The 86,993-nt window shown below is 37.9% G+C and carries 83 protein-coding genes, 1 rRNA gene, 1 pseudogene and 1 riboswitch (1 of these 86 running past the window's edge); of the genes and pseudogenes, 53 read left to right on the forward strand and 32 right to left on the reverse strand.

Going from position 1 to position 86,993, the window contains the following annotated elements:
- Window positions 1-658, forward strand: the end of a protein-coding gene (locus AC4G3O_RS14810; protein WP_066108084.1) for a SulP family inorganic anion transporter. The gene continues 977 nt to the left of window position 1, outside the view; only the last 658 of its 1,635 coding nucleotides appear in the window; its start codon lies beyond the left edge, outside the window; the stop codon is at window positions 656-658.
- 54 nt (window positions 659-712) lie between these two features.
- Here AC4G3O_RS14810 and AC4G3O_RS14815 read toward each other — a convergent pair whose 3' ends face one another.
- Window positions 713-1,225, reverse strand: a complete 513-nt coding sequence (locus AC4G3O_RS14815) for a GNAT family N-acetyltransferase (protein WP_077248170.1) — start codon at window positions 1,223-1,225, stop codon at window positions 713-715.
- Between the two features lie 5 nt (window positions 1,226-1,230).
- Entirely contained in the window at window positions 1,231-2,163 is a 933-nt protein-coding gene (locus AC4G3O_RS14820) for an aldo/keto reductase (RefSeq protein WP_066108081.1), read from the reverse strand.
- Window positions 2,164-2,626: 463 nt separating this feature from the next.
- Here AC4G3O_RS14820 and AC4G3O_RS14825 point away from each other — a divergent pair, with 463 nt between their 5' ends.
- The 3 genes from AC4G3O_RS14825 to AC4G3O_RS14835 all read left to right on the forward strand — a co-directional run bounded on the left by AC4G3O_RS14825 (window position 2,627) and on the right by AC4G3O_RS14835 (window position 6,163).
- Window positions 2,627-3,733, forward strand: a complete 1,107-nt coding sequence (locus AC4G3O_RS14825; protein ID WP_066108078.1) for an NADH-dependent flavin oxidoreductase — start codon at window positions 2,627-2,629, stop codon at window positions 3,731-3,733.
- A gap of 338 nt (window positions 3,734-4,071) precedes the next feature.
- Window positions 4,072-5,181 carry an NAD(P)/FAD-dependent oxidoreductase gene (locus AC4G3O_RS14830; protein ID WP_066108075.1) on the forward strand — a complete coding sequence of 370 codons (1,110 nt, stop codon included), beginning with the start codon at window positions 4,072-4,074 and terminating at the stop codon, window positions 5,179-5,181.
- 220 nt (window positions 5,182-5,401) lie between these two features.
- Window positions 5,402-6,163: an SAM-dependent methyltransferase gene (locus tag AC4G3O_RS14835; RefSeq protein ID WP_066108072.1), complete on the forward strand. Its 762-nt coding sequence runs from the start codon at window positions 5,402-5,404 to the stop codon at window positions 6,161-6,163.
- A gap of 58 nt (window positions 6,164-6,221) precedes the next feature.
- On the opposite strand, the gene AC4G3O_RS14840 is transcribed toward AC4G3O_RS14835, so the two are convergent.
- Both AC4G3O_RS14840 and AC4G3O_RS14845 read right to left on the reverse strand, forming a co-directional pair.
- The gene (locus tag AC4G3O_RS14840; protein WP_066108069.1) at window positions 6,222-7,406 is read right to left on the reverse strand and encodes a M20 metallopeptidase family protein; all 1,185 of its coding nucleotides are present in this window, start codon (window positions 7,404-7,406) and stop codon (window positions 6,222-6,224) included.
- Window positions 7,407-7,663: 257 nt separating this feature from the next.
- Window positions 7,664-8,404, reverse strand: coding sequence for a MerR family transcriptional regulator (locus tag AC4G3O_RS14845; protein WP_066108066.1), 741 nt, complete (start codon window positions 8,402-8,404; stop codon window positions 7,664-7,666).
- Window positions 8,405-8,491: 87 nt separating this feature from the next.
- On the opposite strand from AC4G3O_RS14845, the gene AC4G3O_RS14850 reads away from it, so the two are divergent.
- On the forward strand, window positions 8,492-9,187 hold the full coding sequence (locus AC4G3O_RS14850; protein WP_066108063.1) for a CPBP family intramembrane glutamic endopeptidase: 696 nt from the start codon (window positions 8,492-8,494) through the stop codon (window positions 9,185-9,187).
- Window positions 9,188-9,437: 250 nt separating this feature from the next.
- Window positions 9,438-9,947 carry a GNAT family N-acetyltransferase gene (locus tag AC4G3O_RS14855; protein ID WP_066108060.1) on the forward strand — a complete coding sequence of 170 codons (510 nt, stop codon included), beginning with the start codon at window positions 9,438-9,440 and terminating at the stop codon, window positions 9,945-9,947.
- Window positions 9,948-10,090: 143 nt separating this feature from the next.
- On the opposite strand, the gene AC4G3O_RS14860 is transcribed toward AC4G3O_RS14855, so the two are convergent.
- Window positions 10,091-14,497, reverse strand: coding sequence for a S8 family serine peptidase (locus AC4G3O_RS14860; RefSeq protein ID WP_491136412.1), 4,407 nt, complete (start codon window positions 14,495-14,497; stop codon window positions 10,091-10,093).
- 938 nt (window positions 14,498-15,435) lie between these two features.
- Here AC4G3O_RS14860 and AC4G3O_RS14865 point away from each other — a divergent pair.
- A complete protein-coding gene (locus AC4G3O_RS14865; RefSeq protein WP_066108055.1) occupies window positions 15,436-16,128 on the forward strand; it encodes a GntR family transcriptional regulator in 693 nt (230 codons plus the stop codon).
- Window positions 16,129-16,511: 383 nt separating this feature from the next.
- Window positions 16,512-17,864, forward strand: coding sequence for a branched-chain amino acid transport system II carrier protein (gene brnQ / locus AC4G3O_RS14870; RefSeq protein WP_373925501.1), 1,353 nt, complete (start codon window positions 16,512-16,514; stop codon window positions 17,862-17,864).
- A 104-nt stretch (window positions 17,865-17,968) separates the two neighbouring features.
- On the opposite strand, the gene AC4G3O_RS14875 is transcribed toward brnQ, so the two are convergent.
- Complete coding sequence (locus tag AC4G3O_RS14875) at window positions 17,969-18,721, reverse strand: DUF975 family protein (RefSeq protein WP_139892683.1); 753 nt, start codon at window positions 18,719-18,721, stop codon at window positions 17,969-17,971.
- 187 nt (window positions 18,722-18,908) lie between these two features.
- On the opposite strand from AC4G3O_RS14875, the gene AC4G3O_RS14880 reads away from it, so the two are divergent.
- The 12 genes from AC4G3O_RS14880 to AC4G3O_RS14935 all read left to right on the forward strand — a co-directional run bounded on the left by AC4G3O_RS14880 (window position 18,909) and on the right by AC4G3O_RS14935 (window position 30,028).
- On the forward strand, window positions 18,909-20,156 hold the full coding sequence (locus AC4G3O_RS14880; RefSeq protein WP_491136413.1) for an acyl-CoA dehydrogenase family protein: 1,248 nt from the start codon (window positions 18,909-18,911) through the stop codon (window positions 20,154-20,156).
- Window positions 20,134-20,913: an SDR family oxidoreductase gene (locus AC4G3O_RS14885; RefSeq protein ID WP_139892681.1), complete on the forward strand. Its 780-nt coding sequence runs from the start codon at window positions 20,134-20,136 to the stop codon at window positions 20,911-20,913. The genes AC4G3O_RS14880 and AC4G3O_RS14885 overlap by 23 nt, the downstream gene beginning before the upstream one ends.
- Window positions 20,914-20,946: 33 nt before the next feature.
- Window positions 20,947-22,557 (forward strand): long-chain-fatty-acid--CoA ligase, encoded by a 1,611-nt coding sequence (locus AC4G3O_RS14890; RefSeq protein WP_139892764.1) that lies wholly within the window; start codon window positions 20,947-20,949, stop codon window positions 22,555-22,557.
- 36 nt (window positions 22,558-22,593) lie between these two features.
- A complete protein-coding gene (locus tag AC4G3O_RS14895; RefSeq protein WP_490553494.1) occupies window positions 22,594-23,163 on the forward strand; it encodes a TetR/AcrR family transcriptional regulator in 570 nt (189 codons plus the stop codon).
- Window positions 23,164-23,298: 135 nt separating this feature from the next.
- The gene (locus AC4G3O_RS14900) at window positions 23,299-23,697 is read left to right on the forward strand and encodes an acyl-CoA thioesterase (protein WP_139892680.1); all 399 of its coding nucleotides are present in this window, start codon (window positions 23,299-23,301) and stop codon (window positions 23,695-23,697) included.
- Window positions 23,698-23,729: 32 nt separating this feature from the next.
- The gene (locus tag AC4G3O_RS14905; protein WP_491136414.1) at window positions 23,730-24,800 is read left to right on the forward strand and encodes a phosphotransferase family protein; all 1,071 of its coding nucleotides are present in this window, start codon (window positions 23,730-23,732) and stop codon (window positions 24,798-24,800) included.
- Between the two features lies 1 nt (window position 24,801).
- Entirely contained in the window at window positions 24,802-25,548 is a 747-nt protein-coding gene (locus AC4G3O_RS14910) for a 2-phosphosulfolactate phosphatase (RefSeq protein ID WP_491136415.1), read from the forward strand.
- 6 nt (window positions 25,549-25,554) lie between these two features.
- A complete protein-coding gene (locus tag AC4G3O_RS14915) occupies window positions 25,555-26,322 on the forward strand; it encodes an SDR family NAD(P)-dependent oxidoreductase (RefSeq protein WP_490996905.1) in 768 nt (255 codons plus the stop codon).
- Window positions 26,323-26,342: 20 nt separating this feature from the next.
- Window positions 26,343-27,116 (forward strand): enoyl-CoA hydratase/isomerase family protein, encoded by a 774-nt coding sequence (locus AC4G3O_RS14920; protein ID WP_491136416.1) that lies wholly within the window; start codon window positions 26,343-26,345, stop codon window positions 27,114-27,116.
- Between the two features lie 19 nt (window positions 27,117-27,135).
- Window positions 27,136-28,116, forward strand: a complete 981-nt coding sequence (locus tag AC4G3O_RS14925) for a quinone oxidoreductase family protein (protein ID WP_491136417.1) — start codon at window positions 27,136-27,138, stop codon at window positions 28,114-28,116.
- Window positions 28,117-28,337: 221 nt separating this feature from the next.
- On the forward strand, window positions 28,338-29,138 hold the full coding sequence (locus AC4G3O_RS14930; protein ID WP_066108029.1) for a DUF368 domain-containing protein: 801 nt from the start codon (window positions 28,338-28,340) through the stop codon (window positions 29,136-29,138).
- A gap of 182 nt (window positions 29,139-29,320) precedes the next feature.
- On the forward strand, window positions 29,321-30,028 hold the full coding sequence (locus AC4G3O_RS14935; protein WP_491136418.1) for a DUF4352 domain-containing protein: 708 nt from the start codon (window positions 29,321-29,323) through the stop codon (window positions 30,026-30,028).
- An 81-nt stretch (window positions 30,029-30,109) separates the two neighbouring features.
- Here the strand turns inward: AC4G3O_RS14935 and AC4G3O_RS14940 are convergent, their stop codons facing one another.
- The 3 genes from AC4G3O_RS14940 to AC4G3O_RS14950 all read right to left on the reverse strand — a co-directional run bounded on the left by AC4G3O_RS14940 (window position 30,110) and on the right by AC4G3O_RS14950 (window position 31,936).
- On the reverse strand, window positions 30,110-30,544 hold the full coding sequence (locus AC4G3O_RS14940; RefSeq protein ID WP_066108023.1) for a ferritin-like domain-containing protein: 435 nt from the start codon (window positions 30,542-30,544) through the stop codon (window positions 30,110-30,112).
- Between the two features lie 156 nt (window positions 30,545-30,700).
- A complete protein-coding gene (locus AC4G3O_RS14945) occupies window positions 30,701-31,186 on the reverse strand; it encodes a QueT transporter family protein (RefSeq protein ID WP_066108019.1) in 486 nt (161 codons plus the stop codon).
- A gap of 7 nt (window positions 31,187-31,193) precedes the next feature.
- Window positions 31,194-31,238, reverse strand: a riboswitch (PreQ1 riboswitch).
- 167 nt (window positions 31,239-31,405) lie between these two features.
- A complete protein-coding gene (locus AC4G3O_RS14950) occupies window positions 31,406-31,936 on the reverse strand; it encodes a DoxX family membrane protein (RefSeq protein ID WP_148631075.1) in 531 nt (176 codons plus the stop codon).
- Between the two features lie 374 nt (window positions 31,937-32,310).
- On the opposite strand from AC4G3O_RS14950, the gene nadE reads away from it, so the two are divergent.
- On the forward strand, window positions 32,311-33,129 hold the full coding sequence (gene nadE, locus AC4G3O_RS14955; protein ID WP_066108014.1) for an NAD(+) synthase: 819 nt from the start codon (window positions 32,311-32,313) through the stop codon (window positions 33,127-33,129).
- A gap of 328 nt (window positions 33,130-33,457) precedes the next feature.
- On the forward strand, window positions 33,458-36,217 hold the full coding sequence (locus AC4G3O_RS14960) for a GTP-binding protein (RefSeq protein ID WP_491136419.1): 2,760 nt from the start codon (window positions 33,458-33,460) through the stop codon (window positions 36,215-36,217).
- Window positions 36,218-36,284: 67 nt separating this feature from the next.
- Here the strand turns inward: AC4G3O_RS14960 and AC4G3O_RS14965 are convergent, their stop codons facing one another.
- Together AC4G3O_RS14965 and AC4G3O_RS14970 are read right to left on the reverse strand one after the other, a co-directional pair.
- Window positions 36,285-37,349, reverse strand: a complete 1,065-nt coding sequence (locus tag AC4G3O_RS14965; RefSeq protein ID WP_140462191.1) for an AI-2E family transporter — start codon at window positions 37,347-37,349, stop codon at window positions 36,285-36,287.
- 199 nt (window positions 37,350-37,548) lie between these two features.
- Window positions 37,549-38,403, reverse strand: coding sequence for an STAS domain-containing protein (locus tag AC4G3O_RS14970; protein ID WP_490553482.1), 855 nt, complete (start codon window positions 38,401-38,403; stop codon window positions 37,549-37,551).
- A gap of 247 nt (window positions 38,404-38,650) precedes the next feature.
- On the opposite strand from AC4G3O_RS14970, the gene AC4G3O_RS14975 reads away from it, so the two are divergent.
- The 3 genes from AC4G3O_RS14975 (at window position 38,651) to AC4G3O_RS14985 (ending at window position 40,916) form a co-directional block, all read left to right on the forward strand.
- Entirely contained in the window at window positions 38,651-39,469 is an 819-nt protein-coding gene (locus AC4G3O_RS14975) for a basic amino acid ABC transporter substrate-binding protein (RefSeq protein WP_490553481.1), read from the forward strand.
- Between the two features lie 71 nt (window positions 39,470-39,540).
- Complete coding sequence (locus AC4G3O_RS14980) at window positions 39,541-40,197, forward strand: amino acid ABC transporter permease (protein WP_066108002.1); 657 nt, start codon at window positions 39,541-39,543, stop codon at window positions 40,195-40,197.
- Complete coding sequence (locus AC4G3O_RS14985) at window positions 40,194-40,916, forward strand: amino acid ABC transporter ATP-binding protein (protein WP_148631073.1); 723 nt, start codon at window positions 40,194-40,196, stop codon at window positions 40,914-40,916. Before AC4G3O_RS14980 ends, AC4G3O_RS14985 begins: the two co-directional genes overlap by 4 nt.
- A gap of 34 nt (window positions 40,917-40,950) precedes the next feature.
- Here the strand turns inward: AC4G3O_RS14985 and AC4G3O_RS14990 are convergent, their stop codons facing one another.
- Together AC4G3O_RS14990 and AC4G3O_RS14995 are read right to left on the reverse strand one after the other, a co-directional pair.
- Window positions 40,951-41,118 carry a hypothetical protein gene (locus AC4G3O_RS14990; protein WP_175354307.1) on the reverse strand — a complete coding sequence of 56 codons (168 nt, stop codon included), beginning with the start codon at window positions 41,116-41,118 and terminating at the stop codon, window positions 40,951-40,953.
- Window positions 41,119-41,181: 63 nt separating this feature from the next.
- On the reverse strand, window positions 41,182-41,415 hold the full coding sequence (locus tag AC4G3O_RS14995; RefSeq protein WP_066107998.1) for a hypothetical protein: 234 nt from the start codon (window positions 41,413-41,415) through the stop codon (window positions 41,182-41,184).
- 281 nt (window positions 41,416-41,696) lie between these two features.
- Here AC4G3O_RS14995 and cls point away from each other — a divergent pair, with 281 nt between their 5' ends.
- From cls to AC4G3O_RS15010, 3 genes are all read left to right on the forward strand, one after another.
- Entirely contained in the window at window positions 41,697-43,151 is a 1,455-nt protein-coding gene (cls, locus tag AC4G3O_RS15000) for a cardiolipin synthase (protein WP_066107992.1), read from the forward strand.
- A gap of 159 nt (window positions 43,152-43,310) precedes the next feature.
- Complete coding sequence (locus AC4G3O_RS15005) at window positions 43,311-46,073, forward strand: ATP-binding protein (protein ID WP_148631071.1); 2,763 nt, start codon at window positions 43,311-43,313, stop codon at window positions 46,071-46,073.
- 21 nt (window positions 46,074-46,094) lie between these two features.
- Window positions 46,095-46,937: a CheR family methyltransferase gene (locus AC4G3O_RS15010; protein ID WP_257469175.1), complete on the forward strand. Its 843-nt coding sequence runs from the start codon at window positions 46,095-46,097 to the stop codon at window positions 46,935-46,937.
- A gap of 830 nt (window positions 46,938-47,767) precedes the next feature.
- On the opposite strand, the gene AC4G3O_RS15015 is transcribed toward AC4G3O_RS15010, so the two are convergent.
- A complete protein-coding gene (locus tag AC4G3O_RS15015; protein ID WP_491136420.1) occupies window positions 47,768-48,910 on the reverse strand; it encodes a SpoIIE family protein phosphatase in 1,143 nt (380 codons plus the stop codon).
- A 216-nt stretch (window positions 48,911-49,126) separates the two neighbouring features.
- A pseudogene (locus tag AC4G3O_RS15020) lies at window positions 49,127-49,465 on the reverse strand (DUF4064 domain-containing protein).
- Window positions 49,466-49,625: 160 nt separating this feature from the next.
- Here AC4G3O_RS15020 and AC4G3O_RS15025 point away from each other — a divergent pair.
- From AC4G3O_RS15025 to AC4G3O_RS15035, 3 genes are read left to right on the forward strand one after another with little or no spacing between them, the layout of a single operon-like run.
- A complete protein-coding gene (locus AC4G3O_RS15025; protein WP_066107980.1) occupies window positions 49,626-49,874 on the forward strand; it encodes a spore coat associated protein CotJA in 249 nt (82 codons plus the stop codon).
- Entirely contained in the window at window positions 49,871-50,134 is a 264-nt protein-coding gene (locus tag AC4G3O_RS15030) for a spore coat protein CotJB (protein WP_066107978.1), read from the forward strand. Before AC4G3O_RS15025 ends, AC4G3O_RS15030 begins: the two co-directional genes overlap by 4 nt.
- Window positions 50,135-50,153: 19 nt before the next feature.
- Window positions 50,154-50,723, forward strand: a complete 570-nt coding sequence (locus tag AC4G3O_RS15035) for a manganese catalase family protein (protein ID WP_066107973.1) — start codon at window positions 50,154-50,156, stop codon at window positions 50,721-50,723.
- A gap of 574 nt (window positions 50,724-51,297) precedes the next feature.
- Here AC4G3O_RS15035 and qoxD read toward each other — a convergent pair.
- The 5 genes from qoxD to AC4G3O_RS15060 all read right to left on the reverse strand — a co-directional run bounded on the left by qoxD (window position 51,298) and on the right by AC4G3O_RS15060 (window position 55,506).
- Entirely contained in the window at window positions 51,298-51,585 is a 288-nt protein-coding gene (gene qoxD, locus AC4G3O_RS15040) for a cytochrome aa3 quinol oxidase subunit IV (RefSeq protein WP_066108542.1), read from the reverse strand.
- A 4-nt stretch (window positions 51,586-51,589) separates the two neighbouring features.
- Window positions 51,590-52,186 (reverse strand): cytochrome aa3 quinol oxidase subunit III, encoded by a 597-nt coding sequence (gene qoxC, locus AC4G3O_RS15045; protein ID WP_139892674.1) that lies wholly within the window; start codon window positions 52,184-52,186, stop codon window positions 51,590-51,592.
- Window positions 52,183-54,126: a cytochrome aa3 quinol oxidase subunit I gene (gene qoxB / locus AC4G3O_RS15050; protein WP_491136421.1), complete on the reverse strand. Its 1,944-nt coding sequence runs from the start codon at window positions 54,124-54,126 to the stop codon at window positions 52,183-52,185. Before qoxB ends, qoxC begins: the two co-directional genes overlap by 4 nt.
- Before the next feature lie 21 nt (window positions 54,127-54,147).
- Complete coding sequence (qoxA, locus tag AC4G3O_RS15055; RefSeq protein WP_491136422.1) at window positions 54,148-55,041, reverse strand: cytochrome aa3 quinol oxidase subunit II; 894 nt, start codon at window positions 55,039-55,041, stop codon at window positions 54,148-54,150.
- A gap of 321 nt (window positions 55,042-55,362) precedes the next feature.
- Entirely contained in the window at window positions 55,363-55,506 is a 144-nt protein-coding gene (locus AC4G3O_RS15060; protein ID WP_066107964.1) for a BA3454 family stress response protein, read from the reverse strand.
- Window positions 55,507-55,809: 303 nt separating this feature from the next.
- Here AC4G3O_RS15060 and AC4G3O_RS15065 point away from each other — a divergent pair, with 303 nt between their 5' ends.
- Window positions 55,810-56,439 carry an HAD family hydrolase gene (locus AC4G3O_RS15065; RefSeq protein WP_491136423.1) on the forward strand — a complete coding sequence of 210 codons (630 nt, stop codon included), beginning with the start codon at window positions 55,810-55,812 and terminating at the stop codon, window positions 56,437-56,439.
- 100 nt (window positions 56,440-56,539) lie between these two features.
- Here AC4G3O_RS15065 and AC4G3O_RS15070 read toward each other — a convergent pair whose 3' ends face one another.
- Complete coding sequence (locus tag AC4G3O_RS15070; protein ID WP_148631062.1) at window positions 56,540-56,902, reverse strand: VOC family protein; 363 nt, start codon at window positions 56,900-56,902, stop codon at window positions 56,540-56,542.
- 184 nt (window positions 56,903-57,086) lie between these two features.
- Entirely contained in the window at window positions 57,087-57,404 is a 318-nt protein-coding gene (locus AC4G3O_RS15075) for a DUF948 domain-containing protein (RefSeq protein ID WP_066107955.1), read from the reverse strand.
- A gap of 153 nt (window positions 57,405-57,557) precedes the next feature.
- On the opposite strand from AC4G3O_RS15075, the gene AC4G3O_RS15080 reads away from it, so the two are divergent.
- The 5 genes from AC4G3O_RS15080 to AC4G3O_RS15100 all read left to right on the forward strand — a co-directional run bounded on the left by AC4G3O_RS15080 (window position 57,558) and on the right by AC4G3O_RS15100 (window position 61,154).
- The gene (locus AC4G3O_RS15080; RefSeq protein WP_225983649.1) at window positions 57,558-58,127 is read left to right on the forward strand and encodes a general stress protein; all 570 of its coding nucleotides are present in this window, start codon (window positions 57,558-57,560) and stop codon (window positions 58,125-58,127) included.
- Window positions 58,128-58,688: 561 nt separating this feature from the next.
- A complete protein-coding gene (locus AC4G3O_RS15085) occupies window positions 58,689-59,087 on the forward strand; it encodes a ferritin-like domain-containing protein (protein ID WP_066108539.1) in 399 nt (132 codons plus the stop codon).
- Between the two features lie 106 nt (window positions 59,088-59,193).
- Window positions 59,194-60,333, forward strand: a complete 1,140-nt coding sequence (locus tag AC4G3O_RS15090) for a zinc-dependent alcohol dehydrogenase (RefSeq protein WP_066107947.1) — start codon at window positions 59,194-59,196, stop codon at window positions 60,331-60,333.
- A 198-nt stretch (window positions 60,334-60,531) separates the two neighbouring features.
- Window positions 60,532-61,011 (forward strand): metallophosphoesterase family protein, encoded by a 480-nt coding sequence (locus tag AC4G3O_RS15095; protein WP_139892670.1) that lies wholly within the window; start codon window positions 60,532-60,534, stop codon window positions 61,009-61,011.
- Between the two features lie 17 nt (window positions 61,012-61,028).
- Entirely contained in the window at window positions 61,029-61,154 is a 126-nt protein-coding gene (locus AC4G3O_RS15100) for a hypothetical protein (RefSeq protein WP_258188260.1), read from the forward strand.
- Window positions 61,155-61,347: 193 nt separating this feature from the next.
- On the opposite strand, the gene AC4G3O_RS15105 is transcribed toward AC4G3O_RS15100, so the two are convergent.
- A complete protein-coding gene (locus AC4G3O_RS15105; protein ID WP_139892669.1) occupies window positions 61,348-62,901 on the reverse strand; it encodes an ABC-F family ATP-binding cassette domain-containing protein in 1,554 nt (517 codons plus the stop codon).
- 228 nt (window positions 62,902-63,129) lie between these two features.
- Between AC4G3O_RS15105 and AC4G3O_RS15110 the strand changes: the two genes are divergently transcribed.
- Window positions 63,130-63,636: a hypothetical protein gene (locus AC4G3O_RS15110; protein ID WP_139892668.1), complete on the forward strand. Its 507-nt coding sequence runs from the start codon at window positions 63,130-63,132 to the stop codon at window positions 63,634-63,636.
- A gap of 80 nt (window positions 63,637-63,716) precedes the next feature.
- Here AC4G3O_RS15110 and AC4G3O_RS15115 read toward each other — a convergent pair whose 3' ends face one another.
- Both AC4G3O_RS15115 and AC4G3O_RS15120 read right to left on the reverse strand, forming a co-directional pair.
- On the reverse strand, window positions 63,717-63,899 hold the full coding sequence (locus AC4G3O_RS15115; protein ID WP_139892667.1) for a YfhD family protein: 183 nt from the start codon (window positions 63,897-63,899) through the stop codon (window positions 63,717-63,719).
- 86 nt (window positions 63,900-63,985) lie between these two features.
- Entirely contained in the window at window positions 63,986-64,114 is a 129-nt protein-coding gene (locus AC4G3O_RS15120) for a YfhE family protein (RefSeq protein ID WP_139892666.1), read from the reverse strand.
- Window positions 64,115-64,245: 131 nt separating this feature from the next.
- On the opposite strand from AC4G3O_RS15120, the gene recX reads away from it, so the two are divergent.
- On the forward strand, window positions 64,246-65,079 hold the full coding sequence (gene recX / locus AC4G3O_RS15125; protein ID WP_139892665.1) for a recombination regulator RecX: 834 nt from the start codon (window positions 64,246-64,248) through the stop codon (window positions 65,077-65,079).
- Window positions 65,080-65,092: 13 nt separating this feature from the next.
- Complete coding sequence (locus tag AC4G3O_RS15130) at window positions 65,093-65,410, forward strand: YfhH family protein (RefSeq protein WP_066107926.1); 318 nt, start codon at window positions 65,093-65,095, stop codon at window positions 65,408-65,410.
- A 42-nt stretch (window positions 65,411-65,452) separates the two neighbouring features.
- Here the strand turns inward: AC4G3O_RS15130 and AC4G3O_RS15135 are convergent, their stop codons facing one another.
- Complete coding sequence (locus AC4G3O_RS15135; RefSeq protein ID WP_306821562.1) at window positions 65,453-65,614, reverse strand: small, acid-soluble spore protein K; 162 nt, start codon at window positions 65,612-65,614, stop codon at window positions 65,453-65,455.
- Between the two features lie 84 nt (window positions 65,615-65,698).
- The gene (locus AC4G3O_RS15140; protein ID WP_491136424.1) at window positions 65,699-66,679 is read right to left on the reverse strand and encodes a metal-dependent hydrolase; all 981 of its coding nucleotides are present in this window, start codon (window positions 66,677-66,679) and stop codon (window positions 65,699-65,701) included.
- Between the two features lie 185 nt (window positions 66,680-66,864).
- On the opposite strand from AC4G3O_RS15140, the gene mutY reads away from it, so the two are divergent.
- On the forward strand, window positions 66,865-67,944 hold the full coding sequence (mutY, locus tag AC4G3O_RS15145; protein WP_148631060.1) for an A/G-specific adenine glycosylase: 1,080 nt from the start codon (window positions 66,865-66,867) through the stop codon (window positions 67,942-67,944).
- A 73-nt stretch (window positions 67,945-68,017) separates the two neighbouring features.
- Here the strand turns inward: mutY and yfhS are convergent, their stop codons facing one another.
- Entirely contained in the window at window positions 68,018-68,242 is a 225-nt protein-coding gene (yfhS, locus tag AC4G3O_RS15150; protein WP_066107915.1) for a mother cell protein YfhS, read from the reverse strand.
- A gap of 138 nt (window positions 68,243-68,380) precedes the next feature.
- Between yfhS and AC4G3O_RS15155 the strand changes: the two genes are divergently transcribed.
- The 4 genes from AC4G3O_RS15155 to AC4G3O_RS15170 all read left to right on the forward strand — a co-directional run bounded on the left by AC4G3O_RS15155 (window position 68,381) and on the right by AC4G3O_RS15170 (window position 71,672).
- Entirely contained in the window at window positions 68,381-68,575 is a 195-nt protein-coding gene (locus AC4G3O_RS15155) for a gamma-type small acid-soluble spore protein (protein ID WP_225983705.1), read from the forward strand.
- A 151-nt stretch (window positions 68,576-68,726) separates the two neighbouring features.
- On the forward strand, window positions 68,727-68,981 hold the full coding sequence (locus AC4G3O_RS15160) for a YgaB family protein (RefSeq protein ID WP_066107909.1): 255 nt from the start codon (window positions 68,727-68,729) through the stop codon (window positions 68,979-68,981).
- 355 nt (window positions 68,982-69,336) lie between these two features.
- Complete coding sequence (gene ntdP, locus AC4G3O_RS15165; RefSeq protein ID WP_066107906.1) at window positions 69,337-69,867, forward strand: nucleoside tri-diphosphate phosphatase; 531 nt, start codon at window positions 69,337-69,339, stop codon at window positions 69,865-69,867.
- A 56-nt stretch (window positions 69,868-69,923) separates the two neighbouring features.
- Window positions 69,924-71,672, forward strand: coding sequence for an ABC transporter ATP-binding protein (locus tag AC4G3O_RS15170; RefSeq protein ID WP_140462198.1), 1,749 nt, complete (start codon window positions 69,924-69,926; stop codon window positions 71,670-71,672).
- A gap of 604 nt (window positions 71,673-72,276) precedes the next feature.
- Here AC4G3O_RS15170 and AC4G3O_RS15175 read toward each other — a convergent pair.
- From AC4G3O_RS15175 to AC4G3O_RS15185, 3 genes are all read right to left on the reverse strand, one after another.
- A complete protein-coding gene (locus AC4G3O_RS15175; RefSeq protein ID WP_139892660.1) occupies window positions 72,277-73,359 on the reverse strand; it encodes an FUSC family protein in 1,083 nt (360 codons plus the stop codon).
- A gap of 539 nt (window positions 73,360-73,898) precedes the next feature.
- The gene (locus AC4G3O_RS15180) at window positions 73,899-78,377 is read right to left on the reverse strand and encodes a glutamate synthase-related protein (protein ID WP_491136425.1); all 4,479 of its coding nucleotides are present in this window, start codon (window positions 78,375-78,377) and stop codon (window positions 73,899-73,901) included.
- 326 nt (window positions 78,378-78,703) lie between these two features.
- Window positions 78,704-79,996 (reverse strand): glutamate-1-semialdehyde 2,1-aminomutase, encoded by a 1,293-nt coding sequence (locus AC4G3O_RS15185; protein ID WP_140462200.1) that lies wholly within the window; start codon window positions 79,994-79,996, stop codon window positions 78,704-78,706.
- Window positions 79,997-80,160: 164 nt separating this feature from the next.
- On the opposite strand from AC4G3O_RS15185, the gene AC4G3O_RS15190 reads away from it, so the two are divergent.
- From AC4G3O_RS15190 to perR, 6 genes are all read left to right on the forward strand, one after another.
- Window positions 80,161-80,583, forward strand: a complete 423-nt coding sequence (locus AC4G3O_RS15190) for a potassium channel family protein (protein WP_140462201.1) — start codon at window positions 80,161-80,163, stop codon at window positions 80,581-80,583.
- A 61-nt stretch (window positions 80,584-80,644) separates the two neighbouring features.
- On the forward strand, window positions 80,645-81,115 hold the full coding sequence (bcp, locus tag AC4G3O_RS15195) for a thioredoxin-dependent thiol peroxidase (protein ID WP_139892656.1): 471 nt from the start codon (window positions 80,645-80,647) through the stop codon (window positions 81,113-81,115).
- A gap of 119 nt (window positions 81,116-81,234) precedes the next feature.
- A complete protein-coding gene (locus tag AC4G3O_RS15200) occupies window positions 81,235-82,344 on the forward strand; it encodes an aminopeptidase (RefSeq protein ID WP_491136426.1) in 1,110 nt (369 codons plus the stop codon).
- A 456-nt stretch (window positions 82,345-82,800) separates the two neighbouring features.
- Window positions 82,801-83,757 carry a D-2-hydroxyacid dehydrogenase gene (locus AC4G3O_RS15205; protein WP_066107885.1) on the forward strand — a complete coding sequence of 319 codons (957 nt, stop codon included), beginning with the start codon at window positions 82,801-82,803 and terminating at the stop codon, window positions 83,755-83,757.
- Window position 83,758: 1 nt separating this feature from the next.
- Window positions 83,759-84,310 (forward strand): cob(I)yrinic acid a,c-diamide adenosyltransferase, encoded by a 552-nt coding sequence (locus AC4G3O_RS15210; RefSeq protein ID WP_066107883.1) that lies wholly within the window; start codon window positions 83,759-83,761, stop codon window positions 84,308-84,310.
- 128 nt (window positions 84,311-84,438) lie between these two features.
- Entirely contained in the window at window positions 84,439-84,882 is a 444-nt protein-coding gene (gene perR / locus AC4G3O_RS15215) for a peroxide-responsive transcriptional repressor PerR (protein ID WP_066107879.1), read from the forward strand.
- Between the two features lie 57 nt (window positions 84,883-84,939).
- On the opposite strand, the gene AC4G3O_RS15220 is transcribed toward perR, so the two are convergent.
- Entirely contained in the window at window positions 84,940-85,296 is a 357-nt protein-coding gene (locus AC4G3O_RS15220; RefSeq protein ID WP_066107876.1) for a YgzB family protein, read from the reverse strand.
- Window positions 85,297-85,437: 141 nt separating this feature from the next.
- Between AC4G3O_RS15220 and AC4G3O_RS15225 the strand changes: the two genes are divergently transcribed.
- On the forward strand, window positions 85,438-86,319 hold the full coding sequence (locus AC4G3O_RS15225) for a nucleotidyltransferase-like protein (protein ID WP_066107873.1): 882 nt from the start codon (window positions 85,438-85,440) through the stop codon (window positions 86,317-86,319).
- 346 nt (window positions 86,320-86,665) lie between these two features.
- Window positions 86,666-86,993: ribosomal RNA gene (locus AC4G3O_RS15230) — 16S ribosomal RNA — on the forward strand; the annotation flags it as partial.

Consider the following 86,993-nt stretch of genomic DNA (forward strand, 5'->3'; position numbering starts at 1 on the left):
GATTGGTTTGCTTTTGTCAATGTTTCTCCTCAGCCCAATTATGTCGAGTATACCGATGTCTGCATTAGCAGGTATTTTGATTGTGACGGCATGGCGGATGAATGAATGGGAAAGTATTCATTATATCTTTTCTCACAAATTCAAAGGCGCTATCTTTAAATTTTTGCTAACATTGCTAGCTACTGTTGTGTTTGATTTAACGGTTGCCATTGTTGCAGGAATTGTCCTTTCAGCCATATTGTTTGTTATTAACAGTGCCGACGTAGAAATGAATGTCAGTAAAGTTGATATCGAAAAATTGGAAGGAAAAGGGATAAAATCAAATCAGACATACGAAGATATTCGGGTAGTTTATCTCACCGGTCCTATATTCTTTGCAACGGTGAGCTCTTTGACTGAGCGCCTTGAAGACATTAATCAAGGAGTTATGATCCTTTCTATGCGTGGAGTATCCTCCATTGACGGTTCAGGAGTACAAGCTATGGTGGAATTCTGTGAATTAAAGAAACAAGAAGGTGTAAAAATCATCTTTAGCGGAGTACAGCGGAGAGTTCTTAGCAGATTTGAAAGAGGTGGTATTCTGGATGTTGTTGGAGAAGACAATATATTCTGGAGTACTGACCAGGCGCTTGCAAAAATTAATCAAATACAAGGTTAATATAAAGATGGAAGGAGAGTGCCGAGTAGGCTACTCTCCTTTTTTTGATGCAAGCTAAGATAGCTTTTTACCTAATATTAGATACCGTTCTTTTGTCTTTTCATTAGGGAAGAAGGAATCATCAATGACAATCCATCCTTTTCTAACATATAGATTCCGTGCAGCCAGATTGGATTGTTGGGTTGTTAATATAGTTGTATCAAAAGGTATGTCTTTCATTAGGGAATCATGTAATAGTGATCCGACTCCTTTTTGGCGCACGGATGGATGAACACATAATTCAACGAACTCAAAACAATTTGCCAGCCATTCATTGGATAAGTCGGATTTCAAATGGCTTGTCAATAGTTCGCGATAATATTGGCCTGATAGAGAAGTATAACCATAGGCAAATCCAACAGGCATTTCCTCTTCATCCAAGCATACATATCCTCTGAAACCTTCATAGTCCATGTGTCGGTTGAATTGTTCTGTACCATCGGTATTACTATTCCATATTTGTTGATACAGAGAAACGATTGGCTTAAGCAAATCATCTGTTCGATTCCACTTTACCATTTGCATCATAATTTTTATTCAAAGATTGAACTGATCTGTTGGATTTCTTCATGGGATAACATAACTTCCAATGTTTTAAGATTATCAACGACTTGTTCCGGCTGTTTTGCGCCAGGGATAACAACATCAATTGAATCCTGCGCCAAGTACCATGCCAGGACAAGATGAGCGATTTCAACGTCTTTAGCTTTCGAAATCTTGCGTAGTTGTTCTACTTTTTTTAGGTTTTGCTCAAATAGTTCTCCCTGAAATAATGGATTACGAGAACGTCCGTCACTAAAAGTAGAATGCTTTGTGAATTTTCCAGTTAAAAGACCGGAAGCCAGCGGGAAGTACGGAACAAAGGATATATTGTGTTGGGCGGTATAGGGGAGAAGCTCTTTTTCAGCATCTCTTTTAAATAAATTGTATTCAGATTGGATTACATCAACGTATCCATCCTTATTGGCCTCTTTTAATTGCTCCAACGAAAAATTGGATACTCCGATTGCACGTATTTTCCCGGCATCTTTTAATTCCTTTAAGGCGCCGACTGCTTCATCCTTTGGTGTATTCTGATCTGGGAAATGAATGTAGAAGACATCTATATAATCTGTACGTAAACGCATTAGACTTTCTTCCACAGTTTTAATAAGGAATGCAGGGGAGTTATCAACTACAACATCATTTTCAATGAATTTATGAGCCCCCTTTGTAGCTATAACAAGGTTTTCACGATTGCCTTTTTCTTTAACAATTTCTCCAATTAATTCTTCTGACCGTTCCGGGCCATAAATATAGGCAGTATCAATAAAATTCACGCCATAATCGATGGCAGTCCGTACGATTTCCCGTCCTGTTTCCTCATCGAGATTTGGGTAGATATTGTGGCCTCCAACTGCATTAGTTCCAAGACCTATCGGATTTACAAGTAAGTCTGTTTTACCTAGCTGAATTTTGTTATTCATAAAAAAACCCCCTTAACATGTAATGATTCAATCATAGCAAAGGTAAGGAAGTATATGGAAATGATAGGGTTTAGAAATAGATAAATAGCTAAAGGCCCTAAGAGATAATCTTAGGGCCTTTATGCAAGAGGGGGGGATTTATGTTCTATGGCTTTTATGATGTGTTCTACCATTAGTATAATTCAAATGATAACGATTATCAATATCATTTAGATGAAAAAGATATTAAATTTATTACGAATAAGTAACTAAATTTTCGAGGGGGAATTTGAATCAATATAAAAGCAATAAATTTGGACGAATTCATAATCCGAAATCATTAACTGCTGAACCCAGCAAACCAATGATTAGCTTCTTCCATGTTTACTTGTTACAAATCATAACCTGCTTACGAATGAGCGTTATGTTTGCTACCCTTTTTGTAACTCACTAGAATAAAGGTCATACAAAGGAGGAATAGTTCATGAATGAAAAATACGCTTCTCTTTTTGAAAGCTTTACACTGCCAAATGGCGTTACGCTGAAAAACCGATTCATACTCGCTCCAATGACACATTACTCTTCTAATCCTGATGGTACGATTTCCGATCAGGAGCTTCCATATATCGCGCAGCGTTCCAAGGATATCGGCTTAGTCATCACTGCTGCAACAAATGTATCCGATAACGGAAAGGCGTTCCCAGGACAGCCATCCATTGTACGCGATACATATATAGCAGGTCTGAAGAAGTTAGCAGATACAATAAAAGGCGAAGGAGCTAAAGCAATCATCCAACTTCACCACGGTGGACGGGAATCAGGAGCAGATCTTGTACCCAATGGGGATGTAGTTGCTCCAAGCGCTGTAGAAAAAGAAGGTGCAGCTACACCACGTGCACTGGAAACTGCAGAAGTACAGCAAATCGTTGCTGATTTCGGCGAAGCAACTCGACGTGCTATCGAAGCTGGTTTTGATGGCGTCGAAATTCATGGTGCAAATGGGTATATTATCCAACAATTCTACTCTCCATTTTCCAATCGCCGTGAAGATGAATGGGGCGAGCGCTTGCGTTTCCCCTTGGCTGTCATCGACTCAGTCAGAAGTGCTGTTGATAAACACGGCTCCAAAGACTTTATAGTTGGTTATCGTTTCTCTCCTGAGGAACCGGAAACTCCTGGATTAACGATGAAAGAAACACTTGAGCTGATTGATGCTCTAGTGGAAAAGCCATTAGATTACCTGCATGTTTCTTTAATGGACTTCCATTCCACAGCTCGCCGCGGTGCGGATGCGAGCGCCAAACGCATTGATTTGATCCAGGAACGCATCAATAATAGAATGCCTCTTATCGGTGTTGGATCCTTGTACTCTGCCGAAGACGTGGCTGCAGCCAAAGATACGGGAGTACCATTGATTGCCATGGGACGTGAATTGTTAATCGACCCGGAATTCGTTACAAAGCTCAAAGAAGGACGCGAAGACGAAATCATCCGCCTAATTGATCCTGCCCGTGAAGATCATCACGGCCTTCCGGATCCGCTTTGGAACATCATCCTGCAGACAAAAGGCTGGGTTCCGACAAAAGAATAGCAGGAGATAGCCAATAAAGGGAAAATTCAGCATTGGTACTTATGCCATAAAGAGATTTTGAGTATAAACAGATAGAAGGATTGCTTTTAAAAACCTCTCATATGAGAGGTTTTTTGTAGGCTTTTTTTCTGCTAATTCATGATTTATTTTATTGATTGAGTGAGCTGCAACTAACCTGTCACTTCTCAAATTCAAAGTAAGTCTATCCTCATCAATGTGGTCCGTCTTGAGAATGTTCAGGTCACTTTTACTGCGTCCCATTCACTCATAAAACTGAGAAAAGGCCGATTGTGCTATGGTATATTGTAGTTAAATGAAGAAAAGGATGTTCGGTATATATGCATATAACAATAATTGGATCAGGTATAGCAGGTTCGGTTACCGCATATAAGCTTGCCAAGGCGGGCTTACAGGTAACTGTGATCGATCGTTTTGATAAAGGACAAGCGACAGATGCTGCAGCGGGGATCGTTTGTCCATGGCTGTCCCAGCGTCGAAATAAAGATTGGTACCAGCTGGCCAAAGGTGGTGCTCGCTATTATCCAGAAATAATTGAAGAACTTCGTCAAGATGGAGAAACTGAAACAGGTTATGCCCGTGTAGGTGCATTGAGTCTGCATGAGGATCCGAAAAAACTGGATGCGATGCTTCAACGTGCTGAAATGCGAAAAACGGATGCACCGGAGATGGGCAAGATAAGCTTTCTTAACGAAAACGAAGCAAAACGGTTATTTCCTATGCTTACTGAAGGATATGGAGCGGTACATATCAGCGGTGCTGCGCGCGTTGATGGACGGGCTTTACGAAATGCCTTGCAAAGGGCAGCTAGGAAATACAATGCACGATTCGTATCAGCCGAAGCACAGCTTTCTATGAAAGCAGAACGAATCGTTGTGACAGCTGGCAATGAAGAATGGATGCCTGACCAGGTCGTAGTTACTGCTGGGGCTTGGGCAGGTCAATTATTAGAACCCTTAGGATATCAGATGCAAGTCAGCTTTCAGAAAGCGCAGATTTGTCATTTACAGCTGCACAATATTGACACACATGATTGGCCGGTAATTATTCCGCCTAACGATCAATACCTGCTTGCTTTTCCAGATGGAAGGATAATAGCTGGTGCTACGCACGAAAACGATGAAGAGATGAATACCGGGGTAACGGCAGGCGGTGTACTGGAAGTACTAACTAAAGCAACTAAGCTTGCTCCCGGTCTTGCGAATGCGGGTTTGGTCGAAACAAGGGTTGGCTTCAGGCCTTTTACGCCAGGCTTTCTTCCAGTATTCGGCCGCATGCCGCATCACTCTAATCTATATGTCATAAATGGCCTAGGGGCATCAGGTCTGACGATGGGTCCATTTATCGCTTCACAGCTCTCAAAGTTAATAGTCGGGCAAGAAACGGATATCGATATATCCGCCTATAATCCAGAAGGTGCTCTTGCTTAACAAAGGGTCCATGTTTATCATGGACCCTTTGTCATACTCAAAATAGAAAATTATTCGACTCCCAGGTGAACCATCACTTTCTGAAGCTGGCATTTTTATATAGACGAATTGTACGTTCATTAAAAGGATGCTATACTCCCTGGCTTTTACGTGCAAATGTATTTATCATTCCAAATGACTGCTAATAGTAATGTAGTCTAATATGCTGGATTGTTATAAAATGGTAATATGTGATTGGTTGATAAATTTAGAGAGGCAGGAAAAAGTAGTGGAAACTATTTATAGCCATGAAGATTTGCTGAAGATGATGGACCAATTATTAAAAGAAAAAACCAGGTTTGATTGGGATCAATTTTATTTAAATCGTGATCGGAATGTACCTTTTTTTTCTAATCAGCCTGATGAAAACTTGGTAGAGTATTTCGATAAGGGCTTGTTTGTTCCAGGGAGTAAAGTATTGGAGTTGGGATGTGGTCCCGGGAGAAATGCAGTCTTTTTTGCTGAAAAAGGTTGTCATGTTGATGCCGTAGATTCATCTGAAGAAAGTTTGAAATGGGGAAAAGAGCGGGCTAAAGAGAGTGGATTAACAATTAACTTTATACATAAAAATATATTTGAATTAGCTATTGATGAAGGAAGCTATGATATTGTGTTTGATTCAGGATGCTTTCATCATATAGCACCTCATCGGAGGGGTACCTATAATAATTTAGTTAAAAGAGCACTAAAAACAGATGGCTTGTTCGGCATTACGTGTTTTCTTGAAAATGGGAAGTATGGCGGATCAGATATAACCGATTGGGATGTGTATAGATTTTGGAGCCTAAAGGGAGGTTTGGGGTTTACAGATCAAAAATTAAGAGACATATTTAAGGATCTGAAGGAAATCGAAATAAGAAACATGAGACAAACAGATTCAATGAATGGTGTATTTGCTGAGGAAGGTTTTTTAACAGCTATATTTAAATATTATAAAATATAATAGATTTAAAAGAGTGTGGCATCGTTTAAAGAACTTTGCCACACTCTTACTGCGTTCTCTATTGATGCGCTTTTAACCACATCATTGCCGTATAAGCATGCATGGCGGCACCGGTTGGTAGGATATCTTCATTAAAAACTACCTGTGGATGGTGCATGGGAAGTCCATAATGAGGGTCCTCTTCTTTTGTGCCGGCTCCCAGCAAAAAATAAACGGTAGGTACTTCATAACAGTACGAAGCGAAATCTTCAGAACCCATGCCTCCGCCTTCAAAAGAGATGACAGATTGTTTACCGACTACATCACTCACATAAGAGGACAATTGATTGGCCAAGTCTTTATCATTCGTTAAGGGCGGAACAGATGCAACAATCTCTATTTTAGCTTCACCTCTAAACATTTCAGCTGTTGATGTTACTATTTTCTCCATCCTTTTGTAAATGAAATCTCCTAAATCCACATTTAAGTAACGAATCGTACCTTCTAAGATGGCTTGGTCAGGGATTACATTATGTGTACTTCCTGCCTGAAACTTTCCAATCGTGATAACCACCGATTCGGTTGCTGAGATTTCTCTTGCTATGATTTCATGGATGGAGGTATAGATATGCGCTGCAATATTAATTGGGTCAACGCCGGTTTCAGGCATGGCTCCGTGACACCCGACACCTTTAACAGTAATTCTAAAGATTGTACAACCTGCGATTGCGGTTCCAAGCCCATATAATACCGTATTAGTTGGTGTACCGGAATGTACATGTAAGGCCATTGCTGCATCCACTTTTGGATTCTCCAAAACGCCCGACTTCAACATTAATTTTGCGCCCTTGAAGCCTTCTTCATTTGGCTGAAATACGAGCTTAACGGATCCTTCTAGTTCGTTCTCATATTGTTTTAATAATTTGGCAGCTCCTAGTAGCATAGTTGTGTGCATATCATGCCCACAGGCGTGCATATTTCCATTTGTTGCTTTAAACGGGTAATCTGTCTCCTCTTTAATCGGCAGAGCATCCATATCAGCCCGCAAAAGAAATGTTTTTTTTGCATCAGGTTTCCCTGCCAGTGCTACAATCCCACTTTCACAGATTTCTTTTGGTTCATAGCCAAATTCCTTTAACTTCTCCATTACGTATTTCGTGGTTTGAGGAAGATGGTCGCCTACTTCAGGATTTTGATGAATTTCTCTTCTATATTTGATTAATTCCTCTTTCATAGCCCGTGCATTTTCTAAGAATTGATTCATACATACCTCCTGCATGCCTTCATAGTTTGTTTCTTCGTATTTTGTGCATTGCAGGCAGTTTATATTACCGTTCTTCAATATAAATTGGAATAAAGTTCATAAATTTAGTAAAGGGGTTAAGAAAATAAATAGAGATCTAAAGAGTCTCTAGATTTGATTAACTTTATATATAAAAGCCGAAAATAACATAGATTAATTATCAGCATAGCAAATAGAGTTTACTCTAAGCCTTGAATAAACAAGCGAGGGAGACAAATCTAATGGCTAGTCTCTAAATCTGTTAAATAAGCAATGCATCGTTCTGCAAATTCTAGTACATGATTAGGAATTGGGTATAAGCCTGTTTCTTCTGCGGGTTTTTTTCTGATTTCCCAAAACTGATTCATTAATTCCTCATTCCCTTGAAATGTATCATTTGATAGTTTAATTAAATCAGAAGCAATTTGGGCTCCTATTTCAGATTCGGGTTTAACTTTGTTTTGAATACAATACTCAATTTGTTTTAGTAAGAACATATACTGTTGCGTTGTTTTATCATTGCTGCTTAGATTTGGTATGGATTTCTGTAAAAGTAGCTTTTCATCCTGATGGAAGTAATCAATCCATTTTTTTGAGTTATTTTGTGAATTTTGAACCAGTTTTAAAACATCTTCCCATGATAAGGATTCTTGCAGCTCGCTCATATTAATTAATGATGTAGTATTAGAAATGCTTGTTTGAATATTCGTGAGTTGATCTTGTAGATAATTGTAGTGTGAGATGAGAATTTGTTGGAAGGATAGACTGTCTAATATATCGCGAATAGTTTCTAACGGAAGTGAAAGGGATTTGAGAATAATGATTTTTTCAAGTTTGAATAAATCATCTTCTGAATAAGATCTCCTCCCGTTATCTGCTTTATAACTAGGGGTAAGCAAATTAATCTGATCATAATAACGCAGGGTGCGAACGGATATATTTCGCTGCTTAGCTACCTCTCCTGTCGTCCATTGTTTCATTTCATTTCCTCCTGAAAAAAACTTGCAGGTGACGTAACGTCATCTAATATAGTTGGATTATACCATATATAGGGAGAGGGCTATCGGATGAAAATGAACTGGAAAGAACAAGATGATTGGGGGCTAAAGGAATTCATATTATTAATCCTTTTGGAATTTGTGTTTGTAATTGGTTTTGTGAAATTGATATTTAAACCAATTATTACCAATTGGCTCGAGAATGATTTATATTCAGGGACATTAATTGGACTAATAATAGCCATTATTTTAATTTCAGGTGTTTATTATATTGCTCTTAATCCGAAAAAATTATCTTGGAACGAGGTAGGGATAAAATCATTTAATGTGAAAGTTTGGAAGCTTATTATTCTGTATTCAACTATTTTATTAGTTGGTTCGGTGATTATAATCTTGTTTACTAGTCTTATAGGTAATTCGTGGGAGAATAACAAAACAGAGGCTTTACAGCAAAATGTAACTTTATTCACCTTTTTAATTGCTTTTATCTCCGCAGCTATTATATCTCCAATATATGAAGAAATCTTTTATCGAGGATTTTTATATCGCTGGCTGCGTACACGGATAGGATTTGTTGGAGCCATTTTACTTAGTTCAATCATTTTTACGATCGTACATATTCCGACCTATAATGTGATGCCAGTAAATTTCTTCAGTGGTATCATTTTTGCGCTGGCATATGAACGAACTAATTCAATTTGGCCAGCGGTTATCATTCACGGTTTGACTAATGGGATTATGGTTCTGCTGACAAGCTTCAGTTAAGGAGGTTGCTCCCGAGAGTTGAAAGATACCGTGTAATTATCCAGGTTTCCAAAGCTGATACTATTAAGTAATGGCCATTTGAGGCGATATTGAACAATTAATTTAGATTCATAGGGATATATCAACAGGTGAGATGAATGGTATTCATTCAAAAAGGATTAATACCTTTTTATGTTGAATTATAAATGGTAGTAAAAGCTCGAATTTGTAGAGGGAATCTTCGGAACAGGGGAAATTGGAGGTGTGGAAAGTGGTTAATATTTTAAAAGCGAATGCAAGTCATGTTGAGGGGATTGCGAAAGTATGCAGTGATGGGTACTGGGCAACTTATAACGAATTACGATCTGAAGAATATATTAAGAGAGTTATAAAAGAGTTTTATAATCATGAAAGAATTCTGAAGGAAGTAAGTGAAACTGGGGTAGAATGGGGTGGCTATTTTGTTGCTGTTGAGGAGAACAAAGTCATTGGGGCAATTGGAGGCGGTATGATCGATAAGACTTCTGGGGAGGTCTTTGTCTTATATCTTAACCCCAATAGACGTAATGAAGGAATTGGGACAAGGTTATTAGATGTTCTTACAAAACAACAAAAAGAGGAATTTCATGCAACTGAGCAATGGGTATCTGTAGCAAAGGGAAATCAAAAAGGAATTCCTTTCTATGAAGCAAGAGGATTCATTTTCAATAATGAACAAAGAGGATACGGAAATACCAAGGAAGAAAACTATATCTCATTAAGATATGTTCGTAAGATATAACTGTAATTTTTGATGAAAAGGGAAGAATGTATATGAAAAATAAGATTGTGTTTTATATCTTAATCATCAGTTTAAGTATAAACTATTTTAGAACTGCTCAAAAAAGAAAAGCACAAGTGCATCGGCACTTGTGCTTTAATCGTTTACTGCGGAGCGTTAATATATAATAATCCTTCCGCTCTTTCAATCGTTTTATTGCCATAGTCATCTTCTGCGGTTACTTGAACGGCTGCCCCGTTTGCTTTGATATTTTTAGTGGCAGTATAGTAGCCGACATAGTGTCCTTCCGATGTCTCACGCATTGGAAGCTCAAGTGCATTTGAGACGCCAAGGTTTGTGACTGGAGCAAGGATTGAGAAGGTAGCGTCTAGCCCAGGTTCACTATCAAATTCGATTTTGACAGAATCGCCGCTTTCCAATACTTTGTCCTCAGCAGGAAGTATGTTGGAAAGTTCAGGTGCCGTATAATTGGCATCAATTGTGATGATCTTTTTAATGCTGTTGCCTGCTTTATCCTTAGCTTGAACAGTAATCTCATTTATACCTTCATCAAGAAGGATACGCTTGCTGAATTTCCCGTCGCTTACAGTTGCAGTTTGACCATTTACTTTAACCCAATCCAGATTGGCATCAGCAATTGTTCCTGTAACTGTAACGGTTTCTTTATTTGTTTTAGAACCATCTGTCGGTGAAGTAATAGTCAGTTCAGGTTTATCCTGATCAAGTGTAATCGTAACTGGTTCAGATGGGTCTGTTGAACCGACATCAGTTTTTGCTTTAGCAGTCAGTGTATTTGCACCATTTTTCAACTCGACTGCAACTGAGAAGTCGCCACTTGCATTCGTTTCCGTAGTAGCAGTTTGTTCTCCATCATTGAATAAATCAATGGTTGTTTCAGGAGAAGATTTACCCTCAACTGTCACAGATTTTTTATTCGTAAATGCTCCATCTTTAGGAGAAGTGATGGATGGTACTTGTAATTCATAGTTGACGGTCGCACGGATCATGTAGTTTCCTTCAGCCTCTGGTGATTGAGACCATGCACCGCTTACACCTTGCCAGCTGCGTTTAGCATTTGGACCGTCCTCATCAGTTGCCAAGCCAGGTGCATTAGGATTTGCTTTTGTTTGTGTATAGACAATGAAGAAGTCACCTTCTACCATGATGCCGTGTTCAGCAAGGTCAACATGTGTCCAAGTGCCGTCACGTAAAGCTGTCTCGTTGAAAGGACCTGCCAATTTAGTACCAGGACCGCCATTTGCACCACTGGCATCATAAACGGATACTTGGAATTCAGTACCGCCTGGGACTGGCCATTCCGTATCCCAGAAGCGAAGAAGCGCACCAGTTACTAGAGCTTGGTCTTCCCCTTCTTTAAGGGACATTTTAACAGCCCAGCTATTGCCTGCAGCGTTGTAGGCTCTGGCATTTTCAGCTGTTCCATCATCATACTTAATTTCACCTGCATAGCCAATGAATGGACGTAACTCAACATTTTTAACGACAGGTTCGCCAGCTTCAATGGTTACAGTTGTTTCGGAACTGTAGTAGGATGGTGCAACAAATTTTAGTGTGTAGGTACCCTCATATGCAGTAATGGAATACTCGCCATCTTCATTTGTAGTCACAGGAGTAATGGCAGCATCCTCCACAAGGTAAACTGTGGCGCCTGCAACAGGATCTCCTGTTACTTTATTTGTAATTGTACCGCTGACAGTACCTTTAGGAATTTCCTGTAGTGTAAAGTTTGCGGTAGCAACTCCATCATCTTCAACATGTACTGTTTGTGTTTGAGATTGGAATCCATATGTTTCTGCTTGAACAGTGTAATCACCTGTTGCGTGCGTTAATTCATAGGATCCATCCTGTGGGTTTGTGTAAACAGAACGGCCAGTTTCAAGAACGGTTACCTCTGCTTGAATTGGTAAAAGTAGTGGTCCCGGTTTTTCATTGCTAGGTTTTTCATTTTTTGAACTATCTTTTTCAGATATTGGTTTGATTTTTGCTGCGTCTACTTTTTCTTTTGCTGCTTTTTTGTCGTCTTTAGGGTCTTTAGCTTTTGTATCTTTGATTTTAGTATCAGTAGCTTTTGTATCTTTCTTCACACCATGTTTAGCTTTTGACGAAGGTTGGATAGGAGTTGCCGATAATTTGACATCATCCAAATACCATCCAGCTTTCTGGACAGATCCATCAGTTGTAACATTGAAGGAAATATAGATACGTTGTCCTGCATATTCGCTTAAGTCGACTTCGCCATCAATCCAACCATCGGATGTTTGGTTGAAACGAGCTGCCTGTGTCCAGTTGGTACCATCAGTAGAAATAAATACATGCCCAAAGTCATAGTTTCTTTCTAAATCAAACCATTGTTTGAACTGTAAGTAGCTGGCTCCTTCAGGAAGATCAATTGGTGGCATTTCCAGGCTCATATTAGAGCTGTTTGCATAGTTTCCTGTCAGGTTAGTTGCATATACCTTTTCACCAGAGAATGCAGCGCCAGGGCCTGTTGTTGGTACTCCCCATTCCCATGAATTATTTGTACCGTAAGATGTCCATCCGATTGGGTTTTGTTCAAAATCTGTTTCATAGCCAACTGTAATACCCGGAAGTAATTCTACTGGATAAACAGCTGTTTCTTTTGAATTGCCTCCAAAGTCATATGCGATAAATTGGTATTCTGTTGAATCACCGGTTAAATCAGCACCAGGTATGGTTGCTTCGTATTCACCGGATTTATAATCTCCGCTTACACGTTCCGCAGCGACTTCAGTCCAGCTGCCATCTGCTTTTTTATATTTCAAAACGACAGATGTTACGGATACATCGTCCGTAGCGCTTGCGCTAAGAGGAAGGTCCATTTCTTTATAAGAAGTAGTCACAGGCTCTGTTTCAATTTCAGGTGCTTGAGTATCATCACCATCCTTGGAGACAGTTCCTTTAATTTTTCCTAAACCACTAACAACTGAAGAGACAGCATCAAAAGCATTTACCAAACCGTGACCATATCCATAGTTAGGTGACTCTGGATAAGCGCTGTCAGTTAATGGTGTTGCTGTTAATTCCATAATCTCTTCCATTTGATCAACCGTTAAGCTTGAATCAGCTTGTCTAAGCAGGGCAACTACTGCAGACACATGAGGCCCGGCCATTGATGTTCCATTATAGGAAGCATAACCGTTTCCAGGTATAGCTGAGCGAATATTTACACCTGGTGCTGCTATATTTGGTTTTATGACGCCTTCATATGGAGAAGGTCCCCTTGAAGAAAAGCTTGCCAAAGCATTATTGAGATCTGTTGCGGCAGTTGCATAAGATTCAGGATAATTGGATGGAGCATTTACAGTTCCTGCTCCTGGTCCGCTATTTCCTGCAGAAAATTCAGGAAAGATATCTGCATTTTTCCATGCTTGAACCATCGGACGGTACCATTCATTTAATCCTGCTGCGCCACCCCATGAGTTGTTTACGACATCAGGTGCATATTCAGGATGTGGAGTACCATTCGCGTCCTTAGGCGCTAAAACGTACTCACCGGCTTCTAGTAAATCAGCTTGAGTCCCACTGCCAGCTGCATTTAATGCTTTAACAGCAATGAATTTAGCGCCAGGGGCTACACCAATCTGGTTAGCACCATTTGGTTCTGATCCAACCATTGTTCCAATTGTATGGGTACCATGACCGTTATCGTCAAATGCTGATGAGCTGTTTGTAGAAGTAGCGTCAAACCAGCTGAATTCATGGTTCGGGTTGTCCGGATCAGCCGGGTTGTACCCACGGTATTTTGTCTTTAGGGTAGGATGATCCCATTGCACACCAGTATCTATGCTGGCAATGACTGTTCCAGCTCCATCTATTCCCATTGCCCATGTTTGAGGAGCGCTGATTTTATCAATATTCCATTCAATTGAGGAGGCTTCTGCCTTTGTCTCTATTTTGGACGGTTTCTCTTTAATATTAGACTCGATTAATGGCTTTTCAGCTTTGGATTGTTTAACGGGTTCTATAAGGTGTACAGTTTCATTCGGTGAAATTTTTTCTACTTCAGGAAATGCGGCAATTTGTTCCATGACTTCTTTTGTAGCCGTAACAGCCATGCCATTAACGATGTAGAAGGATTGAATATCTTTAACCTTACCGGCTTTTTCTTGTTTCTCTAAATAGTTTTTTAGCTCATGCTGAGTTTCTTCAGCAGTTGCGCGAAGATTTGTAACGATGGAAGATCGTTTAGTCAAGGTCGTCTTGGCTGATGAAAGCTTTTGTTTTTTCGCAGTAGCAGTAGCTTCTTTTGCTACCTTGGCAGTGTCGACCTGCTCTTTAAGTTTAATTAAGAAGGTGACTTTTTCTTCTTCCTTAAACTCATTTTGAAGATCTTTGGAGATTTTGTTACTGCTATTCTGTATAATCGTAGATTTTGCTGAACTATGGATGGATTCTGAGGAAGCAGTAGAAGATGGTGAAGACGTAAATCCTGTAGTTAAGAGCAATGATGGAATGAGCATAGATGTTAGAATGAGTGACGACAGTTTTTTTCTCTTTGTTTTCAACAAGTATTCCTCCCTATACTAGATTATTAAATTGCCAATATGCCAAGTATTTTTTCACCTCCCTGTTAAGTAATATCGAATTATGTAATCCTGCTGATATTTCTACCATAACGAATTGAAGTAAACAAATGCTGTCACTAAATGTCGCAAGTATACTATGGAAATTGAAAATGAATCATTGGATGTAGTTTGGCTACAGCTGTAGGTGTCATTCTAATTAGGAAATGATTAGAAAAGAATATACTTATACCTGATTTCATATGGAGATAGTTGTATGAAAAAGGAGGGAGGAAGAATTTTAATATACTATTATAATAAAAATAAGCCATCTGACTTATTAAGCTATTTAATTACTAGTCTTTCTTTGTCTTATTCAAAAAAAGACTGGGGATTAAGGTGGGATATTTTGTTACTTATATGAAATAAGGTGAATCCAACTCTCACCTTTATCCCAGAAAAATATTCAGAATCGGTAGTTTTAATTTATTTAGATAAAGAAATAGGCTATGTTTATTGTTGGAAGATGTCGAACTATAGCAGGATATTTAGAGGATACTGACATAACTGATGTAGAATATGGTTTATGTGCTTTTGTCTTATGCTTGTCGGAGGCCAACAGGATGTTGGTCACAAAGACGTTGCCACAGGATGTGGCGTATTTAGTCTTTGTTCCTTGATGCAGTCGTTTCAGCTTTTTATTCAATCTAGCTTCAGGGCCTAGGAGCTCGGGACATAAGCAAATACTCTGCGGGAGGGAAAGCACCTCCCTCCGAGTATTTGTCTTATGCTCCTCGCTCCTGACCAAGGCCCTTCAGCTTTTTTATTTTGAATTGCTTGAAAAATTAATGAAATTTGATGATAATTAAATAAAACATGTATACTGGCTACATGCTGATGTTGGTAGAGAATATTTATACGCTTTATATAAGGGAGAAATCATGATGTTAACAGTGACACCCAAATTACCTGGAGAAAATAATAAACATTATTCGTACAGAATTATTAAGAATGGCATTATGTCTCTAGAATTAAAACCAGGACAAGCAATCAGTGAAATTGAGCTGGCTAATGAATTAAGGATTTCTCGTACTCCAATCAGGGAGGTAATCGGAAAATTAAAAGAGGAACATTTGGTTGAAGTATGGCCGCAGGTCGGTTCATACATATCAAAAATTGATTATAAATTGGTTAAAGAGGCGGCCTTTATGCGCTCTGTACTAGAAAAAGAGGTTCTTAAGTTAGCCTGCGAATCTATTTCTGATGAAACATTATTAGAGTTAAAGAAAGTTATCAGTTTACAAGAAAATTTTATAGGAAAAAAAGGAATGGAAAGAACTTTTCATGAATTGGATCAGGAATTCCACTCCCTATTTTATAAAGATCAGGAAAAAGATCATATCTGGGATGCAATAAATCGGTTAAGTACACATTATAATCGAATCCGATTGCTATCTGAAATCGAATATGATTATACAGATATTATTAAACAACATAAAAACATTATTGATATTATTGAAAATAAAAAAGTTGATCAAATAGATGAGGCTGTTAGTCACCATATATTAGGACCAGAGAAATATTGGAATAGTTTGCTGGAACCGGATAGCCAATATGCTGAATACTTTGTAGAATAATCTCATATGTCCTTATCATCAATGGTATATTGGATTATTCGATCAGCCCTTATTCATGGAATAAGGGTTTTTACTGTTTAAAAGGGTAATATAAACTTAAATTGGATGTATGTACGTTTTCCCCCCTTTAAATATAATAGATTGATAAAATTTACCGTTACTTTAGTTTCTCTAATACCCTTGCAAATATAGAGGACAGTTACTATAATCACCGATATAGGAAAAACGGTGAATGTTAGAAGAAAAGTGGGAAAGTTGAGAAATAGGGCGAAATGTCTGAATAATCTTGACAAGTGTGTTAAAATGGGTAATGTTATATTAAAAGATGTTAGAATTATTAGAAAATTTAAAATGTTCAACCAGATAGAAACGGAGGGTTTTAATTGGGTAATATGAAGAGTAAATCTACAACACTAGCGATTGGCTTTATGCTCTTTGCCTTATTTTTTGGGGCTGGAAATCTAATATTCCCAGTATTAATGGGACAAATGTCAGGGTCAAATGTTTGGGAAGCTACATTTGGCTTCATCATAACTGGGGTGGGATTGCCTCTGTTAGGAGTATTGGCAATTGGGTATTCTGGCCAAAGCGATTTATATACGATGGCTAAACGTGTACACCCAATGTTTGCTATTATATTTACTACAGTTCTTTACTTAGCAATCGGGCCTTTATTTGCGATGCCGAGGACAGGAACGGTTTCATATGAAATTGGTGTTAAACCTTTAATCGGTGATATGAATAGCACAGTAGCAATGGCGCTTTTCACTGTAATCTTTTTTGCTATTACTTGTTTCTTTGCATTAAAACCAGGAAAAATTATAGATATAGTTGGTAAAATGTTAACACCAATATTATTATTTTTTATCGCTTTATTGATTCTAGCAGCTTTGTTTAATCCAATGGGAAGCCTGACAGCTCCGGCTGAACAATATACAGAAAACGCATTCTTTAAGGGTTTCCAGGAAGGTTACCTAACAATGGATACATTGGCATCCTTCGTATTTGGAATTATCATTATTAATGCAGTTCGTTCAACAGGGATTCATGGCAAAAAAGAAATGATGACAAGTGTTATGAAATCTGCTTTCATTGCAGCCGGTTTACTTGCGGTAATCTATGCAGGGCTAGCATATTTAGGTGCTACCGGTGTGGAAGAGATTGGTGCATTTGATAATGGGGGTGCGATATTAGCAGCAGCATCTCATTATTATTTTGGTTCTTATGGAAGATTAATTTTAGGACTTGCTGTTATTGCAGCGTGTTTAACGACTAGTATCGGTCTTGTGACGGCTTGTGCGGCCTACTTTAATACATTGGCTCCGAGATGGTCCTATAAAACATATGCTATTGTTTTATCGGTATTCAGTGCATTAGTTGCCAATGTGGGACTTGCCGACTTAGTGGCTATTTCAGTACCTGTCCTGACAGCTATTTATCCTTTGGCTATATGCTTGATTTTCCTTACATTCATGCACAATGTATTTAAAGGTTTTTCAGAAGTATATATTTGCAGTTTGGCATTAACCTTTATTGTTAGTTTGTTTGATGGTTTTAATGCAGCGGGTCTGCAAATAGAAGCAATCAATAATTTATTTGCTTATTTACCGCTTTACTCCGTGGGATTAGGATGGATTGCACCAGCCATATTGGGCGCTATTATTGGTTATCCGATTGGTATGATGAGACAGTCTGCTCCCATAATGAATGAAGTTCCAGATATGCAGAAAGACTAGTTAGTACATGTAAAGCCAGCGTGAGACACCGCTGGCTTTTATAATTTACTTTTTTACCAATAAAGAAAATAATCCCGGCTCTATGATGGAGCTGGAATTATCTTTTATTCTACACGCTTAGCAAGGTCGATATGATCGGCAGCAGAATTATGAGTAGAAGGCAGTGGATTCTGTATAAGAGATCCTTCTGATGGCTTTACATAATCATCATAGAAGACAGCTAATGAAGTAGTTATAAAAGGTGCAAGGTATATAGCAATACCAAAGATTGTGATATACCCGATAATCAGGCTTGCCATGCCGCTTAAATATACTCCATCATTTACAGTATCAGCACCAATAGCAATAGATACGATTCCGATAAAAATTAATACGATAGGGATAATAAACCATGGTAAAAAAGATAGGTATAGTACAAATAAATCTTTCTTTTTACCATTCATGATTCGTCGGCTTTCTGTAATCGCTTGAAGAGCGGTTAAATCGGAACGGTCACGCAAGATAAATAAAGTCATAGAATAGGCTAACGCTTTAATGATGCCGGGTATAATTAATAAAACTGACCAGAGTAAGGTAAATAAAAAGATTAAAAAGTTTGTTAAGGCATTCCTGAAATAGTTCAATTTAAAACCATCAAATAGTGTTTCAATAGAAGGATTTTGCTGCCTCTTTATGGCTAAGTGGAACCATTGATATCCTACAGCCAATGGGCTTGATATAAAGAAAAATGCAAGAATAAAAAGAAATGATTCAGCAACTCTGCTAACAAGGAGAGTTATGAAAAAAACTCCTATCGCAATTCCCCAGTAGCCAGTTAATTTTTGTTTGGCTGTGTTTTTAATCAGTTTGATATTCATTTTACAACTCTTTCCTTCTTCCTGTGTGTTTATTACTATTTATAAGAATAATATAATCTGACTGAATTTGTAAAACTATATAAGTATTTGTAATTTTTGGATAATTAGTTGGAATTTAAAAGAGCATCAAGTATAATTGGGAGTAATTAACAATACCTACCGGTCAGTATGTGAAAGGAGTGAAGGAATGGATTTTTCCTATTCGAGTAAGGTGATTGACTTGGAGAGACAGTTAAGTGATTTTATGAATGAGTATGTATATCCTAATGAAGGATTATATGAGGTTCAGTTAAATGAGCAAGAATCACGGTGGAGTCAGGTGCCTCCGGTTATGGAAGACTTAAAATCAAAAGCTAAAAATGCAGGGCTTTGGAATTTATTTCTGCCTGAGAGTGAATATGGTGCTGGTCTGACCAATTTGGAATATGCACCTTTATGTGAAATAATGGGACGCTCATTAATCGGCCCTGAAATGTTTAATTGCAGTGCTCCTGACACAGGTAATATGGAAGTATTAGAAAGGTATGGGACTGCTGAACAGAAAGAGGAATGGCTTAAGCCTTTATTAGCTGGTGAAATACGTTCCTGTTTTTCAATGACCGAGCCAGATGTCGCTTCATCAGATGCTACGAATATTGAAGCAAGTATTGAAAAAGATGGAGATGGCTATATCATCAATGGCCGCAAGTGGTGGTCTTCAGGCGCAGGAGATCCAAGATGTAAAATTGCAATTGTGATGGGGAAGACGAACAAAATGGCAGATCGGCATGAACAGCAATCTATGATTCTTGTACCTCTTGATTCAAAAGGAGTAAAAATCGAAAGAATGCTTCCTGTTTTTGGTTATGATCATGCCCCTCATGGACATGGAGAAATTACATATGAAAACGTTAAAGTACCCGCTGAGAACATAATTTGGGGAGAGGGAAAGGGATTTGCGATAGCACAGGGAAGGCTGGGTCCAGGAAGGATTCATCATTGTATGAGGCTGATTGGGGCAGCAGAGCGTTCACTAGAAATATTATGTAAGCGCATTCAAACAAGAACTGCCTTTGGGCAGCCGCTATCTAATCAAGGGGTAATAAAAGAGTGGATTGCAAATTCAAGAATTGAAATTGAGCAGGCAAGATTATTAACTTTAAAAGCAGCTTACATGATGGATACGGTTGGGAACAAAAAAGCGAAGGCCGAGATTGCGATGATCAAAGTCGTTGCTCCAAATATGGCTTTGAAGGTTATCGACAGGGCTATACAGGGACTTGGAGCAGCAGGAGTTTCAGAGGATTATCCTTTGGCAGCTCATTGGGCAAATGCAAGAACATTGCGATTAGCTGATGGACCCGATGAAGTTCACCGTGCACAGATTGCCAAGCTAGAGCTTAAAAAATATCTAGGGGAGGAACAAGCTGATCATGAACGTTTTACAAATGTTTGATTTAACCGGTAAGACAGCGATTATCACAGGAGGCGGACGTGGGCTTGGAGCCCATATTGCACAGGGTTTGGCAGAAGCGGGAGCAAATATTGTTCTATGTTCACGCAAGATTGAGGCTTGCACCGAGGTAGCAGATCATCTGAATAAAGAATATGGAGTTGAAACCTTGGCCTTAAAATGTGATATCACGAATGCGGAAGATATTCATAGTGTCGTCTCAGAAACACTAGATAAATTTGAAGATATTGATATTCTTGTCAACAATAGCGGTGCCTCATGGGGAGCTTCTGCATTGGATATGCCGCTTGAAGCCTGGAATAAGGTTATCAATACTAATTTGACAGGTACCTTCCTGATGTCCCAGGCAGTGGGAAAGGTGATGATGGAACAGAAGCGAGGAAAAATAATCAATATTGCTTCAGTTGCGGGGCTCGGTGGAACTCAAGCTGACATGATGGATACTGTTGGGTACAATGCCAGCAAAGGAGCTGTCCTTACTTTAACAAAGGATTTGGCAGTGAAATGGGGGAAACATAATATTCATGTTAATGCAATCGCACCTGGTTTTTTCCCAACCAAAATGTCTCAGGTCTTACTCGAACGCGGAAAAGATGCAATTGAATATATGACACCGCTTGGAAGGCTTGGAAATGATGAAGACCTCAAGGGAGTTGCTTTATTCCTAGCCTCTGCTGCATCCAATTATATAACAGGTGAGGTATTGGTAGTTGATGGCGGAAAACACGCCATGGTTTAAATAAAAGATGAAGGAGATTTGACTATGGAAAATATGAAAAAGAAAGCTTGGCTTACGCAATATCCGGAAGGTATTGCATCTGAAATCGAAATACCGAACAAATCACTGCCAGACATTCTTCATGAAACGACAATCCATTACCCCACAAACAATGCCCTATCTTTTTTTGGAAGAAAAATGACCTATCAGGAACTTTTAGGGACATCCAATCGCTTCGCCGCAGCACTTCAGAATAATGATGTTAAAAAGGGTGATAGGGTGGCAATAATGCTGCCAAACTGTCCTCAGTATGTGATTGCCTATTATGGAGCCCTATCGATGGGAGGAATTGTCACTCAAATCAACCCCATGTTAGTAGCTAGAGAACTGGAATATATATTGCAGGATTCCGATGCTGAAACGATTGTTGTCATGGATGCATTCTATCAAACTGTTAAAGCGGTTCAATCTACTACGAATCTCAAAAATATTATTGTAGTAAGCCTGCAGCCATCCGGGGCGGAATTTGGAGATGATTGGACATTTGAGCGATTTATCTCTGAAACCGTCATGCCAGTAGAGCCAGTAGTTATTGATCCGAGCCATGATGTTGCTGTGCTCCAATATACAGGTGGCACTACGGGGAGATCGAAAGGAGCCATGCTCACTCATCGTAATTTAGTGGCCAATATCTATCAAACAAAGGAATTTTATAAGCAGATAGTAAAGAAAGGTCAGGAACGGTATCTGACTGTCATCCCATTATTCCACGTATTTGGTATGACAGCCTGTATGAATAATTGCATATTAATGGCGAGTGAAAACATATTGCTACCCCGTTTTGATTTAGAAGAGGTCCTTCAAACTATAAAACAGGAGAAGCCAACTATATTCCCTGGTGTACCAACCATGTACGTCGCGATCAACGCTCATCCTAAAGCAAAGGAATATGGGATTGATAGCATAAAAATTTCCAATAGCGGAAGTGCTCCTATGCCTATGGAATTAATGAAGGAATATGAATCAAAAACGGATTCTAAGATTTTGGAGGGTTATGGTCTTTCGGAAGCATCGCCCGTTACGCATTGTAATCCGGATTTTGGTGTTCGTAAACCTGGAACAGTCGGAATTGCCTTCCCATCTACAGATTGTAAAATCGTGGATGTAGCTACAGGGGTGGAGGAGGTCCCGGTTGGCGAACTGGGAGAATTAATTGTCAAAGGTCCGCAGATTATGAAAGGTTACTGGAATATGCCTGAAGAAACGGCCGTTGCTCTCCGCAATGGATGGCTGTATACAGGGGATATTGCCAGGATAGATGAAGATGGATATCTAACGATTGTTGACCGTAAAAAGGATCTAATCATTGCAAGCGGTTATAATATCTACCCTCGTGATGTAGAAGAAGTCCTGTATGAACATCCATCCGTACAGGAAGCTGTTGTAATTGGAGTTCCGGATGAGTATCGCGGAGAAACAGTCAAAGCAATTTTAGTATTAAAAGCGAATGAGTCAGCTACGGATAAAGAGATTATAGAATACTGTAAAAATAATATGGCGGCCTATCGAGTGCCGACAATAGTAGAATTCCGTGATGAATTACCAAAAACAAATGTCGGAAAAATACTTCGCCGGGCTCTGAGGGAAGAAGTCAAAACAAAGTAAGGGTGACATGAATACACACGAACTGGGGTCTTGATGATGAAACAAAAAATTAAGAACACCAGCATTTCTTTATTTGAACAAAAGGGTTTTGCAGAAACATCCATACAGGATATTGTTGATTCTTTGGGAGTTACAAAGGGAACCTTTTATTACTATTTTGCAAGTAAAGAAGAATTATTGATGAATATTCATCTCGATTATATTAATGGATTAATTGAAAGACAGGAAGCGATCCTAAATACCTTGAGGAAAACCTGTAGACAAAAAATACACGATATAGCGTATTTACTAGTGAGTGATATTCGAACCCAAGGTTTAAGTGCAAAGGTGTTCTTCCGGGAAATGAAACTATTATCCGATGATAAGCTGGAAGAGATTTTGCCAAAGCGTGATCAATTTCGATTTAATATTGAAGATTTAATTAAGCAGGGAATGAAGACAGGAGAGCTACGTTCAGATTTAAATCCTACCATTGTTACATTTGGTATTCTTGGAATTTTGAACTGGAGCTATCAGTGGTTTAACCCTGAAGGAGTTATTTCTGAACATGAATTAGCAGACATGTTTGTAGAGATGATCATGAAAGGAATTGAAAAAGGGGAGTAGGAAATCACGACTCCCTTTTTTTGAATAAAATTGCTTAATTGGAGCTGGTCGGTGTATAGATTACGAATATCCTCCGAGGCATAAGCAGGGTATAAATATAGCATGGATACTGTAAATGGGTAAAAGGAGGCCGCTATGGAATCAATGGTAACCGTCCGTTTTTCGGAAACAGATGCACTTGGTCATGTGAATAATACAAGTTATTTCATCTATTTGGAGGAAGCTCGTCTTCATTTTTTGAAGGAAATGGAACTGGATTTAAAAATAAGAAATTGGTCATTCATTTTGGCCTCGACTAAATGTGATTTCCTCTCTCAAGCCTATTTTGATCAAATATTAAAAATTAACACGACTGTATCCAGAGTGGGGACAAAGAGCTTTCAGCTTGAACATGATATTTACTGTGCTCAAACCGGTAACCCAATTGCCAAAGGGACTGCTATCCTTGTTCAGTTTAATTTTGACAAACAGGAAAGTGAACCGATTCCTGAAATGCTAAAAGAGAAACTGTTGAGGCTGGTCGAAGCTGTTTAATGAGTCCGATTTTTGAAAGAGGTGAGGTAGACATGAACCAAGGAGTTAGTAAAGATACGATTCCCGTACGAAATGGAGAAGAATTGCACCAGCATGTACTTGAATCATTTCTGCGGAGTAAGATTAGCGATTTGCCAGAAGGAAACCTGGAAATTGAACAATTCTCGGCAGGTCATTCAAATTTAACCTATCAATTGAAAATAGGCACATGGGAAGCTGTTTTAAGGAAACCGCCGCTAGGGCCTGTAGCTCCAAAAGCCCATGATATGCAAAGGGAATACAGCATCCTCTCAGAAGTATATCCTCTTTTCAGTCCGGCTCCAAAACCAATCCTTTACTCAGATGATGAACATGTTGTTGGGAGTCCGTTTTTTATTATGGAACGAAAGCAAGGTTTTATATTTGATACTTCTGTTCCTGAAGGCATTAAACCTTCCCGTGAACTCTTTCAAAATTTATCAAAGGAAATGGTAGCACGGCTTGTTCAGCTTCATAGCATTTCCTATCAGGAGACTAGATTGAAGGAAATCAGTAAGCCTGATGGCTTTATGGAAAGACAGACAAATGGATGGATAGCACGTTATGAACGAGCAAAAACAGATGATATTCCACATATACAAGAATTAGAGAAATGGTTAGTAGACCACATTCCAGCTTCATGTGATGCTTCAATTATTCATTATGACTATAAATTGAACAATGCGATGTTTAATGAGGATGGGACGGAAATGGTCGGTCTATTTGATTGGGAAATGACGACGGTTGGGGATCCGCTCGCAGATCTTGGAGTAGCTATGAGCTATTGGGCAGAGGGGGACGATTCTGAAGTATTGAAGAAAGGACTGGGGAAGCCATCTGTTACGATTCGAGATGGATTTTATACAAGGGAACAATTTATTTCAGAATATGCAAGACAAAGCGGCCGTGATGTCTCCAATATGAATTTCTATTTAACATTTGCCTATTTCAAATTAGCGGGGATTTGTCAGCAAATCTACTATCGTTATCATAATGGCCAAACAAAGGATCCGAGATTTGCCAGCTTTGATAAGTATGTAAAAACATTGATTGAGCATGCTTATTTACTTACAAGGAATCAATAAGATGCTGAAAGTTCATGTCCTGCTGACCAAGGAAGATATTTCAAAGGAAAAACTGTCCTCAGGTAACAAGATAGCTGTTGTACTGGATATTCTTTTGGCCACAACCACGATTGTAACAGCATTGCAGAATGGAGCAACAGAGGTTATTCCCGTTCTTAATCCGGACGAAGCTATTAAAGTAAGCAGACAATTTGAGAACGGACAAGCCTTGATGGCTGGGGAATTACATGCAGAACCAATCGATGGATTTTTTTATCCAGGACCGGTTGAAATTAGCACGCGTATCCATGGTAAAACATTGATTCTTTCTACTACTAACGGCACAGTAGCTCTACATAAAGCGGCACATGCAAATCTAGTGTATATATCCTCCTTGCTTAATAATGCTGCCGTGGCACAGGCGCTACTGAAAAGTAGCAAGGATGAAACTATTGTCGTGATTTGTTCAGGAAATTCAGGAGAATTTAGCCTAGAGGATTTCTATGGTGCCGGCCATTTAATTGCAAATATAACCTGTAGAACCAAACAAGAGATTGAGCTGAATGACGCTGGAAAAGCTGCATTGGCTTTTTATGACAGCCATTCATCAAATCCGTACTCAGTCCTGGCAGCATCCAGAGTTGGATTGCTATTAACCAAATATGGATTAAAGGAAGACCTTCTGTTATCAAGTACTAGTGGATGTTATGAGATTGTTCCTGTGTTTAAAAATAATCGCGTTGTATTAACGGTAAAAAAGGAGGCATAGGATGCGATGCGATTTCAAGAACAAGTTGCCGTGATCACTGGGGGTGGCAGCGGGATTGGAAAGGCCACCGCTCTGCGTTTGGCGAAAGAAGGGGCAAATGTCATTCTAGTTGGAAGAACCTTAGAAAAGCTTGAAAGCGTTGTTGATGAAATTAATAATCAAAGCCATCATATCCAGGCAACCTGTTTTGCGGCCGACGTTACGAAAGAAGAGGAAGTAACAGCGTTGTTAGATTTTATTGAGGATCATTTTATGGACTTGCATGTGGTCATCAATAATGCAGGTGGTTCAGTGCAATCAAAAATAATGGATACGGCCGTAGAGGCTTGGGATATCGTTCAGGAAGTGAATTTGAAGAGTGTGTTTTTGGTTTCAAAAATACTTGGAAAGTTTATGATGGAGCAAGCTAACCGTGGAGGTAATAGGGCATTTGTTAATATAGCGAGTCTATCAGGCCATAAAGCTGCTGCTCATATACCTCATTATAGTTCTGCAAAAGCAGCTGTGTTGAATTTTACGAAGGCACTTGCTTTTGAAATGGCACCATATGGTATCCGTGCAAACTCCGTATCACCTGGATTTGTTGAAACACCGTTGACAGAATGGTCTTTAACGAATGAACGGTTTGTGAAATCAATAGAACGCAACACAGCATTGAAAAGAGTAGGAACCAGTGAGGAAATAGCCAATGTTATTGCCTTTTTAGCATCGAGTGAAGCTTCATACATGACTGGTACAGATGTACTGGTCGATGGGGGATGGATGATCACTTAAAAGAGAAAGGGAGATGGATGATGGAACACTTATTAATAAAAGAAATAGGTTCAGTATTAGTATTAACATTAAATAGACCTGAAAGCTTGAATGCTTTTAGTCCGGAAATGATAACAGGACTAATTAGTGAATTAAAAAAAGCTGATAAAAATCCTAATGTGAAAGTGATTATTTTAAACGGAGCAGGCCGGGCGTTTAGTGCCGGCGGAGATGTAAAAACGATGGGAGCCAAATCAGCAGCTACTACCTACGAGTATTTAGGAGTCATAAATGAGTGTATTTTAACGATGAAGGAGATTGAAACTCCTATTATTGCTGCGGTACATGGTTTTGCGGCAGGGGCCGGTTTTAATTTGGCGCTTGCCTGTGATTTGATTGTGGCCGCTGAGGGGAGTAAGTTCGCTTTAAGTTTTTCAAAGGTTGGCCTTATTTCGGATGCAGGAGGTTCCTATTTCCTTCCACGCTTAGTTGGTCCGCACTTAGCAAAACAATTCTTCTTTTCAGCTGAACCGATACCAGCAGAACGTTTATATGAACTTGGGGTTATTAATAAACTTGTACCTTTAGAAGCTTTGCGTGATGAAGCGATTCAATATGCGACTATGCTATCCTATGGTCCAGGAAAAGCATATGGGCAAATGAAAAAACTGATTGATTATTCTTTTACGGCCACTCTCGAAGATGTCCTGGAGAGAGAACGCATCACTCAAACGATGATGATAGCCACGGAGGATCATCAAGAAGGTGTATCTGCATTTAAGGAAAAAAGAAAGCCGCAGTTTACTGGCAAATAAGAGAAAGGGAGTATGTATTATGAAAGCCATTCAATTTACTGAGTACGGAGGACCAGAAGTATTAAAAATGGTCGAATTAGATAGGCCGAAACCTGGTCCACATGAAGTATTAATTGAAATACATGTAGTTGGTGTGAATTATGCAGATACTGCCAGACGCGAAGGCCAATATGTTGTACCAACCAAGCTCCCTTTTGTACCAGGAGCAGAAGTTGCCGGGATTGTAGTCGAAACTGGCTCAGAAGTGACGAACGTAAATATTGGAGCAAGAGTGGTCACGCTGATTGAATCTGGAGGATATGCTGAGTATGCTGTAGCAGACGCTCGGTCCGTGATTCTCCTGAAAGAAGAATTGGATTTAGAAGTAGCAGTCTCCCTCCCGCTACAAGGGTTGAGTGCCTATCATATTTTAAAAACAATGGGGCAGTTGCAAGAGGGTGAAACCGTTCTCGTTCATGCGGCAGCTGGAGGAGTTGGGACTTTAGCAGTCCAATTGGCTAAATTAATGGGCGCCGGTAAAGTAATTGCAACTGCCAGCACAGAAGAAAAGCTGGAGCTTGCACGTTCTCTGGGAGCTGATGTTTGTATCAACTATACAAAAGAAGGCTGGTATAAAGACGTGCTGGAAGCGACAAACGGCCGTGGAGTCAATGTTGCGCTCGAAATGGCAGGTGGAAACGTCTTTAAAGATACACTGAAATGTTTAGCTACGTTCGGAAGATTAGTAATATATGGTGTCGCAAGCGGAGAACAGGCCGTCATGCACCCCTCATCCTTAATGGCGAGAAACCAGTCGGTCATTGGATTCTTTCTTCCACAAATTATGAAAAAACCAGAATTGCTGTTGCCGAGCATGCGTGATCTTTTTTCTTTCTTAGAAGAGGGAAAATTAAAATTAATAATAGGTGAAGTCCATCCGATTGAGGAAGCAGCGAAGGTACATGAGTTGCTACAATCGAGGAAGACAATAGGAAAGGTATTACTCCAGGTTCGTCGTTAAGGTGATGACATTCTCGCAAAGCATGCAGTTCTAGCATGGTTGTTATTGTAATAAGAGTAAGTATAAATGTGACATTATTTGATATTGCTATATTGATATGTTTTATATCTATTATAGTGAAGTAAAGAAGCATCATTAAATTTGTATTATGTGCCATTGTTTTTACTAGTTCTTATTTTGTAAACTATTATAGTGAAATAAAAAAATAAGGACTGAAGATAATGGAATGGAAAAACATATATCGTGGTATGTTAATGGGAATCAGTGATTTAATTCCCGGTGTAAGTGGAGGAACCATAGCGTTTATATTAGGTATTTATGATCGCTTATTATTATCAATCAGTGGCTTTTTTAGCCGTGATTGGAGAAGGTATCTGGGCTTTTTATTGCCACTGGCAATCGGTATGGGGTTTACTATACTGACGTTTAGCCGATTGATTGATTATTTGCTAGAGCATCATCATGAACCGACACAATTCTTTTTTGTAGGGTTAATCATCGGTGTACTGCCATTTATTATAAGACAGGCAGAGGTGAAAAAACACTTTACAGGAAAGCATTTTGTGGTTGTCGTTTTGGTCGCGATCATGATGGCAGCACTAGGTTTCCTGAAGCCGAATGAATCTGTTGTTATATCTGATGTAACGCTTTTATCTGGGCTTGGATTATTCTTTTCCGGCTGGCTTGCAAGTATGGCTATGCTGCTTCCAGGTATTAGTGGCTCGTTTATATTATTATTGCTCGGTGTTTATTCAACTGTTATTTCTGCTTTATCAGATTTAAACTTTACAATTATTATACTTGTAGGGGCTGGAGCAGTGGTTGGTTTTATTGTGAGCAGTAAAGCAATCAGCTTTTTACTGAGGGCATATCCACATATGACGTTTGCAGTCATAATGGGGTTGATTATTGGATCTATATTTGTAATCGTTCCTGGATTGCCAACAGGAATAGGTACTATACTGCTATGTTGTATAACTTTTGTGGCAGGTCTTTTGGTAACGAAAATTTTTACGAAGTAATAATTGACTAGAAAGTAAAAGGATTGTCACTGACAATCCTTTTTTATTTTGTTTCGACTGCACTGTTAAAACAATTATGTGGGATAGATAGGAAAATGGCGTTTATGCTTAGAATATTAAGACATAAGCAAATATATAGATTAACTACAATTTTACAATAAAAAGTATTGGAGGTTGAATCAATGCAAAAGGGACTGAGGTTTATATTTTTGGCATGTCTTATTTTAGGAGTATCAGCATGTGGAAGCGAAAAAGAAGAGACGATAAATAAGGATAATAAAAAGAATCAAACTACAGAAGATGTAAGTACTGATAATAAAGAAGGTACCGAAGATAAAGAAACAAAAAATGGCGTGGCATCAAAAGGAGAAGAGCCATCTGTATCCTCTGAGGTGTATCAAGATCGATTTACTTCTGGCAATATGGGTGTGAAAAAGATACTATATGAAAATTTTAAAATGAATGACACTAAAAATATAGAAGACGTAATCATTACGTTAGAAAGTATACAGTATGCTGAGATAACCCCATCAGAGGAAACTAAATCAAAGTTCAAAGATTTAAATGAAAGAGACCGTATCATACTTACCATGAAAATAAAGCTTGTGAACAATTTCAAACAACCATTAATATTTAAATCCATTCGTTCTTTTTTAAGAGGGAACGATAATCAAATAACCTATCTGCCAGAAACAAATCTGGAGCCAAGCCAACAAGGAGAAATTGCTGCCGGAACATCTAGTGAAAAGCTTCATGTCTTTTTAATAGACAAGGATTTGTTCTTAATTACACGAAATTTAAAATTGGAGTTTGGGCCATTCCTAAACAGTGAAGGTAAAGATTTATTTAATGGTAAAAAGACAGAATTTGAAATCCCATTACCGAAGTAATAGCTATAAAAAGAACCGTAATTCTGCTTGTCAGAATCACGGTTCTATCCCTGTGTTAAACATGTTGCAGATTGTTAAGAATTAATCAAATCTGGAGTCACTAAGAATGCGGCCAATCTCTTCCATATGGCCTGTTTCATCGGAGATAAGATCTTCTAGTTTGACAACTAATTCAGTTAAGCCTAATTCCTCAGCTTGTTTCTTGCGTGTTTCGTAGCGATCTATTGTATCTTTTTCTGCCTGATAGGCAGATTCAAGCATTACCTTAACATCAGTGGTTTGTTTAACTTCTGCTGGTGTTACAGTTGGTGTTCCACCCAATGTACTGATTTTTTCTGCAAGATATAAAGCATGTCCCTGTTCATCGGCTATTTCACCTTCAAAGAAAGGTTTCAGTGTTTGTCTGTATAAACCAGAAACCATTGCCGCATAGCTAGAATACATGATTGATGCAGCATATTCGTTTGCTAGATCTTCATTTAAACCATCTATTAATTCTTTTAATTTTTTTTCCATTCTATAATCCACTCCTTCTATATTCTATAATTCAAATGTACCCTACTTTACTACATATTAAGCATTTTTTTTGTGGCAGGATTTTGAAATGTTCAGGGAATATTTTTACATAATAAAAAGCCTGATCCGATAAAGGACCAAGCTTGGATTATTAAGTCAGATTAATTTTGAGAAATTAATACGTTTATTGAGAGCATACATAATTGGAGCACCAATTGTCATGACTGCTAATTCTCCAGCTGCGGTTGTTGCCCATGCAAACCAGAAAGGAAGTTTCAAAACAATATTTAACTCTATAGCAATTAAGAACATGGTAAAAGTAAAAACGAATGTATTAATAGCCATCCTTGCCCAAATATTGCGGACAAATCGGAAGGTTAGAATGGTGATTGTTAATGCTAGTATGGATTGGCCAACACCAAATATTAAATCATATGCACCCATTGATGAGAAAAAGAGGTTAGAGATAAATACTCCTATCACAATCCCATACATGTATTTTTTATTAAATACAATCAAGTGATTGAACATTTCAGGTACTCGAAACTGAATGTTCGAAAATGCGATTGGCTGTACGATTATAGTGACAGCAATATATAAGGCTGCCAAAACTCCATTTACAGCAAGCGTTCTAATATTCATTTTTTTCTCTCCCTTAGTTTTTTATCGTGGGATGGTTACGAACCACGTTTAGTATTTCCGAAGACACCAAATAATCATAAGCATAATAAGATGCCTAGTCAATAAAGGATTGTAGTTGGATCATGGCCAAAACATCATCGTATAGTTATGATCGACTGGCATAAATCAATAAAAGACGCCGAGAGAAATCTCGGCGTCGTCTCTTATTTAATCGTTAGTTTAATGACTTGGAGTTAATTTTTTTGTATTGATTGGTTTTATGTCATCCTTTTTGAAGATAGTTTTACGAATCCAGGGAAGAACGTAATAGTCTCCACCGAATCGTCCGGCATTTGCACCTGCTACAAGAATAACCATTCCCAGTATGATGTAGAGCGGGTTAGTAGATACTGTTCCGCCAAATAAAAACATAAAATTCATTAATAATCCAAAGAAGGCAGCTGTAGTTGTTAAGACACCAAGCAGTAACCCAAGCCCAACTAGAAATTCTCCCCATGGAATTAAGATGTTGATTAACCCTACGTTAGGAATCGCAAATTTTTCAATGAATGAACCATAAATCGGATACAGTGCCCCTCCGTCTGGCCCAGTTACAGGATTAGCAACAATATTTCCAAGGAATCCAGATGCATCAAATGCTCCGCCTTTAATTTTCTCAAATCCATGAATCATCCATTCATAACCAAGATACAGTCTTATAATCAATAATAGTCCGGAGGCATATTTATTAGTTCGTAACCAATTCATCATTTTAAATCACTCCCATATGGATTTAACTGGCTCTAATCCGCGGTTTTTAGTTCCAGTAACTTTCTATACCTTATTTATATACCATATGCTTGATAATGTGGTGCATTATCCCTGTGTTTCTTTTTTTGTACAAAAATATGTGAACCTTTTAAGTTAATACTAAAAACAACTTTACAAACGTGATATTGTTCGTTCCTTCACAAACTTTTACATAATGAACCAATTAGTGTTGTATTAGAATGAAAAATAACACTCTTAATTAAATGAGCTATTTAAAAATTTATATATAAGAGTAAAATATATTTAATGATAAAAGGTTAGAAAGAGAACATTTAAGGAAAATAATAGTATAGGTGTTTGAAGGAGGAATGGGAATGAGCTTACAATCAGTTATTATTGAAGCATTACATGTTAAACCGGAAATAAACCCTAAAGAAGAAATCAAAGACAGAGTTGGGTTCCTAAAAAGTTACTTAAAGAAGAGCGGAGCAAAAGGATTTGTTCTAGGAATCAGTGGCGGTCAGGATTCTACATTGGCAGGACGTCTGGCTCAGATGGCTGTGGAAGAACTGCGTGAGGAAGGGGTTGCGGCTAAATTTATTGCTGTCAGACTTCCATATGGAGTACAGCAAGATGAAGATGATGCTCAGCGTGCTCTGCAATTTATTAAACCAGATGAAAGTATTACTTTTAATGTCAAGTCTACTGTCGATGTCATTACAGATCAATACAAAGAAGCAACTAATGAAGCATTAACCGATTTTAATAAAGGGAATGTGAAAGCAAGGCTTCGTATGATTGCGCAATATGCCATTGGTGGACAAAATGGACTTCTGGTAATAGGTACAGACCATGCTGCTGAGGCAGTGACAGGTTTTTATACAAAATATGGAGACGGCGGAGCTGATGTTCTTCCTTTATCGGGTCTCTCTAAGCGCCAGGGCAGAGAATTGCTTAAAGAATTGGGAGCTGAGGAAAGACTTTATATGAAAGAGCCGACTGCCGATTTGCTGGATAATAAACCGCAGCAAGCTGATGAAACAGAGCTTGGCTTAAAATATGATACGATTGACGACTATTTGGAAGGCCGTAAAGTCGATGCTGAAGCTGCATTAAAAATTGAAAAACAATATTTAAAAACAGAACACAAACGTCAAATGCCTGCATCCATTCACGATAATTGGTGGAAATAACTAACCAAAAAGTAAGCCTGTGATTTTCATAATCATGGGCTTATTCTATTGTAAGGTGAAATGAATCGTGATTAAGATAACGATATACTGGTATAATTAATTGGAGAAAAATAAAAAACACGAATTGTTTTAGTTAATTTTCTGAGGGTATAGGATATAATCTATTAATATATTTATTTCAAATATGACAAATGTTCCATTTTGCTATCATATTGTATTGAAGATGAAACTTTACCGAAACCGTTTTGCAATCAAATTTTATTACACTATATAAGTTATAAACTATTCTATTGAACAAATTTGTGTGAGAGAACCAGGGAGGGGTCGTATGATGAATAATGAAAATAACTTGATTGAAAAGTCCTTATATAAAACCTTATTAACAAACGATAATGCGGCGAATCCGTTGCTTATAATAAGTGAAGAATTTTTGGCAGAACAACAAAAGGAATTGCCTGAGCTATCAACGCTTAGATTTGCTCAGGGAGAGCTTTATTTCCATTATAAAGACTATGAGACATCCATTTTTAAATGGGAAAAGGTTAGCAATGACCTGGCGCCTTGGGCTATAAAGAATATGGCGGATGCTTACTTTGCAATGGCTATGTATAAAAACGCTGAAGAGCTATATAAATCTATCGAATCAGACTCGATTATATTGAATACCGAAGTTGGATTGCAATTATTTGCTCTATATACGAAATTGGATAAAACTGAACTGGCTGATAAAACGATTAAAAAGGTAGTTAAGTTGAATCCAGATGACTCTCAAGTAACAGAAATAGCACGTTCATTCTTTGAAGAGCAACGTGATTGGAATAGTGCAGTTGAACTTGCAGTAAATGAATCCATCCGTACGGAGTCATTGCTTTGGTATGATGTTCTGCAGTCCTATATTGATCAGGGTGTAACGAAAAATATGGAACCTGGCTATTTTTACCAAGTATTACATAAGCTCTATTCCATAGATAGCGGTCAATTTGAACAACTTGCAGTATCTCTTTGGAACAGCTATAAGGGCGAACCGGCATATTTGCAATGGGTTCAGGGATTTAATGATTTACTGCAGGATCTGGAACTTGTTCATCCCGAACCATGGTCAGATTTATCTTTCTTATTTAAAGAGGGTTACTTCGAATTAATTAATGGACATAAATTATTAAAAACATTAAAGGGCTTATTACCAAGTTTATTACGTAACTGGATTCGCATAACAGATAGGAAGCATGCTCTTTTAGCTTCTTCTGCTATATTGGCATGGAACGATAATTTTCCTGGTATGATAGGTCAAATAGATATTGATCATGCAGAGAGAGTATTAATGCAGGCTGAAAATAACCGGAATGGCTTGGAGGATAGCGTTCGATTATTTGAGGAAATTGATCAATGGGCAAATCAAAATAATTTATCTGTCAGCGAAAGACAAAAATGGATTATTGATGAATTATTAGATGTAAATGTACAGCATATTATGATTGCCGGAACTAGCGGTAGCGGTAAATCTGCCTTAATTCATTCTATTTTAGGAGAAGAGTTATTTGATAAACCAACTTCATCGGCTATCATGTTTAAAAATGCCGAAGAAGAAAGCATAATGGAAGTGACAGACTCTTCGATTAATCCACTAAATTTAGAGGAACTTGAAGATAAGGTTTCAAACAGAAACTTTGTTGATACCAAGCCAAGTATCATTGAATACCATCTTCCGAGCCAATTTTTGGCCGACAATCAAATAGCAATCATCGATACTCCCGGATTCAGTATTGCAAATAATAAAATCCAGGAAGTACGCCGTTATTTGAATATGGCAGATGGTCTTTTACTTGTATTAGATGTAAATGATCCATTTACAAACAAAGAACGCGAAATTGTTATGGCCCTTCATGAACAAGTGCCAGATCTGCCAATTCATTTCTTATTAAATAAAATGGATCTTGTTCACAATGATCAGGAGGCTATTCGTATAGTGGATGAAGCTTGGTCCAGAATCAGTCCTTACCTGCCAAATGCTACAATTTTTGCTCATTCTGCTCATTATAGAAGCAATAGGCAGCTTTCAGATTTTGCTGAATTTATTAAAATGAATCTAACAAGCAAATATAAGGAAAGCGCTCGTACTGCTAAGCTGCTTCACTTTGTACGTGAGACTATATCAAGCTTGCTGGACCAACGATTGGAAAGGGAAGAAAGCTTGATTGAATCCATTCATTGGAATGAGGACCTTTTAGCAAAACTAAATGGTGCGAAGAATCAGATGGAGGATTTGGAGAAAGAAAAAGCAGTATTGTTGCGTAAGACGTTTAAACAAAGGAAGGAAGCCATTCGCCTTGATGTGGAGGCGGCGGTACCTAAAATTCTCCGAGCCAGCAAAGATTTAATTACAGAGGACAGTGATTTCCGCAAGATTCATATAGACTTAAATGAGAAAATGAATGTACGGATTCAGGAATACCTGGAGAATACGATTTTGCCTAAGTATTTTTATTCCTTAAAGGATTGGATTACCGAAGCGGAAGTAGAGTTAAAAGAGAGTCAGGCTTATTTAAAAGAAATGGCTGAAGGCTTCAATGCCATTTATCAGGAAGAACGAATGAAAATGGAATGTGATTTCAGAGTGCTGGATGACTGGCGCAGGGATGCAAACCGAATGACGAGCGGTGTACAAATGGAGACCATTAATATACTGCTTCGCCACACACCGCAACAATTATTATTGAAGAGTGCAGGCATGTTATTCGGATCGATTGCGAATAAAAGTGTTATGTACAATAAATATACAACGTTGATTGAAACACAGGATTATACAGAGGTTGCTCAATTGATTGCAGATAAATTCCTGCTGCAATTTGATATGTTTGAAAAATCGATTACTCGAGATGTTTCAATGTTCTTTGCAGATCCGACAGAAGTAATGAATGGTGCAATGTCAGATACGAATGAGAAAATTGCTGAACATAATGGCGTACTTGAGAAGATGCGTTCTCAGCCAGAATTGTATCGTGACCCATTAAAGCTATACGAATTGCGATTACGACAATACGAATGGATTTTAATTGGCCAAAAAGAAGTTCAAACTATTTCAAGGTAAAAAAAGGTGATTCAGGATGGTGGTTAAGCCATCCTGAATCACCTTTTTTATGTGAAGTTTAGGAGCTTTAAGATGTTCGCAGTTTATAGAATTTAATGAAATTTTTAACAATAACCTTTACTACTGAATAAGTAGGTATAGCTATGAGAATTCCTATAAATCCGTATAAGGAACCCGCTACAAGCAGCAATAATATGACCGTCAGCGGGTGGATATCCAGACGTTTTCCCATTACCTGAGGTGTAACGAGATGACCCTCAAGCTGCTGGACAATGACTAATAATATCAGAACTTTAAAGGCTGTAAATGGGCTGATTAATAGACCTGATATAATCGCAGGGATGGTTCCAAGGAACGGTCCAAGGAAAGGTACAACGGTCAGTAACGTTGCAAAAATAGCTAAAATTAATGCGTTCTCAAGCCCAATAATTAGATATCCAATATACATAAGGATGCCATCGACTATTGCAACGATAAATTGACCGACGATATAAGTGGATAAGGTTTTATCAACATCCATTAAAATTCTGTTGCCCTCGTCCTCTACATTAGCAGGGATATGCTTTAATAAAAAGGGTCTGAGTTTATGCCCATCCTTAAGAAAATAAAAAACAATAAAGGGAACAATTAAAAGTACAGTGACTATGCTCGTAACTGTCGAAAATATGGTTACAGCATGATCGGATAATACTTTAGGAAAACTATCCGCATATTCTTTCCCATATTGAGTGAGCTTGTCTACGGAAAAATAGGTTGAGGCGGCATTCTCATTTATAATTTCCTTTGACTGGGATGTGATTGTTTCTATTCTGTCCGGTATTTTATCGATGAGTTCTTCGCTCTGAGAAACAATGACGGGCCCCAAGAAATGGACACCAGCATAACCCATTCCGCCAATTACTGCATAAATGAGAAGTATACTGATAGTAATCGGCATATACTTACTCAAAAAATGAACGACCGGCCTCAATATATAATATAGAAGACCAGCTATTAAAATCGGAAAAAAGATGGTTATAATCAGTTTTTGGAATGGCCATATAAAGTAATCAATCTTCCCTAATAAATAGATAATGATTAGTATTAAAATAGTGCCGGTTGCATACTTATAAAAAGGTTTATTAAACCACATAGAGCACCCCCAAATGTTAAATTAATGTCTTCACATCTATACCCTTAATTGGTTTAGTTATACTCCAATGTCAGGTAAATAAATGGCACCGCATAACCTGAGAAAACAAACAGCGATTATCATAATAATAAAGTGATAATCGCTGTTTAATATTCTAATATATTAATTTGGTGAACCTTTCATCATCGATGATGACAAATTATTGTTCTTTAATTATAATACCTAATTTAGTAAATGCCTGATTTACGCTGCTTTCTGTTTGGATACATGAAAAATCAATTCCAAGCTGTATGCTTGTTTGTGCCACCTCGGCACGAATTCCTGTCATGATTACCTCTACACCGATTAATTTGAGTGCTTCTATCATTTGAAAAAGGCGGTGTGCTACCAAAGTATCAACGATAAAAACCCCGGATAAATCAATAATTAATGTGGAGATTTGATTGTCTGCACTTTGCTGAAGTGTACTTTCATTTATAGCTCTGGCCCTGGTGGAATCAATATCACCCACTATCGGCAATAATCCGATATTTTCAGTCAATTTAATCACAGGAGAACTTAACTCATTGATTAGGTTGGATTGTGAGTGGATTCGCTTTATCAATATGTTTGTATAGTTTTCTGTATAGCTATGTGTAAGTTGATCTATTGTAGAATTAAACTTTTCCTCCCAGAAAAAAATATCTCTAAAGGTAATATCCAAGCTGGTCATGTCGATAAAGTTTTTTGTGTATTTCCATATAACTCTTCTTAAAAGCCCGGCAGCATTAATAGAATTACTTAGAGGTGTACCGGATTCAAGGCGTACCTCTGCAATAGATAATGTGCGTTCTTTTATTATATAATCTCTCTCTTCTTCTGATTGAAACAAGCTGTTTGCTATTAAAAACAAATATTCTTTAAACTGCTTCTTTAATGCATTAATTGTATGGATAGATCCGTTAAGAGAATAATCTGCTTCAGTACTCTTCGGCATTAGTGAATACCAATCTTCAATTATTTCATCTGAATGAGTAATCAAATAATCATATAAGGCTTTTGATTTAGTTTCCATAATGACCTCTTTTCTTTACCATTCTATATTCAATATTTTGCGTGTATTATGAGAAAAACACAATTAATTAATTACTATTTTTGGAAGAAAAACATGGTTTATTTTAAAGGAATTTGTAGTTTTGACTTTTAGTGTCATAAAATACAAAAAAATCAAAATTAAATTGCGTATTCTTGTAAGCAACCTTATAATGTTATTCATAGACTTTTCTGAATATTTAAAACAGAAAACAAGAGGGGGCGTCATTTTGAAAAAGAAATCATTATTTATGTTTATTATGATAGCTATTATTACTGTCATTGCAGCTTGCGGTTCGAAAGAGGAAGAGAGTGCCGGCGGTGAAGGCGGTACAGATAAGACGTTGAGAGTCGTGACTGATGCGGCATATTCACCATTTGAATTCCAGAAGGAAGGTAAATTGGTTGGTTTTGACGTTGATATTGTGAATGCTGTGGCGAAGGAAGCCGGTTTTAAAGTGAATATTGAACATGTAGGATGGGATCCATTATTTGTCGAGATTAAAAACAAAAGGGCAGCGTTTGGGATGTCAGCGATCTCAATAAATGATGAACGGAAAAAAACATATGATTTCTCTGTTCCATATTTTTTATCAACCAATAAAATTCTTGTCCCAGAAGGCAGCGATATTAAATCTGCACAGGATTTAAAAGGGAAGAAAATTGCTGTTCAGGCTGGTACGACAGGTCAATTTGCGGTTGAAAAGGTAGTAGGCAAAAATAATAAAGACATCAAGAAGTTTGAAACAACTGTACTGGCGATTATGGATATGAAAAAAGGCGGTGCAAAAGCTGTTGTAGCTGATAATGGCGTTGTCGAGGAATACGCTAAAAATAATCCTAAGGATAAGTTTGTGGTAGTAAAGGACCCGAATGCATTTGACAATGAATACTACGGTTTAATGTTTCCGAAGGACAGTAAAGATAAGGCTGTCGTAGATAAAGCTTTAAACGAAATTTTAGAAAATGGAACATATACTGAGATCTATAAAAAATGGTTTGGAGTCGATCCAGATCTTGAAACATTAAAAGCTCAGCAATCGAAATAATAAAGGTGTGAGAGGACTGCGTATCACAGGTGTTGCTGTGCTACGCAATCTTTGTCTAAGGGGGAACAGATGTGGATTTCAGGTGGGATATTATTGAAATTTATGCTCCATTGTTAATGAAAGGAACACTATATACAATTGGACTCTCAATAGCTGGTATTTTAATAGGTTCGATTCTTGGGTTATTAATCGGTCTTGGTAGATTGACCAAAAGGAAATGGTTATCTATTCCCCTAAATTGCTATATTGCTTTTTTTCGTGGGACTCCAATATTTGTCCAACTCCTATTAGTTCACTTTGGTGTTGTACCAGCATTGACAGGAGAGACAAATGCCATACTCGCAACTATTCTTGCCCTCTCATTAAATTCAGCTGCATACATAGCTGAGATATTTCGAGGAGGCATTCAGTCGATTGATTCGGGACAAATGGAGGGAGCCAGGTCGCTTGGGATGTCTCATGGACAGGCTATGAGGTACGTTATTTTACCACAAGCATTTAAGCGCATTATTCCGCCTCTGGGTAATGAGTTTATTGTATTGATTAAGGAGTCATCTATAGCCGCTGTTATCGCAGCTCCAGAATTAACGTATTGGGGTAGAGCTATGGCGACTGAATATTATCGGGTGTGGGAGCCTTATTTAACATCCGCTGTGATTTATCTCATCCTTACGCTTTCTCTTAGCTTGTTATTAAATCGATTGGAAAGAAGGATGGAGACAAAATGATAGATGTTAGGAATTTGAAAAAAAACTTTGGATCCAATGAGGTATTAAAAGATATATCTATTAGGATTGAACCTCAGGAAGTTGTAGTAGTGATAGGTCCCTCTGGTTCAGGGAAATCCACCTTTCTTCGTTGTTTAAATTTACTGGAGCAAATAACGGACGGACATGTCATTATAAATGGAGTAGATCTTGCCGATAAAAAAATTGATATTAATAAGGTACGAACCAAAACAGGAATGGTATTTCAACATTTCAATTTGTTTCCTCATAAAACGGTACTGGAAAATCTAATGCTGGCACCTACCAAGGTGAAAAAGGTTCCTGATGAAGAAGCAAAAAAACATTGTTTGGAGCTCCTTCGAAAGGTAGGTCTATTAGATAAGGAAAATGCTTATCCAGATTCATTGTCAGGTGGTCAGAAACAAAGGGTCGCCATTGCACGTGCATTGGCAATGGAGCCGGAAATCATGTTATTCGATGAACCAACTTCAGCACTTGATCCGGAAATGGTTGGAGAGGTCCTTGAGGTTATGAAAGAGCTTGCGCACGAAGGAATGACAATGGTGGTTGTTACACACGAAATGGGATTTGCGCGTGAGGTGGGAGATCGGGTTGTTTTTATGGATGATGGATATATCGTTGAAGAAAATGAACCGACCAGTTTATTTGAAAATCCGCAGCACAATCGAACAAAGCTGTTTTTGAGTAAAGTTTTATAATGAAAAAGGGACTGCAATAGCAGTCCCTGAGTCGTTATACACCTGTACGTTTGCGTTGGTTGTTTGGTTTCTTTGTCAGTTGGCTTTGCAATTCTTTTGTTTTTTTGACAGGTCCGTTTACATGGCTGCCGGCTTGATTTGATTGTTGCTTAGAAGCAAGTTTTTGTTTTATCGCTTCTTGAAGACTTACTTTTTTAGACATATTATAATGAACTCCTTAAATGGATTTCCTTTATAATATCCCCAATAAGCCATAACATCAAGATTAGAACTCATCCAACTTTCTACCCTTGGTTAATTTTTCGAATTCTTCCATTGATTCTGGTGTTTCATCTTTATTGCTCACATGGTAAGGGTTTTGACTTTGGTTAAATCCGGGCTGCAGGCTGCCGGTGACAACTCCCATTTTAGTAGCTTTAGAATCATTTATGATGGATTCCTGTCTGCCATCTGGATTTGGTTCTGGGTTAACGTGGATTTGATCACTGTTTCTGGGCAATAGGAACATTCCCTTCTTTTTGTGTATTCATTCTATAAGTTCCCTAAACTTCTTTTATTCATACAATTTTATGGAGTAGTCAAGGTTGTTATTTAATGCCATTAACTGAATAATAACCTCAGATTATTGGCATATTATTGGATAAATATTCAGAAGCGAAAGGCAACCTTCAAAATTAGGTTGCCTTTTGATAATTGATATAGTTCAGTAGGTTTTTTAATACTTTGTCGTTATAATATTTATATTAGGTTAGATAATGTTTCGGTTGGAGTTGTAGATGAATGGGAATAACTGATAGCTATGTATGGCAATTTTTAATAGCAATCAATTTGATATTTGCTATTACTATAACCTTTTTAGAAAGGCGTAATGTCAGCGCTTCATGGGCGTGGTTAATGGTTTTGAGCTTTTTTCCAATTGGAGGCTTTATTCTGTATATTGTTCTAGGGCAGAATTTAAGTAAAAGGAAAATATTCACATGGGATAAACGGGGCTATGATTACTTAGAGCAGCGTATCGCTGAACAAAAAGAGCACATGAAAAATATGGAAGAACCATTTAATACTTCTATTACACAGAGGTATAAGGATTTAATTTTAATGAATATGAAAACAGACCATGCTGTATATACCAATGATAATGAAGTTGAAATTTTCACAGATGGCAAGGAAAAATTCAATGCCTTATTTCAGGATATTGCTAGTGCCAAAAAACATATTCATGTTTTATATTACATTATCCAAAACGATACATATGGAAACAGGCTTCTGGATGCGTTGATTGAAAAGGCTAAAGAAGGTGTAGAGATACGGCTGATTTATGACGACGCCGGTTCCAGGAGAATCTCTAAAAAGCGAATAAAGAAATTAAGAGAAGCTGGCGGAAATGCAGAAGCGTTCTTTCCTGGGAAATTACCGCTTATTAATCTCAGAATCAACTTCCGAAACCATCGGAAGCTTGTCATCATTGACAGGAAAGTAGGATATCTTGGTGGATTCAATGTAGGTGAAGAGTATTTAGGACTTGATCCGAAGTTTGGTTATTGGAGAGATACCCATTTACGGATCATCGGAGACGCTGTGAATGATTTACAGTCTCGTTTTATGCTCGATTGGGCTCAGGCTTCAGGAGATAAAATGGAATGGACGGAAGATTACTTTAAATATAGCAAGCAACACAACGAAAAAGGGGTTGGGCTTCAAATTGTTACCTCTGGGCCTGATTCTGAGAGGGAACAAATTAAAAAAAGCTATATACGTATGATTTTGGATGCAAAAGAGTATATATATCTGCAGACGCCTTATTTTATACCGGATGACAGTTTGTTGGACGCCATCAGGATTGCATCCATGTCAGGGGTGGACGTAAGAGTAATGATACCAAATAAACCAGATCATTTATTTGTTTATTGGGCCACTTATTCATACGTTGGAGAATTATTAAAGGCTGGTGCAAAGGTGTTTTTATATGAGAATGGGTTCTTGCATGCGAAAACTATGGTGATAGATGATCGATTGGCAACTGTTGGAACAGCCAATATAGATGTACGCAGTTTTCGATTGAATTTTGAAGTGAATGCAATTATATATCATGCAGACACAGCTGTTCGCCTAAGGGATACATTTGCAGATGATTTAAAACAGAGCCATGAACTTACATCAGAAATTTATAATAATCGTTCCCTTTTAATTCGGTTTAAAGAGTCGTTATCCAGATTATTGTCTCCAGTTTTATGAATAGAAGTAAATATGTACTGTTTTTAAAGACACTAGGGCGAGTTAGTGTCTTTTTGTTATGGTAATGCAGTATAATATTGGTATGTTTTTTAAAACATTCTAATCATACTCCTTATTAATAGATAGTAGAGAGTTTGGAACAGGGGGAGGGGTACACACATGACATTTAAGCAAAAAAATTTAGTGGGTTTTGGCTCAATACTAGTGATTATAATTATATTGATGGTCATAATTGACGGTAGATTGAGCAGCTCTAGAGAAGATTTACTTGAAATAGTGGATGATCGCTACCAAAAGGTTAGTTATATTAATGATATTCAAAGAAATTTTGCGGAATCGGAGCGTACTCTTAATTTATTGGGACAGGATTCGCGTACTCCAAGTAAAGAAGAATTGAGCGCAGCCTCTGAAACAATAGATCAAAATCATATATATATCGAAGACCGTTTTAGAAAATTAGAAAGCATTGCTAATACGGAAAAAGGCGAGGCCTTGTTGGCGGAATTCCGTGCATCATATGAGAACTATACAAAGCTAGAAACACAATTAATCACTGATATGCAAAAAGGGGTATCAAACTATGATGTCGTAAGGGCAGAAAAAGATAAAGCAAGTGATAATGTACTTGCTGTCATTGCAAATTTCGTTGATTTTCAAGAAAACCTTATGGATGACGCACTGGTGCGTGCCGACGGTAAATATGAACAAATGCAGACGATTATTATCAGTTCTCTAATTGTTACAATTGTTCTAACGTTATTTTTGGCTTATTGGGTAATCATGACCTCTTCGCGGGAATTAAATAGAATTACAAAGGTGATCACTAATGTCGACCTAAGTGATACCACGACTATGCCGAGGATTGAAGTAAAAGTAGAGGATGAAATTGGCCGAATTGCATCTGCTTTTAATAGGATGTCAGCTTCATTGGAGACATTTAGTAGAAACGAAAAAGAATATACTCGGGAAATTGAGAATCAAAGCTGGGTGCAAACACAAGTTGCCGAAGTTGCGGAGATGTATCAGGGTATCTTTAAAGTTGGACAGCTTGCAGATGAATTCATTAATAAAATTACTCCAATCATGGGAGCAGAACTGGGTGCTTTTTATTTAAAAAGTGAAACTGAGGATGACCATTTTTATAAGGCTGCCTCTTATGGTGACGGAGGACGTGATGGATTTAGTTTTGGAGAAGGCGTAATCGGCCAGGCGGTTGCTAATAAAGAAGTTGTATTACTTGATGATGTTCCGGGAGATTATAAACTTATTACAACAGGGCTTGGAGAAATTAAACCGAAATCTATTGTCATTGCTCCAGTATTATACGAGAATAAAGTTATTGCTGTTTTGGAATTTGCAAGTATTAAAGGCTTTACTGATTTAGAATTAAAAACGATTAATCATATGCTTGATAATCTTGGTATGGCTATTAAGAGTGTACTGAGCCGGATGGAAGTGGAACAATTACTAAATGAATCACAGGCGATGACAGAAGAATTACAGGTTCAGGCAGAAGAATTACAAACACAATCTGAAGAACTTCAGATGCAATCAGAAGAATTACGTATGATTAATGAACAATTAGAAGAACGCAATCAGGAAGCAGAGCAGAAATCGAGGGAACTTGAGATTTCTAAAGAGGAGCTTGAGGTTAAAAATGAACAGCTCCTTCAAAGTTCAAAATACAAATCTGAGTTTCTTGCGAATATGTCTCATGAATTGAGAACGCCTCTGAATAGTATTTTAATATTATCTGAAATGCTGGTCGATAAAGAGCCTGGTGAATATACAGAGGATGAAAGAGAATTTGCAAAAGTGATCCATACATCAGGTAATGATTTAATGGCACTCATTAATGATATTTTGGATTTATCTAAAATTGAGGCTGGTAAGCTGGAAGTCTTCTTTAATGAAACCAATGTTTGTGAGGTTATTGAGAGCTTAGAACGAGTCTTTTCTCCTCAGGCAGAACAAAAAGGTCTGGAACTGGTTATTGGAAAAGAAGATGACCTGCCTTCCATTTTTTATACGGATGAACAAAGAATGCAACAAATACTAAAGAATTTATTATCCAACGCTGTGAAGTTTACGGAAAAAGGTTCGGTTACTATGAAGATGGAAAAAGTGAGAAATACTCGAGAGAAAGAACTTCTTGATGGTATTACGGAAACCGACTTCTGGATGAAAATTGTTGTAACCGATACAGGTCCTGGTATTGCAGATGATAAACAACAAATTATTTTTGAGGCCTTCCAGCAAGCAGATGGAGCAACAGCCCGTAAGTATGGCGGAACTGGATTAGGATTATCGATTTGCCGAGAATTTACAAAGTTACTTGGCGGATATGTAACTCTAGAAAGTGAAGAGGGCAAGGGAAGTACATTTACTGTGTACTTGCCGAATCTGCCGGATGGAATGACTAATAAGAACAGTAAAGTGAACGATGACATTATTCATTTGCCAATTGCAAATGATGTAATGGAGCAAATTGCTGTTCAAAAAGAAGTAATAGATCCTGAGGAAGAAGAATTATTAATTTTGGATGTCTTTAATGGGAAAAAGGTATTAATCACGGATGATGACCATCGTAATATATTTGCTCTACAAAAAGCCCTGGAAAGTAAAGGTGTTCAAATCATTGTTGCCCAAAATGGAATCGAATGTCTTGAAATCATTAAGGAGCAAGATGATTTAGATATGATTCTTATGGACATTATGATGCCTGAACTCGACGGTTATGATACGATGAGACATATACGTGCAAATCCTGAATTTACATCGATTCCTATCATTGCATTAACAGCTAAAGCAATGAAGGGAGATCGAGAAAAATGTTTGGAAGCTGGTGCAACAGACTATATCAGCAAACCAATCAATTTAGAACAGCTATATTCAGTGATGTCTGTTTGGTTAACGAAATAGGAAGAAGGGAGCTGCATAGTGTTGGGTTATCCATCATCTATAGAAGAACGCGAGAATTTAGAAATTGATTTATTGCTAGAGGCAATCTACCGGATGACAGGGTACGATTTCCGTGGTTATATGCGTTCATCAATTGCTCGCCGCATAAAAAATCGACTGAATAAGGATCACCTGACAACTGTTTCCGAGCTTCTAGTACGAGTGATTCATGAAGAAGGGTATGTAAATAATCTTCTGAGTGACTTTTCGATTAATGTTACAGACATGTTTAGAGATCCAGATTTCTTTTATGCTTTTCGCAAGAAGATTGTTCCTAGATTGAAGGACCTCCCAGAAATACGGATATGGCATGCGGGATGTTCGACCGGTGAGGAAGTATATTCGATGGCAATCCTGTTGGAAGAAGAGGGATTGGCTGATAAAACAAAGATTTATGCGACGGATATGAATGAAAAAGTTATTGAAAAAGCTCGCCAAGGGGCATTTCCCTTAAAAAGAATGCAATCTTATACGAAGAATTATTTGCAGGCTGGCGGATTGGATGCTTTTTCTAAATATTATAAGACCGATATGCAATATGCATATTTTCGTCCATCCCTATCAAGAAATATAGTTTTTGCCCAGCATAATTTAGTGACGGATGGATCATTTAATGAATTCCATGTGATTATTTGCAGAAATGTCATCATATACTTCACATTGGAATTGCAGGCGAAAGTATTCCAACTATTTGATGAAAGTTTAAGTCCTGGCGGCTTTTTGGGGCTTGGTAACAAAGAATCCCTAAAGATCATGGAGTTGGCTGATACGTATATGGAACTAGATATTAATCAGCGGCTTTATAGGAAAAAATTATATTCATAATAGGATTTATAAAAGGAAAAGGAGATCTTCAAACTGTTCTGACACAGGTTTTTTAGTGTCAGTCGGGTTTAAGGTCCCCTTTTTATCTATATAGCAGCATATAAAAATCCTTTTATTTTGACAGCCGTGATCTTCTGCTATTGCCTTTAGTTCGATAAGAAACTTTTCCAAACGGTTTTTTCCACCGTAAAGTATTCTTCGTGGGAGCATACAGCTAATATACATTTATCATTATGGTAAAACATAAAGTCTTCTGGTAGCTCAGGACCAATCCAATCAAAAAGGGAATTACAACGTTCTTTCAAAAATTGTCTTGTAGCATTATTCATTTTAAAATAAAAAACGTATGCTGTATCTTCAGAAAGTCTTGTGATTTCTCATTCTTTTTGTATTCTTTTTTCGATTATATGTTCTTCAATGTCGGTTACCAAATTATCAATGAGAGTAAATCTATTTATTGCTTATAATCTTTGCCCTTTATATTTTTATTTACCATTAACATATTAATCTCCCCTAAATACTATATCTGCTTATTTACTACTCTTTACCTCTCTCTTACGGGGTATTTTCGGATGAAGCACTTGATATATTTATCGATTGACATTAATAGTTGGCTTCAAAGCTTGGTGATTTAAAAACAAGTGTGTAAAAAGGTTGATGTTGTCCGTAATCATCAATTAAGCAATAACAATTCCTGTATATGGTCTTGTCATCAATCCAAAAAGAGGACATTTTGATCTTTTGTCAGATGAGAATGCTTATATCAAACAAAAAGATAAAGAACAGACTCCATTAGAATCTGTTCTTTATCTTTTTAGAAAAGTTGATTTTTATCCCCTTACAAGGATGACACACATATCATCATGCTGATTTGCCTGTTTCTCCTCAGGAAGGATAACATTTAAAGGAGCCACTGCTTCTTTTTCTGACCATTGATACTTTCCTATTTCTCGCAAATGTGCCAAGGCTTTAGTTTCATCATTATCAATAGCCTCCGCCACACCGTCAGTATATATTAAAGCCTGAAAACTATCAGTATAAGGAATAGTTATTTTATTTATATGCATTTCCTCGAAAAATCCAATTGCTGTATTTCGCTGTCCCATTTCAATTAAGTCTTTCCCATCGATATAAAGGTAGCCCGGTGGATGGCCGGCATTGACATATTCAATCGTCTTTGATTTCGTATCTACCAATAAATAAATACCTGTTAAGTAGTAGGATGTTAACTTTGTTTTTTCCTCCAGTAAAGTCATACAGCGATTCAATTCGAGAATGACTTTTTCAGGATTAACCACATTCCGTACCGCTTCACGAAGGATAGAGGAGATATACATACATACTAATGATGCAGGTATGCCATGCCCCATCATATCAAACATAAATATGGCATAGCGATCCTGATCAATCTGCTGCCAATAATACATATCACCTGCGAGATTAGAGGATGGCTTATAGGACCTCGTTATTTTGATTTGATTATTTAATATGGGCTCACTTAACAAGCTTCTCTGCACCTTTGTAGCGAGATCAAGCTCATAGCTTATTTTTTCATCCTGATTTTTATGCCAATCTTTCTCCTCTTTTAAACGGAGAGCAGCACGTATCCGAGCCAATAGCTCTACCTTATTAATAGGCTTCATTAGATAATCTGATCCACCGGCATCCAGTGCTTCCGCGAGTTTATGGGTATCACCTAATGCGGTCACAAAAATAACAGGTATATCTTTATATTCCTCCGTTGCAGTGATTCGCCTGCAGGCTTCGATTCCATCAATTTCTGGCATCATAATATCCAAAAGAATTAAATTAAAGGAGCTTCTGCCGTGATTTTTACTTAAATCTTCTTCTAAAATATGAATCATTTCATTTGCTGATTTAGCCAGCTTAATAGACCTGTATCCTGCCTGCTTTAAGATGGTCTCAATTACAAATAAATTCACTTTATTATCATCTACCACAAGTATTGACATACTTTCTTTCACCCATCTTCTAAAATACTAAATCTTATATTAATTATGGTATGTCACTTTTACTTAAAATACAAATAGTTGAAACTAGGGGGTAAATGGTTAGGTTATTACACTATTAAAAATGATAAATTAAAGTCTGCAATTAAAGAATGAATAGAAAAAAGGACTTATCGCCAATGGATAGGATTCTATTCAAAAATAATTATGTCACCGGTGTTAATTTTTTGTTTTTTTCAATAAACCCATTAATCCTGCTATCAGTAAAAGGATTCCCGGAAGTATATAGAAAGCCGAAGTGCAAATAAATCCACCAATAGCCGCAATAAGCATAAAGGAGCCTCCTAATTTAGGGTTGCTTTTGACAACAACTAATCCAATGATCGCAAGAATAGAACGGTTAACCATCCAAGATTGATGGTTGTACTTCACCTGTTTTATTGAGTACAGAATCTAAACCCCAACAAATAATGCTATACCAGCTGCGAAAATCCCCAAAATACCATCAAGTAAACCAAGAAAAAATTCTGTAGTTCTGCTCTTTTTGGAAACCTCCATTTTTTACCCACTACCTGATATTCTGAAATATTATTTGAAAGAATTAAATTGTTGATTTTTTTTGGATACTGAAAACTCTGTTAAACAATTAAATGTACTAAATCAGTTTGTATGCTCATAGCCTGAAAGGAAAATGAATTTTAAAAAGGATGGTGTAGCTATGACTGAGCAAAATCGGCCTGAAAAATCGCACATGAAATCTTATACACCTTTTCACAGTCGATTTGATCCGTGCAGACCAATTGGTAAGAAGTATTATTCTACTCCTCCTAATCTATTTCTCGGATTTCAACCGCCTAATTTGCCTCAATTTTCACCAAAGGAGGCTTTATTCAAGGGCACACTCTGGCCTGTATTTTATGACTTTTATGAAAACCCCTATGAACATAAAAGGAGGGATTCTCAGTGAAGCCCCAATTACCTGATGAATATTATCAGCTATTAGAGGAAATTCAGGCAATCGACTTTGCTTTAGTGGAGCTAACCCTTTATTTAGATACTCATCCCAATGATTTAGAAGCCATGCAGCAATTTAACGAATTCTCTCATCAGAGCAGGCAGCTTAAACAGCAGTTCGAAAAGAAATTCGGCCCACTTCAACAATTTGGTAATAGTTATACAGATGCCAATTGGAGTTGGGGAACTACTCCGTGGCCTTGGCAAATATAAAAGATGAGGTGATTAAAGAATGTGGTTTTATGAAAAGAAATTGCAATACCCTGTTAGAGTCAGTACCTGTAACCCGACTTTAGCCAAATATTTAATTGAACAGTATGGAGGGGCAGATGGAGAGTTAGCAGCCGCTCTTAGATACCTGAATCAACGATATACCATTCCTGATAAAGTGGTAGGCTTGCTAAATGACATAGGCACAGAAGAATTCGCGCATTTGGAAATGATTGCCACGATGATATATAAACTCACAAAAGATGCTACTCCAGAGCAGATGAGAGACGCTGGTTTGGCAGACCACTATGTTGATCATGATTCTGCTCTTTTTTACCATAATGCAGCAGGTGTACCATTTACAACTGCATACATTCAGACAAAGGGAGATCCTATCGCAGATTTATATGAAGATATTGCCGCTGAGGAAAAAGCAAGGGCTACCTACCAATGGATTATCAATATGTCAGATGATCCAGATTTAAATGATGGCTTACGATTTTTAAGAGAAAGAGAAATCGTTCATTCTCAGCGATTCCGTGAGGCAGTACAAATTATTACAGATGATAGGGAAAAGAAGAAGATATTTTAAACGATTTATCAATAATAAAAAAACCTGTGTTGGCTGTACAACACAGGTTTTTCTTGAGGCCAACAGGATGTTGGTCACAAAGACGTTGCCACACGACGTGGCGTCTTTAGTCTTTGTTCCTTAATACAGTCGCCTCAGCCTTTTAGTCAATCCAGCTTCAACGGCTAGAAGCTCAGGACATAAGCATGACCACTTCGGGAGGAAAAAGCGCCTCCCTACGTGCCCCTGTCTTATGCTCCTCACGGGCCAACAGGATGTTGGTCATGAAGACGTTGCCACATGACGTGGCGATTTTAGTCTTCGTTCATTAATCGAGCCCTTCAGCCTTTTAGTTAATCCAGCTTTAACTCCTAGTCCCTCGAGTCATAAGGATAGCCACTGCGGGAGGTTAGGGCGCCTCCCTGCGTGCCTTTCCTTATGCTTGTCGGGCCTGACCAGTCGTCTCAGCCTTTTTAATCAATCTAGCTTCAGGGCCTAGGAGTTCGGGACATAAGCATAGCCTCTGCGGGGGAGGAACGTCCCCTACGAGCCTCTGTCTTATGCTCCTCACTCCTGACCAAGGCCCTTCAGCTTTTTAGTGGGCGTGGCCCCAGATCATGGTTAGGATGGTTCCGAAGATGACTGCGTGTGCGACGAATAGAGCATAGATAATGTTTAGATAGATTGTTCTCTTTTCTTTAGATTCATTAACATGCATGAATAAAAAGAGTTGTACAGCTGTTTGAATAATGGCGGTTATGGATAGAATCACCATTCCGGCCGTAAAGGAAATATCATAAAAGGCTACGGATAGCGCAATGATGGTTAGAATTAATGATATGACATAACCCAAAACATGTTTAAGTGGAAATAGTTGTTTTATCATCCTATATCAACTCCTTCAAATAAACGAAGCTAAAGATGAGAATCCAGATTACGTCAAGGAAATGCCAGTATAGGGAATAGATAAAAGATTTATTGGCTGTTTCTGCCGTAAATCCTTCTCGTATGACTTGAATTAGTATACATAATCCCCAGAATAACCCGAATGTTACGTGGGCTCCATGCGTACCGAGCAGCATGAATAAGCTTGATAAAAATCCGCTTGTTTGCATGGTTGCGCCTTCTTCGATATAGGTCATAAATTCAAAAATCTCTACACCTAGGAAGACAAGACCAAGCAGCATGGTAATAATAAAAAATGTAATCATCGGTTTTTTCAAATTAAGTCTCATACTATGAATAGCTAGCCCGCAAGTAAAGCTACTTGTTAAAAGGACAATCGTTTCAATAATGACGCCTTTAATTTCAAAAATTTCTTTTGCTGTAGGACCATCGCCCGTACCATTAAAGAGTGTATAATAGGTTGCGAATAACATAGAAAACAATGCAATCTCAGCTCCAAGGAATAACCAGAAACCAAAGATTCTTAATTGATTTTGTTCTGTACTGTATTCCAGTGGAAGGGAAGAGTCTATCTTCATAGTTTTTCACCTCGCAGTACTTTTTCAGTTCCTTCTATTTCCTCTACAGAAATATAATAGCCAGGATCTCGTTCAAAGGATTTAGCAGCCATTGTGATAAATACACCAATCCCAAATATAATAGCTGGAATCCACCAACTGAATACTAGGCAAAAACCAGAGAGAAAGAAGAATATACCCATAATGGCTGGTTTTCCTGTATTGCTTGGCATGTGAATAGGCTTTATTTCATCTTCGTAAAGCGGTTCATTATTAATTTTGGAATACCATAAAGGGTCGACGTCCTTAACGTTTGGCATAACCGCAAAATTATAGAATGGTGCCGGACTTGGAATTGACCATTCCAATGTACGTGCATCCCATGGATCCGCATGTTTGTCACGAGGACTTTTGAATGCACTATAGATGATATTATAGATAATTAATCCAAAGCCGATTGCTAACCCTACGGCTCCAATACTTGCAGTGAGATTCAGTGGGCCATAGCCTGTCGCTTCAGAATAGGTATACATCCGGCGCGCCATACCATCCAGACCTAAATAGAATAGAGGCAGGAATGTTACATTAAAGAATATCGCAATCAGCCAAAAACTAATTTTTCCGATTTTTTCATTTAAGCGGAAACCGAAAACTTTCGGGAACCAATAATAAGTACCTGCAACCATTCCAAAGACAGTACCCGGAATTAATACATAATGGAAATGGGCGACTAGGAACATTGTATTATGGTACTGGTAATCCGCACTTGACATTGCGAGCATAACGCCCGTTACACCACCGATTGTAAAAATCGGTATAAAAGCCAGCGAGAATAGCATGGCTGTAGGGAATACAATTTTCCCTTTTCGTAGAGTAAACAGCCAGTTGAAAATCTTAATACCGGTTGGTACAGAAATAGCCATCGTAGCAATCGCAAATATGCTATTAACCGTTGCATTGTGGCCCATTGTATAGAAGTGATGGGTCCATACAAGGAATGATAGCAATGAGATGGCAATCATACTGTAGACCATTGATTTATAGCCGTATAGATTTTTACGTGCGAAAGTAGAAATGACATCGCTGAAAATACCGAAAGCTGGCAATATAACAATGTATACTTCAGGATGTCCCCAAATCCAAAAGTTGTTTGCCCAAAGCATATCCATACCGCCATTGGTGGTTGAGAAAAATTGTGTTCCAAAAAGTCGGTCAAACATCATTTGTGCAAGTGACACAGTAAATGTCGGGAACGCAAACAAAATAATGATACATGTGATTAATGCAGACCAAGTGAACATTGGCATTTTCCAAATAGACATACCCGGAGCTCTCATTTTGATAATGGTTACGATAAAATTAATGCCCGTCATCAATGTACCAAGACCGGATAATTGAAGAGCAATTGCATAATAATTGTGTCCGACAGTCGGACTGAATTCATTACTTGCCAAAGGGAAGTAGGCACTCCAACCTGCATCTGGAGATCCGCCAATAACAAACGATAGATTGTAAAGCATAGCTCCGACAAAGAATAACCAAAAGCTGATAGCGTTGAGTGCCGGAAAGGCAACGTCACGAGCTCCAATTTGTAAAGGAACAACGATATTCATGACTCCCAATACAAATGGCATAGCCATAAAAAGAATCATAATAACTCCGTGAGTAGAGAAAACTTCATTGTAATGCTGTGACTCCAGGAATGTCATATTTGGAGTTGCAAGCTGCAAACGCAGCATTAATGCGTCAACGCCACCGCGAAATAACATAAGGAACGCAGCAAGGATATACATGATCCCAATACGTTTGTGGTCTACTGTAGTTAACCATTCACGCCACAGCCATCCATATCTTTTGGTATAGGTCAGATAGATAATGATTGCCAACATGGCAACAACAATGCTAACCATAGCACCATAGATAAGCGGATCGCCTGTAACAAAGAATTCATCCCATTTCATGGTCTAATCCCCTTTCTTGATTTATTCATGATTATGTTCGTTCGTTTCTGTATCTGTTCCATCTGTAGCATCATCATTGCTTTCATGGAATGGCCATACAGGAGCCGGACTGAAATCAAGGTGTGTGGAAGAGTAGGTGGCTCTGCCCATTACTTCCATATCAAGCAGTTTGTTAAATTCCTTCTCAGTTAAAGGTTCGGCAGTTTTTTGGACCTCATCTACCCAGCTATCAAATTCTTCTGGAGACATGGCTAATGTTTCGAACTCCATTTGTGCAAAGCCTTCTCCACTAAAGTTGGCGTTTCTTCCAAAATAGGAACCTGGTTCGTCTGCAACGATTCGTAATGTAGTTACCATATCGCTCATTGCGTATTTTTGACCTGCCAGCTGGGGAACCCAAAAGCTAGTGATTGGTCCAAAAGAATATAAGCGAAATTCAATCTCCCGATCGGTTGGAATGTTGACATAATTGACTGTTTCGATTCCTTCCTCGGGATAGCTGAAATGCCATTTCCAGTTGGAAGAAGATGCATAAATCACCAAAGGTTCTTCGTCTTCATATCCAGCTGGTGTACTTTCTACCTTAAAAGTGGTGATGACCGTAACAACTGAAAGTACGACTACTATAACGATAGGAATGGCAGTCCATATAATTTCAAGCCACTTATTTCCTTTTTCATATGGTGGTACATAGTCTACTGGCTGTTTGGATGCTCGATATTTCACAATCATATAGATAAAAAGAGCATAAACAACCACTAAAATAACAGCCATCACGATCATTGAAAAAATAATCGTATCGGATTGAATTTTTGCTTGTGGCCCTTTTGGATTCAGTACCATTAAAGGGTTACAACCTGCCAGTGCGAATAAAGCAGCAAAAGACATACTGAATAAAGTCCATTTCTTCTTCATGATAGTCTCCTTTCTTGAAAATTATTTATATTATATAAATAAAGTATTATACTATTATGATAAAATTTAAAATAATGAAAATTCAACTGATAACCCTCGTTTTTAATAAGTTTTTATATGAATTTTTGATATGAAATAGAAGTTATATAGAATATTATATTTTTTTGATATAGTGATGGGAAAGAGAGGGTTAAAAGGGGGGTTTTGGCCTTAGAGTATTTAAGTGAATGCTGATTCCGATAAAGAATAAATGGGTAAATATAAAAAGAACAAAAAAATAAGCTACCAATCGGGAATCGGTAGCTCGGATAATTGAGTCAATTATTTAGTTTCCGGTGTCCATTGCTTACGGACTTGTTCATAGGCTAACTGTCTGATTTCTGATTCATCAGTGTCTCTTGGTGCAAGGACATTTGTTTGATAGTTTTTCCCCATGAAATCTATTAATACTGTAACATTTACCATATAAATCTACTCCTTTTGTTCGTTTAATCAATAGTTAATAGACGCATTAAATGCATCATTTTTGTTCATCTAAAATTGGTTTTCCAAGGTTTTAGAGTAAAAGTGAAGTGATGTTTTTCTAATGGACGGTATGTTGTTGAGAGGATGAATGTACTATTCCCGTTTTTTGAAAAATATAAACTTAGCAATTGGCAATTGGAATAAATTGAGAGGTTAAAGGAATTATATAATAAAATTGGCAATAATTCCATATGTTTTTTGTTTATAAATAAAAATAAAAATAAAAAAATTGGAGGGATTTTTTTGTCTGTATTGTTATTTGATCTCGATGGTACATTAGTTGAGACAACGAGATTAAGTATACCTATTATTCAAGCGGAAATCAAGAATTATCCACACCTAAAGGTCCCTAATCCTAAAAAGATTCAATCTGCGTTTGGTTTACCTCATAAAGAGTTTTGGGAGCTTTTAACACCTGATGCCACCGAACAGGAAGTAAGAATGATTTCTGAGCGTTCAGAGAAAGAATTACTGGAAAGCTTAAAAACTGAAAATGTACTGCTTCCCTATGCCAGAGAAGTGTTAACTGAACTAAAAAGAAGAGGGCATATTTTATCAACAGCAAGTAATTGTTCAACTGCATATTTAAATGAAATACTAAATTCACAGCAAATTAAAGATTTATTTTATGAGCCTTTGTGTATTGAAAGGGTCGGCGGCCGTAAGAAAAAGGATATTTTGTTAGCGCACTTTCAACATTTAAATAAATCGGATGCTTTTATGATAGGAGATCGTTCGTCTGACATTGAGGCGGCAAAAGCCCATCATATACCAGCTATAGCTTGTCACTTTGGATATGCTGAGGATGGTGAACTGGAGAGAGCGGATTATCATATTTATTCCTTGAAAGATTTATTAGAGATATTCAACTAAACATTTATAAGGCCAGTTTATTAAAAACCAATTCGCCGTATTCATTTGATACGAAAAGCTTAAGTGACTTGACTTTAAGCTTTTCGTATATTAAAACTCATCATAATTCTTGAATCAGTTCTATCCTGTTCCCAAACGGATCTCTAAATTCAAATCGTTCAAAGCCTGGTATGGGTATACCCTTTATTAGTTGAATGTTTTGTTCATGTAACACCTGTTCCCAATATGATAAATCCTCGACTTGATAGGCTAAATGAGCCTTTGTTTTTAATCGGTCAATTCCATCTTCCGTACCTACATGTACATCCTGATCTCCAACGGATACCCAAAACCCGCCGCGTCCCTTTAGTGAATTAGGCTTTTCTTTTTCAACCAGACCGAGAATCCCACAATAAAAATGTTTTCCTTCTTCTTCATATCCTTTTGGAATGGTTATCTGAGCATGGTGTAATCCCAAAATCATAAAATCGTCCCCCTTTTGCAATAAACTTTTCACCTTTCATTTTGTATCTTCAATTACGAGCTTGGAAATTCGGAGTCATTATCGTTTCTGATAAGCTTTACTTCATGCTAAAAATAATTAAAAAACGCATTGAAATTCGGATGGAATTCAAATGCGTTTCATGGTCAATCTAATATGAGCTTTTTTATTTATTTGAGATTAGTTTTGCCACAGGTGTACTTTTCCATAATCTTTTTGCAGAAGGGAGAATTCCCTTTGCCTGATTGATTGGATAATTAATGGCGCTTTTTTTATATTCAACATCACTCATGATTGCTTGTTGCTTTCCTGTTAAACGATCTGTTTCATGTTTAATGCTATCCGTTTGTTGTTGTATTCGCGTAACAGTTGCTTGTATCTCATTAATTGTAGGTGTTGATTCTTTGAACGTTCGAAAAGCATATATACCGAGATATACAATTGATCCAACGATAATAGCTAAACTAATCCAAACGATGATCATGCACAGTCCTCCTTTGAAATATTCCCTTATCATAACTATATCTTACCCATTATTGAGCGTTTAGTAACTAATGACTTAGAAAGAAAAAGGATTAATAAGTGCTTAAGCGGGTATTGAACCCATATATTAACTTTTAGAGAGGGGATGATGGGAATGGATAAAAAAGTAATTGGTGTTTATGATAATGGTCAGGATGCTGTACGGGAAGTGGAAAGATTACAGAAGCAAGGGTATCAAAAAGAAGATATTTCCGTAGTAGTGAAGGACAAAGAAAAGGCAGATAAAATCACATCTAAGACTAATACAAATGTTGACAGTGGTCTTGCAGCTGGGGCAACTACAGGTGGAATCTTAGGAGGATTAACAGGATTATTGGCAGGTGTCGGTGCACTGATAATCCCTGGTATTGGGCCAATTGTTGCAGCAGGGCCGATTGCTACAACATTGGGAGGAATTGCAGCAGGCGCTGGAGCTGGTGGATTGACCGGTGCGCTGGTTGGATTGGGTATTCCTAAAGATACAGCTGATAAATATGCTACTGATGTAGAAAAGGGGAAGATTCTTATATTAGTCGACTCCGAATCACAAAAGAAATATGCAGCTCGCGATACGTATGAAAGATCTGATGATCCATTAGTGGGAGCACAGCGCGAAGTGAAAGTAACAATAAATCCAGCCACGGGTGGAGATCCCAATTTAAGAGGAAAAGATAGTTATAAATAATATATCTATAAGTGGAAGTCATCGATTCCTTGATGGCTTCTTTCTTTTTATGCATTGAAAAACGAACCAAGCATCTGCCTGATTCGTTTTAAAATAATTTTGAAATGTAAGTAACAACTTCTCATTTATTAGTATTCGTTTATGTGTGTGATGTAAATTGCCGCGGTTATCTATTCCACTTGGACGTTTTTACTTAGACGATATAAGCCCTACCTCTCTTATATCCTTACGGCTCCGAAGCCGTTCCAGTGTGAATAAGTGTTCCGAAAAACATAAATTGCAGAATGCCATATTTATTTACATATCTATGTGTAAGTCACTACTTTAAAATTATATCTTCTAAGTATATACTTTATAATTTCGTTTGTCAAATATGTTTTTTACAGAACGACGTCCGAAGATAACCACGATACTTGTTTAACCGCTATTTCTCATATACCCAAATAAAAATGATAAAAAACCTGTAGGTTATCTTACTTAGGTAGAAATTGTTCAAAGGAAATACGCATAGGATAGGTCATAAGGAAAAATGGGGAGGTTACATAATTGAGACAACAATCGATGAATGATTTAGTGAAACAAACCCAAAGGGCTATTAATGGAGAGTACAGTGCTATACAGTGTTATGAAAAATTAGCCCGACTAGCACCAACAGAAGATGAACGGCAGCGAATATTGGAAATCAGAGAGGATGAGATTAAACATTTTAAACAACTGGTACTACTATATACAGGCATAACAGGGAGAGATCCAAAGCCAAAACAGACAGAACCTTGTGAGGATGATTATTTACGGGGGCTTGAAGCGGCTTTAAAAGATGAGCAGCGTACCGTGGATTTTTATCTTTCAGTTGCAGACGGAACCATTAATTTAGCGGCAAAGAAGTTGTTTAATCGTGCAGCTAAGGATGAACAACAGCATGCAGTATGGTTTCTTTATTATTATATGAAGAATAAATGAAAAGGGCTAAATTGGAATTAGAACACATAATTTAAAAATGTCCTGCATAAGAGTCCTCCTATTCGGGAATAAGGTAACTGTACTAAACTGAATGGGAGGATGAAATATGAAAGCAGTCACATACCAAGGGGCCAAAAAAATTGAGGTTAAAGAGGTTGAAGATCCGAAGCTTGAAAAGAATGATGATATAATCGTCAGAATTACTTCTACGGCCATATGTGGTTCTGATCTTCATATCTATCAAGGGAATATGCCGATTAGAGAAGGATATATAATTGGACATGAACCAATGGGAATCGTAGAAGAAGTCGGTCCTGAGGTGACAAAAGTCAAAAAAGGCGACCGGGTAGTTATCCCTTTCAACGTATCCTGCGGGCAATGCTATTACTGTCAGCATGAGATGGAAAGTCAATGTGATCATACCGAATCCAATCCACATCAGGATACAGGCGGATATTTTGGATATACAGAGCGATATGGGAATCATCCCGGCGGACAAGCAGAATATTTAAAGGTTCCATTTGCGAACTATATGCCGTTTGTCATACCGGAATCCTGTGAATTAGAGGATGAGTCATTATTATTTATGTCTGATGTTTTGCCTACAGCTCTTTGGAGTGTGGAGCATGCGGGGGTAAAACCGGATGATACTGTGGTCGTACTTGGCTGTGGCCCAATTGGTTTAATGACACAAAAATTTGCTTATATGGCTGGTGCTAAAAGGGTTATAGCTGTTGATCACTTGGATTATCGATTAAAACAAGCTGAGAAAATGAATAAAGTAGAGACGATTAATCTTAATAATTATGATGATACAGGGAGCTATATAAAAGAAATTACACAGGGTGGAGCTGATGTGGTCATCGATTGTGTTGGAATGGATGGTAAGAAATCAGCTATTGAAAAAATTGAGCAAAAACTAAAATTGCAGGGAGGAACGTTAAGTGCTATTCAAATTGCCACGAAGGCGATAAGGAAATTTGGTACTTTGCAGCTTACCGGTGTTTACGGATCTGTTTATAATATGTTCCCGCTAGAGAAATTTTTTTCACGCAATATTACGATGAAGATGGGACAAGCTCCTGTTGTTCATTATATGCCTCGATTATATAAAATGATTGAAGAAGGAAAGCTCGACCCTACTGAAATTGTAACTCATAAGTTACCACTTCTGGACGCAGCGAAAGGGTATTCGTTATTTAATGAACATGAAGATAATTGTACGAAGGTTATATTAAAACCATAACTAAGATAAAACAAAGCATTCCTCCAGCAGTAATAGAATGCTTTGTTTTATTTTAAGGTATAATTTTACATAAAAAGGGAGACTGACATGAAAATTGGAGTGATTGCTGATATTCACGGGAATGAGCCTGCCTTAAAAGCGGTACTATCTAAGCTTGATTGAAGGAGGGATATTGAACATATCTATTGTCTGGGAGATATGATTGGAATCGGACCGAATACCAATGACGTTTTGGATATTCTATTTACAAGAAATGATGTATCCATGATTACGGGAAACCATGATGAAGCGGTTTTAGCACTTCTAAAAGGAGAGGAACATCCACAAAGCCACTCCCATGTAAAAGAGCATCATCAATGGATAGCAGAGAGGATGGATAAGCAATTCATCCGGAAGTTGGAAGGGTTGCCTAGGGCAATCAATTTAACTGTCGAAGGGAATTCAATTTTGTTTATTCATTATCAGATTGAGCCAACGAAGCTAAATGACCATATAAGCCAAGACCCTTTTAGCAGAATTGTTGAACCAAGTCTTAAGAATATAAGGACTTTATTTAAAGGATGGGAAGAAAAGTTAATCTGTTTTGGTCATCATCATCCACTTCATTTCTTCAGAAGTGAACGTACTGTCTTTCTAAATCCAGGCTCTTTAGGTTGCAATTCAAAGCCTACTGCCTAGATATAGCGGGAGACAAGGTGGTTATCTCTAACGAAGATGCTACCTATGATAATACAAAATATTTAGCTTCATATGAACGGCTTCAGGTCCCGGATCGTGATTTTATTCTTAAAATTTTTCATGGCAATCAATTAAAACAATAACTCTTAATTGCTGATCTGAGATTATTAAACAACTCCATTTCTATATCCTAGGTTACTGGAATTATTTCCGACTAATTCCTTGCCTATGCCAAGGCTAAGGCAGGGGGTAAAGAGTATAAAGTAAATAAAAAACCCGTTAACCAGGATGTAAATATCCAAAGCTAACGGGTGTTTAAGGTATAGCGTCGTTACATTAAAATACTTTAGTTGTCCAAGATTCACAGTTCCAAACATCTGTAGCTATGTCCTGATAGAAGTCAGGTTCATGGCTGATCAGTAGAATACTTCCCTTAAAGGCCTTTAATGCGCGTTTTAATTCTTCTTTAGCATCCACATCAAGGTGGTTGGTTGGTTCATCGAGAACAAGTAAATTGTTTTCACGATTGATTAGTTTACATAAACGAACCTTCGCTTTTTCTCCACCGCTAAGTACTTCAACTTTACTTTCAATATGCTTGGTAGTAAGGCCGCACTTCGCCAGAGCAGCACGAATTTCTGCCTGATTATAGGAAGGGAACTCCTGCCAAATTTCTTCGATACAGGTATTATTGGATGTTTGTTTTACTTCTTGTTCAAAATATCCCATATACAAATGTTCGCCAAGCTCAACCTGGCCAGAGATTGGTTTAATTTCACCGAGAATACTTCTGAGCAAGGTAGTTTTTCCAATCCCATTGGCACCGACGAAAGCAATTTTTTGTCCACGCTCCATACGTAAATTTAATGGTCTGGATAGAGGCTCATTATACCCAATGACAAGATCCTTTGTTTCGAATATAAGTTTACCGGATGTACGTGCTTCGCGGAAATGGAATTCTGGTTTCGGTTTTTCTTTCGCCAGTTCAATGATATCCATTTTTTCAAGCTTTTTCTGACGGGACATGGCCATGTTTCGAGTAGATACACGAGCTTTATTACGTGCAACGAAATCCTTGAGGCCGGCAATCTCTTGTTGCTGTCTTTTATAGGCGGCTTCAAGCTGTTGCTTTTTCACCTCATACACTTTCATAAAATCATCATAATTTCCAACATAACGGGTCAATTCCTGGTTCTCCATATGATAAACAAGATTGATAACACTGTTTAAGAATGGAATATCATGTGAAATTAAAATAAAGGCATTTTCATAATTTTGAAGATAACGTTTGAGCCACTCGATATGCTGCTCGTCAAGATAGTTGGTCGGCTCATCTAAAAGTAATATATCGGGTTTTTCAAGTAATAATTTTGCGAGAAGGACTTTTGTACGCTGGCCACCGCTTAAGTCCTGAACATCGCGCTCAAGCCCAATTTCATCGAGGCCCAATCCTCTTGCTATTTCCTCAACCTTTGCATCAATGACATAAAAGTCGTTGTTAGTGAGGACGTCCTGCAGTACACCTGATTCCTCAAGTAAGACTTCTAATTCCTCAGGAGAAGCTTCCCCCATCTTAGCAAAAATTTCGTTCATTTCATTTTCCATATCAAAAAGATACTGAAATGCTGTTTTCAGTACATCGCGTATGGTCATACCTTTTTCAAGAACAGCATGCTGGTCAAGGTAACCAGTACGAACTTTCTTAGACCATTCAACTTTCCCCTCATCAGGCTCCAGCTGTCCGGTTACAATATTCATAAATGTAGACTTTCCTTCCCCATTTGCTCCGACAAGGCCAATATGTTCGCCTTTTAATAAGCGGAAGGAAACTTTGTTAAAAATGGCTCGGTCACCAAAGCCATGGCTTAAATCTTTAACGGATAATATCATTTATCTATACTCCTGCCTCTTAATTGTTTGTAATTAATGGGTCTATACGCATTTAATAGTACAATATTTCACGATAAAAGCATAGATAATCAATTGATTAACAGTAATTGTAAAATTAATGGGTTCATACTTAGAAGGGGCAGCATTTACGAATGCTCACATAAGTTGTATGATGTTTAATGCAACAATTAGAATAATTCGAAAATAGCGAAAAGAGGGTAAGAGAGTATGAAAAAGGGATTGTGGTTATGCAGTATTATGGCCTTGATGCTTGTTATCGTCATGGGTTGTTCATCAAAAGAAGAGACAAAAGAGGAAGTGGGCACTAAAGAATCAGCGGATGTAAAAAGTGACTTATTAGATTTCTATCTTTCCATAGTGAATGTGATTAATGGAAGTGATCGTGATTTAAATACCTATGAGGGAGCAGAGAATCCTTCTGTCTTAACAGAGGAAGATAAACAAAAAGCTGCTGCTTCAGCAAATTCTGTTGTGGATGCTTTGGAAGATGTGAAAGTTCCTGATAGTTTAGAAAAATATAGCAAGGATTTTGAAAAGGCTATAAAGACTATTTCTGATTCATATAGAGAAAAAGGAATTCAATTGTCCGGTACAGCTGAACCCAATATGGATAAAGCAAATGAGCACTTTAATGCTGGAAGTGAAAAAGTTAACGATATTTTTAAAGCAGAGGATCTTATCGCGCCTAATTTAGCTGCTGAAGTAAATGGTTAATAAACGCAGGCACCCAGTCGATTGTTTAATCGGTTGTTTTTTTGATTCGCTTGGGAGTGAAAATTCCCAAGCGAATCAGTTTATTTCCTGGATTTAGCGCGTGCATCAGCTGCTTTTGATCTGGCTTGTGCAACGAGATCATCATGATCAGCTAATGCCTCAGAAAATTCTACATCTAATCCGTCAGATTTTATGGAAGGCGGCGTGTTTCCACTTGCCATCCTGTTTCTGCCGTGAAGTAAGTTATGGTTATATCTGCCCATTTTTGATTACCTCCCAAATGAAGAATATCTTCCTGATTAGATTGCAACAAAATCCAAGCCATTATTCTGGTAAATAAAAGGTTAGTTTATGGACGAATTCCTTTAGATCCTGTAAACCCAGCCGCTCGATCTGCTGCTTTAAATTCCCTTTTGTAACGAACTTCTTGAGTAGAGGTCAGGCGATTTTTCATTTGATCTCGCTTTTTCTTATCCATGAACATTCTCCTTTTCAAAGTAGTGTCATTCCTATAATTTCCATAATTAAATGTTTTAATTCATTTTCTAAAATCAAAGAAAGGACTAAGATAAGGATATATGCTACATTAAAAGAGGAGGCGAGCTAACGATGCCACTTATCTCGAAAATTGAACAACAAAAAAAGAATAAAAATCGTTTTAATATATACATAACAGAAGAAGGACAGCCTGAAAGATACGCATTTAGTGTGGATGATGACTTACTTGTCCGCATGCGGCTATCGAAGGGGATGGAAGTCGATGAATTATCCATTATGGAAATTCAGTACCGTGACCATATCCAAAAAGCATTTCAGTCTGCTGTCAATTATCTATCTTATCGTATTCGTTCAGAGCATGAGGTTATTTCCTATTTGAGTGAAAAGGAATGGGAACAGGCGGTTATTGATGAAGTAATTCATAAACTGCGTGAGTATAGATATGTTGACGATGAGGAATATGCGAATGCATTTGTACGAACCCAAATGAATGTCAGTAAAAAAGGACCTGATGTCATCCGGACAGAGCTGCTCAATAAGGGAATCTCAGAAAAGGATCAGCAGACTGCATTAAGTCAGTATACGAATGATTTGCAAAGAGAAAATGCTGAAGAATGGGCCAGTAAGACATTAAAAAAAAGTAAGGGTTCCATGAAAGAAGCAAAACAGAAAACAATCCAATTTCTTGTACGGAAGGGTTTTTCAATGAGCCTGGCCAAATTGGTGACTGAAGAGTTAGCGGTTGATGATAAGAATGCTGAATGGGAAAGTCTTGTAAAAACAGCGACTAAATTTCACAGAAAGTATGCTCAACTGGATGACTATTCGTATAGTCAAAAAATGAAAACAGCTCTATTTAGAAAAGGTTTTGATATGGACTTAATTTCTCGTTTTGTAGAACTGGGCAAAGAGCGAATTGATAACGGAGATTTTGAATTGTACTGAGAGGGGTAAAGAAATGCAGGAGAAAAAATTCAGTGAGATGTCAGAGCATGAGCTTAGACAAACAATCGCAGATTTAAATGAAAAAGCAAGAAAGGCTGAGCAGCTTGGGATGGTTAATGAGTTTGCCGTACATAAAAGGAGAGCCGTTATGGCAAAGGCTTATACATTAGACCCGGCTGATATTATAGTCGGTGAAATGTATGGTATAGATGGAGCGCCTGGAGAATATTTTAAGGTGGAGTATTTAAAAGGTGTGTTTGCCTGGGGGTATCGTCTTCAACAAAATGAAGAAGAAGGGCTGCCTATTTCCTTGCTAATGAAATTAAAATAAAACGAGAAAAAAAGAGCTTTCTGTAGAAAGCTCTTTTTGAATTTATTTAGAATCCCGTTCTCCAGAGGCATGCATTCGCTCCTGTGGACGAGTATTTGTAGTGCCATCTGCTCGTTTTGAAGCATACTCTGGTTTGGCTCGGGGTTCCCCATTAAATTTATTATCATGCTCATAAGGAAAGCCTTTTGCTTTATTTCTCAAGATTCTCTCACCTTTCATTCTGGGATGATGGATGCCTTATTAGTATTCTAAAATGGCTCCCACCCATTCATGAGAAAGCTTTCCTGATTATCCAGTAATCATATTTAGTTTCTTTTGAAGCTTTTCTTCTGTAAAAACCCATCCAGTAAATGAGTTGATAATAGTTAAATCATCATCTAAATGAACGACAGCCACAAAGGGATATCGTCCTCTGCTCCGATAACGTAAATCAATGAATCGGACAATGTGCATTCCCTCCTGATAGTCCATTTCCCATCGGTATACCGGAGAAAAAGATACAAAGGCAGAGAGATTCACATCCTTTAGAGCAGCATCCAGAATTGGACTTTCCGGTAAAGGAATACGATCAAATTTATCGTAAAATTGTATTTCACGATTTTCAGCTCCCCCAACATAATATTTATCAGGCGTTGTAACAGCTACCTTCCAGCGGTGATAACGCATGGTTGGGGAAAGCGTAATTCGCCGAGCGTCAGGGATTTGTAAACGAATTCGAGCTTTTAAGCTTCTAGATTCTGTAATCCGAGCGATATAATAACCGATAATAATTACATACATTATTAAGAATATAGTTCCTGGATTAAAGCCGAATGTCCATAAAATAAGACCTACAATATGAATTCCAAAGATAAAGGGATCAAATGTATTAATAATCCCGAGCGCGACCCATCTTGAGGACAGGGGGCTTAGAGCCTGTGTACCATAGGCATTAAATATATCTACAAATACATGCAAAAATACAGCGAAAAAGGTCCACAACCATAAATGTAAGGTATTCGCTTCAGGAATAATAAGGGCAATAAGAGCCGTAATTAATATAGGCCAGAGAATTACAAATGGTATGGAATGTGTCCTTCCGCGATGATTGCGTATATATACTGCATTATTTTTCATTTTTAGAACTGTATCTATATCAGGTGCCTGGGAACCAAGGATTGTACCGATCATAACGGCCGTTGCTGTTCCTGTGTGGGAGGCGACCTCAGGATCCAAGGTGGCTAACCCGCCAAGTGCTATACCCATTACAAGATGAGTACCGGTATCCATAATACATCCTCCTTTTCTACTGACTTATAAAGGAAACCACTATTTTTATCCAATATTAATTACTTTTCATACCAGTCATGTTGTTTTAAAATGAAGGGAATCAAAAAATCATGGGTAAACCTACTCAGTATGATTACTTAATTTATTCCCTATTCCATTAATTTTTAACATAAACAGGAGGAAACGTGAAGACACTTGTAAGTTGCAATATAGAACAATTCAGAAAAGATCTTATAGATTGGTTTATTCAGGAACAAAGACAGCTCCCATGGCGATTAAATAAAGATCCCTATCGTGTCTGGGTTTCTGAAATTATGCTTCAGCAAACTCGTGTTGATACTGTTATTCCTTATTACGAACGTTTTATGGAATGGTTTCCGACGCTTGATGATTTTGCTGATGCTGATGAGGAAAAATATTTAAAAGCATGGGAAGGTCTAGGCTACTATTCTCGGGTTCGTAATTTGCATAGTGCAGTTAAAGAGGTAAAGGAAAACTACGGCGGAATTGTGCCAAACACTCCTGAAGAAATTAAAAAATTAAAAGGTGTCGGTCCATACACTGCCGGTGCAATATTAAGCATTGCTTATGGTGTTCCGGAGCCTGCAGTTGATGGAAATGTCATGAGAGTCATTTCCAGGATATTAGAAATATATGATGACATAGCAAAGCCTGCCACCCGCAAACTATTTGAGTCAGCTGTACGTGAATTAATTGATCCCGAACATACGTCAGAATTTAATCAGGCATTGATGGAACTTGGCGCTCTTATATGTGTTCCCGGTAAACCTGCATGCTTATTATGTCCGGTAAGAGAGCACTGCTGGGCATTTGATAAAGGAATCCAACAGGAGCTTCCGGTAAAAACGAAAGCTAAAAAGACCAAAATTGTTCATTTATCGGCAATTGTGATAAACGATGAAAGTGGAAGAATCCTGATTAGGAAGCGGCCGGAGACAGGTCTTCTCGCGGGATTGTGGGAATTCCCAAGCTATGAAACAACAGGAGATGTTAAAGTACTTAAAGAAATGGTTGCGGAACAGAATCAAGTTGAATTAAATCAATTAACTCCAATCGGTCATATCAATCATGTATTTTCACATTTGACATGGGAAATTGATATCTATACAGCCACTGTGAATAATTTGGAGAACTTTAAAAGCAATACACATAAATTAGCATATGTGAAAGATCATGATTTTCAACAGTATGCTTTACCTGTATCTCATCAAAAAATTTATGAAACATATGTATTTAATGGTTAAAAAATAACCCGGCATCAGCTACCTGCGAAAAGATAATAATCTTCAGGTATAGCTGATGCCGGTTCTATTTTAATTAATCGTAGGAAACACGCGTTCCTTTTGTCCAGGTTGCTTCCTGTCTCTTCAGGCCGCCTCTTCTTTCAATTTCCTCAATAATTTCTCTTTGAATGGTATGTCCCTCTATATTTAAATAGGGCATAATCTGCTGAAATGAATGATGGTAAAATTCCAGTTCATCTTCCTTCCATTCACTTTTAGGAATCATGGATAACTCTGACATATCTCTTCCTACAAACATAATAAAGCCTCCTCTTTTCCTGTTTTAAATTTCTATATAGGATGCCGCTATATAGTGAAGCAAAAACAAGGAAAAAAATAGAAACACTCTTTTTGTATATGAAAACCTCTGTTGGATACATTAATAGGTGTGGAGGTGATATTAATGGCTAACAACAGTTCAAAAACAAATGCAAATCAAGTGAGACAACAAAACGCACAATCTGCAGGTCAAAGCCAAGGTCAATTTGGTTCTGAATTTGCAAGTGAAACTGATGTGCAATCTGTGAAACAAGCAAACGCGAAAGCAGAGAAAAACAAAGCTAAAAACTCCGGTAACTCCGGACAACAATAATGTAAAACCTTTAATTAAAGCACTTGCCCGTAGCGGGCGAGTGCTTTTTAACGGCTCGACAAAACCTCTTAGAAGGCTACAGAAAAAGTCAAAGGTATTTTCTGCTTATTAGAGAAATGTATTATTATACTGATTTTGGGTGGTGTAGAGCATGAAGAGTTTTGAAGAGTTAGTTAATGAACAAATGGTCATTATGGATAAGCTTTTACATATGCAAACAGAACTTGACCGTTATATGGAGCTAGAGGAGGAACTGAGGAATCGAAAGAATGATGAAGATTTACTATGTGTCCAGGACGATATAAGTGAGATGAAAAGAGAATTAGATACAATCCAAACGATATTTATGCAATTAACAGAAAAAGTGATTGAAAGCTATCAGTCAAAATCTGCCCCGAAACTATAAAATATAAATACAATTCATCATTATTTAGGGCATCTCTATAGGTGTTCTTTTATTTTTATTCTCCGCTTCTGTTTCCTTCATTCATTATGACTCATGTTTGTAAACGATTAATTTTGGTTATAGGATTAATATTTCATTCTAAAAAAGAGCTGGTTAATGGCGATTTGTTTAACAATTTATAGCTTATCCGCTTTTCATGGTGGCTCTTTGTTTTAAAATTGTATGTGAATCGTTATAATAATAGAAGAATACGGAAAAAAGCATCTTAATTTAACGGTTAATATATTGTCAATTTGAACACAGAGACGGTATATAAGTGCCCTGCCCTATAGGGAGAGAAAGTAGGTAATACAACGTGCGAGTACCGAGAGAAGGAGAAGAAATCCAAATACACAGTTACAAACATAATGGACATATACACCGGGTTTGGCAAGAGACGACCATATTAAAGGGTACCCAATTTATTGTAATTGGTTGCAATGATCGGACTCTTGTAACCGAATCTGATGGTAGGACATGGCTCACAAGAGAGCCAGCTATTACCTACTTTCACTCACAGTATTGGTTTAATATCATCGGCATGCTTCGTGATGACGGTATTTACTACTACTGTAATTTAAGTTCTCCATTTGTATTTGATGGGGAAGCGGTTAAATATATCGATTATGATCTTGATATAAAGGTATATCCCGATATGACATATAACCTGTTAGATGAAGATGAGTACGAAGAGCATAAACTTCAAATGGGTTATCCGAATGTCATTGACCATATTCTCAGGAGAAATGTGGAAAAGCTGATTAGTATGATTCGAGCGAAAAAAGGGCCGTTTTCTCAGGAGTTCGTTCATAATTGGTATAACCGATATTTAACAATTAAAAGTTGAAAAGAAGCCTGTCTCTTTTATGGACAGGTTTTTATGCTTGATGGGAGAGACATTTGATGAATAGTATAAAAAGATATATGAGGTTTGTAAGGCCTTATAAGTGGCAAATCATTGTGACAATCCTAATCGGGATAGTTAAATTTGCGATTCCTTTGCTGACTCCTGCCTTATTGGCATATGTGATTGATGATATAATCGGTGCCAATGCTTTGCAAAAAGGAGAGCAATTAAGGAAGCTCTATATGTTAATGGCAATCATGTTTTTCATTTTTGTGGTAGTTCGGCCTCCAGTAGAATATTACCGTCAATATTTTGCCCAATGGACAGCAAGTAAAATCTTATTTGATATCCGCGATAAAATGTTCAGTCATATACAAAAGTTAAGCTTTAAATATTACTCTAATGCAAAAGCAGGAGAAATTATCTCCAGAGTGATTAATGATGTTGAAGAAACTAAGAATTTTGTTATAACCGGCCTTATGAATGTTTGGTTGGATCTAGTTACAATTTTAATAGCAGTTGGAATTATGCTTACCTTTGACGTAAAATTGACCATTGTATCGTTGCTTCTGTTACCGCTCTACTCATTCTCCATTAAATATTTCTTTGGTAAATTAAGAGAATTAACCCGAGATAGATCACAGGCGCTTGCTCAAGTACAGGGCTATTTGCATGAACGTGTACAAGGGATGGCCGTGATTAAGAGCTTTGCGATTGAAGATCATGAGCAAAAGCAATTTAATAAAGTGAATGGAAACTTCTTAAAAAAAGCGTTAGCTCACACAAGCTGGAACGCTAAATCGTTTGCAGCAGTCAATACAATTACAGATATTGCTCCTCTAGTTGTCATCCTATTTGCCGGATACCAGGTCATTAATGGGAATATGACATTAGGGACTATGGTTGCCTTTGTCGGCTATATCGATTTATTGTATGGACCTTTGCGTAGATTGATGAACTCATCTACCACATTAACGCAATCACTGGCATCAATGGACCGTGTGTTTGAATTTTTGGATGTTCCGTATGATATTGAGGACAAGCCTGATGCACGTCCATGTAAAGATGTACAAGGGACCATTACGTTTGATCATGTATCATTCTCTTATGGAGAAGATGAGACTCAGGCACTGAAGGATATTAATCTTGAAGTGAAAAGGGGAGAAACAATTGCGCTTGTCGGGATGAGCGGAGGAGGTAAATCTACTCTGGTTAGCTTGATTCCACGATTTTATGATGTGACACAAGGGCGTATACTATTGGACGGAGTGGATATCCGAGATGTTCAGGTACGCTCACTTCGGGACAATATTGGAATGGTGATGCAAGACAGTATTTTATTTAGTGAATCGGTTCGTGAAAATATTTTACTGGGTAGGCCAGATGCGACAGATAAAGAAATCTATGAAGCTGCCAAAGCAGCAAATGCTCATGATTTTATCTGCAAATTACCAAGTGGATATGAGACAAAAGTAGGCGAGAGGGGCGTCAAATTATCAGGAGGTCAAAAGCAGCGTATTTCTATTGCACGTGTGTTTTTGAAGAATCCATCCATTATTGTGTTGGATGAAGCAACCTCTGCTCTTGATTTGGAAAGTGAGCATCTTATTCAGGAAGCACTTGAAAAGCTCTCCCGTGACCGTACTACATTTATAGTGGCTCACAGATTATCTACCATTACACATGCTGATCGAATTGTTATGGTTGAACATGGCTGTATTATAGAAGTGGGAACACATCAGGAATTAATGGCTAAACAAGGAGCTTATTATAGACTCTTTCAGGTACAACAGTTGGATGCCTAGCTGTTCTACTGAGGTATGTGATGGAGGGTATAATTGAGTAATCAAGTATATGATGAGCACGGGGGAAAGGAATGTATCAATTCCAACACGAGGCGCAAAGAAAGAACAAGATAGATAAGATATATGCCATTTTATTTATTATATCTATTTTGATAAACGTGATTTTATTGTTGATGGATGGTGATATCTTCCGGGGAATAACCGCTCTCTTAATTTATTCTACTATTCTTTACTATGATTTACGAAAAAAAGTTTGGGCAGTCATTTTCGTAAAATGTATGGTGTGGATGCATATAGTTTTATTGTTTATTATATTTCTAGTTATGATAAAAAATTGAACAGTAAGGAACTTTTTGACTAACTGGGATATACAAGTACAGCCACTTCCTTTCTGGAGGTGGCTGTTTCACAATTCAATAATAGCAACAATCCCTACGAAAAAATACGAGAATAAAGAACGGCATAGGTTTTGGATAGAAGGAGGTTTTTTGATCGAAAGGAGAACCACCTTTTTGACTATCAGATAAGATACAGTGCAAAACCAATGGAATGAAAAAGGCATCCCAAAGCCTTTTTGCTGGCCTTGGAATGCTTTAAGTGATTGTTATAATTGATCATCATCATTTATCTTGATCGATTTGTTCTCTGATTTGTGATAAGAGTGAAAACTGTTAACAAGCATTTCTAGATGCTCTAAGTAGTCACCATATTCAAGCATAGATGAAATTAGTGTAACCATATGGTAGTGGACGGGAGAATCTTCGTCTGTATTTAATCGAAAACCTTTAACAATATCAATCAGCAATTGTTTGTTATAAGTGTCCGTAGATTCCTCAAGCATTAGTCCCGGCTTTACTTTACCTATAAATTTCAGATGAATATGTTCATGTTTTCTCAACAACAAATCCAGTTGATGATGAACCTGGATTTGAAAATCCTCAGGCATTTGATGGAATTCGTTTTCAAAGCGATGTAATCTTTTTAAGATATCCAATGATCGTTTGTTTGTTGCTATCATATAACGGTAGATTACGAGTTTACGGGATTTGGCAACCGTATTTTTCCTGAAAGTTTCACGCTCTTCTTTATATAGAGCGTACAAGCTATCGGCCTTTGTGACATTCTCTTTAATACGATTAATGTCCTTTTTCATCATAATATGTTCAGTTGAGCTTCTAGAACCAATTCTGATCCATTGTAGAATATCGTCTGTGGTTGTGCTAATTCGTTTATAAAGCTTTGTCTCATACTTTGGAGGAAGAAAGACAAGGTTAACAATAAACGCTGATAGAATACCGATTAAAATGGCAGCAACTCTCCAAAAGGCGAATTCAGTAAAATTACCGTCTTGTTGCTCCATAATCAAGATTAAAGTTACAAGCGAAATTGTCAGTTGATTTTCATTTTTCAGCTGTAAGTTGATTACAATTGTTATAATGGCTGCCAAACCAATTAATAAGGGATCATTACCAAATAATAATACAAACGATATCGCGATTAGAAATCCGATAATATTCGCTTGTATTTGATCAATTAATGTCCTGTACGAACGGTATATGGTAGGCTGAACGGCAAATACAGCCGAAATCCCGGCTAGTACGGGAGCCGGTATATTAAATGCTGTCGCAACATAGATGGCTATCACAATGGCTATTCCCGTTTTAAAGACTCGGGCACCAACCTTCATAAATAATACCTCTTCCTTTTATTCATAGTTGTTTACGAATATTTATCTATTTTTATCTCGAACATGACTGTACTATACAGGGTTTCGTCTTCATGTTCAAGATATACAGGCAAAATACTTCTTTTGTTTACTTTCCCCTTTAGACTAAAAGGCATGCATTGAATACGATTTTTTCAAGATTCATCAGGTATACGCTATATGGAGAGAAGGAATATATAGATTTTTCGATGAAAGGTTTATGTGTTCATAAAATATAAAAAAGAATTGAGAAAGGCTTAATAGAAAGTTAAGAAATGAAAAGAAAAGAGGCCGCCGCTTTAATAAAGCGAAACGGTCTCTTGAGGTTCGAAAATAATGTATCATCCTGATATAAATTGATATATGGCCCATAACTGACCACCAGTCGCCTCAGCTTTACTCGTGTATTCTAGCTTCAACTCCTAGCCCCTCGAGTCATAAGGAATAGTCACTACGGGAGAAAAGCACTCCCTACGTGCCTCTTCTCTTATGCTTGTCGGGTCTGGGCAGTCGTTTCAGCCTTATTCTGTAGATACAGATGGGTCGGCTTGGGTTTTAACTGGGACGATTTGGAGGAAGTGCTGGCTTGGGTTGCCTAGCAATTGGGCCAGTTCTTCCGCTTCAGCCTGTTGACCATTTTCTCTAAGAATAGTTGTATAGCGTGTAAGTAGTTCAGTTACATCATTTATACCTGTTTCATTTAATTTTTCAACAGAGACGAGGGCTCCTTTTGCAATTCTGCGTTGGAGCGCATCTTTTGTAAGGCCTCGTTCAGGCAAATGACGTTGATAAATGACACCGCCTGTCATTCCTGCGCAAATCCATGGACCTGGGTCTCCAAGAACAAGTCCTCGGCCGTTTGTCATATATTCGAAGGCAAAGCCCTTAATATTTGAATAAACGCCAATGTTTCCATGTTCTTGTACAGGAATATCCCGTTTTAAAGAACCTCCGACAATCATGTCAGCACCAGACAGACGGATACCTGCGCGCGCATCAGCGTCACCCTGAGCAATTAATAGACCTTTTTGTGCACCATATCCAAAGCCTTTTCCGACGGAACCATTATAGAATTTGTCATCCTTGCCGATTCCTTTAAGAATTGCAATTGTTCCTCCAAATGAGGTTTTGCCGGTGCCATCCTGAGAACCGCCATCAACTGTTATCGTAATGCCTTCTGTATTGTATGCACCAAGTCCATTTCCAGGTATGGAACCTTTATAGGTTAGATTAACAGGATCCATTTTGACATAGGAACCATCTAATCTGCCTCTTACCCGGTGGCAGGAAACACGGCTTCCAAGTACGCGCTGAATAGAATTGATATTTTTAAATTGTCTGGATTGAAGCAGATCATTTACACTTGCATCCAGATATTCTGCACCGACTGCGGCCATTTGGACGATTAATTCGTCCTTTGTAGCAGCAGCTTCGAGATGTGTGATCTGGCCAAGCTCAATCGTTTTAAGTAAGTATTTTAAATCCAGCATTTCTTTTCCTTTTGTTTGTACTAATAAATCGGAACGCCCGACAGCTTCCTGGAGATTTGTGATTCCAAGTTCAGCCGCAAGTGTTTTTAATTCATTGCCAAAAGCACTGAATAGGTTGATGATTCCCTGGACGGCTAAATCAAATTGTCTAGGAACAAATCTCCTTAGCCCATGTTCCTTTGCTTCCACTTCAGAATCAATTTGAGTAGCAATCCCTACATGGCATGTATCCAGGTGGCAGCCTCGACATGTTGTACAGCCAATAGCAATCATAGAGAGGGTTCCAAAACCTACACGGTTTGCTCCAAGTAGCATAACCTTCAGTACATCCTTTGCACTTTTGAGGCCACCGTCAGCCCAAAGCTCAACATCCTGTCTTAGACCGGCTTCAAGCAAGGCATTATGAGCAGCTTTAACACCAATCTCCACTGGTAATCCAACGTTTTGAAGGGCATGGATACGAGCGGCTCCGGTACCGCCGTCAAATCCACTTAGCGTGATAATATCAGCACCAGCTTTTGCTATCCCGACAGAAATTGTCCCAATATTTGGAACAACAGGTATTTTAACAGCCACCCTTGCCTGATCATTGGCTGTCTTTAACTCATGGATCATTTGAGCTAAATCTTCAATAGAATAAATATCATGGTTGTTTGAAGGTGATATTAAATCGGATCCAATCGTTGCATTACGTGCTTCGGCAATTTTTGATGTTACTTTGGATCCAGGAAGATGACCGCCTTCACCCGGTTTAGCGCCCTGTCCGATTTTGATTTCAAGTAAATTAGAGGAATTCAGCAATTCCGCATTTACACCAAAACGACCGGAGGCAATTTGCTGACCGCGAGTTCGCGGGTATTTACCAAGCATATCTTTAATTTCTCCGCCTTCACCATTCATGCTAATCATATTAAGGCGATCGGCACCTTCTGCATATGCGCGAAAGGCTGTTTCATTTTGTGAGCCGAACGACATTGATGCAATTACAAATGGTAGACTGTGATCGCCAACACCAATATTCACTGTTTCTGGATCAACTTTTTGTTCGGTTTTCTTGAAATCTGTTAAATGGCGAATAGTTGTGGGATTTTGTTCTTCCTGTTCAGAGATTTTTTCTCCAAAGGCCTGATAATCTCCAGTTGAAGCCACCTCACCAATTGCTTTCCAGATTCGCGGGAACAGATGAAAGGTCTTGCCGACACGTTCTTTTTCATTGGCATAATCAATTGCACGCTGTTTCGCATCTTCCTTCAATTTATCAAAATTATAGATTAATTGATTGGATCCAAAGAAGTTCACGATTTGAAGGATGTCTGCTATTTCTTCCTGTAGTCCAATCGAAGAGAATAGTCGTCCATATCCGCGAAGTTCATGAATTCCAAGTGTTGAAATGACCTTTTCTAATCCTTTAGATAAAGAGTTATATAAATTAATTACTGATTTCGACTGCTCATCTGATACGGTACGGAACATATAATATGGATTAATCAAATTAGCTCCTAATCCGTAAATCACCACAATGTCATGCAAGTTACGAATGGCAGCAGAGCGAACTAAAATGGAACAGTCTCTTCGTTTTTCTGCTTTTACTAATGCTCTATCGACTGCTGCGACTACAAGGGCAGGATCCAACCATAATTGCTCAGCCTGATGGGATAGTTCATCATCTAGGCAAAGTAATCCACAGCCGTCAGTAACAAAGGTAAGAGCCTCTTTACTGATACGATCTAGAGCTTCCTTAATCGTTTCACCCTCCGTGAATGTCATGGATATCGTTTTCAATTCTTCTGTATCCATAAATAATTGGTGAATTTGTTCATAAGAAGGTTGTTTTGCAAACTGTGCACAAGTGTGTCCAGCTTTTCCTTCAGCTAATAGAGGCGTTAATAGCTCAATCACTGTGTTTACAGATTTTTCATCTGTAAACAGAGAAGGGCGTTTACCGATAATGGTTCGGGTCGAAAAATGTTCCATTTCTCGGTCGCGATCTATCGCAGGGTTTGTAACAACTGCAACACTTTCTTTAATAAAGTCTGCAATATTCTTACGCTCAGGATTGAGTGCTGCCAGTGGAGCATCGTGACCAAGTGAACGGATTGGTTCTGCACCTTTTTCAGCCATTTGTTCAATTAGTTGAATATGGTCACGTTCCCATCCGAAAGCTTTATATTGTCCGTTTTGGATTTTGTCCTCTTCCTGTGCAAAAGTATGCTCTTTTACATCAGGAGGATTTAAGCGATTACGAGATTCTGTAAAGTTAAGTCTCTTGTTAAATCTTTTGAATACTTCTTCCTGATAAGTGATATATTCATATAGTTCTATTGAATCGCCATTCCACTTTAATCCGACCTTTTCTCCTGGACCAATTGGTTTAGGATTGGCTACATATTCTGTTGGTGAAATAACACCTGGTTCAGAGCCAAACAAATAAGAGGTTGAAGTTTCCATCATCCATAAAGGACGTAGACCAAGTGCATCTACAGAGAAAGCAGCTTCATTGCCGTGGCGGGAAATGATTCCTGCCGGACCTTGAGCGAAATGGCCCCAGCTTTCACGCAAATACGTATATAGATCCTGAAGATGATCGGGATATTCCTTCATTTCATTAATGATTGGAGGGAAGACAATATCAAGTGCTTCAAATAGAGAATACCCCTCACGGTAGATGAATGTTTCCAATGTACGACTTAAATCCTGTGAGTCACTGCCGCCGTTTACTAATGGAACACCAACCATTTGCGCTTCATCGCGTAATTTGGCGATTGTATTGATTTCACCATTATGTCCAAGGACGCTAAATGGTTGTACGCGAAAAAAGCTGGATAGTGTATTAGTGCAATAGCGGTTATGTCCAAGTGTCATCGTTGATGCGACGAGTGGACTTGCAAGGTCTGGATAGTACTTAGGTAGAATATCGCCGGCTCCCATCACTTTGTAGATGGCATGATATTGGCTAAGCGAAGATACGTGGATGTGGTCATTTTTCTCAATTGTAATTGTGAGATCAAATAACAGAGATGAAAGGTCAGTTTGTTTTAAATCTTCTTTTGCTATAAAAGCAACTTGAAGAAATACAGGGTTTTCCTGTAATGCTATTGGTCCCAATGCATCGGTGGAATAAGCTTCATCAGATACATAAATTTCTTTTAAGTCTTTTTCGTTTGCCAGTTTGATTATTTCCTCAATAGTTTGTTGTTTCTCAGCCTCACGTTTAATAAAAAAGTGGCCCACTACAAAATGGTTATGATCCGCAAGGTCTGTATCAGCACCAGAGTTCTTTAGCTTCTCCTTCCATAATTGACGGGGGATATCTATGTGAATGCCGACACCATCGCCTTCGCCGTTAATAAAACCGGCCCGATGGTTCATGGTAACCAGGGCATCAATACACGCAAAAATATTATCACGGGTAGGTATTTTTTTCTTTTCAATACATGCAATAATTCCGCAAGCATCATGTTCTGATTCGTGGTAATTCATAAACGTACTAGGATTCCATCTTTTGTTCATACGTTGGGCAACTATAAGCTTGCGCCTATTCGATGCCGGTTCACCTCCTGCTTTAAACTTGTGGTTTTTTAGATTACTTTGGAAAACGAACGAGGAAGGAAATACAGTTTTGAGGGTAATAAATAATCAATACTAGTATGATTTATATTATCATTAGAATTTTCAGAAATCAATTAAATATACATTTTAGTTTTTTTGGAAAATAAACATTATCTGGTTATTAAAATCAAAATATCTTAATGTAAACGCTTTCAACAACGTTAAAACATCAATTCTACCGTGATTAGTAGAATTGATGATATGCATAAATATTCAAAAATTTGTATTTATAATAATTTGAATGCTTGATTTACAGCTTTAATAGTAGTTTCTATGTCTTCTTCTGTATGGGCTGTCGTTAAGAACCAGGCTTCATATTTTGATGGAGCCAAGTTAATCCCTTGTTCCAGCATAAGCTTAAAGAATCGGCCGAACACTTCGCCATTCGTAGCTTCAGCTTGAGCATAGTTACTGATATCTTCCTTAGCATCAGTAAAATAAACCGTTAATGCACCTTTTAATCGATTTACTTTAATAGAAACATGATGGTCTTCCGCTGCCTGAAGGATTCCTTGTTCCAGCATCGCCCCAAGTTGATCTAGTCGTTCATATACTCCTTCTTCCTTCAATACTTCAAGGCAAGCAATACCAGCTAGCATGGAAGCGGGATTTCCGGCCATCGTCCCTGCTTGATAGGCTGGGCCGAGGGGTGCGACTGTTTCCATAACCTCTTTTTTGCCACCGTAAGCACCAATCGGTAAGCCGCCGCCGATGATTTTTCCGAGCGCCGTCATATCAGGCTCAACACCAAGAAGGTTTTGTGCACCACCGTACATAAAACGGAAGGCTGTAATTACCTCATCATAGATAACAAGTGCCCCTGCTGCATGAGTAATGTCATTAATTGCTTCAAGAAAACCAGGGTTTGGTTCAACAATCCCGAAATTACCGACAATCGGTTCAACTAAAACGGCCGCGATTTCATTTCCCCATTTATTGATTGCTTCCTTATAGGCATCTATATCATTGAACGGCACTGTAATGACTTCCTGAGCAATGCTTTTTGGTACACCGGCGGAATCGGGAGTTCCAAGTGTGGAAGGGCCTGATCCGGCAGCGACTAAAACAAGATCGGAATGTCCGTGATAACAGCCAGCGAACTTAATAATTTTATCCCGTCCTGTATACGCTCGTGCTACACGAATCGTGGTCATAACCGATTCAGTTCCGGAATTTGTAAACCGTACTTTGTCCATGGATGGGATGGCTTCCTTAAGCATCTTGGCAAATTTAACTTCAAAAGGAGTAGGTGTTCCATAAAGAACGCCGTTTTCAGCTGCCTTTGTAATTGCTTTGGTAATATGCGGATGGGCATGCCCGGTAATTATAGGTCCGTAAGCGGCAAGATAATCAATATATCGATTGCCGTCAACATCCCAAAAATACGCGCCTTTTGCTCTTTCCATTGCAACTGGAGAACCCCCTCCAACGGCTTTGTATGATCTAGATGGTGAATTGACACCGCCGACGATGTGCTGCATAGCTTCAGCATGCAAACTTTCAGATTGAGCGTGGTTCATTTTATTTCTCCTCCTTCGTATGTAACTGCTTCATTTTAGCACTGGAATTCTTTGTTTGTACAACATGGTCACCTAAGCAATGGATTCGTGTACAAGCAATCATAGGTATGCCTGTAAGAGCGTATATATTACAAATGCGGTTGTAATAAAAAGGGGTGTTACCTTTGTTTTATATTATCCTTGCTGCGGTTGTTATCACGTTACTAATGAGTTTGAGAGGATTATTGATGCCAACAGACCCAACCCGGGCTGAACGGATATCACTCGATTATCTTTATTGGATCATTACGGTGTACTTCACTTTTTTAATAGGTTTCGGAATCCTATACGTATTGGTTGAAATGAAATTTGGAACGGTTATTCATTTGAATGGTTTACCTATTGAGGGAGGTTTGTTTCAAAAGCTTGCCTCTTCCTTCTATTTCAGTACTATGACTCTTCTCTCGGTAGGGTATGGAGATATGGTACCTGTAGGATTTGGCAGATGGATTGCATCAATGGAAGCTTTAATTGGATATGCGTTACCGGCAGCTTTTGTCGTAAGGACTGCCATAGACTTTGAACATGCAAAAACAACCCGAAATTAGGTATAGTAATAATAGAACGAGCTGTTCTTAATTATTTTTATCTAACAGGGGAGTGAGCTTTATGAGTAGTATAGTTGGTGAGAAGGCGCAGGATTTTAAGCTTCAGGCAAGTAATGGAAAAGAGGTTACATTAGCTGATTTTAAGGGGAAAAATGTAGTTCTCTATTTTTATCCAAAGGATATGACACCGGGATGCACGACTGAAGCATGTGACTTCAAGGAAAATCACACATCATTTGCAGAATTGGATACAATTATTGTTGGCGTTAGTCCAGATCCGGTTGAAAAGCATGAAAAATTTAAAACGAAATATGATCTTCCTTTTATCTTGTTGTCAGACCCAGAACATACATTGTCAAAAGCGTATGGAGTATGGGTATTAAAAAACAATTTTGGAAATGAATATATGGGTACGGAACGTTCTACATTCGTTATCAACAAAGAGGGTATAGTGGTAAAAGAGTGGCGTAAGGTGAGAGTGAAAGGGCATGTGGAAGATGCCTTAGCATTTATTAAAAATGAATTATCATAATTTAGATTGTGAGCAGGCATGAAATAATGCCTGCTTTCTTTATAAATAAAAAGCTCTCTGGAGGAAAAATATGTATATTGATAGTAGGTGTTTAATAAAGAGAACAGGGGAGATGACGTATGAAAGATCCACGAATTAAAAAAATGGCAAGACAACTGCTAACCCATTCTGTACGGTTAGAGAAGGGGCAAAAAGTGTTGATTGAAGGTCACTACATAACGAAACCTTTGTTGGTAGAACTTGTCAATCAAACGTATGAGCTAGGAGCATACCCATTTGTACAAATGCTCGATGATGAGATTCAAAAATATATGGCAAAAGGGTATAGCCGGGAACAGTTGGAAATCATGGCTAATTGGGATTTGAAAAAATTTGAAGACATGGATGCTGTCATTATTGTGATCGGAGAAGAGAATGATGCGGAATTTGCTGAGATTCCGTCAGAGAAATTTCAGCTGAGCGGAGAAGTAATGAAGCCAGTCGTTGATTACTATATTAATAATTGCCGTTGGGTATTATTGAACTATCCGACTAAATCACTTGCTCAAAAAGCAGGGATGAGCACAAGTCAATTTGAAGATTTTCTGCTTGATGTTTGTACAATTGATTATGCCAAAATGCAGAAGGCAATGGAGCCATTGAAATCTCTAATGGAGCAAACAGATCAGGTCAGAATCACGTCACCGGGTACAGATCTTTCTTTTTCTATAAAGGGAATTCCGGCAGTGATGTGTTTCGGAGAAAGAAATTTACCTGATGGAGAAGTATATACAGCCCCCGTTAAAAATAGTGTAAACGGAACGATTACCTTTAATACGCCTTGTCCTTATCAAGGGACTACCTTCAGAGATGTCAGTTTAACGTTTAAAGATGGAAAAATAATTGATGCAAGAGCAGATCAAGCGGATAAAATCAATAAAATATTTGATATAGATGAAGGTTCCCGTTATATTGGAGAATTTGCCTTAGGCGTAAACCCGTTAATAACAAATCCAATGGGAGATATTTTATTCGATGAGAAAATCTGTGGAAGCCTGCATTTCACACCGGGATTAGCCTATAAAGCAGCCGACAATGGAAATATATCTTCTATTCACTGGGACATGGTGCTTATCCAGCGAACTGAATTTGGCGGAGGAGAAATCTATTTTGATGGTCAATTGATTCGAAAGGATGGATTATTTGTACTACCGGAGTTAAAAGGATTAAATCCTGAATCACTTTTATAGTGATTGTTTTTAAAATCTATGGCAAAAGACCAAGCATAACAAGCTATTTTGAATAAGATAGAATCAGGGAATACCTCCTCATACAACTATTAGAAGGACAGCCGGAACTGGCTGTCCGTTTTTTTATTTAGTTTCTGCTTTTATGTGAGCTAGCTTAAAACGCTCGAGACATAAGTGGAGTTGCTGCGGATGCCAACAGGATGTAGGTCACAAAGGCGTTGTCACAGGACGTGGCGAATTTAGTCTTCGTTCATTGAACTAAACCGTTTCAGCTTTTTATGTAATCCGGCTTCGACTCCTAGCTCCTCGAGACATAAGTGTAGGCATTACGAGAGGAAAGAACGCCTCCCTTCGTGCCTCCTCTTATGCTTTTCGAAGCTGAACAGTCGTCTCAGCACTTTATACTGGTAAAAGATGTTATTATGTTAGTGATGTGTGGATGAAGGGGGTATTTGGATGAAGGTTGTTTCTGCAATTTATCCTCCGGGGGAAATTAGGAAACGTTTGATTGAGTCATACAAAGAGCATGAGTTTCATTTTTGTAAAGGTATCAAAAATGCAGGTTCTGTTATTAAGGATATGGATGTGCTCATAACATATGGAGAAGATGTGGATGAGGAAACAATCGACCAGGCGTTACGCTTGAAATGGATTAGTGTAATGTCAGCTGGGATTGAAAAATTGCCTTTCGAAAAAATTAGAGAAAGAAATATCCTGGTAACAAATGCGAGAGGGATTCATGCGATACCTATGGCAGAGTACGCCATGGGGATGATGCTTTCATATATAAAGCAATTCCCGATCATGGCAGAGAATAAAGATAAACGTATATGGGACAAGAGGCTACCTTTCGGTGAGCTGAATGGGAAAAATCTTCTTATATTAGGTACTGGCGCAATTGGAGAAGAGATAGCTAGATTAGGAAAAGCCTTTCGGATGAAAACGATTGGGATGAATCGCAGCGGGGTTTCCGCCAGTTCATATTTTGATGATATTATTACGATGTCTCAAATTGAGGATGCTCTCCCGAATGCAGATTTTATTATATCTGTACTACCTAGTACATCAGAAACTAAGGACCTCTTGAAATACAAACATTTTGAAATGATGAAAAATATAGCTATGTTTATCAATATTGGTCGTGGAGATTTAATTAAAGAAGACACGATACATGAGGTGTTAGAAAATCAAGTTATAGGTCATATGGTGCTTGATGTTTTTCCGAATGAACCGTTAAATGAAGATAATAAGCTATGGTTATATCCTAATTTGACTATCACACCGCATATTTCTAGCGTTTCAAAAAATTACTTGCCACGCGCATTTGATATATTTGAGCAGAATTTTCAGCGGTTTGTTAATCATAAGGATGATAACTATGTGAATAAAATTGATGTAGGAAAGGGGTATTAGAATGAAAATTTATACAAAAACCGGAGATAAGGGTCAAACCTCTCTTGTTTATGGTACGCGTGTATCCAAAACTGACCAACGTGTAGAGGCGTATGGAACATGTGATGAAGGGAATTCTATGATTGGACTTGGGATAAGCTATTTAAATGATGTAGAGTTCTCAGGGAAAGATAAGTTATTAGAGGAGTTCCATAAAATACAAACTGATTTATTTCACGTTGGTGCAGAACTAGCTACTCCATACGGCAAAAAAGTTGGCTGGGTTATAAAAGAAGAGTCGATTGATGAATTGGAAGCCTATATTGATGAACTTAATGAGGAATTACCTCCATTCAAGAATTTTATACTTCCAGGTGGACACCCAGCTGGAGCAGCTTTTCATGTGGCGAGAACAGTGATACGTAGAGCTGAACGAAATTCAGTTGCTCTCGGAGAAGAGGTAAATCCTTTAGTTATAAAATATTTGAATAGGTTATCCGATTTCTTGTTTATTGTTGCCAGATATGTAAACTATAAATTAGGAAAAATGGAACCAACTTTACATAATTCTTGAGACAAGAGTTTCCAACACCTGGATATAATATATCTGAATGAGGTGCTGGAAATATTGACAACTCAACCAATCATCAAGTAAACTTATTGTAACAATTACAAAGTGAGAATAATATAAAAAAGGAGTGCATGACGGTGTCTCAACCACAACTTAAAGAAGCGTTAGATACTTTGAAACAAACTGGTGTCCGCATGACTCCGCAACGTCATGCCATACTCGAGTATATAATAACTGCCCATGCGCATCCAACAGCTGATGATATATATAAGGCGTTGGAAGGCAAGTTTCCTAATATGAGCGTAGCGACAGTATATAATAATTTACGTGTGTTTAAAGAGGTTGGCTTAGTAAAAGAGTTGACGTACGGAGACTCATCCAGTCGATTTGATTTTGTGTCATCAGATCACTATCATATAATTTGTGAAAAGTGCGGAAAAATAGTTGATTTTCATTATCCAGGTCTTGATGAAGTGGAACATCTTGCATCGCATGTTGCGGGATTTAAAGTAACACATCACCGAATGGAGATTTATGGTGATTGTCCGGAATGTTCTGCTAAAGAAGTTCATTAAACCAGATAGGGAAGTTAAATAAAAAGAAAAAGCTGGACGTTTGCCAGCTTTTTCTTTTTATTTATTTTTTAACTTTTTCTTATTGTAATCCTCGTTAAATTCTTTACCTTCCAAGTCTTTATCAAGTGTTAATGGTTCTTTACAGTACATACACATATCCACTCTGCCTAATATTTTTGTATATTTATTACAATTTGGACAAACAACTTGAACAGCTTTTGTGGAGAGCATACCTATCCAGAAATAGACGGCCATACTTGCAAAAATAGCTAATAGCCCGAGTACCATAAAAATAGTCATAACCAGTGGTGAGTTTCTAAAGAAAATACCTCCGTACATTATGATAAAGCCTATAAAAATTAAGCTGAGTGCAAATGTTCGTATTTTATTTATCTTACTTGAATACTTTGCCACCGTTTTTCCCCCTTTTATCTTCTATAATATACCATAATATCCAAAGAATTTAATAACAATAGATATTAAAATAGTGGCAGGAGTCTGTCGAATATTGTTGAATAGATAAGGAGAGCGAATTAAATTGTGGAGGAATGGAACATGGAGGATATCCTAAGACCCGTTTATCAAGAAAGAGCCAGCAACCCGGATACAAAAGGAGTTTTATTAATTGAGAAGAACTCTCCTGAGAGTTCAATTACAGATACATTTGATTACATTTTATTAATCATTACAGATAGTAAGGATAAGCAACCGGTCTTTATTAAACATTATGCTTACGAAAATAAAAAATCAGCACTCCACATCGTAACAGATGAAAAGTTAAACGAGTGGAGGTTATTAGGATCCAATAAAAAAATTATTGATTGGATATACCATGGGAAAATTGTTTTTGACCGTAATGATTATCTTGCCTCATTAAAAAGAGAATTAAATGAATTCCCTTTCTATGGAAGGAAAGTAAAAAAAGGTATAGAGTTTGCGCGTTTAATTAGAAGTTATATGGAAGGTAAAGAATTGTTTGATCAAGGGAACTCTCTAGATGCGTATAATCAAATAATCCATGCACTCCACCACCTTGCAAGATTAGAGATCATTGAAAAAGGGTTTCACCCAGAAGTAACTGTATGGAATCAGGTGAAGCAAATTGGTCCTGATATTTATAAATTATATGAAGAGCTGGTTTTTAGCGAAGAAAGTCTTAATCAAAGACTAGAACTTCTTTTCCTTGTTAGTGACTTTTTTATTCATACAAGAACAGAATCCGGGTCTGGGCATATATTAGAAATTATAGGTGAAAGAGGAGAAGAGTACTGGTCATTTGATGAGCTGTATGGACATCAAGAGTTATGCTATTACGGAGAGGACTTAAGGATATTAATTGAGTACTTGATTGATCGTGGCTATATTGATGTTGTACTAGAAAACACTAAGGGAGCAAAGCTTTTTCATAGGTTTTATAAAATTCATAAAGAAATTTAAAAAATTATATTGACCAAATGATTTTAGGGTGGTATATTAATAAACGTCGCCGCTGAGGTAAACAAAACGAAGCGAGACGGCAAAGAAAAAATGAAAAAAGTTGTTGACTTACGATTCTAACGATGATAAGATAAGAAAGTCGCTCTTTTACAAACGAGCTTGAAATGTTAGTAAATTACATTAAAAGAAATGCTTGACAACAAAAAGTTATCTTGATATAATGTAAAAGTCGCTAACACGACAGATTGTTCTTTGAAAACTAAACAAAACGAAACGCCAAGCAAGTCTAAAAAAGAGATTTTTAAAATCTCGTCAATTTGCTTTAAAATTTAGCTAGATCAAACATCTTTCGGAGAGTTTGATCCTGGCTCAGGACGAACGCTGGCGGCGTGCCTAATACATGCAAGTCGAGCGAATCTGAGGGAGCTTGCTCCCAACGATTAGCGGCGGACGGGTGAGTAACACGTGGGCAACCTGCCCCTAAGATTGGGATAACTCCGGGAAACCGGTGCTAATACCGAATAGTTTCTAACACCTCATGGTGTTAGAAGGAAAGTTGGCTTCGGCTAACACTTAGGGATGGGCCCGCGGCGCATTAGCTAGTTGGTGAGGTAACGGCTCACCAAGGCAACGATGCGTAGCCGACCTGAGAGGGTGATCGGCCACACTGGGAC

The organism is Bacillus sp. z14 (2026), from assembly GCF_058313575.1.

Coding starts and splice junctions, on each gene's coding strand:
- AC4G3O_RS14815 (WP_077248170.1), bottom strand. CDS start 1,225: ATGATGCAAATGGTAAAGTGGAATCGAACAGATGATTTGCTTAAGCCA.
- AC4G3O_RS14820 (WP_066108081.1), bottom strand. CDS start 2,163: ATGAATAACAAAATTCAGCTAGGTAAAACAGACTTACTTGTAAATCCG.
- AC4G3O_RS14825 (WP_066108078.1), top strand. CDS start 2,627: ATGAATGAAAAATACGCTTCTCTTTTTGAAAGCTTTACACTGCCAAAT.
- AC4G3O_RS14830 (WP_066108075.1), top strand. CDS start 4,072: ATGCATATAACAATAATTGGATCAGGTATAGCAGGTTCGGTTACCGCA.
- AC4G3O_RS14835 (WP_066108072.1), top strand. CDS start 5,402: ATGGTAATATGTGATTGGTTGATAAATTTAGAGAGGCAGGAAAAAGTA.
- AC4G3O_RS14840 (WP_066108069.1), bottom strand. CDS start 7,406: ATGAATCAATTCTTAGAAAATGCACGGGCTATGAAAGAGGAATTAATC.
- AC4G3O_RS14845 (WP_066108066.1), bottom strand. CDS start 8,404: ATGAAACAATGGACGACAGGAGAGGTAGCTAAGCAGCGAAATATATCC.
- AC4G3O_RS14850 (WP_066108063.1), top strand. CDS start 8,492: ATGAAAATGAACTGGAAAGAACAAGATGATTGGGGGCTAAAGGAATTC.
- AC4G3O_RS14865 (WP_066108055.1), top strand. CDS start 15,436: ATGTTAACAGTGACACCCAAATTACCTGGAGAAAATAATAAACATTAT.
- AC4G3O_RS14875 (WP_139892683.1), bottom strand. CDS start 18,721: ATGAATATCAAACTGATTAAAAACACAGCCAAACAAAAATTAACTGGC.
- AC4G3O_RS14880 (WP_491136413.1), top strand. CDS start 18,909: ATGGATTTTTCCTATTCGAGTAAGGTGATTGACTTGGAGAGACAGTTA.
- AC4G3O_RS14885 (WP_139892681.1), top strand. CDS start 20,134: ATGAACGTTTTACAAATGTTTGATTTAACCGGTAAGACAGCGATTATC.
- AC4G3O_RS14890 (WP_139892764.1), top strand. CDS start 20,947: ATGAAAAAGAAAGCTTGGCTTACGCAATATCCGGAAGGTATTGCATCT.
- AC4G3O_RS14895 (WP_490553494.1), top strand. CDS start 22,594: ATGAAACAAAAAATTAAGAACACCAGCATTTCTTTATTTGAACAAAAG.
- AC4G3O_RS14900 (WP_139892680.1), top strand. CDS start 23,299: ATGGAATCAATGGTAACCGTCCGTTTTTCGGAAACAGATGCACTTGGT.
- AC4G3O_RS14905 (WP_491136414.1), top strand. CDS start 23,730: ATGAACCAAGGAGTTAGTAAAGATACGATTCCCGTACGAAATGGAGAA.
- AC4G3O_RS14910 (WP_491136415.1), top strand. CDS start 24,802: ATGCTGAAAGTTCATGTCCTGCTGACCAAGGAAGATATTTCAAAGGAA.
- AC4G3O_RS14915 (WP_490996905.1), top strand. CDS start 25,555: ATGCGATTTCAAGAACAAGTTGCCGTGATCACTGGGGGTGGCAGCGGG.
- AC4G3O_RS14920 (WP_491136416.1), top strand. CDS start 26,343: ATGGAACACTTATTAATAAAAGAAATAGGTTCAGTATTAGTATTAACA.
- AC4G3O_RS14925 (WP_491136417.1), top strand. CDS start 27,136: ATGAAAGCCATTCAATTTACTGAGTACGGAGGACCAGAAGTATTAAAA.
- AC4G3O_RS14930 (WP_066108029.1), top strand. CDS start 28,338: ATGGAATGGAAAAACATATATCGTGGTATGTTAATGGGAATCAGTGAT.
- AC4G3O_RS14935 (WP_491136418.1), top strand. CDS start 29,321: ATGCAAAAGGGACTGAGGTTTATATTTTTGGCATGTCTTATTTTAGGA.
- AC4G3O_RS14940 (WP_066108023.1), bottom strand. CDS start 30,544: ATGGAAAAAAAATTAAAAGAATTAATAGATGGTTTAAATGAAGATCTA.
- AC4G3O_RS14945 (WP_066108019.1), bottom strand. CDS start 31,186: ATGAATATTAGAACGCTTGCTGTAAATGGAGTTTTGGCAGCCTTATAT.
- AC4G3O_RS14950 (WP_148631075.1), bottom strand. CDS start 31,936: ATGATGAATTGGTTACGAACTAATAAATATGCCTCCGGACTATTATTG.
- nadE (WP_066108014.1), top strand. CDS start 32,311: ATGAGCTTACAATCAGTTATTATTGAAGCATTACATGTTAAACCGGAA.
- AC4G3O_RS14960 (WP_491136419.1), top strand. CDS start 33,458: ATGATGAATAATGAAAATAACTTGATTGAAAAGTCCTTATATAAAACC.
- AC4G3O_RS14965 (WP_140462191.1), bottom strand. CDS start 37,349: ATGTGGTTTAATAAACCTTTTTATAAGTATGCAACCGGCACTATTTTA.
- AC4G3O_RS14970 (WP_490553482.1), bottom strand. CDS start 38,403: ATGGAAACTAAATCAAAAGCCTTATATGATTATTTGATTACTCATTCA.
- AC4G3O_RS14985 (WP_148631073.1), top strand. CDS start 40,194: ATGATAGATGTTAGGAATTTGAAAAAAAACTTTGGATCCAATGAGGTA.
- AC4G3O_RS14990 (WP_175354307.1), bottom strand. CDS start 41,118: ATGTCTAAAAAAGTAAGTCTTCAAGAAGCGATAAAACAAAAACTTGCT.
- cls (WP_066107992.1), top strand. CDS start 41,697: ATGGGAATAACTGATAGCTATGTATGGCAATTTTTAATAGCAATCAAT.
- AC4G3O_RS15005 (WP_148631071.1), top strand. CDS start 43,311: ATGACATTTAAGCAAAAAAATTTAGTGGGTTTTGGCTCAATACTAGTG.
- AC4G3O_RS15015 (WP_491136420.1), bottom strand. CDS start 48,910: ATGTCAATACTTGTGGTAGATGATAATAAAGTGAATTTATTTGTAATT.
- AC4G3O_RS15025 (WP_066107980.1), top strand. CDS start 49,626: ATGACTGAGCAAAATCGGCCTGAAAAATCGCACATGAAATCTTATACA.
- AC4G3O_RS15035 (WP_066107973.1), top strand. CDS start 50,154: ATGTGGTTTTATGAAAAGAAATTGCAATACCCTGTTAGAGTCAGTACC.
- qoxC (WP_139892674.1), bottom strand. CDS start 52,186: ATGAAGATAGACTCTTCCCTTCCACTGGAATACAGTACAGAACAAAAT.
- qoxB (WP_491136421.1), bottom strand. CDS start 54,126: ATGAAATGGGATGAATTCTTTGTTACAGGCGATCCGCTTATCTATGGT.
- qoxA (WP_491136422.1), bottom strand. CDS start 55,041: ATGAAGAAGAAATGGACTTTATTCAGTATGTCTTTTGCTGCTTTATTC.
- AC4G3O_RS15060 (WP_066107964.1), bottom strand. CDS start 55,506: ATGGTAAATGTTACAGTATTAATAGATTTCATGGGGAAAAACTATCAA.
- AC4G3O_RS15070 (WP_148631062.1), bottom strand. CDS start 56,902: ATGATTTTGGGATTACACCATGCTCAGATAACCATTCCAAAAGGATAT.
- AC4G3O_RS15075 (WP_066107955.1), bottom strand. CDS start 57,404: ATGATCATCGTTTGGATTAGTTTAGCTATTATCGTTGGATCAATTGTA.
- AC4G3O_RS15080 (WP_225983649.1), top strand. CDS start 57,558: ATGGATAAAAAAGTAATTGGTGTTTATGATAATGGTCAGGATGCTGTA.
- AC4G3O_RS15085 (WP_066108539.1), top strand. CDS start 58,689: ATGAATGATTTAGTGAAACAAACCCAAAGGGCTATTAATGGAGAGTAC.
- AC4G3O_RS15090 (WP_066107947.1), top strand. CDS start 59,194: ATGAAAGCAGTCACATACCAAGGGGCCAAAAAAATTGAGGTTAAAGAG.
- AC4G3O_RS15095 (WP_139892670.1), top strand. CDS start 60,532: ATGATTGGAATCGGACCGAATACCAATGACGTTTTGGATATTCTATTT.
- AC4G3O_RS15105 (WP_139892669.1), bottom strand. CDS start 62,901: ATGATATTATCCGTTAAAGATTTAAGCCATGGCTTTGGTGACCGAGCC.
- AC4G3O_RS15110 (WP_139892668.1), top strand. CDS start 63,130: ATGAAAAAGGGATTGTGGTTATGCAGTATTATGGCCTTGATGCTTGTT.
- AC4G3O_RS15115 (WP_139892667.1), bottom strand. CDS start 63,899: ATGGGCAGATATAACCATAACTTACTTCACGGCAGAAACAGGATGGCA.
- AC4G3O_RS15120 (WP_139892666.1), bottom strand. CDS start 64,114: ATGGATAAGAAAAAGCGAGATCAAATGAAAAATCGCCTGACCTCTACT.
- recX (WP_139892665.1), top strand. CDS start 64,246: ATGCCACTTATCTCGAAAATTGAACAACAAAAAAAGAATAAAAATCGT.
- AC4G3O_RS15130 (WP_066107926.1), top strand. CDS start 65,093: ATGCAGGAGAAAAAATTCAGTGAGATGTCAGAGCATGAGCTTAGACAA.
- AC4G3O_RS15140 (WP_491136424.1), bottom strand. CDS start 66,679: ATGGATACCGGTACTCATCTTGTAATGGGTATAGCACTTGGCGGGTTA.
- yfhS (WP_066107915.1), bottom strand. CDS start 68,242: ATGTTTGTAGGAAGAGATATGTCAGAGTTATCCATGATTCCTAAAAGT.
- AC4G3O_RS15160 (WP_066107909.1), top strand. CDS start 68,727: ATGAAGAGTTTTGAAGAGTTAGTTAATGAACAAATGGTCATTATGGAT.
- AC4G3O_RS15170 (WP_140462198.1), top strand. CDS start 69,924: ATGAATAGTATAAAAAGATATATGAGGTTTGTAAGGCCTTATAAGTGG.
- AC4G3O_RS15175 (WP_139892660.1), bottom strand. CDS start 73,359: ATGAAGGTTGGTGCCCGAGTCTTTAAAACGGGAATAGCCATTGTGATA.
- AC4G3O_RS15180 (WP_491136425.1), bottom strand. CDS start 78,377: ATGAACAAAAGATGGAATCCTAGTACGTTTATGAATTACCACGAATCA.
- AC4G3O_RS15185 (WP_140462200.1), bottom strand. CDS start 79,996: ATGAACCACGCTCAATCTGAAAGTTTGCATGCTGAAGCTATGCAGCAC.
- bcp (WP_139892656.1), top strand. CDS start 80,645: ATGAGTAGTATAGTTGGTGAGAAGGCGCAGGATTTTAAGCTTCAGGCA.
- AC4G3O_RS15200 (WP_491136426.1), top strand. CDS start 81,235: ATGAAAGATCCACGAATTAAAAAAATGGCAAGACAACTGCTAACCCAT.
- AC4G3O_RS15205 (WP_066107885.1), top strand. CDS start 82,801: ATGAAGGTTGTTTCTGCAATTTATCCTCCGGGGGAAATTAGGAAACGT.
- AC4G3O_RS15210 (WP_066107883.1), top strand. CDS start 83,759: ATGAAAATTTATACAAAAACCGGAGATAAGGGTCAAACCTCTCTTGTT.
- perR (WP_066107879.1), top strand. CDS start 84,439: ATGACGGTGTCTCAACCACAACTTAAAGAAGCGTTAGATACTTTGAAA.
- AC4G3O_RS15225 (WP_066107873.1), top strand. CDS start 85,438: ATGGAGGATATCCTAAGACCCGTTTATCAAGAAAGAGCCAGCAACCCG.